This window comes from Psychrobacter immobilis (assembly GCF_904846185.1).
Classification (GTDB): Bacteria; Pseudomonadota; Gammaproteobacteria; order Pseudomonadales; family Moraxellaceae; genus Psychrobacter; species Psychrobacter immobilis_B.
The window spans coordinates 1-115,343 of the sequence record NZ_CAJGZQ010000003.1 but is presented as its reverse complement, the minus strand read 5'-3'; the positions used below and the strand labels follow the sequence as shown (position 1 = coordinate 115,343).

Sequence of the window (115,343 nt, the reverse complement as noted above, 5' to 3'; positions counted from 1 at the left end):
GTATTGTTATCCAGCATAATGGTATGATCTAAGCGAAACTCATCGATACAAGCCGCCACAAAAGGATGGCTGCGACCTTCATATTCTTCACAAAATGCTTGAGTGGTCACAAAATCGGTATCAACGATGGTGACAGGAGCGGTCGCATTAGCCGCCGCATCTCTTATAGCTTGAGCATGCTGAAGGGCAATCGGACCATAGTCATTGTATTGTAGACCGACTTCACTACCGCCCAAATCTGTACCGACATATAAGCGTCCCATCTCTAAAGCAAAGCTGGCGCCATAATAATTGGCCAGTTTATGCACCAATGTGGTCTTACCCGAACTTTCGCCGCCAACAATCGCCACCGTTTTGGTATAGTCGCCGCGCGCTTGCGGGTGAATGGCTGACCAATGCGCGACTGGATTACGAGCGATGGCATAAGAATCAAACTCAGGCTGTAGCGGGGTCGTGACGACTGGTATCGATAATCGCTCATAGACACCACTCTGCGCCAATGGATGGTTTTCTGCGACAAACAATACTGTATCTGCTGGTAAGTCGAGCGCTGTCGTCAAACGTTGTAGTTTGGCATTGCTGGCAGGAATGTCGATTGTCACATCAACGAAGCTATCATGTAGCGGCAGCTCAATCTCATGAGTGGTATGAATCTGGATAAATGGCAAATCAGCACACGCCATCTGTAGCCAACGTGCTTTGTCTTGCAAAGTAATGTCAAAGTCTGGATGCGGTGCTGGATGCGCCATAATGATAATATGCAAGGTTTTCGCTTGTCCTGCCGCAGCCAATATACTGCGCATTTGACCTAAGTGTAGTGGCTCAAAATGTCCAATCATCAATCCTGACTCGTACATAGCTTTCCTTAATTTTTAGTCATGCTTCATCGCACTAATTTTATAGATAGACTGCTGGAATATCTGTTATTTACCAGCATGTTATAAAGGTTTAAGGCGATTTACAGGTAGGTTATTGTAAAGGGGTGTTTTTTTATACGACTGTTTTCTGATAAAAATATGACCAAGCTATTAATTTAACTGTAATTGTTTGAGTATCTCACCATTTCTGAAGTTTCATCTACACAATATCTATGTGCTGAAAATGGCTAAATATTGGATTTGTAACAACATGTGTAATATGGCAGCAATAAAGCTAATCGTGAAACATTTTGAAATAATTATTTAAAATCAGCAGTTTATGAGGTTTTATGACAGATTAGGGCAAGCTTGGTTAGCATAAACTCACAAAGTACGTCTATACGTTCAACAGATAAATATTAAATAGTTGCTATACTTATTCATAAGTTAAGAAGGCTAAGTAGTTTCCTGACTAGAATCGGAAAAAAAGCATAAAAATAGAAGAAAAAAAGTAAAAAGCAGAATTTTGAATAACAATAGAAATGATAGAGAGGTATTTGATTTGGCTAAACTAGCAAAACTACATCGCTCACAGAACAATCGCATGATAGCAGGTGTGATGGGCGGCATTGCCGAATACGTTGGTTGGTCACCAACTTGGGTGAGAGTATTATTCGTGATTATCTCATCTTTGAGTGCAGCAGTACCTGGCATCTTAATTTATATAATTTTATGGATAATCATGCCAAAAGCGACTAATGCCTCTTACCAGTAAGGTTATTTCATATTTGCTCGTATCTTTTTAACAGCTTAATAGCAGTATCGTTTTAATAGAATTACTATAGAAATTAGTTCAGATAGATTTTTACCAAAAAAAGAGAATAGCAGTTCGACTAAAAAACAAAAAGCCTGACTCATCAGGATACCAAAGACATACCTTTCCTCCTGCCCAGATGCTCGCGCATTTGGGTATTTTTTTATCTGCTACTTTTGTGCCTTCTATATTGCAGTAGTTTGATTACAAATGAGCCTTATAACGACTGGTTTAGGTCTGCAGCATAAATTTAATTGATGTAAATATAGATAAAATAGTCAATTTTTAGTAAGGTGAGCAGGCAAATAGAGTCGTTGCCGAATAGGCTATACGAGTGCTATCAAAACTTTATTTATAAATATCCATTCCACAGTGGCTTTACTATGAAAACCCAAACTATGACATCCCAAGCGACAACTCCGATGATAGAAAATACAGACCCTCAACCGATGACGTTTCAGGATTTAATCCTAACCCTACAGAATTATTGGGCAGATAAGGGCTGTGTTATCTTGCAGCCTTATGATATGGAAGTCGGCGCGGGTACTTTTCACACCGCGACATTTTTACGCTCGTTAGGTCCTGAGCGTTGGAATGCTGCCTATGTGCAGCCATCACGTCGTCCAACTGATGGTCGCTACGGTGACAACCCCAACCGCTTGCAGCATTACTATCAGTTTCAAGTGGTGCTAAAGCCAAATCCACCCAATATCCAAGAGCTGTATTTGGACTCGCTAAGAGCCATTGGTATCGATCCGTTGGTACATGATGTGCGTTTCGTCGAAGACAACTGGGAGTCGCCTACGCTAGGTGCGTGGGGACTTGGTTGGGAGATTTGGCTTAACGGTATGGAAGTGACCCAGTTTACCTACTTCCAGCAAGTGGGCGGCATTGAGTGTTTCCCAGTAACTGGCGAAATCACTTATGGTCTTGAACGCTTGGCGATGTATGTGCAAGGCGTTGATAGCGTTTACGATTTGGTTTGGGCAGATGGTGAATTTGGTCGTGTGACTTATGGCGATGTTTTTCATCAAAATGAAGTGGAACAGTCTACCTATAACTTTGAGCACGCTGATGTGCCAATGATGGGTCAGATGTTTGACTTTTATGAGCAGCAAGCAGATAAATTGGTTGCTGAAGGGTTGCCATTACCTGCCTATGAGATGGTACTAAAAGCCTCACATGCTTTTAATTTACTCGACGCTCGTGGTGCGATTTCAGTGACCGAACGTCAGCGTTTTATCCTACGTGTGCGTACGCTTGCCCGTAAGGTTGCCATTGGTTACGTTGAAGCACGCGCAAAATTGGGTTTTCCATTAGCGGATGAGGCGCATCGTCAAGCGGCGCTCGATAAGTATTTGCCCAAAGAAGACGCTGCAACTGAAAGTACAGAAAATAATCAAGCTACTGACAACAACCAAACTACTAATAAATAGGAGCATCCCATGAGTACTATTCTATTTGAACTGGGGTGTGAAGAGCTACCTCCAAAAAGCCTAAAACCTCTACGTGATGCGCTACAAGCGAGTGTCACTGAACAATTGAATGAAGCAGAAATTAGCTTCGATAGTATCAAAGCCTTTGCTGCCCCGCGTCGTTTAGCGCTTCAAATTCAGGGCATTAGCGATAAGCAGCCGGATCGTAGCGAGCAAAAGCGCGGTCCTGCGATTAAAGCTGCCTTTGATGCGGAAGGTAATCCAACACGTGCAGCAATGGGTTTTGCCAAGGGTTTAGGCATTGAAGCCAGTGAGCTGATAACGATTAACACCGACAAAGGTAATTATGTTGGTTATGAGCAAGTCATTCATGGTCAAGCAACTACTGAACTGTTAGCTACCATTTTTCAGACTGCACTAGACAATCTACCGATTGCTAAGCGTATGCGTTCAGGTGCCAGCCGCAATGAATTTGTGCGTCCAGTCCAGTGGGCGGTATTGATGCAAGATAGTACTGTCATTGATGCGACTATCCAAGGCCATCAAACAGGCACGCAAACTCGTGGCCACCGCTTCCATAGTCCTAACTATCATGAGATTGCGCACGCCAATGACTACGAAGAATTACTAGGCGGTTTAAAAGTCGTGGCTGATTTTGATAAGCGTCAAATGCTGATCAAAAACCAAGTCAAAGCACTAGCAGATGAGGTCAATGCTGATGCTATCGTGCCGCAAGATTTGTTGGATGAAGTCACCGCATTGGTTGATTTTCCGATTGCACTGCGAGCAAGCTTTGAGCCACGTTTTTTACAGGTACCGCAAGAAGCGCTTATCTCTACCATGCAAGCGGATCAGAAGTATTTTTGCTTAACTGATAAAGCAGGCAAGTTGCAGCCTTACTTTATTTTTATTACCAACATTGAGTCAAAAGATCCCAATCAAATTATCGAAGGTAATGAGAAAGTCGTACGTCCGCGTTTAGCCGATGCCGAGTTTTTCTTCTTGCAAGACCAGAAGCAGCCATTGTTTGCGTTGACAGAAAGCCTCAAAACTCGCGTTTTCCAAGACAAGCTGGGTACGATTTGGGAAAAATCTGAGCGTATTGCCAAGCTTGCCGCCTTTATTGCCGCCTTGATGCAACAGCAAGGTCAGCAGATTGATATCGATGAAACGGTGCGTGCGGGTATTTTATCCAAAGCAGATTTAGCTAGCTCGCTCGTAGGTGAATATCCTGAATTACAAGGCATTGCAGGCACTTATTATGCGCGTTTGAATAATGAGCCTGAAGCAGTCGCGGCAAGTTTAGAAGAGCAATATTTGCCCAAGTTCAGCGGTGACGTATTACCACAAACACCAATTGGCATTTGCTTAGCATTAGCCGACCGTTTAGATACGCTTGTTGGTATTTTTGCCATTGACCAAGCACCGACGGGTTCAAAAGATCCGTTCAGCCTACGTCGTTCAGCCATCGGTATCTTGCGTATTTTGATCGAAAAGCAATTGCCAATTAATCTGGTTGCGCTCGTTGAACAAGCAATCAAAGGCTATAGTGACGCTGAAGGCAGCAAGATTGAAAAAATGGGTGATACGTTTACTCAGGTCATGGCATTCTTAAACTCGCGCTATCGTGCGATGTATACCGAGCAGGGCGTGAGCGTCGATATCATTCAGGCCGTGCAAGCGATTAACCCGCATATGCCGCTTGATTTTGATCAGCGTATTCGCGCTGTTCAAACGTTTAGCGAATTGTCACAAGCTTCAATGCTTGCTGATTCAAACAAGCGTGTCGCCAATATATTGGCCAAATCAGAAGTGAGTGTCGCTGATACTGTCGATGAATCGCTATTGTCTGAATCTGCCGAGCAAAGTTTATATGCAAGCGTGCTGCAAGCGCAGACGGCGGTTAAACCGCTGCTAGAACAAGCGGATTACACACAAGTATTGCAAACGCTTGCCAGCTTAGATGAGCCGTTGACGCAATTCTTTGATAATGTGATGGTCAACAGTGAAGACGCCGCCCTTAAAAACAACCGCTTAGCGCTGCTTAAGCAAGTACGCGCATTGTTTTTAACCGTCGCTGATATCAGTGAGTTGCAGCTATAGTTTTACTAATATAGATCGCTCACTTTATTTTCTGTTTAATACAAAAACTGGCCCGCTATGGCCAGTTTTTTACACCGTATCATGGCATTTATTGATAAATTACCATGATAAATGGATGGACAATTAACTCGCTAAAGCATAGCACTATCGTCAGTATTGATGGTTAAGTTATACTGTTCAGACGTATTGAATAATCCGCCAAACGGCTTTTATCATTCATAGCGCTTACTCATATTTAAAGGAGCACTGCCGTGTTTGCTGTTATCATTATCATCATCGTTATTTGGATAGTAATGTGGGGGTTTTATAAATTTATGTACCCGCGTGCGCCCAAAAGCATGATGCCAAAAAAAGGGGATGTGATTACACCGCGTCAGTGCAATTTTTGTGGCAACAGCTTGGCTGAATACCGCGGCGTCCTTGAAACCAAGCCCAACTTGGCTGCAAATAGTGAAAGTGCTATTGGTGAAAACCAAGCATTGTTTTTTTGCAATTATGAGCATCAAGCAGATTTTCATGCAGGTAAGGTTTATAACCCTAATGTATAAATAATTATATTATGACTTAGGCATAAAAAAGCGCTTGGCTCATCAGAGCGAAGCGCTTATTGTTTCGTCGCCTAATATGCGCTTATAAAACAGACTGTGCGTCTTTCATAATTTTATTTAATAGCGCTTCGGATTGTTTGTCTTGCTGTAGTCGATCTTCATCGCTTCTTTGATTGGTGTGTATTTTTTCATACAAATTCAAGCAGCACAGTACTAAGATACTTTCTTGACTGAGGCTTGGCGCATCTCGTTTGAGATCTAGTGCATGGTTATTGATATACGAGACAGCTGAGAGCAGCTCTTCTTGTTCGTGTACTGGGCAATAAATAGGATAAGTGACACCCGCAATTGCAATATCAACCTTTTTGATTTGTGGTTCAGGGATAGTGGTTTTCACAGTAGCACTCGACGTATTTGAACCAGTTGCAGCGACTGGTTGTAGTTTAGAAGAAATATTCTGCTGTTGGCCATTTTGTGGCTGTTTCTCTATAGAGTTTTTGTGGTCATCGGTCATGATAAATCCTACAATGTTTGGTCAGTAAAATGAGTAATATAAGATATTACCGTTTTGATTTTGTCGGTTTCATTAGCAAGCAGTGATGATCGGTCATCGCTCATTGCCATCACTGATCAGCCTTCTACTTGATCGATGTGGGTTAAGCGTTTTAATACAACTTGTGTACGCTCCGCTGCCAATTGATTCTTTTTCTGCAGCTCACTGTTTTGCTGTTTAATATCGCTATATTGCTGCTTTAATTCATTATTTTGTTGCTGTAACTGGCTGTTTTGTTGTTGCAATTGACTGACCTGTTTTTGCAGTTTGTCTTGCTCTTCGCCTATCATATGATGCGCTTCAGCCAAGCTTTGGTAGCGCTTGTCGAGATCGTTCAATTGTTTTTTGGCACCGTCGCGTTCGCTATGACTAGTGTTGAGCTTGGTCGTTAATGCTGCAAGCTCTTGAGGGTCGCTAACAGGATGCTGTTTGAGGCTGCTAAGTTCAGCACTGACAAGCTGATACTGTTTTTTTATGTCGAGTATCATTTTTTCTAATATTCTAAGTTGATCATACATAGTCAGTTTTTATCCTTAACAAGTAAGCGTGAATGAATTTAGTTCTCTGCGTTTAATAATGCCATAGGTGACCGCATAATATCTATATCAACAAAGTAATTACCTATATTAGGTGTTGTTTGTTTATTTTTATTAGCCATGGTTTGATTGATAATATCAAGCGATGTCTCACACCTATTTTATTCGTCTATTTTTATTTTTTAAGCAATATTTTTTAAGCAATAATCAATCACTAGGATCTTTATTATGAATGACAATATATCTGGCTGGAATACATGGCTGACTGCTTTTGATGACTGGACTGACGTGTCTATCAGCGAAGTGCACGGCTTGATGACAGGGCTTATGACTGCCTGTAATGCGCCTGATGAGCAAGTATGGGCTAAGGTATTTGAGGAGCTCAGTTTTGCGCCTTTACCTGATGAGGCATTGACACTGTTAACAGAAGAAGCGGAAGACACGGTTTTTCAGCTTAAAGACAAAGACGATGCTTATTCTTACACGCCATTAATACCAGATGATGAACATGATTTGTACGAGCGCGTGATGGCATTGAAACAGTGGGCAAATGGTTTTATGACGGGTTTTGGGATTACCGACTGTGGTCTAAGTGGTGACGAAAATGAGATGTTGTCTGATTTGGCTAAAATCGGTGGTATTCGCTTAGAAGATGACGAAAACTTTGAAGGTGGCGAAGAGTCTTATCTGCATATTTATGAGTTTGCGCGCATGGTGCCAGTGAGCTTTGCCACCCGCACGCGTAAACCTGTCAAAGATATTGCCCTGATTGCTGGACTGGCTATCGATGCAAAAACCACCAAAGAGCTGCAGGCAGAAGGCAAGTTACCAAAGCCAATGCCACCAGTCGTTGATGCGATGAATCAAAACCGTCCTTCATAATAAAGACGCTATCGTAAATGCTTTGATATGAGTTGATATTCAACACGTCCTAGTATGAAGTGATAAAAGGAGATGGAGATGATAACTGACAATGATATGATTCATTTACGCCGCTCTATTGAGCTTGCTACTGAAGCTTTCGAGGCGGGCGATGAGCCATTTGGTAGCGTATTAGTCGACGGCGACGGTCATGTGCTGCATGAAGATCGCAATCGTGCCAATTCTGTCGATGCTACTTATCATCCTGAGATTGCCGTTGCTAAATGGGCCGCAGAGAATATGACTACTGACGCGCGTACAAAAGCGGTGGTTTATACCTCAGGCGAACATTGTGCCATGTGCTCCGCTGCTCATGCGTGGGCAGGGCTTGGTCGTATCGTTTATGTCAGCTCATCAAAACAGTTGGATGAATGGATGGAGGAGATGGGCGTAAAATCCTCATCACCAATTAACTCATTAAGTATTCAAGAAGTAGCACCAAATGTACCAGTACAAGGTCCGATTGCAGGCTTGGATGAAGAGGTAAAAGATTTACAAAGGCGTTCATTGCAAAAAAGCTAACGCTTTCTATTTTTACCATTCCAGAAATTACAGTAGCGAAAAATGAGTGCGAGTACTACATCTAATAGGCTTGGAAAATTTAACATCGCTAACCGTATTTCTAAAATCGGTATTATATCGTGATAAGGATATTTCATGACTTCGAACAATAATAATCAGCTCAAAAATACGTCTTACCCTGCGCATAGTATCGATTGGCTAACGCGTTTGATTGGCTTTGATACGGTCAGTCGCCATTCAAATTTAGCCTTGATTAAAGATGTGCAAGCCTACTGTGAACAATTGGGTTTGATAGTAGACTTGACTTTTAATGAAGCCAAAAACAAAGCCAATCTATTCGTTACTGTGCCAGCAGGGGCAAACGCTGACGAAGTCAATCATGGTCTCGTGCTGTCTGGTCATACTGACGTCGTGCCAGTCGACGGGCAAGCATGGACATCAGAGCCTTTTACCGCGACGATACGTGGCAATAAGCTATACGGACGCGGTGCGTGTGATATGAAAGGCTTTATCGCTTGTGCATTGACGTTATTACCACGCGCTGTGCAGTTATCAAATAGCGGTCAGTTACGTCGTCCACTGCATTTAGCATTGTCATTCGATGAAGAAGTGGGCTGTTTGGGTGCGCCATTGATACTGGCAGATTTGAAAGCGCGTGGTATCACACCTGATTATTGTATCGTCGGTGAGCCAACCAATATGACGATGGTTGTGGCACATAAAGGCATTGCCGTTTATCGTTGCCGCGTCCATGGTAAGTCTGCGCATTCGTCATTGACCGCCCAAGGTGTCAATGCTATCAGCTATGCCAGTCGTTTGATTGGTTATGTCGATGAGTTGGCAGAAGAGATTAGTCATCGCAGTGATAATGATGCACTGTTCGATGTGCCTTATTCCACATTGTCTGTAGGCACGATTCGAGGTGGGACGGCAACCAATATTGTCCCCAATCTGTGCGAGTTTACCTTTGACTATCGTAATCTGCCGCATATGACGCAAGAGGATATTCTTGCACCGATTCAAGCGAAAGTGGCAGAATTAAATGCCCAGATGCAGGCACGTGCTGCCGATACTGGCATTGAGCTGATGCAAGAAGAAAGCGTACCGGCAATGACTGATAACGACAGTGCTGAATTGCAATCGTTAATAGCCGCACTGACTGGAGATAACGAGCGTCATAAAGTGGCTTATGCAACTGAGGGCGGGCAATTTACCAATGCTGGTATCCCAACGATTATCTGCGGTCCCGGTAGTATTGAGCAAGCACATAAAGCCGATGAATATGTCGAGCTGAGTGAAATTGAGCGCTGTGATAGTTTTTTACAGAAGTTATTAGACAGCTGTACGATCAATTGATGGATTGAATCAGCAAGTGTTCCTTTCTGTTATCAGCAAGTGACGAGTTAGCATAAAATACACCGTCGTTATGGCGGTGTTTATTTTTTAGCAGTTTGGCATTATTACGATAAATTTTTATAAATAACAAAGTAGGGGTTGGTCGATGTCTTGGCATCTGTTTGCAGTATTCTTTGCAAGTACGTTTTTTATTTCAGCGACCCCAGGTCCCAATATGCTGCTCGCGTTTCAGTATGGCATGAACTATGGCGTAAAGCGCACATTGTGGACGCTGGCAGGACTGAGCCTTGGGCTATTTATATTACTGCTTTCGACCCTACTTGGACTCGATGTGATTAGTCGCCAGTCGCCTTGGTTGTTGACAATCATTAAAGCAGTGGGTGCGGCTTATTTAATCTATCTGGGTATTAGCTCTTGGCGCGATGTAGGCGATGGCAGCTTGATGAGTGATGCTCGTGAAATGAGCGAAGAAGTCGCGGCTGAATATTCTATTTCTGACAGTGAAGATACAGCTGGTACACCGCAGCCACGTTCGCTCTCAAGCGAAGCGGTGAGAATCTTGCCAAGCAATGTGACCTTGTTTCGTACAGGTGTATGGGTATCGCTATCCAACCCCAAAGCCATCTTATTTTTTGCCGCTTTCTTCCCCAAATTTATCAATTTTAGTGCGCCGTTATGGCCGCAATATTTTTTATTAACGATAGGGTTGTTCTTAAGTGAAACAATTTGGCAAATCGTTTATACCTTGGGTGGTACAAAACTGGCAAGTTGGCTCGATGTTGGCAATCGTTTAGCGTGGCTCAATCGTGGTTGCGGCGTCATATTTATCATCATTGCAGCCGCTTTATTGGCTGAAGTAATAAATGGTTTTGTGGTTTAAAAAACGAATCTAATGGGTTACGTTTTATCGGCGCTTTCTACGTGAGCTTGACAAAAGTAATTCACCCTGCACACTGAGACAGGTAGCTTAGTTTGATCTATTAGGTATTTTATGATTGGGCAGATGATCGTATGTTAAATATTGAGATAAAAATTTTAAGTGTTAATGAGCTTAACGATTTCAGAACTATCAGACTTTCAGCTCTAGAAAAATCTCCAAGAATGTTTGGATCTACATATGTAGCAGAAGTAGCAAAACCCCCAATTTTTTTTGAAAATTGCTTATCAAGTTCAACTGTATTTGGTGCCTATCATAAAAATAAAATCATAGGTTTAGCCACCTTCACACAAGAAACTGGAATAAAGTTTTCTCATAAAGCGTATCTATCCAGTGTATTCATTGAACCTGAATTCCGAGAAAAAGGCATAGCAAGTCAATTGCTTAGGGAAGTTGTGGAGTATAGTAAAAAATATGTGGAACAAATTTTACTTACTGTAGCTGATGATAATAAGCCTGCTATTAATTTCTATAAAAATTTTGGTTTTCAAACTTATGGAATAGAACCAATGGCATTGAAAGATAATGAGGAATATATTAATGAGATCTTAATGAAGTGTTTTGTGTTATAGCACTTTTACTGTGTTCAAAAGTCAATATCTGAATATGTCTTTACAGCAATCATTTAGAAAGTTAAGTATCGTTTGCACTCTCTTTGAGAGCTTGATAAAACTAACCCACTTTATGAATTAAAAAGCCGTTCACTATCATAGCGAACGGCTTTTTTGTTTTTACTCAAACTTATAATATAACGGTTACGCCAATACTTCTATTAGCTCACCCTTGACCATATGTGGACTGACGAAATCAGTAATACGTACGCTCACGAGTTTACCCAACATCTCATCCATTTTTTCGACATCATGAGGGAACATGACCGTACGAGTGTTATCCGCTGTGCCGATTAAGCAATCAGGATGACGGTTGGCAACTTGTTCCACCAAGACACGAGTGGTGGTTCCAACCATCTCATGCGTTTTCGCTAGTGTTGAATCAATGATGACTTTTTGGAATTCTGCCAAGCGCTCTTTTTTAGTTTTGAAACTCACATCATCTGGCAATTCTGCTGCTGGCGTGCCCGGACGCTTAGAGTAGATAAAGCTGTAAGAATGATCGAAATTCAATTCTTTTGCCAAGTTTAGTGTATCTTGGAAGTCTTGATCCGTCTCGCCAGGGAAGCCAATGATAAAGTCACTCGATAAGTGAATATCAGGGCGAATGGCTTTAAGTTTATTAATCTGATTGATATACACATCAATCGTATGGTTGCGTTTCATCGCTGCCAAGATAGCGTTTGAACCGCTTTGTACGGGTAGATGTAAGTGCGATACTAGCTCTGGTAATTGTGCATACGCATCAATGATGTCATCGGTGAACTCTAGTGGATGGCTGGTCGTATAGCGAATACGCTCAACGCCATCGACATGTGAGACATAATGTAACAGCTCAGCGAATCGGCAAATGCTGCCGTCATCTTTTTCACCACGATAGCCGTTGACGTTTTGACCCAATAGGTTGATTTCACGAATACCTTGAGCGGCAAGACTGTCAATTTCAGCCAATACGTCATCAAGTGGGCGTGACAATTCTTCACCGCGGGTATAAGGCACCACGCAAAATGAGCAATACTTCGAGCAGCCTTCCATAATAGAAACAAAAGCTTTAAATCCCTCTACTTTTGGCTCTGGTAAAAAGTCAAACTTCTCGATACTTGGGAATGACACATCAATCGTACCGATACGGTTTTTAGGCGCGATTTCACGCTGCTCATTTGATTGATCATACAGCTCTGGTAGACGATGCAAGGTTTGCGGGCCAAATACCATATCGACATAAGGCGCGCGCTTTTGAATATTATCACCTTCTTGAGAGGCAACACAGCCGCCAACACCGATCACAAGATCAGGACGCTTTTCTTTTAATTTGCGCCAGCGACCCAATTCTGAAAACACCTTTTCTTGCGCTTTTTCGCGGATAGAGCAAGTATTCATCAGCAATACATCGGCTTCATCAATGTCATGCGTCACTTCCATACCGTGGGAATCACCGAGCACGTCCAGCATTTTGCCAGAATCATAGACGTTCATCTGACAGCCCTGCGTGGTGACAAAGACTTTTTTAGTCGCTGTTTTGACAGGTGCTTGGGCTGAACTTGATTCTTTGAGTGCAGTGACAGCAGGCGCAGTAGCGGTTGTTTCAGCGACAGCAGTGTCATCGATGCGGGGATTAAATACAGTAACACTCATAAGGATAAGTCCATGATTGACTAAAAATATAGCGTGATAGGTGATTAACAGGTGGCGTATTTTATCACAACCCTATGACAATGTGAAAAATTAGCAGGGTCAATTGTTGGTCGTCATGATAAATTATTTATAATAGTATCAATTGTTTACTGCTACTAGTAACGCGTTTGGCAAAAATTATGGCTTGCTATCACTTCTATGTTACACCGTGCTATCGTATTTATTAACAAAAGGTAAAGGTGATGGTTGAAAGTGCAACGAGTATAGTATGATGAATGCGACCATATTAGCGCGATTGATTAAATCGCGATTTACGCCGTTTTGGCATTGTTATGCTAAACATATTATTTAGCCAAATCATTTGGACACATTACAAAGAGAGTCAGTATGACAAAGCCGCAGGTTGCTCATAGCATCAAGGATAGAGAATCTATTAAGCAAAATGAAGATGCAAAACGATTGAAAGCAAGGACGCTACGAGTCAGTGCGTTAAGTTTGGCGACAGCAATGAGTGCGCTAGGATTGTCACAGGTGGCTTGTGCTGAGCTGACGTGGGGCGAAGAGGACAGTTATCAGCAAGAAGGCAGCTATCAACAAAACAGTGGCTATCAGTCAGACAATGGTGTGAGCTCATTTACAGCAGCGGCAATTGCGGCAGAACGCGGTGATGTCAGTGCCTTATACAATTATGAGCAAGCAATGAGCGGCGGTTTGTTTGCTATGTATCCCACTTATTGGCGGATGAATTTAGATCTTAATTCGCAAAGTTCGGCGGCGGTATCACAGTTTGTGCGTCAATATCCAAATACGGTGATGGCAGAAAAGCTGGTGGCGGATTTTGCTGAGACTAAAGCAGGCTCCAATGATTACGCCTCAGTACGCCAAGTTGCGAATTTAATTACCAATGCGGATGCCAGTGAGCGCTGTGCGGTTGCGCTTGGGTTCAATAATGGTGGCGATACTATGCGGGCTATGGCAGCCAAGTCTGAAGTTTGGTTGACGACCAAAAAGCAGCCAGCCTTGTGTGACCAGCTCGCGATGGAGATGAATAATAACGCGCTGATTAGCAATCAGGATCGCGCGGCGCGGCTCAAGCGTATGCTACGTAAAGGTAAAACGGGTGACATTATGGCATTGTCATCACGTTTAGGAACGCCCATTGCTTATTCAGCATTGAGTGAGATTCAACTGAATCCGTCTGCTTTTTTTAGCCGTTTTAGTCGAGAACCTGCCAGTCAAAACAATCAATACTTATATCTATATGCTATGGGACGCGTTGCTGACAAGTCTTACCGTGAAGCTGCATTACAGTTAGATTTTGATGTTAAGCAAGACAATCAGCGTTCAGTTAAATTGTTGAATGGGGAGACTCGTCGCTATGCGTATCGCATCCTTGGGGTGCAACGTATGAATCATAATACGGATGATGGTTTTAATGCTGAGGCGGTTGACTGGTTCCGCAATAGCCTAGACGAAGATTTTAATTTTGAAGAAGCCGAAGATTATGCCATGGCAGCGATTCGCTTTAGCCGCTGGGACGATGTGGTCGAAGCCATCTCAAAAATGGAGGCTGAAACCCAAAAAAGTGACCAGTGGCAATATTGGCTGGCTCGCGCTTACGAGCAATCGAGCGATGCTAACAAGCGTAATACTGCTAAAAAAATGTATCAAAACTTGGCAAAAAATAATGACTATTATGGCTTAATGGCAAAGGATAAAGTGGGTCAGCGTTTTGATGCCAGTCGTTTGGGTGGTAATAACTTACCAAATGTCAGTACCGCTGATCGCGCACGTGTCATGCAAGATGCCAACTTTGCGCGTGCTTTTGCTCTATATAATGCTGACGCCAGCCGTGCCTATGCCAATCGTGAATGGAACTGGGCGGTAAAGCAGGCGCGCGACAAGCGTGATGATAACTTGATTATTGCCGCTGCTCGTCAAGCCTATGATATGGGCTGGCTCGACCGAGCAATTTATGCTGTTGATAATACTGATAGAGTAGACAGCTTAGCGTTATCACATCCGATGCCGCATCAAGATGCAGTCGTACGTTATAGTCAGTCTGCTGGTATCGATCCTGCTTGGGCTTATGGCATCATGCGTCAAGAAAGTCGTTTTGTTGCATCAGCACGCTCAAACGTTGGTGCCAGTGGTTTGATGCAGGTGATGCCTGACACGGCAAAATATATTGCTCGAAATTTGGGTGAGACCTATAGCGCCAGCCGTGCCAATAGTGGCGATACCAATATTCGTTATGGCACGTGGTATATGGGTGATATTTTCGGTAAGCTAAACCGTCAACCTGTGTTGGCAACGGCTGGCTATAATGCGGGTCCGAACAATGCCAAGCGTTGGCAACCAGTATATGGTTCGCTCGCAGCCGACCAGTACGTCGAGTCGATTGCCTTTCCTGAAACCCGTAATTACGTTAAACACGTGATGGAAAATGCCACCATTTATAGCAGTCTATTAGGTCGTAGTCAGCCTATTAGCCAGCGCATGGGCACGATACCTGCCGCGTTCTAAAATGCTAATGTATAAATTAAAAAAACCATTCGTGAGCAATCATTAATGGTTTTTTTATGTCACTTTTGATCGTGCAATCAAAACTAGTTTTGTCTTGACGCGATGCCTAATTCGACGCCCAACCTCGCTGATGATGACATGCTAACGTTGCGATATTTTTGTACTATTGATGCTATCATTAGCTTATGTTTACGTTTCTGCTATAGATTAAAAAAAACGTTTTGCTACCATTGCATCAATTAGTGTCTTTTATACGTGCTTATAATAAGTGCTTATCAATCAACGCACACATTTTTGTTAGCTCTATTCTTAGTTTTATCAGTGTTTATACGTCGAACACTATGAGCTAAACGATAGCCCATGTTTTTATCATTGCTAGATGCCTTCAGCCCCTATGATCAAAAAATATTTCAATCTGTCTCTGTTATCCAAAGTTCGGCATCAGTCATCTATTCAGCAGATGCAGGTGCGCTCGCTATCTACTCTGACGCCAGATTTAAACCAATCAAGCTCGATAACTAATACATCTATGGATAAACTAAATACGATGCTAAGTATCGGTGCATTAGTGATATTGCAAGGCGTTATGATGATGCCGGTACATGCCGCGAGCGCTGTTAAGAGCGGACAGCGTGTGTTGATGATTGAGATGACGCCAGCATTGTGTAGCATACAGCCGACACGTGCCCGCATGCGTCAATGCTTGGAAGGTTATTCGTTGACAGTATCAGGTTTAGATATGGGCTATGGTGAGCGCTGTGGACGCGGTAGTGAGCCACGTCTGACACCGTTACAGTTAAAAGTCGTCAACCGTATTATGCCTGATACGACAGTGCGTAGCCAAGCTTGGCAGCGTTATGGGGCGTGTAGTCCGCTTAGTGCCAGTAGTTATTTCCGCCAGATTACCAATTACGCTGGCGCATTAAAGCTGCCTAACGAGCTTAATACGGGTAATAGCTATACAGTTTCTAAATCTCGATTTATCAGTCAAATGACCCAGCTTAACAGCGGTATGTCCTCAAACAGTATTGATTTGATTTGCCAAGCGGGCAGTCGTCGTCAATCAACATTGACGGATATCCATATTTGTTATGAAGGGAGCGAATTTGGCACATGTCATAATGTTGTGAATAATTGTGGCAGTAAGTTCGTCATTTCGGGTGGAAAATAGTTTTTTTAGCCTATTTAAATGCTTATTGTTTGAATTGAGGACACGCCCTAATAATACTCGCTTATTTTAAGTGTTGTATCCACTGTATACAACGCTTCTCAATGCTGTTATCAGCTGCCTTTTATTGCTTTCTAGCACTGTATCCGTATAGGTTTACAGTAGGTATAAAAATCCTCCCGTATAAAATGTAACAATATAATCGGTGGTCGGCGTCTTATTGTCTCTAGACGATTTGCTGAACGAAGTGCTACACTAGCTCTCGGTTTATGACTGCTATATTCAGTAGGCAAGTCGCTATTTACAACGATAGTCATCAATTAGAACCATCAATCAGAATCATGAATTATCTAATCTATAATTAGGGAGTATTCAATGTCAATGAAACAGCCTTTACGTGTTGCCGTCACTGGTGCCGCTGGTAATATCAGCTATGCTATGTTATTTCGTATTGCATCTGGCGAGATGCTAGGTAAAGATCAGCCAGTTATTTTGCAATTGCTTGAAATCGCTCCAGCACTTGACGCCCTAAAGGGTGTGGTCATGGAATTAGAAGATTGTGCATTCCCTTTATTAGCAGGTGTTGTGCAGACTGATGATGCGACCGTTGCATTCAAAGATGTTGACTATGCTTTGCTAGTCGGTTCACGTCCGCGTGGTCCAGGTATGGAACGTAAAGATTTGCTAGAAGCCAACGCTGCAATTTTCTCAGCACAAGGTAAAGCGCTGAATGACGTTGCAAGCCGTGACGTAAAAGTATTGGTTGTTGGTAACCCTGCCAACACCAACGCCCTTATCGCTCAGCGTAATGCACCAGATCTTGATCCACGTAACTTTACTGCGATGACTCGTCTAGATCACAACCGTGCCATGGCACAGTTGGCTGGCAAAACTGACAGCACCGTCAATGACGTGAAAAAAATGATCATCTGGGGCAACCATTCATCAACGCAGTATCCTGATCTGACTGCTGCTACTGTCAACGGTAAGCCTGCATTAGATTTGGTTGATCGCGAATGGTACGAAGCGACTTATATCCCAGAAGTACAACAACGTGGCGCAGCAATCATTAAAGCACGCGGTGCATCATCTGCCGCTTCTGCTGCCAATGCTGCCATTGCACACGTACGTACGTGGGCATTGGGTACTGATGAGAATGATTGGGTATCAATGGGCGTTTATTCAAACGGCGAATACGGTATCGCAAAAGGCTTGATTTACTCATTCCCATGCACGTGCACTAACGGCGACTGGTCTATCGTAGACGGCGTTGATGTATCATCAGATTTCTCTAAAGAGAAAATGGCAGCGACTGAGCAAGAGCTTAGCGAAGAACGTGATGCGGTCGCTCATTTACTACCATAAGCAGCCAATGTCATAAAGCTGTTATATAGAAATTGATCTAAAAAAGCCCTCTATATTAGAGGGCTTTTTTATGTCTTGTCTGCCTATCCAAATACAATTGATAACGTTAGATACACGTTGATTAACAGCTATTAAAATAAAGCTTGCTACAATAAATGTGTCAATTTAGATAATAAACACAAAGACACTCGTACCATTTAAGGAGAAAAACATGTTGGGTGAACCAGAATACAATATGAATGAATTATTTGCACAGTTGGGACTTGATAGCTCAGATGCAGCGATTGACAGTTTTATCGAAAATAATCAGTTGGATAAAGAAGAGAAGTTGATAGAAGCGAGCATTTGGACAGACAATCAGCGTACTTTTCTACAAGAAGAATGGGAAAAAGATGCGGAATGGGTAGAGGTCATCGATGACTTAAACGTACGTATGCATCCAAATGCTTAGAAAAACCCCATTAAATAAAAACCCACTAACGTTATAAACGCTGTGGGTTTTTTTATAAATTATAGATATCGAGGGTCGCATTTAAGCTTAATAGCAACCTAAATGGGCTGCTGCTCTCGCCACTCAATCAATGCTTTCACATCATTATGGATGCCTGTTTTTAATGCTTCTAAGCCATCATAATGTCGTTCACCATGTAAATAATGCAAAAATCGAACCTGTAAAGTTGATCCATATAAATCGGCATTTAATTCTGGGAAATGAACTTCCAAACGCCAATCATGTTGTTTATCGACAGAGGGTCTGGTGCCGATATTGGCTGTCCCAAAGAGGCTATTGGAACGTAATCCTGAGATACCTGATTTGCCATCTATAGCAAGTGCCGATAAGCCATCAGCAATCACTTTCCCATCCTCGTCGAGGCTGACGACATCAACAGCAAAGATACCATGCAGGGCAGGTTTTAAACGCTGTAGGTCAATATTTGCAGTAGGAAAGTCCATTGTGCGACCTATTTTATCGCCACCAACGACCATTCCTGTAATCGCATAATCGCGACCAAGTAGCGCATTAGCAGCGTCAATATCACCAGCCAATAGTAAGTCTCGAACGCGAGTAGAGCTGATACGTGCCGCTTTACCACTATTATCGATGACGGTATGTAGGTTGGTCACATCTAAGCCATAATTCCGTAAAAACTGACTGTCGCCAGTACGGTCATGACCAAATTTGAAGTCATCACCCAACACCAACGCTTTGACATTTAAGCGCAGGGCTAAAATATCCGCAAATGCTTGGGCGGATAGCGAGCGAAACTCTGCATCAAATCCTGCCACAATCAAGGTCTCAACGCCATATTCCGCTAACAAAGCTTGTTTTTCAGCGAGATTGGTGAGTCGAGCAGGCGCGGTGGCTGGCGCAAAAAATTCACGAGGCTGTGGCTCAAATATCATGACAGCAGAACCAAGATTTTGTGCATGCGCAATATCACGGACTTGTTCAAGCATCGCTTGATGACCAAGATGGACACCATCGAAGTTACCGATAGTGAGCACACAGGGCGCTAAATTTACTGGGCTAGTATTTGCAGTCAAATTACTTGGCGAGGCAATCAGTTGCTCAAGAAAATAGGTGTTCATAAATTTTCAGCTATGATAGATAAAACCAGATAAAAAACACACCCGTACCAAAATCAATGTGTTTAAAGTCAGCCATTATAAAGTAAAATGACCACACTAACATCCTATAGTCTACTGACAATAAAAGTATGGCGCTATCCGCTCTGTCATCTTAAAATACCGTGATGTTTGTCCACATGCTTTTGTAATGACCCTCTTTATGGATGGATTGTCTTGCAACAATTATCACTCATAGACTATTAATTAATAATTACGGAGACCTTATGTCCGTTGCTGCCTTGAATGCTGTACCAACTGTTTTGTTAGAACACTATCTCACTGATGAGTTTGTCGTGCAGCGTGCAAGTAGAGACGACTTGTCAGAGATTTTGGCGATTTACAATCAGGCTATTGCAGGTAAGCAAGCCACTGCCAATCTTACCCCAGTGACTTGTGAAGAGCGTGCAGATTGGTTTGATGAGCATATAAACAGTCCGACGCGTCCTATTTATGTCGTAAAAGCGATGCATAAGACCACGCAGAATGCAGCGAAAACAGAGACAGCAACAATCGTCGCTTGGGGTAGCTTTAGCGATTTATATGCACGACCGGCTTATCATATCAGCACTGAGATTAGTATCTACTTGCATCAGGATTATCACGGTCAAGGGTTGGGCAGCTTATTGACATGCTGGATGTTGACACAAGCGCCAAGCCTAGGCATTCATAATGTAATCGCGCTTATTTTTGCGCACAATCAGCCAAGCTTAGGATTGTTCCGTAAGCTTGGTTTTGAGCAATGGGGATATATGCCAAAAGTGTGTGATATGCAAAGCTTTATCGCTGATGTTGTAATGCTGGGTAAAGCGGTGACATCGGATGATGATTCAGATAAGTAAGCTAAAATAGCTTAACCCAAGATCTTCCATTGACCTTCTATCTTCTGTAGCTGATAGGTCAATGGTGCAGGTTCGCTTTGTCCTTTTAGCATCAGCTCCCCAATGATGGTGGCACGGGTTTTATCATCACTGTATTTAGTATCGGTAATAGTGACGCCATCAACCGTTTGCTGAAAGGCATACTGGGTTTTAGCCAGCTCTTCTTCGAAGTTTGCCATATCTACTTTATAATATTTAACAGCTTCCTTTACCTCGCCATAATACAAGCTATCTAGTGCTTGCTTTACAGTATCTTCTGGTGTGCCAGCTTGGGTCGTATTGGTTACGAGGCTCTTTTGCTTGGGCGCAGAAGTGACTGGATTGATATCATCACTATCAATAGCCGTTTCATCTTTACCACTCTCAGCCGCCTGCTTGCTGTCAACTGTGCTATTCGCATCCACTGCTGACGTTTGATTAGCAGCGCTATTTTCAGCATTAATGCTTTCATCAGCACTGCCTTCAGCGATGGCTGCCGTATCTTCGGCACTATTAGCTGTCTTATCGTTATCGCTACAAGCACTTAAAAGCAGTCCAGTGCTAAGGACACCAGCAGTCAGGATGGTTGGTAAGCGTAGTAAGGTTGCTCGTTCGGTTATCATTATTAGCCCTCAGATTTCATTTATTCGTTAATGGTTAATTATGGCAACTATCCGCATCCTTCACTATCCATTCTCTTACTAAGCTTGTTTTGGTTTCGTAAGTGAAGCTGCTTAACCATGCTTTAGCTGGCGCGGACGGAAACCAGTGGCTAGTAATACCACGCCATAAACCAGCGCCCCTACGGCACACATAATGAGCAAAGCGGCGATACGTCGCCACTGCGCATCATCGCTAGGGAAATAAGGCAGCATGACATAAAGTACGCCAATCATAGCGCTGGTCGCAATCGCAAACTGGGTGAATAGTTTTTTCCAATGACTGCCAAAGCGGAAAATATCACGTTTATGTAAGAAGTAATATAATAAGCCTGCGTTCACAAAAGCTGCGCCCGTGGTTGCTAAGGCCAAGCCGCCATGTAGTGGAATCTCTAAGAAATAAAATATACCGATGAAAATGATACTAAAAATCATGTTGGCAAAGACAGAAATGATACCGATTTTTACAGGTGTTCTGGTATCTTGACGGGCAAAAAAAGCAGGGGCAAAGATTTTAATAAGCATAAAGCCTAAAATGCCACCAGCCATACTACGTAATGCGAGCGAACTCATCTGCGCATCGCGTAAGGTAAATTCACCGCGCAAAAACAGTGCTTGCATCAGTACATCGGCAAGTATAAACAACGCTGCTGATGCAGGGACACCGACTAAAATGATTAAGCGTGCCGCCCAATCGATGGTCTTTTTAAAGCTAACATCATCTTTTTGGGCTTCGCTTTTCGATAAACTGGGCAAAATGACTGTACCGATTGCCACGCCAATCAAGCCTAATGGCAGCTCACTCATACGCTCTGCGGCATACAGCCAAGAAACCGAACCGCCAATCATCAATGACGCAAAAATGGTATTGAGCAGTAAATTAATCTGAGTGACAGAGACCCCAAAGATGGCAGGCAGCATGAGTTTTAAAATACGGCGAACGCCTTCATGCTGAAAGTCAACCTTGGGTGCGACCAGCAGCTTTTGTTGCCATAGCTGCGGCAGCTGCAGTAAGAATTGCAACAATCCTGCGATAGCGACTGCATAGCCTAGCGCCATGATAGGAACATCGAACATAGGGGCAAAAATTAGCGCGCCACCAATCATACATAGGTTCAATAACACGGGTGCAAAAGCAGGCGCAGCAAAGCGTCCGTAGCTTTGTAAAATGCCACTGGCAAAGGCGGTCATAGAAATAAATAGCAAATAAGGAAAGGTCAGACGCAGTAATTCAGCGGTAATAGCAAATTTACCTGGTTGATCAGCAAAACCAGGCGCGAATAAAGTCACGACCCAAGGTGCCATTAAAATAACAACGACGGTAAGCATCGACAAAATTAACAACAGAGCGCCTGAAGTACGACTGACTAAGATTTGTACCTGCTGCAAACTATATTTTTCTTTGTATTCAGATAGCACAGGGACAAAGGCTTGACTAAAGGCACCTTCTGCAAATAAACGCCGCAAAAAGTTTGGGATTTTGAAGGCGACTAAAAAGGCATCCATCAGACCACCAGCGCCAAAGACGCCTAACAATACGACATCGCGTACCAGACCTAAGATACGAGACAGCATGGTCATACTACTGACCACCATGGTTGAACGAAATAACCGACTTTTTGCCATGAGAACCTATTGTGCTAATTTGTTTAATGAAGGTTGTTTACTAAGTTGCTGCTATCAAAAAGCTGACGAATTATAGCATTTTCATAATCGAGATAAATGGATTGGATGTGGAATATGATGCGTACAGTTAATAGAGCTTGTAACAAGATTGACAAAATAATTATCCATACAACTTAACCTTCAAGAATGTTGGCGACCATCTCACGTAATTTTGCCCATTCAAAATAATCACCGGGATCTGTTTTGCGACCAGGGGCAATATCGCTATGACCTGTTAGATGACGACGAGTTTTGGGGTAGGTGGCATAAATGGCACAGACCACTTTTGCAAGTACCTCATATTGTGCGGCGGTGAAGGACACAAAATCAGACCCTTCAAGCTCAATACCGATGCTATAATCATTACATTCAGGGCGACCCAAATAGCTAGAGCGTCCAGCATGCCACGCGCGCTTATTAAAATTGACAAACTGAGTCATCGTGCCATCACGCTCGATAAATAAGTGAGCCGAAACCTCCGCGCCTTTAATCGTTTGAAAATAGGGATGCGCCGCCCAGTCTAGCTGATTAGTAAATAATGCTTTAACGTAGTGGATGCCGTCAGCATCAGATGCTCCGAACTCGTTCGGAGGTAGGCTGATATTATGAATAACAATAGTATCAATACTCATATCTGTTGGTCGCAGATTGCAGTTTGGTGATGCAAGGTATGTGGCGGCAGATAATCTGCCATCGTTAATCGTTATTGGTGTTATGGACATAATATTCTCTTTTATCATGATATTAATAAGTGGGCATTGACTGCTGGTTGTTAGCCATTTTTTTTTCATCAATTAATAGCCATTCTGACAGTAGCTACCTTGGTAACAGTAGCTTTGATAGTAACAACTTTGATAACAGCCACTTTGACTAAGATATTTCAATGATCTAGCTCGTATATGGTTTTTGAGATTATTTTAGTGGACGATCCAATCGGCATTATCAACCAGCCATCAATCACGCTATCGGCGTATGAATAATAACGTGCGAGGTTTACCCCATGTCTCTAAAGCCTAATTTTTTATCTGTAGATTGTACCCTAACTACTATGAGTCAACGAGCGCGTTTACCACTTGCTATTGCAGGATTGTTACTCTCTGCACAAGCGCAAGCTTTTTTGCCAACCCCAGCATCATTAGTAACGACAGGAGCATTAGCGCCTACGCCACAAGCTGCTGCAATCGCTAATAATACGCCAGATAATGCTGCTCAAGAAGACACCCAAGGGCTAGAAAAAAGTAACGTTGAGCAATTATTAGTCAAGTGGCGTGAGCAAGCAGCAACACAAAATTTAGCCCAAGATACGACATGGCGACGTTTGTTATATTTCTTTGATGATCAAAAGAATTTGATTGGTAAGAAAAAAGACACCAGTATGGTTGATGAGGCTGACTTTTTTTTGAGTGAGCATGGTCGGCAAGACTCGAATGCCGAGCTTGATGCGTTACTCGTCGCCCTCGCTAATGAGGTAGCGACAACGAATAACCGTACTTTCAAAAAAGATACTGCCAACAATTCGGTATTATGTCGTTTTCCAGCGCGTGTACAATGGTTGACCGATACATTGAACATTGATAAGGCGACGCTACAAGTTGACTGTCCGGAGTTGAATGAATGGATGCAAAAGATCGCCCCCGAGCAGCTATCTATCATGTTTGCCCAAGAATATTTAGACAACCCTTTATCAGCCTTTGCTCATACCTTATTGCGTATCGACTCAAAATCGAGCGTGGCTGATCCGAGCCAGATTCATCACGCGGTTGCGTTGAATTATACGGTTGGTGGTAATCCAAAAGACAATTTTGTGGTGTATGCCATCAAGTCAATGACCGGCGGTTATGACAATCTCATTGAAATTGATCCTTATCCCGCAAGGCTGGCGAAATATCTGCAAGAAGATGAGCGCGATGCGTGGACATATCAATTGGATTTGACACCAGCGGAAGTGCAGCAGATTATGTTACACGTTTGGGAAACCAAAGATTTAAAATTGCCGTATTACTTCACCACAGATAACTGTGCGTCTGAGATTTTGCGCTTAATTGATGTGGTGCGTCCGCAGCAGCACTTATTGAGTCGCCTGCCTTATGCCGTGATTCCCTCAGATGTCGTGCAGTTGCTTGATGATGAAGGCTTACTTGCCAGCACCAACTATACCCCTGCTGATAGCACTTTACGCCAAGCGCAGTTAAACAAGGTCAAAGAGCAGCGCGAGCAATTCGGCTATCACAACAGCGCCAAGCAGACGATCAATGAGATTAAATCTGCCCAACTTAATGCGGTTTCGAGCATGTCAGCTGATGGACAGACGTTATTGCAGCCTAATATAGCGGTATCAGATAATAATCCAATAGACAGACATCCGCTGCAACTGGCTCATATGGGACTAGGGCAGCGCGGTGATAATAACTATATCGATTTAGGCTTACGAGCGGGCTATCATGATATTCTTGATCGTCCCTCAGGATTCCCACAGTTTTTTGACTTAGAAGGCGCATCTGCGACTTTGCGTCTGTACGACACCGATAATGACAAAGCCAATCAGCCAAACAGTGTGGTTTTGCAAAATGTGACATTGATTCGTGGGCGCTCATTTAATCCGGTCAATTCTGCCAAAAAAGGCAAAACGTGGGGCGCCAGCATCGAGGCGACGCGTGTGAATGATGGCTCCCAGCAAGACGGTCGCGATCATTTAGTTGGGAGCTTGGGCTATGAATCAGGTTGGTCATGGGCATTTGGCACGCCTCGCACAGGTACAGGCGAGATGCCGCCGCAGCTATGCTATACCTTTTTGTCCGGCACAGCGCAGGCAGGGCGCGGTATCAATAAAGGCTTTCGCGTTGGTGCTGGCGTCAATGCAGGCTGTCGTTATCAGATTAACAATCAGTTACGCGCGCAGGCTGAATTGCAACTGCCATATTGGTATCATGGCAGCAGCGATGACTCTAACGTGCGTGGTCATTATTGGCAGCCGATATCGACATTAGGGCTGCAGTATGATATCGATAAAAAACAAGCATTACGCATTAATGCCAACTACGAATGGCAAGATCGTGTTGATGCCAATGAAGACGTACAGCTGTCGTACAGACGCTATTTTTAACATTTATTACTGAAAAGATGTATAGGTTATTAAAAAGATGTATAAGCAGTCATTAGAAATGGCGTTCGAATAAAGGATAAATGATGAGTACGCAAAATTTATTGATTATCGGTCAAGGTGATATTGGTTTGCCAGTCAGCAACCAGCTGGCACAGGACGGCTTGAATGTCACAGGTTTGGCTCGTGGTGAGCGCCATCATTACTCTTTGGATGATAACGCTGAATTTATGCAAGCCGATGCATTGACTCTGACGGCTGAGCAGCTGCGAGATTTTACGGCGATAGCGATTATCGTTACCCCCGATGATTATTCGACCAGCGGCTATCATAATAGCTACTTAGCAATTAGCCAGCATTTGGCAACGCTTGCGGACAAACTTAACAACCTTTCACGCATTGTTTTTATTTCATCAACGGGTGTTTATGGGCAAGATAATGGCGAATGGATTGATGACAATACTGCACCTGTGACGCCAGAGCGTGAAGCATCGCAGGTGATATTGCAAGCAGAACAAGTCCTGCAACAAGGCTTTGATGATAAAGCCATTATTATTCGTCCAAGCGGTATTTATGGACGCGCGCGTCTCATGCGTCTGCGTAAAGCCCGCGAGCCACAAAAGGAAGCAGTGGCAGCCGCGCATTGGAGCAATCGGGTTATGGATCGCGATTTGGTCGCTATCATCGCTAACGTACTGACTATCGATGCGCCCAAGCCCCTTTATATTGCTACTGATTATGCGCCAGTCACGACTTTAGAGTTGGGCGTCTGGTTAAGTCAGCAGATCAATGAAAAGCCTCCTGCTCTTGACGATAAAAAAGTAGCGGTTACGGGGAAACGCTTGCACAGTAATATTCCATTAGCTTGGTTGGCATATCCTGATTGGCAAGTCGGTTACCGTGATATTTTGCGCCATCAAGAACAACATCAAGAGTAATATGCCAGTTTGATTTAATTAGAATTGTTTTTATATTTTATAGTCTATGGAGATTTCATGACCCAGCCTTCTACTTCTGACAATCATTTACCCAGTGCTGATTTTACAGCAGCAGGCGGTATAACTTCAGAAGGCAATGCTGAGCAGTCGTCTATCTTGCCAGATAGTACCCAACCTGCGATTGTACATCCTAATTTTGACCCGAGTCGCTTGGCACTTGATCCTGCCAGACCCTTGAGCGATATTCCAGAGCCTGCTAGGCGCTTAAATGGTCAATTGCAAAGACTTTATGGTCGCTCTGCGCGTTTTTATCAGCCTAAAGAACACAGCTTGTCAAAATGGGCGCTGATTGCTTCAGAAGTACTGGGCGAGCATCTGTCATTATTGCGGGCGGCAGAGCTTGTCGAGTTTCCAGACAGCTTTTATCACAATCACAGCGCGCAACCATTATTATCATCATTACATGGTATGACTTTGCTCGACATGGCTGATATTCAGCAGGCGCTTCGTGCTTATCCAAAACTGCATCGTTACGGTTTTGCACTGAATGGCTCTTCTGTAAGTACCGATACGAGCGTTAGTAGTAATGCTAAAAACACACAGTCTTCTTTCCGTGTATTGACCAAACGGTATAATCCAGATGAGTTGCTCAACAGTGTTTACGCCGAAGATTGGCAGGTGGTGTTGCAGCCGCAGCAATTTGAGACAGGCGAGGGCAGTTTGGCTACTGACATTATGGCATGTAGCGTCGCTGTCCATGCATTGAGGCAGTGCGAGACACGCAAAAGTATCAATCACCGCTATAGCGCCGCGCAAATCTGTCAGCACATACGCAGTTATCTGCTGAGTCAAATCATTTGTGAGCCATCGCAGCGTCATGCCTACCGTCAAATACGCATTTTTACAGGACATGTTATTGTTGCCGCGTATCATTTAGGTTGGGAGATACAAGTGAGCGATGACGGTCAGTGTTATTTTAATCTCTCATCGCGCAGTGGCCTATTGACTCGTTATCCTAACATGCAGGATTACGACATCAATGGTTGGTCAAGCTGATCAATAATGCGTACAATAACGCCAATTTTTTGCTCTTCTTTTTGTCAATAGGAACGCTTCCATGCTTAATGCCTCAATGCCTAATGCGCAACACCCTTCTTTCTCCTCACATCAATTTATCCAACTGGCTTTAGACAATCAAGTTCTCAAATTTGGCGAGTTTGTCCTCAAGTCTGGTCGTATCAGTCCGTATTTTTTTAATGCAGGCTTGCTGGCGTCGGGTGAGATGTTGTCGTTGCTCGCGTGTGGTTATGCTGATGCCTTGGCTGAGCAAATGGCTGCTAGTCATAACGGTACAGATGAGCAGGAGCTGGTGATATTTGGGGCAGCGTATAAAGGTATTCCTTTTGTGGCAGCAACCGCGCAAGCTTTATGGATTCATCATGGTATCAATGCCAAGTGGGGCTATAACCGTAAAGAAGCCAAAACTCATGGCGAAGGTGGCAACTTAGTAGGCGCTGACGTTAGTGGTAAAGCAGTCTGGGTACTCGATGATGTCATTACCGCTGGTACGGCGATGCGCGAAGTGGTTGAGATTTTAGAGCAAGCAGGCGCTAGCGTTGCTGGTATTATCGTTGCCCTTGACCGTAAAGAAAAAGGTCAGGCTGAGCATTCTGCTATTCAAGAGCTGGCGTCGACATTAGAGGTACCAGTGCGTGCACTCGTCGATATCGATGATTTAATCAGTTATTTGGCAGATGACCATGGCGTACAAAGCGGTCAGCATAAAGATGCGACCCAACTTGCCAAGATGCAACATTATCGCGCGCAGTACGGCGTATAGTTGGGTACTGAGTTCGAAGCTGTTCTGTATTAATAATATAACGTAAGTGAGCCTTATCATGAGCCAAGAAAATCAAAAAAAATCGTTAAACATACTCGTTATTATGGATCCTATCGAGCAGGTTAATTATAAAAAAGACACGACCCTTGCTATGATGTGGTCGGCACAAGACCGTGGGCACAGCCTTGGCTATTGTCAGATTCATGATTTGTGGTTGGATCGTGGGCAACTGATGGTTGATACGCAGCCAGTGACCGTCAAGCGTGATCCTGAAGATTTTTATACATTAGAGGATAAAGCGACAGCGCCAATCAGCGACTATGACGTGGTGTTGATGCGTAAAGATCCGCCGTTTGACATGCGTTTTATTTATGCCACTTATATGCTTGATCATGCCAAAGCGGCAGGCGTGCTAGTGGTCAATGACCCACAAGCGATACGTGATTGTAATGAAAAGCTGTTTGCGACTTGGTTTAGCGATTATATGAGCCCAACGATTGTGACCAGTAAACAGGCGCATATTCGCAAGTTTATCGCTGAGCAGCAAGACGTCATTGTTAAGCCATTAGATGGTATGGGCGGCACGGGTATTTTCCGTTTGACTGCCGATAGTCCAAATATCGGTGTCACGCTTGAGGTTTTAACCGAGCTTGAAACCTTGCCGATTATGGCGCAGCGTTATTTGCCAGAGATCAAAGAAGGCGATAAGCGCGTGTTGATCGTTGATGGTGAAGTAGTCGATTATAGCTTGGCGCGTATTCCTACCAAAGGCGAGACCCGTGGTAATCTTGCGGCGGGTGGTAGCGGTATTGCGATGCCGCTCACTGATGTCGAACGTCAAGTGGCAGAAGTCGTGGCACCTATTGTTAAAGAAAAAGGTCTAATGTTCGTCGGGCTCGATTTAATCGGTGGTCGTATTACCGAGATTAATGTCACCAGCCCAACGTGTGTACGTGAGATTGATGATCAATGCGGTACAGATATTGCGACCGATTTTATCATCGCCATTGAGAATAAAGTAGCAGTTTGCGCAACACTGTAAGGATAGAGTGATTTATCACTAAGCTATGCGCACAATACTTAAAAAACAGTGTGCTAAGATAGATTGATAAACAGCATCTTTTCATAGCGCATAAAAAGGCGATAAAACGTCATTTATAAACGATGCTTTTATGATTTTTCGATAGTATTTATAAAAGCCAAGTCGTGATTGCTCGCGGCTTGGATTTTTGTTATTGACAGTGCATAAAGTGCTATATATCAGCCAACGATTTACACTATACTATGCGAGATTTTATAGGGTCATTATTGGCTGATGACTAAGATGATTATAGGATAATAAGTCCTTCATATAAATAAAGAAAAGATAGGCAGGCGTTCATGAAAGCACCGCATATATTAATGATGGCCGCGGGTACTGGTGGGCATGTGTTCCCAGCACTGGCAGTGGCTGAGGAATTGACTCAGCGTGGTGCGGTTATTCATTGGCTAGGCACGCCAAATGGTATGGAAAATGGCTTGGTTGCACCGACTGGTTATCCTTTTCATGCGATTGAGATGCAGGGTTTACGCGGTAAAGGAATCGGGCGTTTATTGAAGTTGCCAGTGACTTTATTGTCAGCGACGATGGCAGTTATAAAGGTGATTCGTAATAATCAAATTGACATAGTTGTCGGTTTCGGTGGTTATGTGACAGCGCCTGGCGGTATCGCCGCACGTCTGACCAATACGCCTCTGATTATCCATGAACAAAATGCCATTGCAGGCATGAGTAATCGCTATCTATCCAAGATTGCAACCAAGGTGCTGCAAGCATTTGAGGATACCTTTGCCAATAGTGCACAGGATGCTAAGCTTGAAACGGTGGGTAACCCAGTACGCAATGCCATCACTGGTGTCTCTGAACCGACGGTGCGTTATGATGTTAATGACAACTCACCGCTCAAATTGTTGGTGGTGGGTGGCTCACTTGGTGCACAAGCCTTAAACGACACTGTGCCAAAAGCGCTGGTATTGCTCAATCAGCCTTTTGAAGTGCGTCACCAATGCGGGCGTAACAATGAGGCTGCCACACAAGCGGCTTACGATGAGCAAGACTTGAGTATGCACAAGTTTGTGGTACAGCCTTTTATCGACGATATGGCCGCCGCTTATAATTGGGCAGATGTTATTGTTTGCCGAGCAGGCGCATTGACGGTTACGGAAATCCAGAACGTTGGTATTGCCGCAATTTTTGTACCGCTGCCGCACGCGGTAGATGACCATCAGACTGCTAATGCCCGCACTTTAACCTCACACGATGCGGCGATTTTGTTACCGCAGTCTGAGTTGACAGCGCAGCGTTTGAGCAATGAGCTTGCTGCCCTTAATCGAGAGAAGTGCCTAGCGATGGCCAAAAAAGGCCATGCCCTTGCCAATCGAAGTGCGAGCAAGCAAGTTGCTGATATTATTTGGCAAACGCTGTAGCCTATATTCTTATAACTGACTGTTTTTATTACCAATTATTTTGATACACTAAATTTTATTAGCCTTTGATAAAGAGAAGCCCTATGTCTAACCCTGCGAAAGCTCTACCTAAGCGTTTGATTGAAATACCAGAAATGCGTCGTATTCAGCATTTGCATTTTGTCGGTATTGGTGGCTCGGGGATGTGCGGTATCGCGGAGGTGATGAACAATCAAGGTTATCAAGTAAGTGGTTCTGATATCGCTGAGAGCTTAGTGACCAAACGTTTGGCAAAGATTGGTATTGATATTGCGATCGGTCATGATTCTAAGAACATCGCTAATGCTGATGTCATCGTTGTATCGTCAGCGATTGATCGCAGCAACCCTGAAGTAAAAGCGGCACTAGAAGCGCGTTTGCCAGTGGTTCGCCGTGCCGATATGCTGGGCGAGTTGATGCGTTATCGTCACGGTATCGCTGTTGCTGGTGCTCATGGCAAAACCACGACGACCAGTTTGTTGACTACCATGATGGCAGAAGGGCAACTCGATCCTACCTACGTGATTGGCGGTAAGTTGAATGCATCTGGTAAAAATGCTGCACTGGGTAGCAGTCGTTTCTTGGTGGCAGAAGCCGATGAGTCTGATGCGTCGTTTTTATCGTTACATCCGATGGCCGCGATTGTCACCAATATCGATCAAGACCATATGGAAACGTATGAGAATAGTTTTGATAAATTAAAAGCCGCTTATATTCAGTTTTTACAAAATATGCCATTCTATGGTTTGGCGGTGGTCTGCGGTGACGATCCTGAATTGTATGCGATGATTGATGATATTGGTCGTCCCGTACTGACCTTTGGACTTGAGACTTTTAACGACGTTCAAGCCATCGACTTGGTAACGGAAGGTACTAAAACTCACTTCACGGTACTGCGCCGTGACCGTGAACCTTTACGTTTGACTCTCAATATTCCTGGTACTCACAACGTTTACAATGCACTTGCTGCTATTACCATGGCGACTGATGAAGGGGTGGATGACGAAGCGATCAAACGCGCTCTGCAAAAATTTGAAGGCGTTGGTCGCCGTTTTGAGCAGCATGCCTCTGTCAATCTTGATGATGGTAATGTTTTATTGATTGACGATTATGGTCATCACCCAAAAGAAGTCGATGCCACCATTAAAGCGGCCCGTCAAAGCTTCCCTGAACGTCGTTTGGTAATGATGTTTCAGCCGCACCGTTATAGTCGTACGCGTGATTGCTTCGATGATTTTGTTGAAGTACTCTCTAGCGTTGATGAATTATTATTATTAGACGTATATTCAGCAGGTGAAAGCCCAATTACTGGCGCTGATACCAAATCATTGGCGCGTAGTATTCGGTTGCGCGGTGAAGTTGAACCGACGATTATTGACAAGGACAATTTAGCTCCTGTCATGCAGCGTTTATTAAAAGCCAATGACATGCTCATTACTCAAGGTGCAGGTAATGTAGGGCAGATCGCTGTCGACTTGGCTGCCAATAACCTTTACATTAAGTAAGCTAAAAAATTCTAGGAACGATCTTCATGACGACTGATACTAAAGAAAATACCAGCACTCAAAATTTAGATAATTTAGATAGCAATGATGCCACTCTAAACACGACGACCAGTGATGCAAAAGATGCCAGACAGTTTGGTAAAGTGGCGGTTGTCTATGGCGGCAGTAGCAATGAACGCAGCGTATCGTTAGACAGCGGTGCTGCCGTATTGCAGGCGCTACAAAACCAAGGCGTTGATGCCACTCATTTCGATCCTAAGCATCAAGACATCACAGAGCTACGCGAGTATGACCGCGTGTTCAACGTACTGCATGGTCGCGGCGGCGAGGATGGTTTGTTGCAAGGTGTGCTGCAATGGTTTGATATTCCGCAGACGGGTTCAGGGATTTTGGCATCAGCGCTGGGTATGGATAAGGTTCGTACCAAGCAATTATGGCAAGGTTGTGGGTTAGCAACCGCTCCATTTTCATTGTTAACAGCTGAGACTGACTGGCAGCAAGTGGTGAATATGCTTGGCTTGCCGCTGATTATCAAACCAGTCCATGAAGGCTCAAGTATCGGTATGACCAAAGTCAATAACCTTGATGAATTGCCTGCCGCTTATGCAACGGCGGTGCAGTGCGGTGACGCGGTGATGGCTGAGCGCTGGATTACTGGGCGCGAATTTACCATTGTTATTATCGATGACGAAGCTTATCCGGTTATTCGCCTTGAGCCTGCTGATATTACCAACTTCTACGATTTTGAAGCCAAGTATAATCGTAATGATACCAGTTACTATATTCCGTGTGGTTTGAGCGCTGCTGATGAAAAGCATTTACAAGATCTGAGCCTTGCAGCGTTCCGTGCCGTTGATGCCAAAGGCTGGGGACGCATCGATGCTATGCAAGATGAAGCAGGCAACTTCTGGTTGCTTGAAATCAATACAGTGCCAGGCATGACCAGCCATAGCTTGGTTCCGATGGCAGCCAAGGCTCGAGGCATGGACTTTGATGCATTGTGCTGGCATATTTTAGCGCAGACATTAGAGTGACTGGTATAGCAGTTATTGCTTAAATAGTTATTTAGCATTGCTACTTTTCAATATTGTTCATTCTTTAACATTGTTCATAATGCTATTGATATTTATTGAGACAGTTGTCATTAATAGGCTGTCTTAATAAACCAGTGATAAAACTTATGAATCATTAGATTTGAATTTTTCTTATAGCCTAAGAATACTAGTAGACGAGAACGGGTTAATGTATCACTAGAGCTGCTATACCACAGCGTCATGTAAACTTGTGTAAATTCGTTGTCACTAGTAGGGGTTAAGCTATTGTTTAACCATAAAATACGTTAATATTGTAATTATAGGTCTGTTTTAGTGATATTTCTGTTTTCTATGAATTTAGCCCATAAGTTATTCATAAATTAAGAAAAATGTTACGTTTAAATGAGCATAATGTCATCCTATAAATCGTTTTAGTAAAATATTTTGATAATATGTCAACTTAATAGGCCTCTGCAAAAATATGCAGATTTACATTTATAAATAGCATGATCAGTTTTATGCAAATATAGGGACAAAGGTCGTTATGGCTCAAACTGTCAACGAGGTAACTGACTTGATGAGTGATAAAACCCGTCGCCCAAACTCTAAGTTCCAAGTACCGACTTCGCTCAAATATTTTTTTATGGTATTGGTACTAGGGTTGCTCGTACTGATATTGATAATGGGTGGAAAAGCGTTGCGTGATGCACCGCCAGCTTCTATCCATGTGAATAATCAGGGTTTGACCGTTACCCAATATCGCGCATTGCAACAGGTTATGAATCAACAAAAGGTAAGCAGCTTTTTTACCTCTGATTTGCAAGCGTTAAGAGATATTACGACGGGTCTGGCTTGGGTTGATCAGGTCAGTATTTCTCGTGATTGGCAACGGGGCATAGTCGTTACCGCATTACCTAAGCAAGCGGTTGCTAATTTTGGTACAGAGCGTTTGGTGGATGCAAAAGGTGCGGTTTTTGTCCCTGCTGATAGTAAAGATCTGACGCAAGAACGCTTCGCCACCTTACAAGGTGAGATAACGCAAGCCCCAGTTATCATGCAGCAGATGCAGCAAGTTAACGACTGGTATGCGCCACTTGGTATGCAAGTCGAAGATATTATCCTGTCACCAAGAATGACTTGGCTGATTCGTTTTGACAATGGACTGCGTGTGATTGTTGATAACGAGAATACTGCGCAAAAGCTGCTGAGTTTAAGTCAGCTGCTCGGCAATCAATTAAGTGAGCGTCGAGGCGAAATACAGTCTGTAGATTTGCGCTATAAAAATGGCTTTACCATCGCTTGGGATATGGCACAGCCAAAAATTGATGAAGCAGAATAACGATAGATAGATAGATAGCATAAGCAAAAACTGGTTAGCATTTTAGTTTGAGCTATTTTGATAGTTTGTAGCACAGAATATACAACATCATAGCGTGTTGATAACGCTTTTTTTAATGATCTAATGGAGACGTCATTTGGTCTCCTGTTTAGCGATAATTTGTCTGGTACCATGAAAAATACTGAAAATCTGGTTGTTGTCCATCTAAGTGCCACGGCAGTCTATGTCGTCATTGGTAACGTTGTCTCTGCAAAAGACATCCGTATTCTAGGCGTGGGACAAGTCAAAAATAGCGATTTTTACCAAGGTCAAATAAAACACCGTGAACGTCTACAAGGTGCTATTAAACAAGCCATTCAAGAAGCAGAAGATACTGCCAATTGCCGCGTGCACAGCGTGTGGTTGACCTTAGCGACACCGGAATTATCGAGCAAAAATAGTGCAGGCGAGGTACGTGTAGAAGATGAGGCGGTACGTGCCAAAGATATGGTGCAGGCGTTGTCTAATGCCAAGTCACGCGATCTATCATCAGACTATTATTTAATGCATTGCTGTCAGCAGGGTATCTATGTTGATGATCAAGATTTCATGGTGGATGATGCGATCGAAATGATGGCGCATAATATTACTGTGATGTATCACATGATGATGATGCCCGTTGCTAGTCGTCAGAATATCCAAAAATTACTGCAAAGCTGTGATGTTGGTATTGACCACATTGTATTTGATGCAGTGACGAGTGCTGAATATAGTTTGATGAGTGACGAGCGCCAGCAAGGGGTCTGTTTGGTAGATATTGGTGCTAGTACGACCAGTATTTGCGTTTATAAAGAAAACAAGCTCATATTTACCCATTGTATCGCGACAGGCAGCCACGAAGTGACGATGGATATCTCAGCTGATTTTGGTATCTCCATGATTGAAGCTGAAAAGCTGAAAAAAACCCATGGTACTGTCGATGTCAATAGTGTCGATCCCAGCTCGTTCTTTATCTTTAAACCACAAGGAACAGGTGACGAGATTAATATTGGTATTTATAATCTAGCCCGCATTATTGAAGCGCGCTATGTGCAGATATTTACGGAAGTTGCTCGTCAATTGCATGAGGCTGATCTCATCGGCTATATCGACAAAGGTATCGTACTCACAGGTGGCGGTACGGCGATTAAAGGTATGATACCCTTTACCAAAAAATTGCTCAAAATGCCCGTAGTATTAACCAACACTCATCCTGCTATTAGTGCTCATAATCATTTTGATAATGATGAGTCATTTAAGCAGCTAAACAGTCAAGTGAATGATCGTGCTTATCAAACGGCATTTGGTACACTATTATATAGTCAAAGCGAGCAGTTTCGCCGTAGTGAAAAAAGCGAGCCTGAAGCGATTCAAAAAAATCGAGTCACTGGTGTTTTTCAAAGTGCAGGGCAGCGTTTTGCTAGTGTACTCAAAAAGATATTATAATCTGTTAGCAAAACATACTTATATTAAGCAGCATAAGAGTATGCAGCTATATAATAGGCAAGAATACGAAAAGTAACACCCTGTACCATACTGGCATATTTTGGCTAGCACAATTATCTAAGCCATTGCCCTGTTTTATTTAAATACAATTATATATAGTAAGTCGATAGCGCGCCATATAAGTGTGTTACCAAGTATCGACCATCACGCTATCTGCAACTGGAGAAACCTTTTTATGTCAAAATACACCATGCCAGATGATAACCAGCCTCAAAATAACGGCCAAGCAAGCTTCACTGTATTCGGTGTTGGTGGTGGTGGCGGTAATGCGGTTGAACATATGGTACAACAAGGGATTAGAGGTGTAACGTTCGTCTGTGCTAATACGGATAAACAAGCGCTTGATCGTTTAACTGCACCGCATAAATTACAACTTGGCGCAAAAACGAATCGCGGTTTGGGCGCAGGGGCGAACCCAGAAGTTGGGCGTGAAGCAGCAGAGAGCGAAGAAGAAGCCATCCGTGCATTACTCGAACATTCAGACATGGTGTTCATTACTGCTGGTATGGGCGGTGGTACGGGTACGGGTGCAGCGCCTGTGGTTGCTCGTATTGCTAAAGAAATGGAAGTGTTGACAGTTGCCGTCGTGACTACGCCATTTAAGTTTGAAGGTGGCAAACGTATCAAGGCTGCTAAAGCTGGTATTGAGCAATTGACTAACTTTGTTGATTCTATCATTACGATTCCGAATGATAAGTTGATGAGTGTCTATGGCAATATCTCTATGCAAGATGCCTTTAAAAAAGCGGACGATGTGTTATTACATGCGGTTCAAGGTATTGCTGAAACTATCGCTAGTGAGGGTATGATCAATATCGACTTTAACGATATCCGCACTGCTATGACTGCCAAAGGTCATGCAATGATGGGTATCGGCCGTGCTAGCGGCGATGATCGTGCGCGTCAAGCAACTGAGAAAGCCATCAGATCACCATTACTTGATGACTTGCGTTTAGAAAATGCAAAAGGTCTGTTGGTTAACGTAATTTCTTCTGAATCACTCTCATTGGATGAGATGAGCAAAATCAGTGTTATTGTCGAAGAAATTACAGATATTGACGATGCACATATTTTCTATGGTTCAGTGATTGATGAAAAAATGGGTGATGACTTACATGTCACTGTCATCGCAACTGGTTTGACGTTAGATGAAAACGCTGGGCAAGAGCCAGAAGTAGTTGAGGCACCAGTTCCTTCTGTCAATAGCACTCAGCCTGTTGACCCTAACGTGCATACCAGTGCTTTAAACAGCCAGAAGCAATCGCAAGCTCAGATGTATCAAGAAACGGCTAGTGCTACTCGCTCAAGCGCGCCTCAAGAGCAGGCGAAAACCAAAACCAATAGCATTCAAGACTATCTAAAACGTCAACAAAATAAATAATATTTTCAGATGTTTGAGATAAAAAAAGCCAGTACTAAGTTGCTGGCTTTTTTGTGCCTATAGAAAATGTCCATATATTAGCAAACTGATTCAGCTATGAGTGCGCTCTATTTATAAGAGTAGCCTCTCGATGCGAAAATAATCATTAATAAATAAGCGTATAAAACAATTTATGATTGTAACATTTGGCTGTTATTTCCCTGTTTTAACAGAGGCAATGTGATCAATAAGACATGAGAACCATCAAAATTTATTGACGATAAGTGTTATCAATCAAGGAGATAAGGAAATTAGCGAGTTTTAACTATGGCGAACTAGGGGCGGGTAATGATACACTATGGCAATTGTAACAAAATATGTGAGAAGACAGCCATGAACCAAAGAACCATAAAAACTGCTATTGCTGTTACAGGTATTGGTCTCCATAGTGGTCAGCCTGTTGACTTAGAGTTTCATCCGCAACCTATTGATACAGGTATTGTTTTCGAGCGTTCTGATATCGAAGGCAGTCAGCCGATTCCAGCCAGTGCTTTTTTAGTACAAGACACTATGATGTCGTCAAACCTAGTGTTTGGTGGCACACGTGTGGGGACGGTCGAGCATTTGCTTAGTGCCATTGCAGGACTTGGCGTGGATAACCTTTTAATTCGTGTATCGGCCTCAGAGATACCGATTATGGATGGTAGTGCTGCTCCTTTTGTAGCGTTGCTGCTTGACGCAGGATTCTGCGAGCAAGACGCTTTAAAGAAGTTTATAAAAATCGTCAGACCCGTAAGAGTAAAAGTAGACGATAAATGGGCAGAACTGCGTCCTTATGAAGGGTTTGAGCTGAATTTTGAGATTGATTTTGATCATCCTGCTATCGACAAAGATTTTCAGCATGCCCAGTTGCAGTTTTCGACGCAAAACTTCATTGAGCAATTGAGTTCAGCCCGTACTTTTGGATTTTTACGAGATATAGAAGCCTTACGTCAGAATAATTTGGCGTTAGGAGGCAGTATGGATAATGCTATTGTTATTGATGAGGCAAATATTCTTAACGAAGAAGGTCTGCGCTTTAATGATGAGTTCGTTCGCCATAAAATTTTGGATGCTTTAGGTGATTTATATTTGATTGGCTATCCGATTTTGGGTCGATTTAATGCTTATAAATCTGGTCACGCGTTAAACAATTTATTGGTACGTGAGATACTATCTGACCATAATAATTTTGAAATTGTAACTTTTGATGACAATGTAACCTGTCCAATTCAGTATTTACCTCTCGAAGGTTTGACTGTTGAAGGATGAATACAGGAATATACACGAAGTATCGAAACATTTACGCAATATTACATAATCCGGCTGTAATTACATTCTAATAATATTCGTTTTTTTGAATGTATTGTTTAGATTATTTTAACAATTCTGCTCTAGAGTAGAGAATATCAAAGCTGTGGATAGTTTTTCAATCATCTGTTGGTGACGTTCATAATGTGAACGGAGCTAGCAGGTGATTTTTTTTGTTTGCGTCATTACAAAATCGCAGCGTTATCAGCTGATTTTTACGGTTTTGTTTACACAACTTTACATAGTAACATTAATAATTTCAATGATTTGCCAGACGTAAAAGTGCTTTTTTGAGATTTTCATCAGTGGTGACATGCTCTGCGGCCTGTGATATAGTCCGCTTTGTGTTTTGGCTAAGAGCCTGATTTTCATTGGCTTTACTAGATTTTGACAAAGTTGCTGATAGTTGTTTAGATGAATGATTATCAGCTGAATTTTTAGCTACGACGACGCGAATTTGCTTGAGTTGTTTAAATGTAATTGACTCCTCTGTTAGGACTTGCAAATAAGCGCTCTGCAAATAGCGAATATGATTGGCAGCAGTCATTGAGCCCACACTGAGTATTAATTGCTCGGAGGTGAGGCCTACGACCCAACAGGTATTAAGAATTTCTTCAGGTAGACAATCTACCAATAACTCTTTTACCTCGTTAGTCGCTTCTATGTATAGCCGCATATTGTCAGCAAGCGTTCGGGGTAGTGCGCTACCAGCAAAAGCTTGATGGTCGATAAGTTGGGCAAGCCGATTTGGCTGTTTTTTTGACATCGTGATGACTCATCTAATAGGTGACAAAATCGATATTCATAATTGACATGCTAAAAGCAATTGATACTGAACGATTTGCGAGACAGTGAACTAAGCGGAATATGGTATTAACAGATAATACCAGTATTAGTCACTACAGAAAGAATAGCGGGCTGTTTTAATAAGGATTTTATCATGTTTTGTAATGATCATCTCCTCTAAACTAATTGATGCTTTGTCATGGATGACGAGCGGTCTTGTATTAACAATAGGTAGTAAATTTATGAAACAAGCTTTATTAATTTTGTCAGTATTGGGAATGGGTATAGCACAGACAAGTGGTGCTGTCGAAACAACCTTTCAACCAAATAATACCTTGAGTCATACCATCACAAATATTTCTGCTTCTTCGAACTACGGTTCTAGTCGCAATATCTATAGCACTAACAGTGGTGCTCATGTATATAGCAACGATGAGATCAGTCAAGCCATTGATAATTTAAGTGCGCATGCCAAGCAAAAAGAATACCAGCTTGCTTCGCTTACTAGCCGTTTGTCTTATGAGCAGCGTCAGCAGCAATCAAGCCGCGCTCCTGATCGCAATTCTGCTCCTGCTATCGCAGCGGCAAGTGCATCGCGAGTAGCACTGTCTAGAAGCTCTGGCTACTGTGCTCGCTATGTACGTAAAGCGCTACAATCAGCAGGTTACGAATTTACGCCTAACCCTTCAGCTTATCAGTATGCCTCTCGCGGCACACTTGCTCAAGCAGGTTTTACCAAGATCAGTAATGATATGCAGCCACAAGTGGGTGACGTCGTTGTCTATAATCGTACGTCAAACCGTCCACATGGTCATATCCAGATCTTTGATGGAAACGATTGGGTATCTGATTTCCGCCAAAACAGCATTAGCCCATACAGTGGCACTTACAGCTATACGACATGGCGTGATTCGCAATATGTCGATGATGCATCAGACCGTGGTATTTACCTCGCGATGGCTGACAAATAATAGCCAGTTAGATGTAGCCTAAGTTAAAAGTTTTCTCCAAACCCAGTAATGCCTTTATAGCGTTGCTGGTTTTTTTTGCGCTTGGAGTTGTGATGCTTAAGTTAAAAGTAGAGTTAAAGCTCAAATCTCGACCAGTGGCTACGATTGTGAAAGTCAGGAGGGGAGGCGTGGTTTGGGGCAAAATATAAAGCAATCTCACCAAACCATAAAATAACGCAAGGATGTATTTGCTCAATCACACTATTTGCGATGGTGTATTGCTTATTGGATCGTTGGATTACTGGTACATTAAAGCTGCGCTCATAATGATGAGGTTTATTTGCGATTGATGGATCATTAGATAAAGGGTTTCTCACGTACCTTAATGTTGGAGTTACATCGTTTATCCAATTAATAAACGCGCGCGCTTGTCCATCAGCTGCATATAAGGGTGTTGGTGGTAAGGTGGCAGGATTACGATAGCTTTCAAATTGATATAGCGCGTAACGACCGTCTGGATTGGCATTAATCTCGATATAGGGCGTTGCCTTTTGAGCATTCGTTAGATTTTCATCATTTATCAGATGACCAGCGATAAAACACTCAAGGCAAGTCTCTTCCCACAAGTAATCATCGAATTTTACTTGCGCTTGCTGCCACATTGACCAGTTTAGCTGCTTTGCTAGCATGTGGTTGGGCAGGGTGAGTTGATAGGTTAGCCTTAAGTATAGTGATGGCTGTCGAATAATCTGAGCACGCACATTTATACAGATGCGCTGCAACTCATCCACTGTTACACCCAGTTGCTGCGCATCGTTTACTATGGTTTCGGTGGCCACATAGAGATTGAATGATTGATTCATAAGTTAAGACTCGACAATGAAAATATAGAAGTAACTATAAGAAAAATGGTACCGACTAAGCGAGCTAATATTACACGCTAAGTAAATCTAAAACGAGCAGACAACATAAAAGCCGCGAGCAAGATGCATCGCGGCTTTTACATTTATCGTCACCATGTGGCTATGATTTGAGTTGATATGGCATACCATACCATCACTCAAACCAGCTGGTCATCACATATTATTATGCATGACGTGCTAAGTTAGACAATTTTGGGTTGGCGTTTGGATTTTTACGTAGTAACAATGCCATACGACCAATAGAATGAACCAAAGACGCGTTAGCCGCTTTGGCAAGTTCCGCACCGATGACATCGCGCTCTTCTTTTGTGCCAGCAGGCAGTTTTACTTTGATGAGCTCATGATCTGATAGCGCGCGATCAATCTCTTCAGTAATGGTTGGGGTAATACCTTTGTTGCCAATCATGACGATAGGTTTGAGGTCGTGACCAATGCCTCTTAGGCGTTTGATGGTAGCGTTATCGAGTTGCATAGAATTCCTAGGTGTTGGTAAAAATAAAAGACAGTGCTATTAAGAGCAGTTGACGACCATTATAGATAATCTGTGGTCATCTTGCATGAGATCAGCAGGATTTTGCACGATTTTACGTGATGAAAATGTTAAACTGAATGTTTGGGCACATTATAAACGCTACTGTCTGATAAATCAGTGTTTTAACCAATAGAATTTAGTCAGTTTAAGACTGCAAATGTATAAAGATCTTGATTGATAGTATATTCGAATGAATTTAAACCATATCGAAAGTGCTTCATAAATCTTTTAGCTACTTCAGTAATATGTATGAATGTTTTGCAAAGCAATAGGAGCAGGTATTTTGGCCACGCGTATCGAAAATAAAAAACTGTCAAAGAGTAGTAGCGCTTGGATGAAAGAGCATATTGACGATCATTATGTGCAAAAAGCGCAAAAAGATGGCTATCGTGCCCGTGCCGCCTATAAACTATTAGAAATTAATGAAAAGACCAATATTATTAAAAAAGGCATGACGGTTGTAGATTTGGGCAGTGCTCCAGGCAGTTGGTCTCAAGTGGCAGGTCAGCTAGTAGGCGAAAAAGGTATTTTGATTGCCTCTGATATTCTGCCGATGGATACATTGCCTGATGTGACCTTTATTCAAGGCGACTTTCGCGAAGCAGAAGTGTTTGATGCGATCATGGCAGAGGTTGGTGATAGACAGGTCGATGTAGTGCTGTCCGATATGGCACCAAATACGGCAGGAAACAGCGCAATCGATCAGCCACGTATGATGTATTTATGCGAGCTGGCAGTGGACTTCGCGCTTGCAACCTTACCAGAAGGTGGCGCACTTATTATGAAAGTGTTTCAAGGTGAAGGCACACAAGAATTACGCAAGCAGATGCAGCAGGATTTTAGTAAAATCCGTAGTATCAAGCCGGGTGCATCACGACCACGGTCAAAAGAGATGTTTTGGATAGCGATTAAATAATCATAACGTCGTTGTGTCATAGCCATTGTAAGCGAGATAATGTGTCACCATAACATAGTCTCATGAGCGCATTGAACCCGCTACAATCGTTAACTGAATAATAGCGAAACCTGCTTGAATTATGCAGGTTAGCACCACATATCATGGTATATTAACTTTGTTTCAAGCATATGTTTTAGGCAAAGTCGTCTGACAATAAGCGCCTGATGTGCTCATCTACGATAGATATATAGGTCATTGATATTTATAACTTGTGAAAGCGGTCCCTATGCAGCATTTGAGTTGTATGAGTCGAATCATAAATTTTGGCTATGAATATATCTACTAAAAAATGAGCGATACGTTTATAGACGTCACGTGTTTAACAAACACACCAATAAGTAAGGGATGGGAATAACTAGTGAGCGACATGGTAAAAAATACCTTATTGTGGCTGGTGGTAATCGGCGTTTTGGTGCTGGTGTTTAGCGGCTTTGATCAATCATCCGAGCCGGATAGCCTTAACTACTCTGAGTTTGTGACCGCTGTGTCAGAAAACCAAGTAGCCAGCGTTGAAATCGATGGCGAGCAAATCACCGGCGAAAAGAAAAATGGTTCATCTTTTGAGACCATTAGACCAGCTGTGTCAGATGACGAGCTGATGCCATTGCTGCGTGAGAACCAAGTCGAAGTCCAAGGGACTGCCCCAAAACGCCAAAGCGTGTTGATGCAATTACTGATAGCCAGTTTCCCAATTCTATTGATTATTGGTCTGTTTCTATTCTTCATGCGTAACATGCAAGGCGGCGCTGGCGGTAAAGGCGGCGGCCCTATGAGCTTTGGTAAGTCAAAAGCTAAAATGCTGACTGAAGACCAAATCAAGGTGAACTTTGAAGATGTGGCTGGTTGTGAAGAGGCCAAAGAAGAAGTGGTTGAAGTGGTCGAGTTTTTACGCGACCCTGATAAATTTACCAAACTGGGTGCGACGATTCCACGTGGTATCTTAATGGTAGGTCCTCCAGGTACCGGTAAAACCTTGTTAGCCAGAGCCATTGCTGGTGAAGCTAAAGTGCCGTTCTTCTCAATCTCAGGTTCTGATTTTGTTGAAATGTTTGTCGGTGTCGGTGCCTCACGTGTACGCGATATGTTCGAACAGGCTAAAAAGAGCGCGCCTTGCATCATCTTTATTGATGAAATTGATGCGGTCGGTCGTCATCGTGGCTCTGGTATGGGCGGTGGTAATGATGAGCGTGAGCAGACACTGAACCAATTATTGGTCGAAATGGATGGTTTTGAAGGCAATGAAGGCGTGATCGTCATTGCAGCGACCAACCGTGCGGATGTGCTTGATAAAGCGCTATTGCGTCCAGGTCGTTTTGACCGTCAGGTACAAGTGGGCTTGCCAGATATCAAAGGCCGTGAGCAAATTCTTAAAGTGCATTTGAGAAAGCTGCCGAATACTATCGGTGTGGATGCCAATGCACTGGCTCGTGGTACGCCTGGATTTAGTGGTGCGCAGCTGGCCAACCTTGTCAACGAAGCGGCATTGTTTGCAGCACGTCGCAACAAGACCAGCGTTGATATGAATGACTTTGAAGATGCAAAAGACAAGCTATATATGGGTCCTGAGCGTAAATCAATGGTCATCCGTGAAGAGGAGCGCCGTGCGACCGCTTATCATGAAGCAGGTCACGCCTTAGTCGCTGAGCTACTACCAGGTACCGATCCTGTGCATAAAGTAACGATCATGCCGCGTGGTTTTGCGCTTGGGGTTACTTGGCAGTTGCCAGAGCATGACCAAACCAGTATGTATAAATCAAAAATGCTGAGCGATATTGCTATCTTATTCGGCGGTCGTATCGCTGAAGAAGTCTTTATCAATCAAATGTCGACGGGTGCTTCTAACGACTTCGAACGTGCAACCAAGATGGCTCGCGCCATGGTGACGAAGTACGGTATGTCTGATGCGCTTGGTATTATGGTTTATGAAGATGAGGACAGCTCGCAAGGCTATTTTGGCTCTAGCAGTCGTACGATTTCAGAAGCCACGCAGCAAAAGGTCGATGAAGAAGTTCGCCGTATGTTAGAGGAGCAATATGATATCGCGCGTGAATTGATTGAAGGCAATCAAGAAAAAATGCATGCGATGGTAGATGCTCTAATGAAGTGGGAAACGATTGACCGTGATCAGTTGCAAGATATCTTAGCAGGTGAAGACCCTCGTCCACCTAGAGTTTATCAGCACAATGAAGTCAACTTATCGAAAAATGATATTAAAACAACCAACTCAACACCGCCACCGTTACCAGCGATGTAGTTGTCAGTTGATTCATATCCAATAGAAGAAGCCCTTTATCATAAAGGGCTTTTTTTGTTGTCCATATTTCGTGAAGGGTTTAGTACAGAATAGAGTTTACTGGTATCATGAGCACAGCGCATAACAAGCACAGTGCATAACAAGCAGTCTGCAATAATTAGAATGTTTTGATGAGAGATAATTTGGTTATGTCCTTATTTCAGCCCTTACCCAGCTATAAGATATCAAGTCGTGATAAAACACTAGATCTATCGCAGCCTCATATTATGGGTATTCTTAATGTCACACCCGATTCGTTTTCAGACGGTGGACAGTTCAATGTGATAGATAAGGCTGTTGCGCATTGTCAGCAAATAATAGAAGAAGGTGCGACTATTATCGACATTGGCGGTGAGTCTACTCGCCCCAATGCGGATGCTGTGGGCACTTCTGAAGAGATGCAACGTGTTGTGCCAGTGGTTCGAGCCATTAGGCAGCAATGCGGGGAGGATATTTGGCTATCCATTGATACCAGTAATCCAGAGGTTATGAAAGCGGCTTTTGACGCTGGTGCTGATATTTGGAATGATGTACGCGCACTCAAACGCGAGGGTGCAGCAGTACTAGCTGCTGAGCTTGATATACCCATCATGCTGATGCACATGCGCGGTGAGCCAACAACGATGAATAATTTGGCACAATATGACGACATCATTAGTGACGTAAGGGCTGAGCTATTATCGCGCATTGACGAAGTAACAAAAATCGGTGTTAAGCATGAGAAAATTATTATAGACCCAGGCTTTGGTTTTGCGAAGGATTATGAGCATCATTGTGCACTATTAAGCCAGCTTGGCAGGCTACAAGCGCTTGGTTTACCGATGATGTTTGGCATTTCGCGCAAACGTTTTTTAGCGGAAGTACTGAGCAAGAGTGGCGTCGAAGTCGTTGCTACTACTAACGCGGTAGATCGTGATGTGGTAGGTACGGCAGCTAGTATCTTTGCCCTACAGCAAGGCGCTGGCATTATACGCACCCATAATGTGGCGATGATGCAGCAAGCAGTCGCCTTATGGTGTCAATTATCTGCGCATAACTATCCTTAACCTTAATTTAAAATGATGAGAGTACTTTTATGACCACACCGATTCAGCCAGAACCAACCAACGAACAGCGCCGCATTATCTATCAAGCACGCCGCGGATTAAAAGAGTTAGACTTTTATATTGACCTTTATGTCAAAGAGATTTACTTAACGGCAGAGCCTGCTGAACAAGAGACGTTTGCAGAAATGCTGACTCATGAAGACCCTGATTTGTTGGATTATTTCACCAATCAAAATCGTCCAGAAAACGAAGAAATATGGGCGTTAGTCAATAAAATTAAAACATGGCGTCATACCAAAGATTTGACTTAAAGACTGATTTAGATATAAAAAATGGTTGTTCAGAGCTGGCATAGCTAAGCCTGAGCAACATAATGGTCTGCCGTTTTTTTTGGTGATAAAATATGACCTTGGCAAATTCGTTGCGTATTGATACGGCTATTCGTCCTGCCAGCTATTTGCGTTTGCTGCTTTATAGTGGGTTGACCGCCGTCATGGTTGTACTGGCGTGGCTTGCTTCTTTACTGTTATGGCAATATGTGCTTATTTTAATCGTTACCGCCGTGGTGATTATTTATTTGACATTATCACGACCCATACTGCTGCACCTTAGCCAGCCACCGCTTAGCTATCGTGTTGATCAACATTGGCAGTTACTGCTCCGTACAGGTCGCGGTGATGAGCTATGGCAGGCACAGTTAAGCAATGTCTCTGGATATCGATGGGCGATAAGCTTTGAATTTAATGTTGTAGAGCCTTATCAGCGCTCTTTATCAGTGACCATCTTTCGAGATCAAGTGAGCCCTGAACAATGGCGAGAGTTGAACATTTTGGCTAGATTATATTGAATATTCATAAATGGTGCTTATCAGTCCCATTGCCGAATGTTCAATATGCCTAACATAAACGCCGAAAATACGAGTTAAGGTAATATTTTTTTATAGTGTCCAATGGGGGATTTTTTTCAAGAATTTACGAACACCTACATGTCATAACAAAACACCTATCTGGATAGCGAAAAAGATTTGTTATATTGCAAGAGAATTGTGAATCGCATAAGTAAATCAAGCTGTTGCTTGATATATTAAATTAGCAGCGAAATTTTTAGCGGTTTATAGATAATAAATAATATGACAAAAAGGAATCGAGAATGAGCTTATTAGGGAATTTGGTTAGTCAGGTAGCCCGTCGTGCGATGGATCCTGAAGATGCGCAGCGTAATCCTGTAAATCAACGCATTGATCCACGTCGTACAGGTGGTCTTGGGGATATATTGGGTAGCGTACTAGGCGGTACTAGTCAAACTGGTGGCTACAATCCACGCCAGTATGATCGTCAGCCAGACAATGGTTTTGGCTTAGATGATATTCTAGGTGGGTTAACAGGCGGTGGACTCACTGGTGGCAATCAAAGTGGCGGCGTCAATTCTAATGCCGGCGGTCTTGGAGACATATTAGGCAGTGTGCTAGGTGGTCAAGCCATGGGTAGTCAAACGAGAAAATCTGGATTCGGTGGTAAAGGTATGCTAATCGCTGCACTTATGCCAATGGTACTAAGCTGGATCAAACGCAATGGCGGCTTGAGTGGTGCATTATCGAAAATCACAGGTATGGGTTATGAAAACCAAGCCCGTTCTTGGATGAGTAACCAACAAGACAATGACAACCTTGATCCAAATGATATCAGTCAGTTATTCGATGAAAATGAGATTCAGCAGGTTGTAGCACATACTGGTGCTAATGACGTAGAAGTCCGTCAAGGTCTTGCTGAATTGCTGCCAGAAGTAATGAATCAGCTGACACCAAGTGGCAATTTGGATAATGAATCTGAAGCCAATGAAGAGATTGATCAAATCATCAATCAGTTATCTAGTCGACTAGGTGCGTTAAAATAAACTTATCTTTTAAATAAAGTCGCAATCGTTAATGCCAAAAAGTTAATACCATAAAAAAGAGTACGTTATCCAACGTGCTCTTTTTTATGGCTGTTAGTTTAACCCTACTATCGGTACTCTATTACTGAATATTTACTCTTTGTTCTAAACAGATATGTTAAAAATGGTGAATAATAGAAAAATGATTTTATAAATCTTATAAGATAGTCATATGATTCATTGAGTCTTTTGTCGCAGTGGGGCTACTTTGATAGTCCTTTATATAATATGACTGCGTGATGGTATAAGCATTTATAAGGATAGTTAATCATGCCATTTAAGCCTATTCAAGCAGCGGTTGCCATTTTGGTCGGCTTGATCATTTGGTTTGTGATACCAGTGCCTACTGGCGTTACGCCTGAAGCATGGCACATGCTGGCGTTATTCATCGCCACTATTGTCGCTATTATCGGCAAAGTATTACCCATTGGTGCAATTGCTATCATTGCCGTCACCCTAGTCGCACTGACAGGCGTGACTAGTGATAGCCCAGCACAAGCCATTAGTGATGCATTATCAAGCTACTCAAGTCCGTTGATTTGGCTAATTGGTATTGCAGTCATGATATCGCGTGGCTTGATAAAAACGGGTTTGGGTCGACGTATTGCCTATTATTTTATTTCTATTTTTGGTAAAAAAACCATCGGCGTGGCTTATTCTTTGACTGCGGCTGAATTGATGATAGCACCCATTACGCCCTCCAATACGGCGCGTGGCGGCGGTATTATTCATCCTATTATGAAGTCTATCGCGCAAAGCTTTCACTCAACACCTGAGGAAGGCACTCAAAATAAGATTGGTCGTTATTTGGCGATGGTGAATTATCATGCCAACCCGATTACCTCTGGGATGTTTATCACGGCTACTGCGCCCAACCCTTTGGTTGTAGATTTGGTGAATAAAGCCACAGGCGGTGATATTCAGCTGTCATGGACCACTTGGGCAGTGGCGATGTTTGTACCTGGTATGCTATGCCTGCTTGTGATGCCGTTAGTCATTTATATAATTTATCCACCTGATGTTAAAATCACGCCTGATGCAAAAGGTTTTGCCAAAGAAAATTTGGCAGAAATGGGAAAAATAAGTAGCCAAGAAAAAATTATGCTCGGGGTATTTGCTCTGATGCTGTTATTGTGGGCGAATATTCCCGCATTGATATTAGGTGAGCAATATAGCGTTGATGCTACCACCACAGCATTTATTGGTTTGACGACCTTAATATTGACTGGGGTACTGACTTGGGACGATATTTTAAAAGAGAAGTCAGCATGGGATACCATTATTTGGTTTGGCGCCCTTATTATGATGGCCGCTTATCTTAATAAGCTTGGACTGATAAGCTGGTTCTCTGGCAATATCGAATCGATGATTGGCACGACTGGGCTTGGCTGGATAGGGGCTGTGACTATTTTGACCCTAGTGTACTTATATATTCATTATTTCTTTGCTAGTACCACGGCTCATATTACTGCACTATTTGCAGCATTTTATGCGGTGGGTTTAAGCTTGGGCGCACCGCCGATGTTATATGCGCTGATCTTAGCTGCAGCGGGCAACATCATGATGACGCTTACGCATTATGCAACCGGTACCGCGCCAGTCATTTTTAACTCTGGTTATGTGACGTTAAGAGAGTGGTGGAGTATTGGCGCGATTATGAGTGTGGTCAATTTGGTCATCTGGATCGGTGCTGGTTTGATTTGGTGGAAAGTGCTCGGCTATTATTAATAGATCGCTCAAGTCATATTGTCTTATGTACAGATGGGTGTTTTTAAAAAAAGGTGAGGGTGGCTTAAAAGCGCTCATCTAATGTGTCTAAAGTATAATTGAGCGCGGCAAAACATATATCGCTCTGAAAGCCTCGATATTGCAAAAACCGTAGCTGCTTTGCTTTGTCTTTTTGTTCAGTGGGTATGTCATCGCCGTACTTCTTAGTGCGCGCTGTGACTGCCAGTTTGAGCCAATCGATACCATCTACCAGATTATCTGCACTATCATCTACAAACTCCCTAAACTCTTCTGACTCTGCATTTGCCATATCGATTAACTCATCGATATTACTGGGCATGGTAATTTTTTTACGATAAAACTCTTGCTTGATACGCCCACGTCCCCGACCTTTACGGATATTTTCACGAATGAGCATGAGCGTCGTGCGATAATCACTTTGGTAGCCTTTTTCCTCAAAATCATCGAGTAGCGCATCAATTTTATCTGGGGCTTGCTCTTTATCAATAAGCTTTTGCTTAAGCTCAGCCTTGCCGTACTCACGGCGCGATAAATAATAAAAAGCTAACCAACGCAAGCGGCTTTCGGCTTTGATCTCATCTATTTCTGCTTGTCGTTGTTCAGGCGTGCGCAAATAGGCTTTAAGAGCAGCGGGTAGGTTATCCATCTGACTGTCGACTGTGCTATGCACAGAAGTGTTGGTAATGGCAGCATCGATTGTATACTGTGATTCTTTGTTAAATTCATCATCAGTAGCCGCGCTATCATCTGGTTCACTATGAATATTTTGTTTAACTTCAGCCAGCATCTCTTTGATACTTTGCGCTTCTGGTTGCTGATAAGCAGGCACGTCACTAGGCTCAGGGCTAAAGTTAGCCGCTGGGTGAAAACGCTTTTTACGTTTCTTGGTTTGAGCAGAATTTTTATTGGTAAAAGAGTGAGCCTCGACGGATTCTACTGAAAAGTCAGCATCGTCAGATAATGAATGGTCTTCATGATAGTAAGTTGAATGCTTACGTGTCTTAGTCGTTTTTTTAGGATCGCCTTGATAGGAATGCTGAGAAAATTTGGAGGATTCAGAGGGTTTAGAAGTTTTTTTTGATTTGATAGTAGGATCACTCGCTGAATCGGCATCTGATTCAGCAAGTATTTCAGCTAAGGTTTTAATGTTCATAACAATTTAATTTTCATAACAAGTCATGATTATTGATAACGATTAATAATTGTGCCGTTATTGTACAGGGTCAGAGACCAACGCTTCATTGGCTTTATCTTCGGCTTTGGTCTCTTTCTTTGATCCAAGCTTTTCTTCACGGATTTTAGCTTCGATTTCTTGCGCAATCGCAGGGTTTTCTTTTAAGAACAGCACAGAATTGGCTTTACCTTGACCAATTTTTTCGTCGCCATAGCTATACCAAGAGCCTGCTTTGCCAACTGCACCAATTTCAACACCCAAGTCAATCACTTCGGCTAAGTGGTTGGTACCTTCACCATAAGTAATTTCAAACTCTGCTTGGCGGAAAGGCGGTGCCATTTTGTTTTTGATAACTTTGACACGGGTTTGGTTACCGATGATTTCATCACCATTTTTGACCGCACCGATACGGCGAATGTCCATACGCACTGAGGCGTAAAACTTAAGCGCGTTACCACCAGTCGTGGTCTCAGGGCTACCAAACATCACACCAATTTTCATACGAATTTGGTTAATAAATACCACCATACAGTTAGAGCGTTTGGCGTTACCTGTGATTTTACGTAGTGCTTGGCTCATCAGACGTGCTTGCAAGCCCATATGTGAGTCGCCCATCTCGCCTTCAATCTCTGCGCGCGGCGTCAAGGCAGCGACTGAGTCAATGACGATCATATCGATAGCACCAGAGCGCACCAACATGTCAGTAATTTCAAGCGCTTGCTCACCATTATCAGGCTGAGAAAGCAATAGTTCATCAGTATTCACGCCAAGCTTACGCGCATAAACAGGGTCAAGCGCATGCTCAGCATCAATAAAGGCGCAGGTGCCTCCTTGCTTCTGACATTCTGCAATCGCCTGTAGCGTCATGGTCGTTTTACCTGAGCTTTCTGGGCCATAAATCTCTACGATACGGCCTTTTGGTAGACCACCAATGCCAAGTGCAATATCCAGACCCAACGAACCTGTTGATACTACATCGACATCCATAATAGCTGAGTCGTCACCTAAATGCATGATGGTATTCTTACCAAACTGCTTTTCGATTTGACCGAGTGCTGCTTTAAGGGCTTTGGCTTTATTGTCGTCCATACTGGATTCCTTGTCTTCAATCATTGGTTAAAACTATAAATTTGGTATGATAAATAAAATGTTTGTAGCTAAGAAGGTTAACGGCTCAATAGTATTGATGGCTATCTAAATAATAGGCAGCGTTCGTTCAATGTCTATCTATAATGAATGGGTTAGGGTATCGATGATGTAAACAGTAATATTAGATATATCACTCTACTATACAGTAAAATCAAATAACGATAAAAGTAAAATTAAGTTCATAATCAGCGCCAACAGATGTAATTTGTAGGGAACATTATGCTCGTTGAGCCTTAACTGTTTTCTAAAGTGCGGTTGATTAGATAAGGTGATTATAACAAAAACCAAGGAGCATATAGAGGATACAATGATGCTAAACGACACTAACTGTCGCATTGTATATAAGTGATAACTTGTGTAATCTAGTTGATGAATATATCCTAATTTTGGATAGGATAATGCCGCCCTTTGTCAATAGCATTAAAAGTTGTCCACAAGAAATAAAGAGTCTAAATTTAGCTTTTGTGAAACATCAGTGAGGATTAATTTAATTTAAAAATATATTAAAAATAAATTACAGTATTATGAAATACGTTATAACCCATTGATTTAAAATGTTTTTTAAATTGTATAAAAAATGAACGATTTTACCTCATCCTTTGAGCTATCTAGGGAAATTGTTGTCAAGTGCGTACTTATGCACAGGGTTATCCACAGCTTATGGGGAGAACTCATGAATCCCTTATACTATCAATGTTTGAGTAGGTAGGTAACCTGTGAGTGTGGCCCTGCAATATATTTTTTACCCCTATATGTAGCATTATTAATTTAAAAACTCTATGAAAATAGACGATGTTTCACGTATTAAAAAATTTTTATTATTTTTAATAAAAATACTTATAGCTTGTCTATTAAGGGTTGTAGCTGAAAAAAATCAAATAATATTGTCATTAGATAATTTGCAAGCACAAAAAAGCGGCTAAATAATTTAGCCGCTATGCAGAAGTCACCGAAGATAAGTGAGCCAAATCTAGTCTTTGATATAGATTAAATCCCAAACGCCATGTCCACTATTTATACCGCGGCGCTCAAATTTGGTCATTGGACGAAAGTCAGGGCGGTCGGTGAAGTTACCTGCGCCTGCTTGATTGGTTAAACCAGTAAAACCGTCTAATACTTCAACCATCCAAAAGGCATAATGCTCCCAGTCGGTTGCGGTATGGAACCAGCCGCCTTGCTTTAGACTACGAGTCACAATCGCCATGCGTTCAGCACTGACGAAGCGGCGTTTGTGATGGCGCTTTTTTTGCCATGGGTCAGGGAAGTAAAGCTGGATGCGATCAATATGGTTTTCTGGTAGTTGCTTGAGCAATTGGATGGCGTCACCGTTGATGATTTTGACATTGGTTAGCGCTTGTGTACCTGCCATATAGGCGCATTTACCGATACCCGGCTCGTGCACTTCGATACCAACGAAATTGCGGCTAGGTTCTGCTGCTGCCATCTCAATGAACGAATCACCCAGTCCAAAACCGATCTCTAAAGTAAGGGGTGCTTCACTACCGTTAGGGCTATCAGCGAATAGCGTTCGTAGATTGTCAATACCATCAAGATTGCCATCACCGAAACTGTTATTGACCAAATACTCAGCAAATTCTGGCGCGGTTAGTGCCAGTTCGGCGTTTTTATTCATGTGCGTACGTCGTTTCATAAAAGTATTGACGATACGTAGATGTTTGCTTTCTTCAGGTTCACTCTCATTGCTAATACGGGCTTCAATGTCAGTATTAGTATTGCTTTCGGTGTTAGTACTGAGGACTTTTTGCTCATCAGTAGTACTCGTACTATCGATGTGATCATTAATATCAGGATGTGGACTCATAGGATTGACAAGGCTTCATAAAATGGGTGATGTATGCTTATTATAAGTTAAATCTATACAGCTGTGAACGGACAATAATTTTTTAATATTGTTATCGTTCATTCAGCATAAAAAAGTGAAAGCGCTGACCTTGTTTGACGTATCACATATAGATTGGCGTTCGGTTACCTTGACTTTCTTTTACATTGAATTAACGGTATTTATCTGTCGTTTTACTGTTCTGCACATCGGTTTTGGCGTTATCATATAAAGTGAGTAATGGATTTAAATTTTTCTTCATCGTTAATAGGGGTCATCTATGCTATTTATCGAGACGAATTCGCCGCCCCCTTTTTATCAAGAACAGCTGACTCCTGCTAAGCGTACACAACTTGATAAATGGTTTATCGGTCACCGTAGCCAGCATTATTATCTGAAACGTTTTGAGCAGTTCGATGCGCAAGGTTATCTGTCGCCAAAATGGCATTGGGCAGCATTTTTTGTGACGTTTCCTTGGCTCCTCTATCGCAAACGCTATATGGATGCGATTGTCTATAGCGTAGCAGGCTGGTCGTTTATCCAGCTCAATGTGGCACTGGTATTGGTTGCGTTTGAATTTTTGGCGATGTCCTTCATCCCTGATGCTTACCAGATGGCGACACGCATAGGTATTGCTGCGATCATTTGGTTGTTTTGGTCATTTATGGTGGCGCGTTGGACGGATGCGTATTATTACCGCATGGCGCGACGTGAGATTGCAGATGCTATCGATGATTATCCGCGTGATGAAGCAGCGCAAAAGGCACATCTGCGCCGAGAAGGTGGGGTCAGTCTATTTGGGCTAGGATTGGGGTTTGGTATTTTTGCCTTTGCTTTAATGGTTATTAAGATACAGTTTTTACCAATTATTGCCAAGCCAAAAGCCAATGAAGTGCTATTCGATGCGTATGATACCGCTAAAACGGCACAAAATCGTGTGGCACTGATTTATCAACAGACAGGGCAATGTCCAATGGATTTGCCTATCGATACAGGCACTCAGCAGATACGAATTGATATCGATAAAAAGGCCGCTGGCGTAGTAGAAACGGATTGTGCAGTCATTGCGACCATACAAAATGTTCAGTTCCCTATCCGCTATCTAAATCAGCAGACACTGGTTTTTTACCATGTGCCAGACAGCGATAGTTGGAACTGTACAAGTTCACTAAATAAGAAACTGGCACCAGCAAGCTGTATGCCTGATTAAAACATACAAATACTTATGTGTTAGAGTCAGTTGCAACGTCGTCCTTTTTATCAACGGGTGTTGCTTTACTTTTTAGCGCGTCATAAAAATCCGTTAAGTCCATTTTTCGGGCTTTATCAATGTCTTCATCAAACAAGCTTTCTAGCTCTGCCATCGCTGATTGTGCGGATTCAATCATGCTGGCTTCATCATCATAGATCGCTTGCTGACGTTCAATCAAGTCATCGTCGTAATCGCGGAAGGTTTGCACTGTCTCGCGCGCTTTTTCTGGTGAGATGCCAAGCAGTTGTAGCGATTCACGCGACATATCCAAGGACGATAGGTAAGTCTCACGCCAAATATGACGCACACCGACCTCACGCAATCGATAATAATGCTGACGGTCACGTGCCCTTGCCAAGACAATCAAGTCTGGATAGTTTTTACGTAAGTATTGAGCCGTGGTGATAGAGCGCTCTAAATCATCGATGGCCAAAATAAACACACGGGCTTTTTTAATACCAGCCGCGCGCAATATCTCAGGGTTTTTTGGGTCGCCATAATAGACTTGGTTACCAAATTTACGAACGAAATCGACACGATTCGCTGAGCGTTCAATGGCGGTAAATTCGATGTTGTGCATGCGTAGTACACGACCAATAATCTGACCAACGCGCCCAAAGCCAGCAATAATGACTTGATGTTCATGATCGGGGATGGCATCGTATTCGCGGCTGGGTTTGCTTTTGGCAAATAACGGCTCACCGATTTTCTCAAGTAACAAAAATGCCAGTGGTGTGAGCGCCATGGAGATGGTGACGATAAGGTTCAGGGTGTTAGCAAGCTCAGGTCGCAACACATTTTGAGCAGTAGCGACACTGAATAAAACAAAAGCAAATTCACCACCTTGAGCGAGCGTCACACCTAGTCTGATACTGGTTGGCCAGCGATTGCCTGATATCTTTGCAATGGCGGTAATGACACCAAATTTGATAGCCATCAATGCCATTGCACAGCCGATGATAAAGATAGGTTTTGCCAAAATGAGTTTGACATCAGTCAGCATACCGACCGACATAAAAAATAAGCCAAGTAGCAACCCTTTAAACGGCTCAATACTGGCTTCTAGCTCATGGCGATACTCAGAATCTGCAAGCAGTACCCCTGTCAAAAAAGCACCCAATGCCATGGATAAACCAATTTGACCCATCAAAATAGACACACCCATCACGATAAATAGCGCAACGGCGGTCAGCAGTTCTGATGCACCACTAGAGGCTACAAACTTAAAGAAGGGACGAACGACATAACGACTAGCAAAAATCAGTCCAGCAAAAACCGCAAAAACTTTGCCAAAATAAATCAAATCATAACTTTGTTCGCGCACCCCTGATAGGAAAGGAATGACGGCTAGCAAAGGGATAACCGCAATATCTTGGAATAATAAAATCGTGAACGCTTCACGACCGTGGGTGCTAGAAAGCTGCTGTTTTTCCGTCAGTATTTGTAGTACAAAAGCTGTGGACGACAAGGCAAGGCCAAAACCGACGATAAAAGCAGTATCGAGCTGTAAGCCAAAAATTTGATGTAACAGCCCCATTAATAATGTGCCAGTCAGACCAACTTGCAAACCACCGAGGACAAATATCGAACGCCGCAGTGCCCATAATCGTGAGGGTTGCAGCTCAAGCCCGATAATGAATAGCAGCATGACCACGCCAAACTCAGAGAAGTGTAATAAGCTCTCAGCATCGCCTGCGACGTCTAGACCACTGGGCCCCAATATCAATCCTGTAATGAGATAACCTAAGACCGTCGCAATGCCAAAACGTTTACCAAGGGGTACAAAGAGCAGGGCTGCTCCTAAGAAGATTGTAGCTTGTAACATTAAATTTGGTGAGCCGGTGGCGGCAGCGAACATCTGGAATCCTTAGCAATCATGATAAAATAAGCGGTACAATACGGGCATGGCAAAAATAAAAAATCTTAGCATACGTTATTTTTTACGATAAATCTTCCACACACCATTATCGGCAAGTGGATTGTTATAAGCATCGTTACGGCGCTTACGCGGGGTCTGGCGACTGTCTACGATTTTGAAATCGGGCAGCGCATGGACGATAAGACCCGTTCGATAAAAACGTACGCGTTCAGGCTCCAGCATCTCGCCCTTGCTATCACGGCAAAATACATAGGCGCGCAAATCAATAAATTCACGATGCGCCACCAAACGCGCCTCATCATCATTATCGAATACTGCACTCATACGCGCAATTTCATCAGCACTATAGTCACCACACTTATCAGTAAGCGCACCGACCGAACCGAAGCTTTTGGATTCTTTTGCACGGGTCTTGGTCAAATGTAGCCTTTGCACATGATAGATAAATTGCGGTATCTCAAGACTGGCTGGTAGCGGCAGATGATCGGGCGGTAGGTTGGCCGCAGGATAAAACGCCATGGCGCGCTCAAGCAGATTATGCCAACGCTGCTGATATGCTTGGACTTCGGCGATATTGCCTTCATAAATTGGCATATCACGAATTTGACGTAAAATATCAGGTGGAAACTGCTCATCTCGAAAGCTAGCAATGTCTTCTTGCAATGTCGATAACAATGCTTTGGCATGCTTTTTACCCTCTGCTGAGATAGGGTCATCAATGTGGCTTGGAGCAACAAAAGGAGCTGAGCGTCTCGACATGGCAGAAAATAATCCATTAATGGTAAATTGGGTGTTTCAGCTTTAAGTATACAGAATTTATATGAAAAATATGGCAGTGCGGCTAAATTTCCCATCATTTTTAACATGCTATTACAATGCTAAAAATCGGTGTGATATAAGCTTATTTAAAATAAAGCCTGTTTATGTCGGCGCATAAGAAGTTAAATTCATGCACGATGATTAGCCAACTGATAGTAAGTTGCGCGGATTATTGAAGATTTTTAGCAAAATAATTTTAAGGATTTTCGAGGCAGGACTGGCGCGGTTATTTGGATTTTGGTTGCTGCTTGCGTCATATATGGCAGCTGGTTATTTGACATCTGATTATTTAACGCACATCAGGACTGACGCATGAGAGTTTTGGATTTGAATCATATTCTTATCGTTGGGGTTAGGTATCTGATTAATCACAGCGCTTTGGCTAATTGGGTGCATACGGCGTTATGATTGCCGTCACTTGATAAAATGTCGCAAATCATAGGCGACGTTCAAATGGATATTTAAATGAAGAATGGTCTTTTCAATGTTTAATGTCTGACTTTCAAAGTCTGATTTTCAATGTCTTATGCTTAATGATTGTGACCAATATGATTATTGCCCTCTGCTTGTTGTTCTGAGATGTCGCAGACCAGCGCATCGCTATGTGCCTCAGTCTGCGGATGTGATGCGCTTTCTACCTGAATGGTGGCATGATGGATACCAAGCGTAAGCAAGCTTTGTTCTAAATTGGCAATCAATATGCTGGATTCATGAATACTGATCTCGCCATCGACAACGACGTGACAAGACAAGGCATTTAGACCACTGGTAATACTCCAAACATGCAAATCATGGACTTCTTGTACTTGCGGATGGGTAAGCAGTTTTTTTTCGACATCCACTAAGGATATGCCTTCTGGCGTGCCTTCCATCAAAATATGTACGGAATCACGCACGACGCGATAACCACTAAATAATATCAGTATCGCGACAATCACCGAGGCCGCTGCATCCGCCCAAATCCAGCCGAAGCTCATCATCAAAAGCGCGGCAATAATAGCGGCAACCGAACCCATTAAGTCACTCAATACATGCAGGTAAGCGCTTTGCATATTAAGATTGACTGGTTTTTTACCCGCATTTTTTCCTTGAGTGTCTTCAAGACTATCTTTATGACTACCAGCATGACTGTGACCATGTGCATCTTCGCCGCGACTGCCTCGATGCATCAGCCACGCAACCAAAATATTGACCAACATACCGATAGTAGCAACGATAAGCATGCCTTGGGTAGCAATTTCAGGCGGTGAATTAAAGCGCTTAATCGCCTCATAAAAAATCATTAGCGCAATAATGACCAGCGTCGCACCATTGACTGTTGCGACTAAAATCTCAAAGCGTTTATAACCAAACGTCTTTTGATGAGTGGCTGCTTTTTCACCAATCTTAAAGGCCATTAACGTCGCGCCAAGTGCGATTGCATCACTTAGCATGTGACCTGCATCAGATAATAGCGCCAAACTTCCAGTCAGCCAGCCACCGATGGCTTCAATAAACATATAGCCTGTGATAATGATAAAGCTAAACAGCAAGGTGCGCTGATAGCCCTTGGTATCTCGCGGGGCTGTTGTTTGCTCTAAGTGTTCATCGTGATCGTGAGTGGCTTGATTGTCATGAGTGTAGTTGCTCTCATCCTCTTTATGCAGATGGTTAGCCACATTAACAGTATCATTCTGATGAGAATGGTTGCCTTGTTCAGCGTTTGATTTATTTTGACTCATAACAACACTCAGAATGACAGAAGAGGAAATTTGATTGCTTATAAGGCTGGGCTTGCTGTTCGCGGACTAGCCAGATATAAAGAATTTAGCATATTTAATAAACGCTTGCTGTATCTAGGCAGTAAACGATGAATGAGCTATTTTGAATAACCTTCTTTATTAACGGCGAGCTACAGCAGATTAATTGGGTTTAAAGAGTAATAGTGAGAAGTTACCAGCCAACAGGGTCAATATCCAGAGTCAGCTTCAGATATTTGGCGCTTGGAAGGGCAAGTACAGGCTGCCACCATTGGTTTAATACATGGTGTAATTGTTGTCGATTTTTGCCTAAAAGTAGCAGTTGTACGTGGTAGCGACTGTTCTTTTTACTCATTGGTGCATCGATAGGTCCTAGTACGGCGAGATTATGTCCATTTGGCAGAATGGCGATGGCATCTTTAAGGGCTTGGGTCGTGGCAGCAAGGGTTTTACCTTCACAGCGTATCAGGGCAGCATGACTGTGTGGCGGTAAACCCATCATTTTACGCTCTTGCAATAGCTCACGAGCAAAAGACAAATAACCATCTTTGACCAGTTTTAATAGCAGCTCATTATCTGGTTGCAGCGTTTGAATGAGTACACGACCAGATTTATCACCGCGACCGGCACGCCCAGCCACCTGAACCATCAATTGCGCAGTATGTTCCGGCGAGCGAAAGTCGGCGGACAAGAAACCACGATCGGCGTTTGGCAAGCAGACAAGCGTAACATTGGGGAAATGATGACCTTTGGCGACCATTTGCGTGCCAACCAAGATGGCAGGATTGCCTTGATTGATACGCTGATAGATATTCTCCCAGCTGTCTTTACGCCTGGTGGTATCGCGATCGATTTGGATAATGGGATATAGCTCTTTGCTGGTTTGCGGATTGGCAAAAATCGCATGCAGGTTTTCGCTGAGCCTTGTCGTGCCCATCCCTTTGGCATCCAAATTTTGACTGCCACAATCAGGGCAAACTTTTGGAATATAAGCTTGCCAGTCGCAGTGGTGGCATTTTAGATAGGAGCTACTATAAGCGTTGTGTTGGGAATGGCTATTGTAATGAACGGTTAAATGCGCGTCGCAGCGCGGACAATCTGCCTGCCAACCGCAAGCTTCGCATAGCAAAACTGGCGCATAGCCGCGACGGTTTAAAAATATTAATACTTGATCGCCCGCTTCTAGCGTTTGCCGTATTGCCCCAATAAGCGCATCGGTCAGCCCAGTATCATAGCGCGCGCCGTCGTCCGTCGTTTGTTGATGAGTACTTTGCAGGCGCGCATCAATCAGCTGCATGGTCGCAAGCTTCGCATTACCGGGACGAGTTTGCAGTTGGCACTCCACCAGCTTACCGTCATCGACCAGTTTTAGATGCTCAAGAGATGGCGTCGCCGTACCCAGTACGACAGGGATATTGGCTTGTAGTCCGCGATAAAGTGCCACGTCGGCGGCATGATATCGCAAGGTATCTTGCTGCTTATAAGAGCCATCATGCGCTTCATCAACGACAATTAAGCCCAAATCTGCAAAAGGATATAGCACCGCTGAGCGTGTCCCAATAATGATTTGAGCGTGACCCGTACGGCAGTCTTGCCAGCCTTGTAAGCGATGAGTATTATTCATGCCAGAATGCAATAAGACAATATGAGCGGCAAAGCGACTGGCGAAACGCGCGCGCGTTTGCGGTGTCAATCCAATCTCTGGTACCAAAATCAATATCTGCTTGCCAGCTTCCAATACGGCTTGCATCGTTTGCAGATAGACTTCTGTCTTGCCACTACCAGTGATGCCATTTAATAAAAATCCCGTGTAGCGCTTGGCTTCATGAGCCGCAATAATGGCGGTAACGGCGAGTTGTTGCTCGTCATTGAGATCAAGGGGCATTTTTGCTAATTTAACAGGCGCAGGTGATTGTTTGGTCTGAATATAGCGCTCGATTAAACCTTTGTCTTCAAGCGCCTTTAAAAAACTCCGCTCCATGCCCTCTAGTAATAAAACATCTTCACTCGCGCCGCGCTCGCCATGCAGCTTAAGCATATCAAATTGTTGTTTTTGCTTTTTGGCGTTGGTACGAAAGTCATCGTCGCTTGCATGCGGAAAAATTCGCCAATGGGTAATCAGTAAATCCAGCGGCTTACCTTGACGAACGAGAGTTGGCAGCATGACTGCTAAAACGTCACCAAGCGGGTAGTGGTAATAACGCGCCAGCCAATGTGCCAGCTTTAGCATACTGGTCTCTAAAATAGGCTCAGCATCCAAGCATTTATTGATAGGTTTTAGCTTATTAAGTGGCACGCTGCTATTTGCTTCTGGAATATGAGCAACGACGATACCGATTAAAGTTTGACGACCAAAGGATACTTCGACACGGCAGCCAATATGGGGTAAAGAAGGGCTTGATAAGGCGTTTATATCTGCTGGTACGCTATAGTCAAATACCCGATAAAGGGGCACGGGTAGAGCAACTTGTACCAACATAGAATGCGTTCCCAGTTTCAGGTAAATGTTTTTTGGATAAACAGTTTTTAGATAACCAGCTTTTGGATAACTGGATTGTAATATTGATAAGAATAATAGCAGTAAGCCCAAATAGTGTTATTTGGGCTTACTCTGGCATTACTTTTTAGCAGTGGCTTTTTTGACGTAACGACTGGAGAATTAAGTACGTCTATGTATTAAGCCTCACCATTTACATGATGATATTGCTTCATTTACTCAATATATAAAATTGACTCAATCTCGACCACACCGCCTTTAGGTAACGCTGCTACTTGGACGGCTGCACGAGCAGGATATGGCTCGCTTAGATTGGCAACGAATACTTCGTTTAAAACAGCAAAATCACTCAAATCTGTTAATGACACGTTAAATTTAACCACGTCATTTAAGCTGCCACCAGCCGCTTCACAGATGGCTTTGATATTTTCGAACACTTGCTCAGCCTGTGCTTTAAAACCTTCTTTTAATTCCATGGTATCAGGGTCAAAACCCAGTTGTCCTGAAATATAGACGGTGTTACCGACTTTGACGGCTTGCGAATAAGTACCAACGGCAGCAGGTGCTTTATCAGTTTGAATGGTTTGACGAGTCATATTATATATCCTTTTTATCTTTTTCTGGTTTGGTAGGTAAGGGCGCATTATTCATCATTTACATTTCATTTTTCATCGTGCAAATGATGACACGCTCTACGTTTATTTGCTAAAAATCAAAAAACACAGTTTATCATTATTTCAGGTCTTTCTAAAATTTTCTAAATCCATTATTCAATGTTCTATTGAGTGAGTGTTGGTGGCAATGTATCACGCGCACTACACCACGTGCACTACACCACGTGCACTACACCACGTGCACTACACCTTATTACCAGCACTACAGCTGATACAGCCTGATGATATTTGGAAAACCTAGCAAGGAGCGTAGTTCGCGAATGCCTTGTGCTAGATGATTGCGGCTACGAACGATGATATGAATGATGGTATCACTACTGCGCACGTCTACTTTTTCTACCCCGATATTTAATTGGCGTAAATGATAGATGACTTCAGTAATTTGTTCGTCGCTGAGGGCAATAGATAGCTTTAAATAAGCTGGAAAGCGAATCTTTCCGGTATTTTTTATGTCATGCTCGCCAGCGTCACCTTGTTTTACGGCCTTGTCATTACGCCAGCGCAGTTGTATAACCTGATAAGGATTGTCTTTACGAATATCGTCAAGTGAAAAGCACTTGTGTCGATGAACAACCAGACCGTGACGGGACAAGTGACCGACAATAGGGTCACCATAAATAGGATGACAACAATTGGCAAAATCAAGCTCAACCCCAGACGCATTGACTATCAGCTGCTGTGGTTGGGTCATATCATCGCTGTGTTCTTGTGCTTGCAAATCATTGACTTCATCGCTAAACAAGCGAGTTACTACCAGCTGTGGTAATAACGTACCAGAGCTTATTTGCTCGAATAGTTCGGATTTTTCGGTCAAGCCACGCCATTCAGTGAGGTTTTTCCAATCACTATCGGTTAAGTCATCGAGACTTTTTTGATAGGTTTTTAGCGCCCGATCTAAGGCTTGTTGACCATGGTGTTGCTTATCAGCAGGAGACAAGTCTTTAAACCAACGCAAAATCTCTTCACGCGCTTTATTGGTCACGACAAATCCTAGCCATTCTGCTTTTGGTTCTGAGTGGCTATTGACTTCTATTTCAACCAGCTGCCCATTCTTAACGACTGTGCCAAGTTTGGCTTTTTTGCCATCGATATTGGCGCCAACGGCTACATTGCCGACCATCGGTCCGACAGCGTAAGCAAAGTCTAGTGCGGTTGCGCCTTGTGGTAGCTCATAAGCGCGACCCTTTGGACTATAGCAGATGATTTTACTGGAGTGTAGGTAATCCATCAGCTCATTAATGGTAGAGACTGCCGCTGAAAAGTCTGGGCTATTTTCATCTAAGCTGTCTTCATCGACCAAGTCTTTCATATTGCGTAATGAGGCTTGGATAACCGATTGGCTAACGTCTGAGGCATGCTCTGCACCGATGACACCAAGCCGCGCTGCGCTTTGCATTTGCTTGGTCAAAATCGTCACTTTGACGACATCGTTATCGCGCTCATAGATAAGCGTGAGCGACTGATTGCCACCCGGTAGCGGACGACGAATATTATCAGCGATATGAGAATCATCAATCTGGTATTTTTTAATTAAGTAATAGGCCAGCTTGTCACAGGCTTCGACATTATCGAGGACAATCTCAAAGGCATAATGACGGAGCAGAGCGTTGATTTCACCGCGATTGCGGAAAAACTGACGGTAGATGACCACGCGATTGTCTAAAACTTTGACCAGACCATTCAACCCCAAATTATTGAGGACAATACTTAAATAGCGATGTATGGCCTCTCTTTGAAAGTTACGCCCAAGCCCGTGCTGTAGTAGCTTGTCAGAAAGTTTGTTGTACATGTCAGAATCAAGGTTACGGTAACAGAGCACCTCAATATAATCGGCAATATCATTGAGACCCATTAGCCGCGCAAACGGCACATAAAAGTCCAACGTTTCTTGTGCTGTGGTGCGTTGTTTTTCGGGGCGTACCGCATCTAGTGTCGACATATTATGTAAGCGGTCAGCAAGCTTAATAATCAATACGCGTGGGTCGGCAAGGGTGGCTGTCAAAATTTTATGAAAGGTGGCTGCTTTGTTTTGCTGTTTATTGTGTGAGGACGACTTTAGCTTAGTCACACCGTCGACCAGTCTCGCCACTATTTTGCCATAGCGCTGCTCAATCTGCTCATCGCTCACCTCGGTGTCTTCGACCGTATCATGCAAAATCGCTGCAATAATCGTATCTCGATCCAAACGAAAACCTGCCAGTATCTCGGCCACCGCAATCGGGTGGGTGATATAAGGCTCTCCTGATTTACGCTTATCTTTGATGTGCGCAATATCACCGAACTCACAGGCATCAATAATATCACGGCGTTCAGCAGCAGTTAGGTAACCTACTGAGCGCAGTAAATTATATTGAGCCTCATCGACTAAATGATGGCTGAGTTTGGGTAAGGTTTGACTCATAAAGTAACGATCCTATTTTCCATTACCTGTTTGCCTGACTGTCTATCGGGTAAATGGTGACTGAATGAATGCTGGAATACTATAAATATAAAAAATTTCGAGAAAAAAATAGGTAGACCATCCTCTAATTAATCGTAAATCGCATTCAATGTCAACTGCTAAGCGAACAGGTGCTATAAAAATTTAGAAATTCTAACTCAATGGTAGGTTTTCAGGTATAAATGGTGACTAAAACAGTCAAAGCAATATCACAGCAACCAGCCATTACAACCAAAAAACCACAGCCTATGCTGTGGTCTCTCGTCAATATGTCATCACTGTGTGGATTTGTCTTATAAGGCAGTGGTTAGCTTTATAGGCTTCATACGACAAATCTTCAATGCTGTATCTTAATAATACAGTGTCTTAAAAACCATGATCGCCTGACAGTGCCAAATCTAATGAACTGGTGGCAAAGTTGTGCTCTGGCTGATTTAGGATATCGCGAGTGATTTTACCAGCAGCGATTTCACGCAATGCCAATACCGTAGGCTTGTCATTATCCACATCAACCAATGGTTCTGCGATACCTTTGGCCAATTGACGTGCGCGTTTGCTTGCCACCAAAATCAGTTCAAAGCGATTATCAACATTATCCAAACAATCTTCAATCGTCACTCGTGCCATATGTAGCTACCTCGGTTGTTTTTATTAGTCACGGAGCTTGCCCGCCACTCAATAAAAATAATATCAAAATATAAAGGGGGATAGCGAGACATTATAGCATTTTTTGCCCAGCCGCGTAGTTGCTTTTTGCGTGTCTATTAACGTATCTATTAATAAGCGCTCATCGACTGAGTTGACAGTAGTATTTCGCTCTTGCTTTACTCTTCTACTTTATTACTAAGTAAATTGCTGATGGTGCGATGATACCGCTGCTGTTGACGCTTAAGCGTCTGCCTGTCCGCCACGATAATGGCTTTTAGCTCAGTCAAAGCGACCTCAAAATTGTCATTAATAATCACAAAATCAAAATGGACATATTGCGCCATCTCAGTCACTGCGCCAGCCAGACGTTGCTCTATTACCTCCATAGTATCTTGCCCACGCGTCGATAGACGCTGACGTAAAGTGGCAATACTTGGCGGTAAAATAAAAATCATAATGGCGTCAGTAAAGATTTTTTTGACTTGTAGTGCGCCCTGCCAATCAATCTCTAAAATAACATCGACGCCTGCTTCTAACTGCGTCCGCACGCTTTGCTCCGAGGTGCCATAGTAATTACCAAAGACCTCAGCATGTTCTAAAAACTTGTTTTCACCGATAGCAGTCACAAACTTTTCGACATCGGTAAAATGATAATGATGACCATCAATTTCGCCGGGACGCGGCGTGCGCGTGGTGTGTGATACGCTGACGGTTAAGTCGTTAGTCGTGGCAAGTAGCTGCTTTACCAGTGAGGTTTTGCCCGTACCTGAGGCGGCAGTAATAATAAATAATGAACCTGTCATACAATGTGTCCTAATGGAGTGTGTGCTAGTCAAATCTGTGCGAGTAAAAGAGCCAAAGCTGTTTTAGTAAACAATTCAAAACTGGTAAAAAGAAAAATCGCCATCATGTATGGCGATAGACATTGTCATCGATGCACTATTATAAACTGCTTTTGTGGCTTTTATTTTAATTAAAGCCGCCTTTGACCAGTCGTTATCATCGAAGCGGCGTAAAGATGGCATAGGGCGACTTAGTATAAATCACATTTTTGGTGCATTAAGTGCAGTTAACGCTGCCACTATGGAGAAATACTTTGAACGTATGAATATGTGGGTGCTTCTAGTTAAAACAGCCTCTAGTACCGTGCTATTTTCAAAGGCAATAAAAGTAAATTATGCTAAAGTAGCGTAATGAATTCATCCCAATTTTTGAGTTAAAGCTTTTGACAGTAATGTCGTGTATTTAAGCTTTAATAATAAATTATCTAATGATAGGCTCTCTTATGCAAATTTATCTTGCCAATCCACGTGGATTTTGTGCTGGTGTGGATCGCGCGATTGCGATTGTGAACGAAGCATTGACACGTTTTGAACCGCCTATTTATGTCCGTCACGAGGTGGTACATAATAAATTTGTCGTCTCTGATTTGGCCAATCGCGGTGCGGTCTTTGTGGAAGAACTTCATGAAGTGCCAGATGGCTCTATCGTTATTTTTTCTGCTCATGGCGTATCAAAAGCTGTTGAAGATGAGGCTGAGCGCCGTGATTTGACGGTATTTGATGCCACTTGTCCGCTGGTCACTAAGGTACATATCGAAGTCGCTAAATTTGCGCAAGAGGGTATGGATGCGGTATTGATTGGGCATGCTGGACATCCTGAAGTGGAAGGCACGATGGGGCGCTTTAACCGTCGCCACGGCGGTCACATTCATTTGGTTGAAAACGAAGCTGACGTGGCAGCATTGAGCGTAAAAAATGCCGAACGTTTGGCATTTGTTACCCAAACGACCTTATCTATGGATGACACAGCGCGCGTTATCGATGCACTGCGTGAAAAATTCCCTAGTATTCAAGGTCCGCGCAAAGACGATATCTGTTATGCCACGCAAAACCGCCAAGATGCGGTAAAAGACTTAGCCAGTCGCTGTGAGGTGGTCTTGGTGGTTGGCTCGCCCAATTCATCAAACTCTAATCGTCTGCGTGAGCTGGCTGAGCGGATGAGTTGCCGTGCGTATTTAATCGACAATGCCAGTGAGATGGATAAAAGCTGGTTGGATGGTGTGCAGAGTATAGGCGTCACCGCTGGCGCATCAGCACCCGAAGTACTGATTCAAGAAGTGCTACAGCAGCTGCAAGATTGGGGTGGTGATTTACCGAGTGAGCTATCAGGGATCGAAGAAAATGTCACTTTCAGTCTGCCTAAAGCCTTGCGTATCCCAGTCACCCAAGTGGGTAAGTAGATAAGGCTTTGTACAAGACATCTAATAGGTAACGTATAGTAGGTAACGCAAAATGAAAAAGCAAAAAAAAGGATTTGTATTGGCAGAAGCCACTCTCGGTGAGGTTAACAAACAATTGAAAGTGAATTTGTTTGTCATCGTGGTGGTGGGATTCGTGTTAGGTAGTAATATTCTGCATTTTATGCGAGAAAAGAGTGTTTTTTATGGTGTATTAATTGCCGCGATGGTCGTTGCATTATTTTTTGTCATTAAGAGTCGACAGGTTCTTAAACTAAAACAACAAGAGCTTATCAAATAAATCATAGGACAGTCATGTCAGCTTATTATAACTTTATCAAACGCGAACAGCGAGAAGACGGCGTCAACGTCGCACATTATCAGCCAACCAAACATGCCCAAGGTGCTTGGAATGAGCATGAACAGCATATGGCACCAGCGACAGGATTGCTCACGGCTGAGCTCAACGGTTATGCGCCGCAAGAAAACATGCGTATCGCTCGTATCAGTCTAGATATTTTAGGATTGATTCCACTGGATGACTTTACCATTACCACGCGTTGTATTCGTCCGGGCAAGACCATTGAGCTGATTGAATCAGTCATGAGCAGTCGCGGTCGTGATGCGATTATTGCGCGGGCATGGCGTCTAATGACCCAAGATACCAGCGAGATTGCAGGCATTGAAGACCAAAAAGCGGCACATAAGCCCGAAGAGTTGCCCATTTGGGAAGACATGAAAGGCTGGCCGGGCGGGTTTATTGAAAGTGTGCGTTTGGTCGCTGATGATACACAGCGTCGCCCAGGACGCGGTATGGTCTGGATTACTAATGATGTGGAAATGATCGAGGGCAAGCCGACTGATGACTTGGTGCATCTATTGGGCATGGTCGATACGGCCAATGGCGTTGTGCCTCGGCTTGGGCTTGGCTTGTCAGAATTAGAATGGATGTTTCCCAATACGGATTTGCAAATTCATATGCACCGCGCGCCGCAAGGTCGCTGGCTTGGCATCGAAGCGGTGCAGCAGTATGGCAATGATGGCATTGGTTTAACGAGCGCTGTGTTGCATGACGTTCATGGCCCTTTTGGTCGTAGTGAGCAAATTTTGACCATTCGTCCGATGCCGCGTTAATTGCTCGGTGGTATTTAATTAAGCTCTATTTAATATGGTCGATTCGCTTTAAAAAAGTGATAGCAAGACTGATAGAGAGTGCTTGCACTGTTAATATTTATCATTGTTAATAACAACCATCCTAAGGAGTAAAGTATTTGGATGAGTAAAAACAAGTTAAGTGGTTCTGAAAAACAAAACGAAAGCATGTAATTAATTAATTATACAAATCAATGGTAATGGGTTGTAATAGTATCTAACCACAGAACATGACTGTCATTAGACATTACTATGAAAAAAACAAACCGTTTTTCGAACAAGCTGACAACTATTCTGGAACTATTAATAGAAGCGTATTCAGAATAGGTTTTGTACTTTAATCCATTTGCTATTCACAGGAGTATGACTATGAGCAACGATATGAGCGATAAAAAATGTCCTTATGCACCGACCCAATTGACCATGGGCAATGGTGCACCAGTGGCAGACAATCAAAACAGCATGACCGCCGGCAAACGCGGTCCATTATTGGCGCAAGATGTTTGGCTCAATGAAAAGTTAGGAAATTTCGTCCGTGAAGTGATTCCAGAGCGCCGTATGCACGCCAAAGGTTCTGGCGCATTTGGTACTTTTACCGTGACCAATGACATCACTAATTATACCCGTGCGGATATTTTTAGCGAAGTGGGTAAGCAGACAGAGATGTTTGCGCGCTTTAGTACCGTCGCAGGTGAGCGCGGCGCGGCTGATGCCGAGCGCGACATTCGCGGTTTTGCTTTGAAATTCTACACCGAAGAAGGTAACTGGGATATGGTGGGAAATAATACACCTGTGTTCTTCTTACGTGATCCGCGCAAATTCCCAGACTTGAATAAAGCCGTCAAACGTGATCCACGTACCAATATGCGTTCGGCGACCAACAACTGGGACTTTTGGACTTTATTACCTGAAGCCTTACATCAAGTTACTATCGTTATGAGTGATCGCGGTCTGCCAGCCTCGTACAGAAATATGCATGGTTTTGGCTCGCACACATATAGTTTTTGGAACGAAGCCAAAGAACGTTTTTGGGTAAAATTCCATTTCCGCACGCAACAAGGCATTAAGAACTTGACCGATGCAGAAGCGGCAGAGGTGGTTGGTTCTGATCGTGAGAGTCATCAAAAAGACTTGTACGATGCCATCGAAAATGGCGATTTCCCAAAATGGAAAATGTATGTGCAAATCATGCCAGAAGCTGAGGCGGATATCGTTCCTTATCATCCGTTTGACTTGACCAAGGTATGGCCAAAAGGTGATTATCCACTGATTGAAGTGGGTGAGTTTGAATTAAATAAAAACTCTGACAACTACTTTGTCGATGTGGAACAAGCTGCATTTGCCCCAAGTAATTTAGTACCGGGTATCAGCGTTTCACCGGATAAAATGCTACAAAACCGCTTGGTTAACTATGCCGATGCTCAGCGTTATCGTGTCGGTGTCAATCATCAACAGATTCCTGTCAATAAGCCGCGTTGCCCTGTGATGAGCAATCATCGTGATGGTCAAGGCCGTGTCGATGATAACTATGGCAGTCGCCCGCATTATGAGCCAAACAGCTTTAGCCAGTGGCAAGAGCAACCTGATTATGCTGAGCCACCATTAAAAATTGACGGCTATGCGGCGCATTATGATTTCCGTGAAGATGATAGCGATTATTTTAGCCAACCTCGCGCATTGTTTAATTTGATGAGTGCTGAGCAACAACAAGTGCTATTTGAAAACACAGCAAATAATATGGCTGGTGTGCCGGACTTTATTCAGTATCGCCACATTCGCAACTGTAACTGGTGTGATGCTGCTTATGGCGCAGGCGTTGCCAAAGCACTAGGCTTAACGGTTGAAGATGCTATGAATGCTCGTGAGTCAGATCCAGCGCTGCATTTGCCAAGCTGCTTATAGTTGATAGGTTTATCTGAAAACGTATTACTAAATCTATTTGCTAAACCTATTATCGATATAACGACACCGCCTTAGGAAACTAGGGCGGTGTTTTTGTTGAATTGTACTTTTTAGCTTGAAATATTCTGCTGTGCCCCTATTAGTATAAACAGCTTAGCGATATTCGAAATTGAACTGCTTAATTTGTACCTGAGTAAAGACAATCGAATGCTTGCTATTTTATGATACGTTTTTGACATAAATTAAAGGAGTTTTTTATGAGTGAACAGACCCCAGCAGATAATAAAAATGTTGATGATATTAATGTTAATAAAGACACTGCTAATGGCGGTGCCGCTAATGAAAGCACCCCTGAATTAAAAAAACATACCTTTGAGGCGGAAGTAGCGCAACTGCTACATCTAGTGACCCATTCGCTTTATTCTAATTCTGATATCTTTGTGCGTGAGCTGGTTTCAAACGCCTCTGATGCCTGTGATAAATTGCGCTTTGAAGCGACCAATGATGACAGTCTTTATGAAGACGATGGCGAGCTGCGCATTCGCATTGCTGTCGATGAAGATGCCAAAACCATCACCTTTACCGATAATGGTATCGGCATGAACGAAGCTGATGCCATCGAAAACTTGGGTACGATTGCCAAGTCCGGTACTAAAGCATTTTTAGACAAGCTGTCTGAATCACAAAAGCAAGATGGTCAATTAATCGGACAGTTTGGGGTTGGCTTCTATTCAGGTTTTATCGTTGCCGATACGATTAGCGTTGAAACACGTAAAGCGGGCGAGCCTGCGGATAAGGGCGTGCGCTGGGTATCAGATGGTACGGGTAGCTTTACCGTTGAGCCTATCACTAAAGAAACTCGTGGCACTGCCATTACTTTGCATTTAAAAGAGCAATATTCTGAGGGTGAAGACAGCTATTTAGACCGTGGCAAAATTAAGCAGTTGGTTAATAAATACTCAGACCATATCAGCTTACCGATTCAGATGCGTAAAGAAATCTGGCAAGAAGACGAGGTTGAAGAAGGAAGCGACACGCCTGCCAATGGTCAAATGGTCTTAACGGACGAATGGGAAACTATCAATAAAGCCAGCGCGCTATGGACACGTTCAGCCTCTGAGATTGAAGATGATGAGTATGTCGATTTTTATAAAAATATTACCTATGACATGGACGCGCCACTAGCATGGACGCACAATCGTGTTGAAGGCCGTGTGCAGTATACTCAGCTGCTATATATTCCAAAAAAAGCCCCTGTCGATTTATATACTCGTGACCAGCAGCATGGACTAAAGCTATACGTGAAGCGCGTCTTTATTATGGATGAAGCTGAGCAATTATTGCCAATGTACCTGCGTTTCGTGAAAGGGGTCATTGATTCAGCCGACTTGCCATTGAACGTCAGCCGCGAGCTATTACAAGAGTCGCGTGATGTAAAATCAATCCGTGATGGTAACGCGCGTCGTATTTTGACGTTGCTGGCCAGTCTAGCCAACAGTGAAGACAGTGATAAGCAAGAAAAATTCGCGCAGTTCTACGCTGAATTTGGTGATGTTATCAAAGAAGGCGTTGGCGAAGACATGGGCAATCAAGAACGTATTGCCAAATTGCTACGTTATGCGACCAGTACTCAGGATAGTGTGACGACCAGCTTTGAAGACTATAAAGCGCGTATGAAGGAGGGTCAAAAAGCCATCTATTATCTAACGGCTGACAATCTAGCAGCTGCTAAAAATAGCCCACAACTTGAGCTGTTTAAAAAGAAAGGTATCGAAGTTATTTTGATGACCAGCCGTGTCGATGAATGGGCAATGAACTTCTTGACCTCATTTGATGAGACACCGCTACAAAACATCGCGAAAGGTGCCGTTGATTTGGGCGACTTGCAAGACGAAGCCGAAAAAGCGGAAGCTGAAAAAGCGCAAGAAACCATGAAGCCTGTTGTCGATAAACTTAAAGCAGCGTTAGGCGAACGTGCCAAAGACGTTAAAGTATCGACGCGTTTGGTTGATAGTCCTGCCTGCTTGGTCGTTGGTGAAGGTGAGCTATCACCACAAATGATTCAGATGCTTAAACAAATGGGTCAAGATGTGCCAGAAAGCAAGCCGACATTAGAGGTCAACCCTGATCATCCATTGATTAAAAAGCTTGAAAGTAGCGAGCAATCTGACGTCGATTTTGATAAATTGGCGCAAGTAATTTTTGACCAAGCCTTACTAGCAGATGGCGGTCAATTAGATGATCCAGCCGCTTATTTAAGACGTGTGAATGAGCTTTTGATGAGATAGTAGTGAGTCTTTGATACAGTCATGATTGAGAAAAAAGGAGGTCTTGGATTCAAGACCTCCTTTTTTATATGTTCTTAGCCAAATTTAAGCGCATTTTACAAATCAGCCTTATCCTCTTGACCGACAATCCGTTACAATCGCGTTATATTAGCGAGCTAAACTGTTTAGTCATATTTTTAGTCTTTGCTATTCGTCTCTTAAAATCATCTCATTGTGAATTGCATGTAATCTTGATGTCCATATGCTATATAAAAAATGTGAATTAATGACATTTCGTAGGTAGCTGCCACACCAAAAATCATCATCAACTCACTTTCTTTTCTCGACTGGCTAGAGGTCTAAGTCTTTGTCACTTGCGTCGTTAAAAACCGTATCGCTTCAGCGTTTTTCGCTCAATTTCGCTGCCAATATTATTGCAACCTTGTGGATGCTAGTAGGGTCGACGCGCGCGTTTTCTTGGGTAAAACCTACCTTTATCCAGTTTGCCGTATTTGCACTATTGGCACTCGGTAGTAATGTACTGTTTTCTTGGTTAGCCGCGGAAAATGGCAGTATCTTTAATGAGCAAGGGTTGGTCAGCTACTTGATTTGGCCGATGATAATTTTATTGGGCGGCATCATTTTGGCACGGCGTTCTGGCAATCAAACGTTGGTGTTTGTGCCCGTGGTATTGTGGTTAGTGGCTGATACCTTATCTGCATTATTACAAAGTTTGGTGCAGTTTTTGGGCAGTTATGGTTGGTTGCCAGATTGGAGCTATTCACTTTTACCCATACTGTTTTTGGTGCTGTTTTTATGGCAGACCTTGGCGTTATTATGGATTTTTTCTCGTCGTCTACGCATACCGTGGTGGGAGCGGGTCATTGTATTGGTAGGTGCAGTCGCACTGTTGACGATTTGGCAGCGTAATGTCGCGGACCAGCCTATATTTAAGCAGATTCCTGTAGAGCCTGTTTTAGCAGAAGCAGCATTATATGAGCAACCTCGTTTGTTACAGCAAGCATTAAATAGTATCGATCCCAGTACTTCAGGCAAGACCGACTGGTATTTTATGGGTGTGGCAGGATTCTCTGGCCAAGATGTTTTTCGCTCTGAGATTAATAAAGTGCGTGAGCTATTCGATGTGCGTTTTGGCACCAGTGGACATTCACTCTCCTTGATCAACAATACTTATAGTTGGCTTGATGAGCCAATCGCTACCAAAACCAGTATTCTGCGCGGATTAAAGAAAATTGGTCAGCAGATGAATGCCGATGAGGATGTGTTATTCCTAACCTTGTCTTCACACGGCAACGAAAATATCATTCAATTAGCAAATCCACCATTAGCAATGGAGAATCTAGATGCCGCATGGTTACGGGAGGCGCTAGACGCTTCAGGTATTCGCTGGCGGGTGATTGTGGTATCTGCTTGCTATTCAGGCTCATTTATCGATGAATTGGCCTCCCCAACCACGGTGGTGATTACCGCATCAGCGGTGGATAAGGCATCGTTTGGCTGTACCAATACTGCTGAGATGACCTATTTTGGGCAAGCGTTTTTTGCTGAAAGCCTGCGTGGCAATACCAGTTTTGAATCTGCCTTTAAAGATGCCCGTTTGCGTGTGAATGAGCGTGAAAGTGCGATGGGTTTTGAACCCTCAGAGCCGCAGATGGTGATTGGTAGTCTGATGGAGACTGCTTTGCCAGCATTCGAACAAGTATTGTTTGATAAAACTCGACCACCAGTCGCCAGCATTATTAATGACAGTGATTCTATCGCCATTAATATCGTAGAGGATAGTGCTTCTGCTCAGCCAGTGGCTAATACTGCGATCACTGCCAATTAACAACTAACAGTAAATCCAAAACCCGCAACCCAAAAATCACGATGAGCCGTATTAAGCTCGTTTATTCAATAATCTGTAATATTGATACTCGCTTTCCTTACTACTCTAGTTTTTGCGAATGGTATAATGATTGAGTACTAAGTGAGTTTGGAGAAGTACTAGTATTACTTTACCAATGCTTTTTATAAGTCATCGTGTACTTTACTTTGGATAAAAAGGATGTCGCTTATGAACAACTCTTATAAACACAGTCTATCTACTAACTCAAAAATCACGCAGATCAGCGTCAACCGCTGTTTCGATGGTGAGCAGCATTACTATAGCCATCAATCATTATCGACCAAAACGCCGATGACCTTTAGCATTTATCTGCCAGATGAAGCGCTTGCTGGTCGCCGTTGTCCTGCGATTCTATATTTATCAGGTCTCACTTGCAATGCTGATAATGTCACCCACAAAGCGCATTTTCAGCAAAAATGCAGCGAGCTTGGCATGATATTTATCGCCCCTGATACATCACCTCGAAGTAGTGATGACAGCGATGTGCCAAACGACGACCGCTATTTTGTCGGTCAGGGTGCCAGCTATTATGTCGATGCGACGCAAGCACCTTGGTCAGAGCATTTTAATATGCAAAGCTATATCGTTGATGAGTTATATGACTTGTTACGCTCAGAATTTCCTATTGACAGTATCGGCGTGACAGGGCATTCGATGGGCGGTCACGGAGCATTACTATTGGGCTTTAAGTTTCCAGGCAAGTTTGTGAGTGTCTCAGCTTTATCGCCTGTGTGCGCGGCCAGTGAGTCGGCATGGGGGCAAGCCGCTTATACAGAATACTTCGGCGATGATAAATCACGATGGGCGCAGGCAGATGCTGCGCAGATGATTGAAAAATCGGGGCAGCAGTATGCAAGTATCTTGGTGGATCAAGGCGCGGCTGATAATTTTTTGGCAGAAGGTCAACTGCAAACCACCAAATTACAACGCGCTTGTGACAAAGCCAATCAGCCCTTAACCTTGCGTTATCAGGCGGGTCACGATCATAGCTACTATTTTATCCAAACGGTGATTAACGATCATATTGAACATCACTGGCGTATGGCGCAAATGAGCTAAGTCCAGTATTAGAATGATGCTCTGATCGATAAATTTACAGACAGTTACGCTGATTATTTAGTCAAGCGTACTTATTGATATAAAATAGATTAATGTAAAATAGAAGTTGGCTAAGTATCTGTTAAGCATCTTTAAAGGTAAGGTTTTATGGTAAGTAATCTGACAGCATTAGTAGTCGATGGTTTGGCTTGTAAGCAGCAAACCGTTCAGTCATCGCTTGCGACCATGCAAGCCGATATGACCGCGGCTCTAAAAAATAATCAGCATGCTGATATTAGTACTGAATCAAATGACAGACAGACACGTTCAGATGAGCTTATCGCAACTGTAGTCAATGAGTCGGGTGATAAAGTGCTAGATGACGCGCAAGTCTCACGAGTGATAGAAATGGCGTGGGAGGACAGAACACCGTTTGGGGCGATAGAGCATAGCTATGGTCTCAATGAAGCAGGCGTGATTAAGCTGATGCGCCAAACGCTAAAGCCGTCATCTTTTCGCTTATGGCGTCAGCGTGTCAGTAATCGCGCGACCAAACATCAAGCTAAGCGAGGCTTCGATGTCGGTCGTGCTTATTGCAAAACCCAGTATAAGCAGCGCTAGTGGTTTGAGTTCTTAATATTATTGCTTTAAAGGCACAGTTTTTTTAAGCCAGTACTTAGTTTCTTTTTATTTTATTCGTATTTTATTTCAACAGAATCAGGTAGCTCAACTATGATTATTCCTTCTAAACCTTATCTTATTGCCCCATCAATACTCTCAGCTGATTTTGCACGTCTAGGTGAAGAAGTTGAAAGGGTGTTGGAATCAGGTGCTGATGTGATTCATTTTGATGTAATGGACAACCATTATGTACCCAATCTCACCTTTGGCAGTATGATTTGTAAGGCGCTACGTGATTATGGGATTGATGCACCAATCGATGTGCATTTGATGGTCTCGCCAGTTGACGGCATGATTGAGCAGTTTTTGGAAGCAGGTGCGAGTGTTATCACTTTTCATCCAGAAGCCAGCGCCCATATTGATCGCTCTTTACAGCTGATCAAAGATGGCGGTGCTGAATGTGGTTTAGTATTGAATCCCGCAACGCCATTACATTATTTAGACTATGTGATGGACAAGGTAGATCAAATTTTATTGATGAGCGTCAACCCAGGTTTTGGCGGTCAGTCATTTATTGAAGGGACGTTAGAAAAAGTTCGCCAAGTTCGTCAGCGCATCATCACCAGTGGTCGTGATATCAGATTAGAAGTAGATGGCGGTATCAAAGCCAGTAATATCCGAGCCATTGCCGAAGCGGGTGCTGATATGTTTGTGGCAGGGTCGGCGATCTTTAACCAAGATGACTATAAAGTGGCTATTGATGCTATGCGTGCTGAGCTGGCTTTGGCTAATGGTAATGAATAACCACGGTCTTATGTGATTGGTAAATACGTTCGTCAGTCATTTTCGTCATAAAAGAATAGTAGCAAAATGTGCTGTATAACGGATAACGATGCATAACGGCAAGTTACGTAAAGGTGAAATATGGACACAAAAAACTCAATCAATTCGTCAGAATCACCTGAGTCAGAGCAAAGCACTGAGCAGCCAATTCAGAATGAGACACAGCAACGCAGCTTGGTGCCAAAGGGTATTACTATTGGCTTGGCTGTATTTGCCTTGGTTCTAAGTCTGGCAGGTTACGGCTTTCGGCTAATGGTGGGTGATGATACTGGTGAAGTATTACGTCATGCTGCGGTCATTGTGCCTGCATTTATGCTGGGCATTCCCCTGTTTTTTTGGCTAGGTTCGAAGATACTTAACAAAGTTAAAGGCATGCATATAGAGAGCTGGAATGCTATTAGCTTGGGTTATTTAACCTCTTGTATATCGATGCTATGGTTGATGGGTACTTACAGTTAGAGTCTTATGAGCAGAGATAAAGCTGTTTGGTAAATAGTGCATTGCAATATTTATGATAGGCTGTTTTTACACAATTTTTAATTATTAAGTCACGTGCTACAAGCGTGACTGGAATTTTACATGAGAATCATACCGACCAAGATTGCCAATATCATCTATCCAAAAGATCTACCCAATGGCTTATTCACCAGCTTAATTATCGCCTGTTTGCTGCTAGGGCTGGCATCATTGCGTAACGGTACTGATTTACAAGGCTGGCTCAATGTCATCGAAAATTGGCTGCTTATGCTGTTGATATTTCCGACCGCCACCGCCACTGTAGCCTTACCGTTTAAATATCGAGATCCGACATTAGAGTTAAAGCTCATGTATTATCTCGGTATGTTTGTTGCCTTTTTATTTACTGTGGCAAAATTACGCTACTGGCGCTAATACTATTAGTGATAGCACACCTAAAAAGCCTTTATGTAGAAGACTTATGTGACAAGCCTTGAATTTCAAGACCAAAGCGTCCATTGTATGACTAAGATAGTTTTACCCGTATTACTGTAAAACAATAATGTTGCGACGCGCGATTTTTCTTGCAAGTATTAGACGGGACAATGAGGAACCAATTAATGCCATACGATATTGATAATGATATAGAAGTAGATAACGAAAGTACGGATCAATTTGCAGGATTTGCCAAAGAGACTACCCTTGAGTTGGTAGAGGCAGAAGATGGTCGCTTATTGTTACGTGACGCGGAACAAGACGAAGCGCCGCTGATGACCATTGATTTTTCTGAAAAGCTTAAAGAGCTGCTCGGTAGTGACACCCAAGCGATAGGTCAGCATATGATTCATGCCGCGATTCAGGTCATTATGCAAAAGCAGATGAGCCAATGGCATGCGCATGTTTATGACAAAGAGCCGACGCACTATAGTTAGTGATGAGATGGGTTGCTGTTAAGTTGGCTAGTAGTCGTTAATTAAAATAATCATCATTAAAAGTAGCAAGCGTAAAAAAGGGTATATCAATTGATATACCCTTTTTTTTCAAGTAACTTATATATAGAACGTATTTATAAAAATATATTCTATAAATTATAGCAATTATTTGATTTTAGCTTCTTTAAACATCACGTGCTGACGAATTTTTGGATCGAATTTCTTCATTTCCATTTTGCCAGGCATAGTGCGTTTGTTTTTAGTAGTGGTGTAGTAATACCCAGTACCAGCTGTTGATACTAATTTAATTTTATCTCTCATGATAGCTTTCCTGTAAATGAGGGGTCTTCAAACGATAGGTACGGATCTAAAATATTAAGTAACTACATAAGATGTAGCAGAAAAGCAGCTTAAATGACGAAAATTATCGAAATATTAAGCTGCTATTCTTAACTTATACTTTTTGACCTTGTGCGCGCATATCTGCTAACACTTTATCGATACCAAGTTTGTCAATAGTGCGCATACCTTTGGTAGACACACGTAGACGTACAAAACGATTTTCAGACTCTACCCAAAAACGATGGTTATGAAGGTTTGGTAGAAAGCGACGACGGGTTTTGTTGTTTGCGTGCGAAACATTATTACCCACCATAGGGCGCTTTCCAGTCACTTGGCAAACTCGAGACATGGCGAACTCCTAATCTATGAGGTATGAGTTTTTCTCATACCAGTCTGGGCAAGTTGCACGTTTTTGCGGCATGGACACAGCAAGCGGCAGCTTTGCACCAAACAAAACTATATGAATGTTGAGTTGATATTGCTGTTATCTAAAGGCAAATAACAAGCGTACCAATTCAGAAAATTTTAAAGCCGACATTTATACCATAAAAGAGATGAATACTCAAATATTTTTATGATTATTGTCGATCTAAAGGATGGCTATTATACCCTGAAATTCACTGGCTATGTTGTTGATTATTTAATAGTAAAAATTAATTTTTAGTTGTAAGTTATAACAAAAGTCAGTAAAGTTGCTGTTATATATTTAATACAATCTGTTAATACAACGGGTATTAATGTAAATCTATGTATCATTACCAATCTATTATGATTCTGTGTAATGATTTTCGCTTATTTGCTCGAATAAATTACTGCTGACGCGGAGTCCAAAACATGTCATATAGCTCATTGCCTTTTACCTCTAAACTGTTTCAGCTCACTTCTTTGACTTGTGCTTTAGCATTGGCAGGCTGCGGTGGCGGCGGTGACGGTGATACCGTAGATTCTGTTGCACCGGCGCCTGATTTGGGTGTCACGCAACCTGGTACTGGTGGTAATGGTAATACTGGTGGTGGCGAACAAGTGCCAGACGTCGAGCCAGACTTCTTTATCCAAAAACTGAGTACAGCGCCTACTATTATTGAGTTGTCTGATGAGCAAGCAGCCTTTAGCGTTACGGTTAAAGCTGTTGAAAAAGTATCTGGTGGAGCGATGGTTGGTAAAGCCGTGACTCTAAAAGTAGTGGATTCTGAAAATAACGGTATCACTATCGAAGGTCAAAGCACCCAAACCACGGACAATGATGGCAATGCAGTATATGCATTAAAGCTCAATCCGCAAGCAGTTGCTGATAAAGATGACCTGATAAAAAATGGTTTTACGTTAGTAGCGACTGCTAAGAAAGCAGATGGCACTGCGGTTGCACCGCAAGAGCTAAAAGTTTCAGTCAGCAAAAAAGGTAGTGGTGACGGTACCCAAGTTATCGAAAGTGAGCTTGATATCAGTACTTCGTTAACTACGAGCTCGGTCTCCAATAACGTTTTAAACGTATATGGTGATACGGCAACCCTTAGTGTTATTGCCAAAAATAGTAAAGGTGCTCGCGTCAAAGATGTAGCGGTTGGCTTAGGTATTGCCAACGTCAAAGGAATTGCTATCGTTGGCGGTAGCACTAAAGTTACTGATGATAACGGTCTAGCGACATTTACAATTCAAGTTGATGATAAATTATCAGTCGCTGACCGTACAGCGCTAGTAGGTAAAGCCATTGCTTATGCTATCAATATTGCAGAAGAAAGTGGCGCTACTAAAGAAACTAAAGGTGAATTCAAAGCAGCGCTTCCTGTCTCTGATTATGCTTTAACAGCGACTGGTAGCTCTAGTCGTCTTAGTGCTTATGGCGACAGTCAAACTATTGCTATTACTGCTACTGCTAAAAATTCTAAAGTACCGACAGCTATCAGTGGGTCGACAGCTACCATCAAAATTAATAATGAATTGACTGGCGTGAGCCTAAGCTCTAACAAAGTGACTTTTAATGCTCAAGGGCAAGCCAATGTGACCTTGAACGTTGATGCGACTGTGAGTGAGGCTGACCGCAAGACGCTTATCAAAGACGGTATTAGCTATACGGTTGTCTTAACTGAGCCTAATCGTTCATCAACCTCAAAAACAGCTTCTAGCATAGTTTATCTACCTACTGCAGAATATAAAATCAACTTTAATGAAAGCAACAAGAAAGAACTATCAAGCTCAGGTGGTAGTGCTGTTATTAGCTTCCGTGTTAACAATAGTCGCGGCGGTATCATTGCAGGTCAGAAAGTTACAGCAAGCTTGCCCAAGGACTTAGCTAATGCTGGTCTATTAACGCTACAGAATAACTCTGAGCAAGTAACAGACAGTAAAGGAGAAGTTAGCTACACAGTACGAGTGCCTAACAACTTAACAGAAGATCAGAAATTGAAGTTAGAAAAGGCGACAACATTTGCTTTAACAGCAAGCATCATCGAGTCTTCAGGAGTACCGAGCTCTGTCAGTAGCGAGCAGATTCGTATTGGTTCAGACATAGGTCAAAGTGATATTCAATTATCAGCACAAAGCTTACCTACGACGGTTAGCGCGCTAGCAGAACAGTTCAAACTGCAAGTTTCTGGTAAACGTAAGAACGGTAGTGCAGCAGTGGGTCGTACAGTCAAAGTAGTGTTAGATCAAAGTACAAGTACTGGAATCACTATTATCGGTAATGAGCTTATTACTGATAGTAGTGGAATAGCAGAATTTAGTATTGGCATCAGCAAAAGCTTAACGCCAACGCAACGTGAAAATTTGATAAAGTCGGGCATTGGTTATACAGCGGTAATAACGGACGAGGATGGCACTCAGTCTAGGTTGCCAGGAAATATCAAAGTTGAGCAGCCAGTAACCAGCATTCAGTTTGCTTCTATTGCGACACCATCTATCAGTGAGCTAGGTGGTAACGGTAATATCAATGTTAAGCTTACGACTAAAGGTAGCAATGTTAAGCCAGTTTCAGATAAAGAAATTACTATTCAATTGGGAGCCAAGGCACTTAGTTATGGAGTCACTGTCACTCAGTCGGCGATGACTGACTTCAATGGTGATGCCTTATTTGCGGTTAATATACCAAGTGATCTAACAGCCGCTGAACGTACCGACCTTAAAAATACTGGTATTAACTATCAACTGTCTTATGTCGAAAACGGTATTGTCTATAACTCTGCAGCCACAAAAGTCACCATTATCACTCCAGTGGTCACTCTAAATATTCTGAATGCTACCAATAATATTAACAGCCAAGCAGGCTATATCCTCAATAACGTTGGTAGTAATGCTAGCATACAAGCCCAGTTGAATGACCAATCCTCTGGTGAGCAAATTGCCAATCAGCCTATTAAGTTAGTGTTTAATAATAGTGCATTAGCAGGATTGCTGACGGTCAACGGTCAAATCGGCTCTTCTAATATCACTGCAAATACGAATGAAAATGGTCTCGTCAGCTTCAATGTCGTGGTTTCAAACGATCTGACTGCTGAGCAAAAAGCTGCGCTAAGTACAGAAGTTTTGACAGCGACTTTGACTGAGACACTGACAGGTAAGAAGCAGCAAGTTAATGTCAAAGTCCAGTCTATGGCTTCTGCTATTTCTTTGCTTGTTAATTCATCAAAAGCTCTAAACTTAAACGGTGGTGAAACACAGATTGAAGTAGTGACAAAAGACAAAAAAGGTAACGTAGTTACTGGTCAAAAAGTTTTCCTTGCACTGCCAGCTTCTGTTGCTAGTAAAGGAGTTACCTTGGTATCTGACAGTCAAACGACTGACAGTTCGGGTAAAGCTGTATTCACTATCGCCGTGCCCAATAACTTAACTGAATCACAAAAATCTGCTATCGGTAGTAGCATTAGTATTGCTTTATCTGCTGCTGACGTTAACGGCAACATTGTTACTCAAGCAGCCAATGTCACAACTGTGACACCAGATGTAAACGGTACAAAAGAAAGCCTAACTATAGGCGCAAATAAAGTCGTCAATACCAAAGGTGATACTTTTAAAGTATTCGTTCGTTTAGAGAATGAAGATGGCGCTGTTGCCAATCGCGAAGTAAGTTTAAATGTTGATGATCCTCTAAGAACAGGCGTTAGCGTTTCCAATGGTACTGCTAATACTAACAGTGATGGTGTGGCGACATTTAACCTGACACTTGAAGGTGGTGCTAACGTTAATCAAGCGATTTTAGAAGCTGGCATTCGTTTGACGGCGACCACAACGACTGCTGAAAATGTTGAGTTAGAGCAAAACTACATTGTCGCAGTAGATACTGCAACAATTGAGAGCTATCAGCTATTGGCATCATCTGATAAGCCAACATTGACTACAGGCGGCGACCAAACGCAAGCCTCGTTTGTCGTAACAGACAGTCAGGGCGGCATACTCATAGGCGTACCAGTACAGCTAAGTATCGAAAACTTAGAGTCAAGCGGTGCCGCACTGACCACATCAAGTACAGTTATAAGCGATGAGGCTGGCAGGGTTGATGTCGGTGTATTGTTAGCAGCCAACAGTATCAATGCTCGCCTAAATCACAGTGTCGTGATCAATGCTAAGATCGTCACACCGCAATATGATGCTAATGGTACTGTCAGTATGCAAGTACGTGAACAAAAATCCCTAAGCTTATCTGCAATCGGGACTACGCTCACACTAACGGCATCTGAAACAAACCTAAAAGATAATAGTACGACCACTTTGTCATCTATCTTAACGGATGGAGCAGGGCGCGCGATTGCTAATGCCAAAGTAGAGCTTGTTGATAGCGAAGGTGAAGTCATTGCAGATGATACGACTACTGATACAGATGGTAAAGCCAGCTTTACTGTCAATGAAAGTGACTTGGTTTTTGATAATAACGGTAATTTACGTGTCTTTGTAAGAGCCTCGGGTGAGCGCGCATTAACGATTCAGCGCAGTACCAGTAGTGTTGATTTGGTCAAGGTATCGCAATCAGGTATTAGCTTCATCAATATCGAAGACGTTTATGATGTCAATGTTGCCCAAAATATCAACATACAAATTCGTACTAACTCTACAGCCGAAGCGACTGCGTTGCTTGGTAAGCGTTTGGAAGTGCAGACGACGATTGGAACATTTGGCAATAATAGTGTCATCTCAACCAAAGCGATAACAGCTGCCAATATTCAAGGTAATATCATTACAGTTCCAGTCGTACTGACATCGACACTTGCTGGTACTGCAGTATTGCAAGCGACAGTGCTTGGTGAGATGAGCAATGGTCAGCTCAAGTATCAAACAACCGTAGATACGCGTTTTAGAGCCACCACGCCAGCTAAGATGTTGTTTCAAGCAGTGAAATCAGTCATCACACCCGGCAGTAGCACAGAAGTTGTTGCCACGGTTAAAGACAAAAATGATGTGCCAGTAGAAGGGCAAACAGTTGTATTCAGTCGTGCTGCAGATTCATCAGCTGGCCGCTTATCTGCTGCTACCGCAGTGACAAACAGCAAAGGCGAGGCGCGTGTGGTATATCAAGCCAATGCCAGCTCACCTATCGGTGGCGTGATTATTAATGCTCGCTTATTAAACGACAATGCCAGCATTGGCACCAAAACAACTAATATTACGGTATCGAAAGAAGCGGTTTATACAACCTTAGCGTTTAGTAATGTCTTATCTACTGATAATATTTATTACACGGTTCGCGGTTCAATATCTGTTATGGATGGCTCAGGGCGCGCGGTACCAAATAAAGAAGTATCGATCAAGTCTTATGCTATTGAATATGCTCAAGGTAAAGTTTGTTTGCTTGATAGCAATGTGACTTATCAAGCGGCCAATACTACAGACACCGATGGTAATGTGAATACACCTGAACCTATAACTTTTGCAGAATTAGTTCCTGTACTGCAGAAGACGGATTGGATTATTAGTGAAGACAGTCCTGAATATAACTATACTTTAGATAGTGATGAAGATGTGAATAGCAACAATAGTCTTGATGCTATCAATCCCGTAGCAATTATTGGTGGCACACTATCTGATGACGGTTATTCATTCGTGACTGATGAAGAAGGTCGTGCAGACTTTGAGATTCGCTATCCAATTCGTTATTCAAGCTGGGTAAAAGTGCGTTTTGAGGCTTCTACTTTCTTAAATGGCAGTGAAAATACTCAAAGTATTAACTATTCTCTACCATATTTGGCAAGTGACTTGAGAGTAGAGGATCCAAACTTATTCTCTCCTTGGATTGGTGATACCAGCCCGTTTGGTGATGCTGGTGTGGTGTGTGTAAACAGTTTGAGTGTCAATATTAATGCCGAGAAAAATACATCTAAAATAGTATTATCTCCTTATCAAGCCAGTTACTCTGTGTCTATTAACGGCGTAAGTCCAACGACAACAGCACAAGGCTATAACAGCTTTATTGTAGACTTCAATCAAGCATTTGAATTGGGTTCTACAATAGGTGTTAATAGTAACGGTTCAGGATTTTCTAGAAATATTACAATCGAATAAACCACACTCTAGTAGGTAATCTGCTCAGTCACATACTACTATCAAGCAAAACCCCCCAACCACACGTTGGGGGTTTTTGTATTTATAACCTCAATAACGAAATACAACCAACTCAATCAGCAAAGTTAGGTAAAAGCGATTAGAATAGTCGGTTTCCTATGCTAATGACCGTATTGAAAGTCAGTAGCAAGTTTAATTTTTTGATTGGGCGTACTATGTCAGACACTGCAACGATTACTTCAGCAAAAAACTCATCTCATAAACTATCTAATAACCTGTCTAATAAGACGACAATCGATACTGCCACGCTATTGATTAAATGCCGTGATCAAGCCGGTATCGTGCAAGCGGTATCTGAGTTTATCCATCGCTATGGCGCTAATATCATCACTCTCGATCAGTATTCAACTGCTCATGAGGGTGGTCAATATTTTATGCGTTTAGAGTTTGCTTTAGCAGGATTGAGCGAGATTATTGAGAATTTTGAAGCCAGTTTTGCGCATACGGTAGCCAAGCGCCATAACATGGCTTGGCGTTTACATAATAATGCGATTAAGACGAAAGTTGGCATTTTAGTATCAAAGTTTGATCATGCATTGTTGGATTTACTGTGGCGGCATCAGCGAGGTTTACTTGACTGCGAGATTACCTCTGTCGTTAGTAATCACGAAGACTTGCGTCAATCGGTAGAAAACTTTGGCATCACTTTCCATCATGTGCCAGTGACCAAAGACAATAAATCAGAGGCAGAAGAGCAAATTCATGAGTTGATGGAAGGCAATGATTTGCTAGTGTTGGCGCGTTATATGCAGATATTATCGTCTGATTTTGTCAAGCGATGGCCGATGCAAGTCATCAATATTCACCATTCATTTTTGCCTGCATTTGTGGGAGCTGACCCTTATCGTCAAGCTTATGATAAAGGTGTGAAACTCATCGGCGCGACTGCGCATTACGTCACCGCTGAGCTTGATCAAGGTCCTATCATTGAGCAAGATGTACACCGAGTCACTCACCGTCAAGGTGTGACGGAGCTGCGCGCTATTGGTCGTGATATCGAGCGTAATGTCTTGGCACGCGCTGTGAACTGGCATGTACAAAACCGCGTGATTGTAGCGGGTAATAAAACCGTGGTTTTTAATTAGCCTTTAATTAGAGCGATTTTAAATTGAGAAGTGCTGGTTAACAGAAGGTTAAAAAAAGCCGTGGGTATTATTCATTAATACTCACGGCTTTTTTCTGGATCTATTGCTATTGCAGCGCTGATTTTATATCAGCATCTCTAACACAAACTTGCTGCCCACAAAGCCGATAGCTAATAGGATAAAAGCATAGATAGTCATATTAGCGGCACGTTTGCCCCGCCATCCAGCACGCCAATTACCGACCAGTAGCGCCCCAAACAATAACCAAGACAGCAGGCTAAACACGGTCTTATGCACAATATGCTGCGCCATCAAATCCTCTACATAGATAAAGCCAATGCCCAATGCGATACTCAGCAGGACAAAACCGACCAATAGCATATCGAATAATAGACTCTCCATACTTTGTAGTGACGGTAGTTTATTGACCCAAAAACGATGAATAGAGTGGTGCTTGAGTTCGCGTATTTGTAGGCGCAAAAATAGCGCTTGCACCGCTGCCATCAGCAGCACACAATAGGCGGCAAGTGACAGTAATATATGAGCTTCAAGCCCAATACTGATATTTGTAATAGGTTGATAAGGCGCACGGCCAATATAGCCAATTGTCAACCCTACCAATGCTGTTGGCGCTGCCAGTATGCCCAGACTAACAATGGGGCGATACAAACAAAATAAAAAATAGAAGAACAAAAAGAATAAGCTGATTAGGCTAATGATATTAAAAAGATTGAAATTTAGCCCGTAAAGCGTAACAACATAAGGATAAAGTAGCGCCGCATGCGCGAGCATGCCGACCATCAATAATCCCAAACTGATGCCTTTATGGATAGGCTTATCCCGAGTCAGCGCCCAACTAAGGTAAGCGCTGACTAAGATATAGGCTAGGCTAGCAAGTAAGAATGCAAAGTGCACAGATATAATGCCTCATCTCATACTGAGCGTAAAATAGCCGCTCAATTTAATGCTAAAGTGGTATTATCGGAATGATTAGAATAATCGTCCAATTTATCATAAAATGGGTGCCAATTGAGCACCAACTTGCTTATTCCTTATAAATGCTTGGCCAAGTTTGCTTGAATAAGCGCTCATATGCCTAGCTTATAAAGCGATTGTCTATAAGTCATAAAGCGCCGCGCCAAGCTTTGGTAATGCTGTATTTGCTAAATCATTATAATTTTGGCATCGTCTTGGTGCTATAGTATTGATAATAGACTATTTTTTATCATTGTTTTTATGAAGATACGATTAAATGCTTTACAGTATTCCCTAATAATATTTATCCGCCATTTAAGCTGAAGCCAGTTTTAGCTAAGTATTGTTTTAAGTAAGCATTATTTTAAGTAAATATTGTTTTCACCAAGAATTATTTTAACTGAGAGTTATTTATGTTTGATACCTTAACAGAACGCTTATCGTCGAGCCTGCGCAATATCGTCGGTACTGGGCAGTTGACCGAAGACAACATCAAAGATACCCTGCGTGAAGTGCGTATGGCGCTACTAGAAGCCGACGTCGCGCTACCCGTCACCCGTGACTTTGTGAAGCGCGTCAAAGAGCAAGCGCTTGGTGCAGAAGTACTCAAAGAGTTGGCACCGGGGCAAGCCTTTGTCAAAATCGTCCATGACGAGCTGACCGAAATGATGGGCAGTGCCAATCAGCAGCTTGAGATGACGGGTAAGCCACCTGTTGTTTATCTACTAGCTGGTTTGCAAGGGGCAGGTAAAACCACGACTGCCGGTAAATTAGCGAAGTTTTTACAAGAGCGTCATAAGAAAAAGGTCATGCTAGTATCCGCTGACGTCTATCGTCCAGCGGCGATTGCTCAGCTTGAGCAAGTGGCAGGTCAAGTGAATGCCAAGTTTGTTAATTCAAGTAGCGACGAAAACCCGATTGATATTGCGCTGCGTGCTATCGAAGAAGCAAAGATTCAGTACCAAGATATTTTGATTATTGATACCGCTGGTCGTCTGGCTATCGATGAGACTATGATGGCTGAGATTAAGGCGTTAACCGCGGCAGTCAATCCTTCTGAAACCTTGTTCGTCGTCGATGCGATGACGGGTCAAGATGCGGCAAATACTGCTAAAGCCTTTAATGATGCGCTGCCATTAACGGGTGTGATTTTAACTAAGACGGATGGTGATGCGCGCGGTGGTGCGGCACTTTCTGTACGTGCGATTACTGGCAAACCGATTAAGTTTTTAGGTCGCGGTGAAAAATTAGATGCGTTAGAGCTGTTCCATCCTGAACGTATCGCTCAACGTATACTTGGTATGGGTGACGTCTTAAGCCTAGTCGAAGAAGTTGAACAAAAAATCGACCGTGATAAAGCCGAAAAAATGGCGAAAAAGATGCAAAAGGGCGGTGATTTCGACCTTGAGGATCTATTGACCCAGTTCCAACAAATGAAAAGCATGGGCGGCATGGCAGGCTTCTTAGATAAGATGCCAGGTATGGGTGGCTCGGATATGCAAAAAGCGGTTGAAGATGCTAAGCCAGAAGAAAAAGTACGTGAAATGGAAGCATTGATTAATTCAATGACGCCATTTGAGCGCAAAAATCCCGATAAAATTAACCCAAGCCGTAAGCGCCGTATTGCCGCAGGTTCTGGACGTGAGATTCAAGACGTCAATCGTTTGCTCAAACAACACAAGCAAATGGCAAAAATGATGAAAATGATCTCTAAGCCTGAAGGCATCAGTAAAATGATGAAATCGATGCAAGGGTTGATGGGTGGTGGCGGTGCTGGTGGCGGCGGTGGCGGTCCTTTATTTGGTGGCGGCGGTCAGCAAGGCGGCGTCAAGGATGTGAATCCACAACAAATGGCTAAGCAGATGGGTCTAGATCCAAACAACATGCCAAGCACCGAAGAGATGCAAAAACAAATGCAGGAAATGCAAAACCAAGCGCCAAAAAAGTTTAAAACCCGTTTTTAATTGATAGATGCTTAGATTGCTATAGTATTCAATTCTTAATGAAAACCCCAAGGTGCAAGTCGCTTTGGGTTTTTTTATGTCTGTCATGTTCCCATAAATATTGATGGATTAAGTATGAAAATTTAGAAATTAATAAAATTTGCCTATCCTAAATGCTATGATAGGCGCTGTTTTATAATGCTAAGTGAATAGGCGGAGGTGATGATGTTTTTAGCAATGGATACCGTGTTTGATCAGTGTTCGATCGCGATTTTAGATGCCAGTGGTCAAGTGCTATCGAGTCATACGGAGACGGGTAAACGCCAGCAAACCCAGCAAATTCTACCGATGATTGACGCCGCTTTGTCCGAGGCTAAGCTCAACCTTGCTGATTTACAAGCCTTGATATTTAACCGTGGTCCTGGTGCCTTTAGTGGCATACGGATTAATACGGCAGTAGTACAAGCATTGTCTGTCGCCCATGATATTCCTTGTGTCGGAGTCTCAAGCCTACAAGCGATTGCGCAAGCGGCGTATCAGAAATATGGCGTGACCGAAGTGTATAGCGCCCTTGATGCGCGTATGCAGCAAGTTTATTTTGGGCAATATGTGCTAATAGACAACCTTATGCAGGCGGTTAATCAAGAAAATGGCAAAGATACCGAGCAGTTGCTCGATTATGATAGCCAGACCGTGCTTAATATTCCCATTGCTGGCAATGGTGCGCCGTTATTAACATTACATGACGGTCAGATCATTCAGGCAGATATTCACCCTGATGCTACTGTGATAGGGCAGCTTGGTATGGCTCAATTTATGGCGACAGGCGGTACAGAAGCCTCGCAAGCGTTACCAAAGTATCTTCGCAATCAAGCGTGGAAAACGCTAAAAGAGCAAGGTAAGGCGTAACCATCATATTAATGCCAGCCATTATCAGCGCTATATAAAATATAAAAATACTCTAAAACACTATTAGCCAATAGATCCATATTTAGGAAAGCCATCGTGGATATCATTTTATTAATTCAAGCTATTATCATGGGTATCGTTGAAGGTATCACTGAATTTTTACCCATCTCTAGCACTGGCTACTTGATTTTATCAGCGGATTTGCTGGGCTTTTGGACCAAAGAAAAAGTCGATTTATTTGTGGTAGTGGTGCAGCTTGGCGCTATCTTAGCGGTCATTTATGATTACTGGGACAGACTATGGCAAGCGCTTATGGGTCTGCTGACAGGCAAAGCTGAAGGCATGAGTAATCCAAGACAGCTTGGACTTAGCTTGATTGTGGCGACTATTCCGGTGATGATCGTTGGTTTTACCTTCGCCGATGAGATTAAATCATATTTATTTAATCCTATCGTCGTGGCAATTATGCTGATTATCGGTGGCTTATTGATATTCTATGTAGAAAATCGCCCTAAAACGATTATTGCGCAAGAAGCAGAAGACGTCAATCTAAAAACCGCGTTGATGATTGGTCTGCTGCAATGTCTGGCATTGATACCGGGAACATCACGCTCAGGCGCGACAATTATCGGCGCGCTATGGCTCGGCGTCTCACGCAAAGCTTCCGCTGAATTTTCTTTCTTTTTGGGTATTCCAGTCATCGTGGGCGCGGCATTATTAGATTTGCTGAAGCATCATGACGTATTGACCAATAGCGAGGATTGGCTGGTATTAGGTATAGGTACGGTGGTGTCATTTATCGTCGCCTTACTCTGTATCCGTTTGCTAGTAGAATGGGTCAGTCGTCGTGATTTTAAAATCTTTGCGTGGTTACGCATTATTACTGGCATCATTGTATTAATAGCGGCTTGGGGTTTTGGTTATCAAATGGCAGGCTAGAGCCGATTGTAGGATTGGGTCTATAAGCCGCGAATAGGAAAGTAGAGATGACTGCTTCACGCCAAGGGTTCAAAGAGAGTAGTAACATTATGCACTGCCAACTTTTCTACGTGAATGAGTCACAGTACACGCAGGTTGAAAGCCTGCAAACACTGATTGCTATACATAAACTGCCCATTATTTTACACCTTGAGCTGTTTACCGATAAGCTTAGTCAAAAACGTCGCCAGCAGTTAAGCCAGACAGCTACCCAACCTATATTGTTGTTGGATGAAAAAAATAAGCTATCATGGCTGAGCGATGGGTTAAGCGTTGCACCAGAATGGGATAAGCTGCAACGCCGTGTGGTGAGCGCGGGGCGTAAGTCTGAGTTATTATTACAAGCAGTCAAAATCACATCTGACAGTCAGGTTATCGATGCTACAGCAGGCTTTGGTCATGACAGTTTGATATTAGCCAGTACGGGCGCACAGGTCATTATGCTCGAGCAGCAGCCCTTGATGGCATTGTTATTGTTAGTAGAGCAGCAGCGTATGAGTGGGCTAGCAAATTGGCAAAAGCTGATGCACCGTCTGCATATTATCAATACCGATGCGCTTGGCTATTTTGCAACTCTAGCAGCGGATGCGATAGATGACACTAAAGAAATCGATATGAAAGCAGTCGATGTGGTGTATCTGGATCCTATGTTTCCGGAAGACAGTTATCAAGATAGCAAAACGGGTAAAGGCGCTAAAGTGGGCAAGCACATGCAAGCCTTACACCAATTGGCTAGCCCACCAACGCTAGAACAAGAAGAACAGTTGCTACAAAGTGCGCAAGCAGTCATCCGTCAAAAGGTACAGAACACAAACATACAGGGGCGCGTGGTCGTTAAGCGTCCGCAATTTGCGCCGTTACTTGCGCATCAACAACCAAGTGAGAGCTGGCATAACGAAGCCGTACGCTTTGATGGTTATTTTGTTTAATAGCCGTTTCTCATCATAATAAATGCGCCTAGCTGTTGAACTAAGTTATTTGACTCAGTTATTGAGCTTAGAGCGCGCAGTTAGCAACTTCATATTTGTAAAATTTAGAGTGATTGGATTTAGGAGCAGGGAATGTCGACGCTAATTATTTGGATCATGGGTGCAGGATTATTATTAATAAACATTATTTTGCGCACCCGAATATTAAGGCTAGAAGCTCGTTTAAAAGAATTGAGTCGCCCTGAAGATTACTTGAGATTCTTGCGGCAGCAAGCCGCACAAAAAGACAAAATCCCTGCCATTAAAGCTTTACGTAAACAATATCCTGAGCTGTCGCTCATCGAAGCAAATAAACTGTGGCAGCAAATTCAGTAGCTCGCCAATGTATTAATAATTCAATGTAATAGCACTTCATATAAGAGCTGCCGAAAAAGTAGGCAAACATGCACAAAAAAACCTTCTATTAATGATAATAAAAAGCCATGACATTTAACGACAAACTACAAGCTTACCTGCAGCTGACGCGCTTTGATAAACCAGTAGGTATTGAGCTATTATTATGGCCAACGCTATGGGGCGTAATGCTGGCGGCGATGGGTCAAGCGCAACAGCAAGGTTCAAGTGCAGGTCTACCAAGTCTTAAGATGTTGGTGATTTTTGCGCTGGGCGCAATTTTTATGCGGGCGGCAGGTTGCGCGATCAATGATTTTGCCGATCGTAAGGTCGATGGTCATGTGACCCGCACCAAAGGACGTCCATTAGCTGATGGGCGTCTGTCTGCTAAAGAAGCAATCGCTGCTTTTTTAGTATTGGTATTACTCAGCGCCAGTTTGCTGTTCTTTTTGCCGATAGCCGTATTTTACTGGTCGCTTGGCGCAGTGTTATTGGCATTCATTTATCCATTTATGAAGCGTTTTACCCATTTGCCGCAAGTATTTTTAGCAGCGGCGTTTGGTTGGGCGATACCGATGGCGTATGTGGCGATACAAGGTGCGCCTGATATTTGGTGTTGGCTATTATTTGTCGCTTATATGTGTTGGACCGTGGCTTATGATACCCAATATGCTATGGCTGACCGTGAAGATGATTTAAAAATTGGGGTCAAATCAACGGCCATATTATTTGGTCGTTATGATGTGATTATTATCTCGCTGCTACAAACATTGTTTTTGCTTATTATGGGCGCGGTCATTTGGCATTACTTTGCACCGACAAGCTTAGGCCTGACGCCAGTATTTGGCTTGGCGTTAGTGGCGATGATGTTTGCTAAGCAAAATAGCGCTTGTGCTACTCGTAATGCAAGAGCCTGTTTTCAGGCGTTTTTAGCCAATATATGGGTAGGGCGTTACGTCTTTGCTCTCATTGCAATCGCTTGTCTATGGACGACTTTTAATGGATAATTTCAAAAAGCTCTCAAAGTCAAAAGCGAAAAAATCTTCTGATGCCAATGCACCTGTCATCGATTATCAAGCAAAGTTAGCTGAGCACGGATTAACACGCGAACAAGTGATCGCCACCGAGCGTAAATTGGCTAAGTTTGCTAATACGATGGATTCGCTGGTACGTGTGCCTTTTACCAAACAAGGCATGGGTGCAGATGCGGCGCTTTCGACGATTCCGCTGGCAGGAGATTTAGCGGGACTGGCTTTAACCAGCTATGCTTTTGTATTAGGGCGTCAGTTGGGAGTGCCAGCGCATAAAATGACGCCTGCGGTCAGACTGGCACTCATTGATATGGTCGTTGGTATCGTACCGGGTATTGGCACGTTGCTCGATATTTTTATTCGCCCCAGTCGTAAGACTTTAGGCATCGTGCATGAGCATCTGCACGATGAATATGGTATTACTGAAACGATGCACATGGATCGGCCGTTTTTGCATCAATCGCTAGAAGACAAACAGCGTAGCCGTTTTGGCGCTTTTTGGCACAATCCTATCATTGCATGGCTGTATTTGCACATTCCCGATCTGTTGGGATTGATCGTTATTGTAGTGGTTGGTTGGGGACTGTGGGCAGTAATCAGTTGGCTGGTCAGTCTGTTTGGCAACGTAACTGGATTTGGATAGAGAAAAGTTAATAGCATTAAAAAGGCGGCAAATATCATAAATATTTGTCGCCTTTTTAATGCTCAAGAGATTTCTGTTCGTAATGTTTAAAGGTGCTAAGCTGTATTTTTTAATCAATTACTCAGTGATGAGCTCTGCTTCGGCACTGACTGCATCAAAGCTAGTAATTTTGTTATTTTGGACAAGGTCGATAGTACCACCACCAGCATGACTGACCAGTTGGATACTGCCATCGGTTGATCGATAAGTTGGGTTATTGCCTTGACCTTCAGGTGCACTTAGTGTCATTTTTGGTTTATTAGGTAGGCTAATGATAGCGTTGAGTACGCCTGCTGCTGAGGTTTCAAAAACGACCGAGAGTGATTCACCAGCCGCATTTTTATAACGGACATCAGTAATTTGCGCACCTTTAAAGGCTTGTTCTGGATTTGGTGTTATGGCAGTATTGTTTGCTACCGAGTCTGTTGCACTAAGGTCATTTTCTAGCTCAGTTAAGCTTACATCTTGTTCTGAGCTTACTTCAGAATTTGCGATATCATCACCATTATCAGCGGTCGTATCAACATTAATATTGCTAGTCACGGGTGTGGTTTGTACCGCCGCTTCAGAGATTGTTTCGTTATCTGTCTCAGGCTCTGGTGTTTTTTGGCAAGCACTCAATAGTGAGAGACTTAAAAAAATAGCAGAAATTGCCTGAAAATAGGGCTTTGATTTTGCAATTGTAAGAGCATCGATTTTCATGATAATACGGCTATCCATTGGCAGAGTTTTTGTTTAAATATAGTGAACGACGTAGACTTATTTATCCCTCACAGTCAAATATGACCGTCATTTGCTATTACTATCAATTTCTTGCTTACTATTTACAGGCATTATTATTTCAGTTTTAGATTGTCGGCTGCCATACCGCTTTCTTTATACACGTCATCTAAGTATCGACGGCTGGCAAGTAGCTTGTCTACAACGCCACTTTGGCTTTGGATATTGAGCTTTTGAGAAAAGTCTAAAATCGAGTTTAATTGATCTAATACCATGTCATAGCTGGTATTTTGTTTGTCGGTATCAATAATGACTGTTTTGGCATAATGTTTATCGAGGCTAAGGTAGTCGCCAATCAATTCTGGAACACGTGTGGTGATGAGTTTATTGAGAGTAAATAGCTGTGATTCAGTGATTTCTTCATGATGGGTAGACTCATATTGTTGTCCAATATCATCCATCACAGATCGAAACGCCTTAGGTACTTGCTCGTCATAAAGTAGCTTGATAAAAGGATGTCGAGCTGAAAAATTAATCATGCTGAGCCCGTTAGCTCGCTCATGATTTACCTCGTTGTTTACCGCCATATCTGCTTTAGACTGGGTAGCGACAAGATTCGCAGAAGCCAAGTATTCTTGATGCCGCTGTATAGAAGCAATCTGTGTGTGCTTAGACTTTTCTTTCATCACAAAAAATATGGGCACAATAACAATTAGGCTAAGCAAAATGAGTAAGGTAAAAAAAGACATGTCGGGACTCTGTCATAAAAAATGCTATTTATTAAAAAAAAGTTTTTAGATTACAATATAACATGCTTGTGTTATGTTAAGGCAAAATAGCGGTCGATAAAAGTTGTATCTGGCTACTGTTTATCTCGCTATTATGTATCTTATCACTATATCTTTTACGACTAAGTGCTTGCCTATTTCTAATTAAGGAAGATGATGAATAATGACACGATTACTAAGAGTCAGCTAGCCGCTTATAAACCAACTACTGCTTATGTCGGGACTTCTTGGGCGGTGATGTTGGTGGGTGTCCTAGCGTATTTACTTGGCTTATGGAATGCACAGAGTATGTTATTAAATGAAAAAGGCTATTATATAGCGGTGCTGGCGCTAGGTCTTTATTCAGCAATTAGTTTGCAAAAAACCCTTCGTGATCGTAGTGAAGGTATTCCAACAACCAATATGTATTATCTAATCAGCTGGGCGGCTCTTGGATTATCCATTGTGCTAATCGCTATTGGTTTGATGAATGCGGGAAGTTTAAGCTTAAGTGAAAAGGGCTTTTATATGATGGCATTTACCATGAGTTTATTTGCTGCAGTGACCATTCAAAAAAACACCCGTGACGAAGCACAGATTCGCACTTTAACTGCACCAATGATTACGACTGACACTCAAAGTAGTACTAAAATTGGTCATCAAGAGTCCCGCGACTCTGACACTGGAAAATCACTTTTTGGTGCGGTTAAATCTAGAATGGAAGGCAGTGATTAAACCTTTGACTAAACATTTCAAGTAAGCGGTGTTTGTAAACGCGTACGATTTGGCGACAGGCGCGCAAGCATCGCTGTTGATAAGGGGGCAAATGCTCCTAACATCATATCTGTTAATGCTTCAGCACATATTGGTGCGATGGCATACCCTTTAGCACCCATGGCACTCATCACCCAAGTTCGTTTGCTGTCTGCTAACGCTCCAACGATGGGGTGATAATCAGGCGTTTGCGTGCGAATCCCCGCCCGTCCTTGCCACAAACTAATATCTGTTGGAATAATCGAGTCCATCTCAGGAATGGCAGTCACTAGTTTGTCGCGGCTAATCTGATGCTCTTCTGTGCGGATATCTATGTCGGTATCATTACGTATAAAGCTTGCGCCTAATAAAAACTGAGATTGCTGTTCTACAACATCGTTCAATTGTGCATCGCCTGTTTGCACGGTAAATAACGCACAGTAACCGCTGTATTTAAGCGGTATTTTGGGCAATATGGTGAGCTGCTCGGTTGTGGGCGTAAACCAAGAAAGCTGACCACGAATTTTACGACAATCAAAAATACGCTTGTCCAGTTGATGACTCTCAAAAGCTGCACAAATGACCACATTATCAGCGCTAATGGATATCGTCTGCTTATCCTGATTATTGCCTGCGATACAAACACTTTCTTTTGTTTCGCTAATACTCTTAACGTCTACTTGCTGAAAGTGGATGAGCGGATGCATTAGGATAGTATCTTTTAATGCTTGTGGATTGACCAAGCCAGACTGTGGTAAATATAAATTCTCTGATAAATCCTGTGTTTTTAACCCGCTGACAGTTTGCGCCTGCTCATGGGATAGTGTGGTGGCCATCTCATCGGGATAATCAGCGATTTGCTCTGTGCCAATATTGGCTTTCATAAGCAGATCAAGAGCGCCCGTTGGTTCAAGTATTGGCACTAATGCTGATTTTTCAGCGTCTACATTTAAGCATCGATATAGCCTGCTGCTATAGAGATAGCCTATGGTATGCAAATGTTCATCGACATGATGAATGGGCGTCATCTTGGGAGCGAGCAGAGCACGAGGGTTGCCTGATGCGCCCGCCAAAGGTGCTGATTTATCTAGCAAGGTGACTTGAATACCACGATTGGCCAATGACCAAGCCGTTAATAGCCCTGAAACGCCAGCGCCAATGACAATGCTATGGGCGGGCAGGTTGTCAGTGGGTTTGGCAGATTGGCTATCGTTGTCGGGCGCAGCGGTGCTAGCATTATTGTAAGAGGTTATGTTTTTACTATTGTTGCCATTATTATTGTCAGTTAAGTTTATGGTATCCAACATGATCGCCGTTAGCATTTCGTTCTTACGACCAAAGCCTTTCACTTTTTTGATCTGAAAGCCACAATCTTGCAGCGCACGTTTGACGATACCGGCACAGCTATAGGTGGCGGCAGTTGTATTGGGGCGTGATAAACGCTGCATTTGTGCAAAAATACTATCCGCCCACAAGGTACTATTGCAAGAGGGCGCAAAACCATCTAAAAACCAAGCGTCAACATAAGGTACATGCGAGCTAGAAGAGTTACTTGATAGTTTGGCTAAGCTCTCAGCTGCGTCACCCAACCATATATCAACGGTCAAATTATCATCAAAGAAACTCAAACGATGACAGCCCGCGATAAGAGGCGGATAGGCCGCTAATAATAGCTCAATCAGTGTTGTCAATTCAGGCGCGCGCTGTCCCCATAAGGCAAGTATTTGGGTAAGGTCGGTAAGGGGTATCGGGAACTTTTCAGTGGTAATAAAATGCAGTTTTGCAGTTGCTAATTGAGGGTGTATATCCCGCAGCTGTCGCCATAGCTGCCATGTAGCGAGAAAATTCAGTCCAGTACCAAAGCCCAATTCAGCAATCGTAAAGCATTGCTTTGGTGCAAGATTGGTCAGTCGTTCAGGTAGTTGATTGTGCACCAAAAACACATGACGCGATTCCGCTAAACCATCAGCATTTGAGAAGTAAACATCACCAAACTCACCCGATACCGGCACTTTATTACCCGTATCATCCATCTGCCAATCAATCTTGGCAGGGGTGATATTTGATGAGTGAATGCTTAGTGACTGAGTGTTTTTGGAGGGTGTCGACGGTGTATCAGTATCTTTTGATTCGAACATGGATTTAGACATAGACAGTCACATAAGATAAATCAATAAAAAGCGCGTGGTACTAGTTACCAGCGTTCACGGCGGACAAACACCAACCAAGAAATGAAAATACCGACCAGTAAGCTAATTAAGACAGTAAATGCACCGTATAAAAAAAGCTGACCTTTGCTCTCGTAGACCAAAACATTCACTTGAGTTTGCAAGTCATTCAACTCGCGCTGCAACTGTGCATTACGGCTTAATAGCTGCTGATTGGCATCGGATAACGCCTTATCAGATGGTTGTAATTGCGCCGCCAATGTATCGCTGATATTCATCACTGAGTTTTTTGTTGGTTGAGCGGTCGATATTGGTTGAGCTGGCACGGGTGTCGTGAGTGTTGGATCAGCCACATCGATAGTTGTCACCGTCGGCGCAGACTGTGCTGAAACAGTAGCCATAAAAATCATACTAACAATGCTACGCTGATAAGAGCGACTTTTTAACAAAGATAGGCACTGAATCACGATTTTGCTACTTTAACTGATGCGCTGTCATCCGCTTTTGGCAATGTATGGATAAAGGGTTTGATATCTACGTGACTGTACACGCCATCACGTAAGTAAGGCTCATCGTTTGCCCATGCTTGCGCTGCTTCTGCAGAGTCAAAGTCAGCAATAATTAAGCTGCCTGACATCTCACCTTTGCCATGCTCGATGGGTGTTGGACCAGCGATAATCAGTCGATTGTCATGATCTAAAGCTTGCAAGCGTTCGACATGTTCAGCACGGGTAATCTGACGTTGTGCGCTGCTATTGGCCACGTCATGACCAATAATGGCAAATAAGGACATGAGACTTCCTTGATTAATAAAAATTATGATTAATTTAAAGTGTTTTGCTTAATGCGCCCGAGCTAATTGCGATTAATGATTGTCGCTATTGGCATTTAGAAATAGTATTGGCTTTATTATAAAATGATAGAAAATGATAGAAAATGATAGAAAATGATAAATTGAGTATTATTTGACGGTTTTATCCGTGAGCGCAGGGTTGAGGTGCTTTTTTAATACGGCAAACTGGGCGATGACGAACACCAACATAATCGGAATCCAGCCATAAGTTTTAAAGTTAATCCATGCCTCATCTGACATCGTAAACGCTGTGATATAATGCAGTATGCCCATAAAGGCGAAGAATAGTGCCCAAGCGAGAGTGAGTTTTTTCCAACCACTCATCGTTAGCAAAAAAACATCTTTCATCGCCAGTTGCATCAGTGGCTTATTAATCGCAGCACTCACCAGAAGTGTTAGTGCAAAGATACCGTTGATAATGGGTGACTTCCAACGAAGATAGATATCATCACGCAATAATAAAGTACCACCACAAAACAAAATGGTTAATAGTAAGACAACCCATTGCTGTTTATCAAACGTGCCTTTTTGGCGAATAAAATGAATGGCATAAACAATGATAGTGGCGATGAGCAACGCACCTGCCCCCGCTAGGATACCACTGTAGCGAGCAGCAATAAAAAAGGCAATTAAAGGAATAAAGTCTAATAAAGCTTTCATAGCAAAGGGGATGTCCGACAAAAACGTATGGGGTAGTTTACACGTCTACTGCGCCAAAAAAAAGCAATCAACACGATAATCATGCGATATCACAGGCCTGCGTAGCAATATCTGATGATTATGACTCATAATCATGACAACTGCCAAATATAACGGCTTATTGCCAATGTGCTCATTTTTTATTTTCTACACTTTTAATTTTTAATGCTAAGGCTTCTCTTATGAAATTCGATTTACATTGTCACAGCACTTGCTCTGATGGTACTTATGCACCAACGGAAGTAGTGCAGCGCGCCCATGCGGCCGGCGTCAATGTATTGGCATTGACTGATCACGATACGCTGGCAGGAATTGATGAGGCGCGTGCGGCTGCCATTGCCTGCGATATGCAGCTGATTAATGGGGTTGAGATAAGCTGTGAGCACACACTTATTGGTGGTTATGGCAAAAATAAATCAACCAATAAAATCATCCATGTGCTGGGGCTAGATTTTACCGATCGCGAAAAAATGCATGCAACGCTGCAGCAATTACAGGATAGCCGTGCCACGCGTGGTCAGCGAATCACTGAAAAGCTCAGCGCGCTATTGGATATTAACTATGATGAGCTGTGGCAAGCCGTACTTGATAAAGCTGGCGGCAATCCACAAGCGGTCGGGCGTGCGCATATTGGTCAAGTATTGTTTGAGCGCGGTGAAGTCAAGACAGTACAAAAAGCCTTTGATAAGTATTTGGCAGATAATAAGCCTGCTTATGTGGCGATTGATGCACTGAGCATGGCTGACGGCATTGAGCTGATCCATGCTTGTGGTGGCAAGGCGGTGTTGGCGCATCCCACGCGCTATCAGCTTTCAGCAACACGAGTCCGTAAACTGATTGAAGAGTTTGCTGGTCTTGGTGGCGATGCTTGTGAGCTGCCGTCGAATAGCGAACCGGTTAGTACTCGCAGAATGGTTGATCGCAGTATCGCTGCCCACAATCTTGTCGCCTCGATCGGTAGTGACTTTCATGGTAGCAATATGCCGTGGCGTCGTTTGGGTGATGTACCGACAATGAACCCTGATCAGCAGGGAGTTTGGCAGTCTTTTGCAATGTTTTCTTAGCCAAAAATTCATTGCTGAGTACAGTTTTAAATGTTGACTAAGCTCAAACATCAATTGACAGGTTATCCAAAAAACATACGTCATATATTGACGCATGAAGGCACTAAATAGATTGATAACTGCGACAGAAATTGCCACACTAGATGAGTGGGATTCATTTTTACAAATGAAATTGTCGGGGTTAACTCCTATTTAGTTGACAAAATGTAGTACCGACACTCGCATTCTTATCTACTTAAGTTTTGGGAATGATATAAGGTAAAAAGTCATATCATTTATTATTGTTGATTCAGGCTTTTGATTTTTATTTAATGGTTTTAATGTCGACTTAATAACTTTCAATATTTGCGGTAGCCCTACTATGGCTGTATCGATATCTCATCTAGGCTACACCAAGCTATCTCAAGCAATTTTTGAGTGGCAAGCTGCTGATAAAACGTCATTACTGGCTTTATTTATGGTGATGGAGGTATCTTTACACTGGCTATGGTGCTTATTTGTTTGGTGGCGCCGTGATGTTTATGATACCTATGTTGATATAGCCCTGCTTTATCCACTATGGTTCGGCGTGACACTGGTAGCTTTGTTTTTATTATGGATGACCAGTCGTTTTTCACCTGTCAAAAAAGCCAATAGCAATTTGTATAAGTGGCAAGGCATATTAATTACGGTCTATAGTGCTTATATTGCAATGGTTATTTTAGTTTTAGGACATAGTAGCTTGGTCGCAGGCGTCTCTTTAGTCGGCGGTGCGATATTGGGGATGATGCTTATACGTCGGCGCTATGTATGGAGAGCATTTTTAGGGCACGCAGCCGTCATTCTGGCAGTCACATTTATTCCTTATCTTGGCGTTACTTTGCCCAATCTGCGTCAAATGACGCTCACAGTCATTCCTCTTGATACCTATTATAGTTATATCAATTATAGTGAAATTACGACAATCGAAAACGCCATCTCTGCCTCTATTTTTCAAAATGGCACACTAAACTGGGACAGTGTTGATCAATTGCGCCGATCTTCCGCTTTTTTTTGGCGTTCTACACATATTTATATGGCGCTACCAAAAGCTATTTTTATTATCTATATGTTTCGTACTTTGTTGCTAATATTAGATGACAGTAAAAAGGAAATTCTGCAGCATGCCAATCAAGATGAGCTAACTCAACTCAAAAGTCGCCGTTACGGGATGATGCAAATGAAGCAGGTGCTGAAGTCAGTAGAAGACCATCAAGATATCAGCGTTATTTTATTGGATTTGGATTGGTTTAAAGAGGTCAATGACAGTTACGGTCATGAGATCGGGGATCGAGTATTGGTAGAGGTCGCACAGACGCTCTTGCAGTCTTTAACTGATGAAACAATCGTGAGTCGCTATGGCGGTGAGGAGTTTTTGATTGTATTGCCAGATACAAAGCACGACACAGCTATGATAATTGCTGAACAATTACGGCGTGTTATCGCTAAACACGTCATCATTCTCGATGACGATACAGCCTTTAGTGTGACTGCCAGCTTGGGGCTATATACACTGACCCATGGCGAGCGTAATTGTATAAAACAAGCCTGCGAAACTCTGAATAAAAAGGATGCCTCGCAGTCGCTTGCTAAATCGCAGAGAATCCCCTCGTATAGTAGCAAACGCGTGAATCGTAAAATTCCCGCAGTGCAGCTACCTCATGATATTTGCCAGCGCTTAATTTGTATGGCAGATAAGGCTTTGTATGAAGCCAAAGGCCGTGGCCGTGATCAAGTGGTGAGTGCCAACGAGATGTTGGCAGCAAAAAATAATAATATTGAGGCGCTCTATGGCACATAGCTAACTGCCATAGTCGAAGGGTCGCATGCGCTTTAGTGTATTAATTGTTTTACTAAGCTTGCCAAGACACTGGTGGCAAAGCTACCTGTCGTTAACGTAAATTTGAGCACCAATGTCTGTTTATTATCTTTATCCTGCCATTCCCAAGACAGCGCTTCAATAGGTAGGCGCAGCGCGCGTCGCTGTGCTTTTACATCGCGCTGCTCTAAGCCATTGGCTAAGCGCGCCAGTAGCGGATTTTGCTGAATCACATTTTTCTCAGTACTTGCCGCCATGCCGCTGACTTTATCATTATCCTTGCCCCATAATGCAGCAGTGGGATGGATGTCACCCGTCTCAAGGCGTGAACGCAACGTGTCGTCTATGGCTTCGCTAGTAAATATTGATCCTGAACCCTCTAAGTTAAACACTTCGCCTGCCAGCCCAGTACTCCAGCTGCCATCACGCACTCGTACTGCCAATACCTCATTGAAAATTAAGCTACGTGCGGCAGACAGCTCCATTGTATTCTGCTCACGTGGCGCGTGCTTGCGTTTGCTCTTTTTGGGTTGTGCTCGACTTTGCTGTAGTGGGCGCGCAAACAGCGATAATGCTTCTCTAATATTATTGCCATTTCGTCCAAAACGCTGAGGGCCAAAATAATTTGGCACGCCATTTATAGCGATGCTTGCTAAATGCTGTTCGACATCTTGCTTCGCCGACAATAATTGCTCAGGTGCTGGCAATGCTGTATCAAAATCAGCAAATTGGATATCACGCAAGGTAATAATGAATTGATTGGCGCGATGCGTGCCGCGATTGAGCTTTTTGTTGTGCCATTGCTGGTCGAGGATAGTGACCGATTCATTGGCTCCGATATCGACTGGTGCAAACTCAGCCGCTGGCAGCTGTTTTTTTGGAATTCGCAAGCTGAACCACTGGGTTGTCAATGCATGGCGATCCTTAAGACCTGAATAACCAACATCACGCAGAGGAATCTCTGCCCACTCTGACAGCAGTTTGGCAAGATAAGCGGTATTCATCCCTGATTTTTGGATATGCAGCCATAAATGCTCACCTTCACCGGTGAATTCGAGCGGCAATAGCTCATTAACGATAAAGTCTGTTGCGTGGGCTTTATAGGTTGCTTGCTGCACAGGTGGTTGAAGAGGCTGCGGTAACTGGGCAGTATCCGTCGCTGCGGTAATATCGATACTTGCCATATCAAACTGCTCATTATTAAACGACCCATTAGCAGGTAACTCGTTATCAGGTTGAGTACTTTCAAGAGCGGATTGAGGGCTAGCATTAATATCGGTCATGTCATCACGAGAAGTCATAAAGTCGTCTTTTATGTTGAGGATAAAATTTAAAAAGAATAGGTAAGCATAGGGATTAACAGTTAACGATTACGTTTTGCAACGCAGGAAACATATAAAAAAATAGCGTGTGCGAAAGTGTCTTGCTACTATCAATGGATAGCGTTTTAAAAAAACATTTAAATAAACGTATCGGGAATAGTATTTTTCGTTGAAACTGGCCGATGCGATAGGGTTATTTTCAACACGTTTGATTCAGGGAATCATTATAACTGTTAAGGAAGACTTATGACCAATACAACGATTGACACAGTGACTATTAATAAGGCCGATATTGCCAGTGGCGGCATGAAATCTTACAAGCAAGATGATGATAGTATCATTTTAATCACCCGCGACGACGATGAGTTTCAGGCGTTCGATGGCAAATGCCCGCACGCAGGCGCAGATTTAGGCACAGGATTACGTTGTGGCAATCGCGTGGTCTGTCCTTGGCATCATGCGACTTTTGATAGCCGTGATGGGACGCTATTAGAGCCAGTCGCGACAGCAGGCTTGACTCAATATGAAGTGACCGATAACGGCGACAGCTTAACGGTGAATACCTCAGCGAAGATAGACAAAAAGATTGCAAATGATAAGCTTATCGAGACGCATACTCTCATCGTGGGCGGCGGCGCAGCAGGTTTTATGACAGCGCATCAGCTGCGTAACACTGGCTATGGCGGCAAAATCACCTTGATTAGTGCTGATGATAAAGCCCCTTATAACCGTCCATTATTGTCCAAAGCATTTTTAGCGGGCAATATGCCTGAAGAGAAGCTTCTACTAGGCGGTGCAGATTGGGCGAGCAAACATGATATTAAGTTGCGCTTAAATCAAACCGTCAGCGAAGTATTGCCCAATGAACGTACCATTATCATTAAAGATAAAAATGGTTGTAGTGACAGACAAACTGCTGATTTTTTAGTGGTTGCAACAGGCGCTGAGCCAAAGATACCGCCTTTTAAAGGGGCTGAGCTTGATGGCGTTTATACGCTGCGTAGTATGGATGATGCCAAATTGATAAAAGCGGCCAGTCATGACCAGCGTGTGGTTATTATCGGTACTGGTTTTATCGGTATGGAGGTCGCTTCCGCATTGGCACAAGCAGGCACGACGGCTTCTATTACGGTCATCGGACAAGAGCATCGGGTAATGGGAAATATCGTCTCAGAAACCGTCAGTAATGCGCTGATCAAGCTGCATGAAGAAAATGGCATTCAGTTTGTCTTTGATGCCACGGTCAATGAAATCGCTGAGGTCAAAAGGGTTGTTAATCTGTCTGAGAGTGAAGAAGAAAACCAAGCCTTTTCGCAAGTTGGCGGTATTAAATTAGCAAATGGTGAGCAAGTTGATGCAGACATCGTGATTTTAGGGACTGGCGTAGCACCACGTATAGAACTGTTCGAAGAAGTAAATGCGCCAGATGGCGTGCAAGTGGATGAGCATTTACAGCTGCGTGATGGGGTCTATGCATTGGGTGATATTGCGAAAGCTTCTGGACAAATGGGGCGCATGCGCATCGAACATTGGCGCGTGGCCTTGCAACATGGCTTAGTGACTGCGGCTGCGATATTGAATGATGATAATGTTGACTCGCTCGCCGCGCGCATCCCGTTCTTTTGGACGATGCAATATGGCAAGAGCTTACGCTATAGTGGTCATGCTGCGACACCCGATCATAATATCTTGTTTGGTTCACCAGATACGTTAGATTATATCGAATACTACTTTGATGATGATGGGGAAGACACACGTGCTAGTGCGGCTAGCACTTTAGGGCGTGATAAAGAATTGGTTGCCTTTTCTGAACTGCTCCGCCGTGGTCATGCGCCAACGCGTGCACAGCTTCAGGCAGGATTTAATATTATCGACCAAGCACTGGCGTTATCGCCCTAGTACTCAAGATGGATACATATTACTATTAAGGCTGACCTATCGATTTGGGTCAGTTTTTTTAATACAAACAAGGAAAGGAAAAATTATAATATGAATAAAAAACATCTAGATGAAAATAACTTGGAGAGAGAGTCCGTGTTTTTGCGACAAGCGCAAGCCGATGATATTAGTGCACTTGAGCAATTATTAAATCGCTGTTATCGCGAGACATCAGGCTGGACCAATGAGGCGGATTTAATTGGTGGTATTCGAACCACGTCAGCCGAGCTCGCTGCCGTGATTAATGACCCTAATCACTATTACTTTGTCTATCCAAAAACGACAACGGGCGACCGTGATGGAGAGGAAACGGGTGAGATACTCGGTTGTATCGCTGTCGATATCAAAACCGATGCTGACTCAAATAACAAAGCCTACATCGGTATGTTTGCGGTAGATCCAGAGCTGCAGGGGCATGGCGTTGGCAATGTGATTTTGCAAGCGGCAGAAACCTTTGCTACTCGTCATCTACAATCAGATGAGCAAGCAGCAGATAGAAAAACTGCACGTTTGACCATGTCTATCTTGAGTCATCGTCCTGAGCTGTTGGCTTACTATCAGCGCCGAGGTTATGAGCTAAATGGTAATAAAATGCCATTTCCAAATGACGGCAATAATGGTGAGCCAAAGCGTGAAGATTTAGAATTATTGGAGTTAGAAAAAATGGTTCATTAAAGAATATTGAATGTTTAAAGGCTGATTTTATTAACCCCAAAAATGACCAAAGGTCATAAATAGCCCAACACTTAGTAATATAAATGCCACGATGATTAAGCGCTTGAACCAGTTAAAAGCGGGCAAGCGCGTGGCATTGTCATCAGACATCAGATAAGCAAACAAAAATAACAAACTTGCTGCCAAGGTCATAATTCCCAGACCAATCGGTAATATAAAAAAGTACACCTGCCACACAGTTATCTCGCAACGGTTTTGAATACCACATCATAGCAGTATCGTGAATGTACTGTCAGTATGCCCCGCACGTTAATTCCTTCATCTCATTAGATTATTAAAGCTATTCATCATAAATATAAACTTGTATTCTAAAATTAAGTTGGGTATTTAGAAGTAATTCTGTATAGTGAAGTAACATTATAGATACATTGAGATTGAGATGACTAATCTGAAAAAATTGGCAGTCATAGCATTACTAACACCGCTATTTGTCGCATGCTCTAATGCACCTTCTGAAAGCACAGTTGAAGCGTTAATCGAGGCACAATACGAGCAAGCCAATAGTATGATGGACGATGCGATGGCGAACGCAGGCAATGATGAGATGGCAAAGGCGATGAGCGGCATGATGGAGGGTATGATGCCAAAGCTTGAACGCGTCGAAAATATCAACTGTGACACTGTCGAGGGCGACAATACTTATATGTGCACCGCTGATATCACTCAGACAATCGCGGGGGAGAGCCGCACTAACAAGACCAATTTCAAGGTTTATCAAGTGAACGATGAATGGGTATTAGGTAATTAAAGCAGAGCTATGTTTTTTAAAGTTACTCATAACAAAATTATCAGAAATTTCAAGTCACATTTACTTTATTCTTAGAGAAATAAAATGCTAAAAAAAATCGCTTTTCTAACGATTACATCAATACTATTTGCCGGTTGTGCTTCTGTACCCACTGAAAATATCGAAGTATCTAGCGTACTCAAGCAAGTGAAAGCACCTAGTGCCAACAATGCTGGTCTATATATTTATCGTAGCAATAGTGTGGTGGGTGGAGCTCTAAAGAAAGATGTGTGGGTAGATGATGAATGTATTGGTGAAACTGCACGAGGCACTTTTTTCTATCATGAAGTACTAGGAAATATGCCGCACAAAGTTTCTACCGAATCTGAATTTTCTCCTAACGATTTAATGATTGAGACTACAGCGGGTAATAACTACTTTGTAAAACAATATATTAAGCCAGGTTTAATTGTCGGTGGTGCGGGTGTTAAACTGGTACCTGAAAGTGAAGGCAGGGAAGCAATCGCTGACCTCAAACTCGGCATAAAAGGGACTTGTAGCAAGTAGTGCAAGTCATTATCTATAAAGAAAGGCTACCTCATTAAGGGTAGCCTTTCTACTAATTTAGCCCAGTCTTTCTATCAAACTAGCGCATTGTCACAAACTCTTCTGAGCCAGTTGGATGAATGGCAACTGTATTGTCAAAGTCCGCTTTAGTCGCGCCCATTTTGATCGCGACGGCAAAGCCCTGAATCATCTCATCGACACCAAAGCCAAGACCGTGTAGACCAATAACTTTTTCCTCATCGCCTAAGCATACCATCTTCATCATACACTTCTGACGATGCTGGGTCACCGCGCTATACATCGAGGTAAAGGTCGATTTATAACATTTGATATTTTCTTTGCCATAGCGCTCAACCGCGTCGATTTCAGACAAGCCAATCGTACCAATAGCAGGATGGGTAAAGATAACCGTCGGTATCAACGTATAGTCCAAATGCTCATTAGGCTTGTTGTTAAACAAGCGCTCTGAAAGACGACGACCTGCTGCAATCGCCACGGGTGTTAAATCCACACTGTTTTCGATAATATCGCCGACCGCATAGATGTTCTTAACATTGGTATTTTGGAACTTATCGACTTTGATTTTGCCAATTTCGTTCGTTTCTACACCCGTCACTTGCAGGTTGATATTGTCTGTCGATGGCGCACGACCAATCGCCCAAATCAAACAATCTGTCGTGTCTAAGCTGCCATTTTCGGTACACAAAGTCAGACTGCCATCTTCGTTTTTATTGACTTCCGTGAGCGTAGTATTGGTATGCAATTGAATACCGTCTTGCTCCATCTCTATTAGCAACGCCTCTACTACACTGTGGTCAAATGAGCGCAGCGGCGAGTGCTGGCGTACATATAAATGCACCTCAGCGCCCAAACTGTTCAACACGCCTGCGATTTCAACAGCGATATATCCAGCTCCCACAATTGCCACGCGTTTTGGCAAATGATTCAACGCAAAAAAGCCGTCAGAATCGATACCGTATTCTGCGCCCTTGATATCTGGCTGAATCGGGTGACCGCCGGTGGCAATCAAAATATGGTCAGCGGTAATCAGCTCACCATTTACTTCTACCGTATTGGTATCGACAAATTTGGCAAAGCCTTTGATCACTTCTACGCCATTTTTGGCCAAGTTATTGTCATAAGAGCGATGAATATTTTCGATATATTGTTGACGGCTCTGCACCAGTTTTTGAAAGTCAAAACCTTTAACATCCACATCAAAGCCATAGTCTGGTGCATATTTATGAATAGCCTCGGCAATTTGCGCGCCGTACCACATCACTTTCTTAGGTACACAGCCCAAATTCACACAAGTGCCGCCCAACTGGTTGGCTTCGATAATGGCGCATTTTTTGCCATAGCTCGCCGCACGGTTGATGGAAGCAATGCCACCGCTACCGCCGCCAATGGCGATATAGTCATAATGTTTTGTCATGGTTAAGTCTCTTTATTCAGGAAGTATTGATGCGTATTGGTGCAATTTTGCCGTCTATTATTTTTTAATTCTGTTGTTTTGAACTCTATTGTGATGGGTATCATTATTAATCTTACAAGGTTTTGCTTATAAGGATATGCCAGCTAGCATCAGAATATAAAAGCATTTAGGCAAAAATAGCCTGACATCTAATCATCCTATCTAAACCCAACTGGACTCATCTAAACTTACTTAAACAATGGCACGTCGTCTATAAAATAACAGTCCCGGAATAGATAAGCCAAGCACCAATCCTGAGGTGACAAATAAAGCTTCGAACAAGTACACCATCATTTGGCTAAATAACTCGTCTGAAAAGCCAAAATAACCAATCTGTACCATACTAACCATCGCCTTATAAGCGGCGATACCAGGCATCATACAAATGACACTAGGCGAGATAAGTGCTTTGGGCGGTAGGGTATACTTTTTAGAAAAGTAGACACCCAAAAAGCTAGCAAGCATCGCCCCAAAAAAGCTGGCAACCACGAGATGTACATGCTGATAAACGAGAGCAGTCTTTAATCCGAAGCCAAAAGCAGTCATCAGCAAACAAGGCAAAATATAGCGTTTGGGTACGCTGAACATGAGCGTCCAACCAAGGGTAATAATACATGAAAGCATCACAGTTTCAATGAACCACATCTCAAAACCCCCAATGCTGTATGCGTAGTAAAACCAGCGCCATCACGATACCAACGCACGCGGATAGGGTGAGCATATAGGTAAACACCGCACGCCCAACGCCAATATTTACATAGCCTTTTAAGATATCTGAGAAAGAATTGATCAAAGGAAAGCTGGGCACCAGTAGCAACACGCTAGAGGCAACTGCAATATCGGCATTATTACCAATATCAAAATAGTAGGTCGTCGCTCCAATTAAAGAAGCAATAAAAGCGGTCACAATGACGGTGATAAAAGGATTAAAGTGATGCTTGGACAGATAAATACGGGTGAACATCGCTACCATACCCGCAATAAATGTCACGGCGGTAATCGACCAACTGCCACCATTCAGATACGCAAACGCTGCGCAAGACGCACCAACAAATATGCCCACCAGCCACGTTGGGTATACGGTCTTATCCAACTCATCAAAGGCAAGGGTCGTGCGGTCAATCAAATCGATACTGTCTACGGTGGCTTCAGTTTTATTGATAATTTGCTGGATTTGTACCAATAAATTGACATTGATGCTTTGATTAATCGTGTCTCTGGTGGTGGTGATACAGCGCTCGTCACAGATAGTCGTCAGGGTGATGGCGTTAAAGTTCAACGAACATTCGACGCTGTTCATCCCCAAAGCAAGCCCTAAACGTTTAGATAAGTCCACGACTACGGCAGACTCAGCGCCATACTGCATAAGGAGTAATCCGCAGCGCACGCATAATCGAGTAATGCGCTGCTGCTTTACGTAGCTGATAGAGGTCATGGGTGAGATACGCAGGTTGGTATGGATACGCTATTATAAAGGGTCTGGGTGCTGACGCGCAGACATTATCGGACATTATGTTTGATGCTACGATAAATTATAAACTTTTTTGGCAAAGAGAAAATAGAACGTACGGTAGATGCGCGGGTGATCAATGTGATACAAGCGTTTATTTAGTGGGATCTATTGCAGGATGCTCTCCGAGCGGTAACTCTAATTAAAAGAATAAAGTTGTAGGATTCAAATGGAGGTTCGCTAGGGCTTGTGATATCAAACAAATAATAGATTACAAAATTAATAGACTTTTGTTTTCTATAGTGATAATCTCTTTCTCGATAATTTAGACACATTACTTACATTATAATTACATATTGATTGAATTTTAGTTACTTTATCAATCATATGTGCTCTCAATTAATGTGTGGCAAGACATGAATTTCGATCGTGGAATGTTAAGTCTATCAATTCATTGCCTTTAGCTCAGTTGTTTAACTCAATTGCATCTCTCAATCAGGACGTCTAATGACCACTTTTAATAACATAAAAAATGCGCTATTGCTGACTACTATTACTACTTTAGCAGGGTGTACTACGGTCGCCGATATGGCGGGATACGATACGGCTACATTAAATACCGATGCGGCTAAAAGTTACTCTCAAGTAGTCTCTAAAGCCAGTAGTCAAGGCGCGATAGATAATACTTCTGCTACCGCCATTCGAGTTAAAAACGTCTTTAATCGTATGAAGCCCTACGCCGTTCGCGCTAATACAACAGGCGTTCCTTTTGATTGGCAGGTCACGGTTATACGTTCACCTGAATTAAACGCTTGGGCAATGCCGGGTGGTAAGATGGCTTTTTATACCGGTATTGTAGAAAAATTACAGTTAACAGATGCAGAGATCGCTGCGATCATGGGACACGAAATGACCCATGCGCTATCTGAGCACAGTAAAAAAGATGCTGGGCAAAAAATTCTGACAGGCTTAGCGCTGCAGTTAGGTGGTGCCGAACTACAGTCAAGAACAGGGTTAAGTGATGATGCGTTGGGTTTGATTAGTGACTACGGACTTGATAAGCCATTTTCTCGTAGTCAGGAGTCACAAGCCGATGCGGGTGGTCTACGCTTGATGGCGCAGGCAGGCTACAATCCAGAAGCTGCCGTTGCAGTATGGCAAAAAATGGAGGCTGCCAATGGTCGTAGCAACACCATAGCTACTTTAATGTCTACGCATCCAAACTCTGGGCAGCGTATCGCTAAAATTCAGGCACTGTTACCTGAGGTTACGCCAGTTTATCAAGCGGCGGCTAAAGCACCTGCTAACGCAACTAGTGGGGCAACGACTGGAGTAACGACTAGAACCATTAAACGTAAATAATTCAGTAAATGCTATCAAATCAGTAAATACTAACAAAAAAGGTAAGTCAAACGACTTGCCTTTTTTTTGCGAAGAAATATCGAAAAGTGGTTGGTTTGGACTTTATCTGACGTCTGGATATTGGGTGTTGTACATCCAGCTAGCATACGCTGGCTAACCAAAACGTCTATTGAACTCAGACTCATTCATAAATAATAGTATGATTACTTCGAAAAGAGAAATTACTGCTGGTATAAATGTCCAACAGAACAATAGATATAAGATACCCCAAAAGACCTGATTTAAATAAAATTTATGTATCCCAAAACCTCCTAAGAATAAAGCTAACAATATTGCAACACCTTTACTTTTTCTACTACTGTTTAGTCGTACGATAGTAGTAGAATTTTGAGTCGGCAAAGGAGGTGGGACAGTTTTAAACGGTACAGGTTTAGCAATAGGAAAGCCACAATTAGTACAAGAAGCGCTTTGATTACTAATAGACTCAGAGCATTCAGGGCATTTAATTAAAAACTTCATTTTAGAAGTTGGGAGCCCACAGTTAGTACAAGAGACGCTTTGGTCGCTAATTTTGTGTGTGCATTCAGGACAATCAATAATGGCCATATATTTTCCGCTTCTTACAATTTTTTAGTTATAGTTTTAATATCAATTGTTACTTATGCTGTGTTTTCTTCAATTTGAGAATAGACCTAAAAACTTTGTAAAATATAGTGAATCTCTTCTTTAGCTAGAAAGTAAATGATAATGCAGCTAATGATAAACATATTTGTATGATTGAAAAATCCGTAATCGTCAGGTTCCCCAACTTCTTTGAGCTCCTTAAGAAGTTTAAGCTCTTTAAGTTCCTCAGATGAAGGTTGAATATTTTTGAACGGTGCAGGTTTAGCAATAGGAAAGCCGCAATTATTACAAGAGGCACTTTGATTACTAATCGACTCAGAGCATTCAGGACATTTAATTAAAAAATTCATTTTAGAAGTTGGGAATCCACAATTAGTACAAGACACGCTTTGGTCGCTAATTTTATGTGTGCATTCAGGACAATTAATAATTGCCATATTTATTCCTGTATTTAGCTAACAGATGGCTTATTCTCATAGTCAAAATTGACTATGTTTGTTCTGTCTAATTCCCTTTTAGGCTCATTTTGATATAGTCAGTCTTTTATAAATAAGATACAATACTTTTAAAATAAGCGACACGGCAGAAGAATACATGACCTATTCAGCAGACTTTCGAGCGCAAGTGATCAAAAGTGTCCAAAACAAAGACATGAG

At 42.9% G+C, this 115,343-nt stretch carries 102 protein-coding genes (1 of these 102 running past the window's edge); 64 read left to right on the top strand and 38 right to left on the bottom strand.

The features are described 5' to 3' along the window. A protein-coding gene (nadR, locus tag JMW94_RS02405; protein ID WP_201600539.1) for a multifunctional transcriptional regulator/nicotinamide-nucleotide adenylyltransferase/ribosylnicotinamide kinase NadR crosses the window boundary here: on the bottom strand, nucleotides 1–857 show its 5' portion. Its footprint begins 184 nt before the window's first position; the window shows 857 of its 1,041 coding nt (coding positions 1–857); its start codon is at nucleotides 855–857; its stop codon lies off the left edge, out of view. A 562-nt stretch (nucleotides 858–1,419) separates the two neighbouring features. Between nadR and JMW94_RS02400 the strand changes: the two genes are divergently transcribed. From JMW94_RS02400 to JMW94_RS02385, 4 genes are all read left to right on the top strand, one after another. Continuing rightward, complete coding sequence (locus JMW94_RS02400) at nucleotides 1,420–1,632, top strand: PspC domain-containing protein (RefSeq protein ID WP_045444125.1); 213 nt, start codon at nucleotides 1,420–1,422, stop codon at nucleotides 1,630–1,632. A 488-nt stretch (nucleotides 1,633–2,120) separates the two neighbouring features. Beyond that, entirely contained in the window at nucleotides 2,121–3,107 is a 987-nt protein-coding gene (glyQ, locus tag JMW94_RS02395) for a glycine--tRNA ligase subunit alpha (RefSeq protein WP_201565653.1), read from the top strand. 9 nt (nucleotides 3,108–3,116) lie between these two features. Then, complete coding sequence (gene glyS / locus JMW94_RS02390) at nucleotides 3,117–5,210, top strand: glycine--tRNA ligase subunit beta (RefSeq protein ID WP_201600536.1); 2,094 nt, start codon at nucleotides 3,117–3,119, stop codon at nucleotides 5,208–5,210. Between the two features lie 251 nt (nucleotides 5,211–5,461). Further along, nucleotides 5,462–5,758, top strand: a complete 297-nt coding sequence (locus JMW94_RS02385; protein WP_045454062.1) for a hypothetical protein — start codon at nucleotides 5,462–5,464, stop codon at nucleotides 5,756–5,758. Nucleotides 5,759–5,840: 82 nt separating this feature from the next. Here the strand turns inward: JMW94_RS02385 and JMW94_RS02380 are convergent, their stop codons facing one another. Together JMW94_RS02380 and JMW94_RS02375 are read right to left on the bottom strand one after the other, a co-directional pair. Further along, entirely contained in the window at nucleotides 5,841–6,272 is a 432-nt protein-coding gene (locus tag JMW94_RS02380; protein WP_201600534.1) for a cell division protein ZapA, read from the bottom strand. Between the two features lie 116 nt (nucleotides 6,273–6,388). Beyond that, nucleotides 6,389–6,829 carry a hypothetical protein gene (locus JMW94_RS02375; protein ID WP_055124734.1) on the bottom strand — a complete coding sequence of 147 codons (441 nt, stop codon included), beginning with the start codon at nucleotides 6,827–6,829 and terminating at the stop codon, nucleotides 6,389–6,391. A 246-nt stretch (nucleotides 6,830–7,075) separates the two neighbouring features. Between JMW94_RS02375 and JMW94_RS02370 the strand changes: the two genes are divergently transcribed. The 5 genes from JMW94_RS02370 (at nucleotide 7,076) to JMW94_RS02350 (ending at nucleotide 11,155) form a co-directional block, all read left to right on the top strand. Further along, a complete protein-coding gene (locus JMW94_RS02370; protein WP_198329493.1) occupies nucleotides 7,076–7,729 on the top strand; it encodes a UPF0149 family protein in 654 nt (217 codons plus the stop codon). 78 nt (nucleotides 7,730–7,807) lie between these two features. Then, a complete protein-coding gene (locus JMW94_RS02365) occupies nucleotides 7,808–8,290 on the top strand; it encodes a nucleoside deaminase (RefSeq protein ID WP_198329492.1) in 483 nt (160 codons plus the stop codon). Between the two features lie 135 nt (nucleotides 8,291–8,425). After that, nucleotides 8,426–9,646 (top strand): acetylornithine deacetylase, encoded by a 1,221-nt coding sequence (gene argE, locus JMW94_RS02360; RefSeq protein WP_198329491.1) that lies wholly within the window; start codon nucleotides 8,426–8,428, stop codon nucleotides 9,644–9,646. A 145-nt stretch (nucleotides 9,647–9,791) separates the two neighbouring features. After that, complete coding sequence (locus tag JMW94_RS02355) at nucleotides 9,792–10,526, top strand: LysE family translocator (RefSeq protein ID WP_201600531.1); 735 nt, start codon at nucleotides 9,792–9,794, stop codon at nucleotides 10,524–10,526. Nucleotides 10,527–10,657: 131 nt separating this feature from the next. After that, nucleotides 10,658–11,155, top strand: coding sequence for a GNAT family N-acetyltransferase (locus JMW94_RS02350; RefSeq protein ID WP_193837003.1), 498 nt, complete (start codon nucleotides 10,658–10,660; stop codon nucleotides 11,153–11,155). Nucleotides 11,156–11,338: 183 nt separating this feature from the next. Here the strand turns inward: JMW94_RS02350 and miaB are convergent, their stop codons facing one another. Beyond that, nucleotides 11,339–12,829, bottom strand: a complete 1,491-nt coding sequence (miaB, locus tag JMW94_RS02345; RefSeq protein WP_201600529.1) for a tRNA (N6-isopentenyl adenosine(37)-C2)-methylthiotransferase MiaB — start codon at nucleotides 12,827–12,829, stop codon at nucleotides 11,339–11,341. 387 nt (nucleotides 12,830–13,216) lie between these two features. Between miaB and JMW94_RS02340 the strand changes: the two genes are divergently transcribed. The 4 genes from JMW94_RS02340 (at nucleotide 13,217) to JMW94_RS02325 (ending at nucleotide 18,339) form a co-directional block, all read left to right on the top strand. Continuing rightward, a complete protein-coding gene (locus tag JMW94_RS02340; RefSeq protein WP_201600527.1) occupies nucleotides 13,217–15,355 on the top strand; it encodes a lytic transglycosylase domain-containing protein in 2,139 nt (712 codons plus the stop codon). A 529-nt stretch (nucleotides 15,356–15,884) separates the two neighbouring features. Further along, on the top strand, nucleotides 15,885–16,526 hold the full coding sequence (locus JMW94_RS02335) for a ribonuclease T2 (RefSeq protein WP_201600525.1): 642 nt from the start codon (nucleotides 15,885–15,887) through the stop codon (nucleotides 16,524–16,526). Between the two features lie 378 nt (nucleotides 16,527–16,904). Continuing rightward, nucleotides 16,905–17,888 (top strand): malate dehydrogenase, encoded by a 984-nt coding sequence (locus JMW94_RS02330; protein WP_045454237.1) that lies wholly within the window; start codon nucleotides 16,905–16,907, stop codon nucleotides 17,886–17,888. Nucleotides 17,889–18,099: 211 nt separating this feature from the next. After that, on the top strand, nucleotides 18,100–18,339 hold the full coding sequence (locus JMW94_RS02325; RefSeq protein ID WP_201600523.1) for a DUF2789 domain-containing protein: 240 nt from the start codon (nucleotides 18,100–18,102) through the stop codon (nucleotides 18,337–18,339). A 98-nt stretch (nucleotides 18,340–18,437) separates the two neighbouring features. On the opposite strand, the gene ribF is transcribed toward JMW94_RS02325, so the two are convergent. Beyond that, nucleotides 18,438–19,478 (bottom strand): riboflavin biosynthesis protein RibF, encoded by a 1,041-nt coding sequence (gene ribF, locus JMW94_RS02320; protein ID WP_201600521.1) that lies wholly within the window; start codon nucleotides 19,476–19,478, stop codon nucleotides 18,438–18,440. 263 nt (nucleotides 19,479–19,741) lie between these two features. Here ribF and JMW94_RS02315 point away from each other — a divergent pair, with 263 nt between their 5' ends. After that, complete coding sequence (locus tag JMW94_RS02315) at nucleotides 19,742–20,356, top strand: GNAT family N-acetyltransferase (RefSeq protein ID WP_201600519.1); 615 nt, start codon at nucleotides 19,742–19,744, stop codon at nucleotides 20,354–20,356. Between the two features lie 11 nt (nucleotides 20,357–20,367). On the opposite strand, the gene JMW94_RS02310 is transcribed toward JMW94_RS02315, so the two are convergent. The 3 genes from JMW94_RS02310 to ampD all read right to left on the bottom strand — a co-directional run bounded on the left by JMW94_RS02310 (nucleotide 20,368) and on the right by ampD (nucleotide 23,420). Then, nucleotides 20,368–20,997 carry a hypothetical protein gene (locus tag JMW94_RS02310; RefSeq protein WP_201600516.1) on the bottom strand — a complete coding sequence of 210 codons (630 nt, stop codon included), beginning with the start codon at nucleotides 20,995–20,997 and terminating at the stop codon, nucleotides 20,368–20,370. Between the two features lie 111 nt (nucleotides 20,998–21,108). Continuing rightward, nucleotides 21,109–22,659 carry a murein biosynthesis integral membrane protein MurJ gene (gene murJ, locus JMW94_RS02305; protein WP_201600513.1) on the bottom strand — a complete coding sequence of 517 codons (1,551 nt, stop codon included), beginning with the start codon at nucleotides 22,657–22,659 and terminating at the stop codon, nucleotides 21,109–21,111. A 173-nt stretch (nucleotides 22,660–22,832) separates the two neighbouring features. Then, nucleotides 22,833–23,420 (bottom strand): 1,6-anhydro-N-acetylmuramyl-L-alanine amidase AmpD, encoded by a 588-nt coding sequence (gene ampD, locus JMW94_RS02300; protein ID WP_201600510.1) that lies wholly within the window; start codon nucleotides 23,418–23,420, stop codon nucleotides 22,833–22,835. A gap of 278 nt (nucleotides 23,421–23,698) precedes the next feature. Between ampD and JMW94_RS02295 the strand changes: the two genes are divergently transcribed. The 12 genes from JMW94_RS02295 (at nucleotide 23,699) to lpxC (ending at nucleotide 39,133) form a co-directional block, all read left to right on the top strand. Beyond that, complete coding sequence (locus JMW94_RS02295; RefSeq protein ID WP_201600507.1) at nucleotides 23,699–25,801, top strand: DUF4105 domain-containing protein; 2,103 nt, start codon at nucleotides 23,699–23,701, stop codon at nucleotides 25,799–25,801. Between the two features lie 83 nt (nucleotides 25,802–25,884). Next, nucleotides 25,885–26,736 carry an SDR family oxidoreductase gene (locus JMW94_RS02290; protein ID WP_201600505.1) on the top strand — a complete coding sequence of 284 codons (852 nt, stop codon included), beginning with the start codon at nucleotides 25,885–25,887 and terminating at the stop codon, nucleotides 26,734–26,736. Nucleotides 26,737–26,793: 57 nt separating this feature from the next. Continuing rightward, nucleotides 26,794–27,792, top strand: a complete 999-nt coding sequence (locus tag JMW94_RS02285) for a hypothetical protein (protein WP_201600502.1) — start codon at nucleotides 26,794–26,796, stop codon at nucleotides 27,790–27,792. 61 nt (nucleotides 27,793–27,853) lie between these two features. Then, the gene (gene pyrE / locus JMW94_RS02280; protein WP_372886432.1) at nucleotides 27,854–28,576 is read left to right on the top strand and encodes an orotate phosphoribosyltransferase; all 723 of its coding nucleotides are present in this window, start codon (nucleotides 27,854–27,856) and stop codon (nucleotides 28,574–28,576) included. 58 nt (nucleotides 28,577–28,634) lie between these two features. Continuing rightward, entirely contained in the window at nucleotides 28,635–29,618 is a 984-nt protein-coding gene (gshB, locus tag JMW94_RS02275) for a glutathione synthase (RefSeq protein ID WP_201600499.1), read from the top strand. Between the two features lie 338 nt (nucleotides 29,619–29,956). Continuing rightward, the gene (gene murG, locus JMW94_RS02270; RefSeq protein ID WP_201600496.1) at nucleotides 29,957–31,042 is read left to right on the top strand and encodes an undecaprenyldiphospho-muramoylpentapeptide beta-N-acetylglucosaminyltransferase; all 1,086 of its coding nucleotides are present in this window, start codon (nucleotides 29,957–29,959) and stop codon (nucleotides 31,040–31,042) included. Nucleotides 31,043–31,125: 83 nt separating this feature from the next. Further along, a complete protein-coding gene (murC, locus tag JMW94_RS02265) occupies nucleotides 31,126–32,565 on the top strand; it encodes a UDP-N-acetylmuramate--L-alanine ligase (protein WP_201600493.1) in 1,440 nt (479 codons plus the stop codon). Between the two features lie 26 nt (nucleotides 32,566–32,591). Continuing rightward, nucleotides 32,592–33,599, top strand: coding sequence for a D-alanine--D-alanine ligase (locus JMW94_RS02260; protein ID WP_201600490.1), 1,008 nt, complete (start codon nucleotides 32,592–32,594; stop codon nucleotides 33,597–33,599). 544 nt (nucleotides 33,600–34,143) lie between these two features. Continuing rightward, on the top strand, nucleotides 34,144–34,938 hold the full coding sequence (locus tag JMW94_RS02255; protein ID WP_201581980.1) for a cell division protein FtsQ/DivIB: 795 nt from the start codon (nucleotides 34,144–34,146) through the stop codon (nucleotides 34,936–34,938). Between the two features lie 171 nt (nucleotides 34,939–35,109). Further along, complete coding sequence (gene ftsA, locus JMW94_RS02250; protein WP_198329470.1) at nucleotides 35,110–36,402, top strand: cell division protein FtsA; 1,293 nt, start codon at nucleotides 35,110–35,112, stop codon at nucleotides 36,400–36,402. Nucleotides 36,403–36,637: 235 nt separating this feature from the next. After that, nucleotides 36,638–37,843 carry a cell division protein FtsZ gene (ftsZ, locus tag JMW94_RS02245; protein ID WP_045454113.1) on the top strand — a complete coding sequence of 402 codons (1,206 nt, stop codon included), beginning with the start codon at nucleotides 36,638–36,640 and terminating at the stop codon, nucleotides 37,841–37,843. A 372-nt stretch (nucleotides 37,844–38,215) separates the two neighbouring features. Beyond that, complete coding sequence (lpxC, locus tag JMW94_RS02240; RefSeq protein WP_055124715.1) at nucleotides 38,216–39,133, top strand: UDP-3-O-acyl-N-acetylglucosamine deacetylase; 918 nt, start codon at nucleotides 38,216–38,218, stop codon at nucleotides 39,131–39,133. Between the two features lie 298 nt (nucleotides 39,134–39,431). Here the strand turns inward: lpxC and JMW94_RS02235 are convergent, their stop codons facing one another. After that, nucleotides 39,432–39,938 (bottom strand): hypothetical protein, encoded by a 507-nt coding sequence (locus tag JMW94_RS02235; RefSeq protein WP_201600487.1) that lies wholly within the window; start codon nucleotides 39,936–39,938, stop codon nucleotides 39,432–39,434. A 262-nt stretch (nucleotides 39,939–40,200) separates the two neighbouring features. On the opposite strand from JMW94_RS02235, the gene JMW94_RS02230 reads away from it, so the two are divergent. Further along, nucleotides 40,201–40,929 carry a CHAP domain-containing protein gene (locus tag JMW94_RS02230; RefSeq protein ID WP_201600484.1) on the top strand — a complete coding sequence of 243 codons (729 nt, stop codon included), beginning with the start codon at nucleotides 40,201–40,203 and terminating at the stop codon, nucleotides 40,927–40,929. A gap of 113 nt (nucleotides 40,930–41,042) precedes the next feature. On the opposite strand, the gene JMW94_RS02225 is transcribed toward JMW94_RS02230, so the two are convergent. Both JMW94_RS02225 and JMW94_RS02220 read right to left on the bottom strand, forming a co-directional pair. Beyond that, complete coding sequence (locus JMW94_RS02225; RefSeq protein ID WP_201600481.1) at nucleotides 41,043–41,771, bottom strand: hypothetical protein; 729 nt, start codon at nucleotides 41,769–41,771, stop codon at nucleotides 41,043–41,045. Nucleotides 41,772–41,994: 223 nt separating this feature from the next. Next, nucleotides 41,995–42,303: a YhbY family RNA-binding protein gene (locus tag JMW94_RS02220; RefSeq protein ID WP_045444184.1), complete on the bottom strand. Its 309-nt coding sequence runs from the start codon at nucleotides 42,301–42,303 to the stop codon at nucleotides 41,995–41,997. A 343-nt stretch (nucleotides 42,304–42,646) separates the two neighbouring features. On the opposite strand from JMW94_RS02220, the gene JMW94_RS02215 reads away from it, so the two are divergent. The 7 genes from JMW94_RS02215 (at nucleotide 42,647) to JMW94_RS02185 (ending at nucleotide 50,320) form a co-directional block, all read left to right on the top strand. Next, a complete protein-coding gene (locus JMW94_RS02215; protein ID WP_045444188.1) occupies nucleotides 42,647–43,279 on the top strand; it encodes an RlmE family RNA methyltransferase in 633 nt (210 codons plus the stop codon). A 400-nt stretch (nucleotides 43,280–43,679) separates the two neighbouring features. Next, nucleotides 43,680–45,575, top strand: a complete 1,896-nt coding sequence (gene ftsH / locus JMW94_RS02210; RefSeq protein WP_055124711.1) for an ATP-dependent zinc metalloprotease FtsH — start codon at nucleotides 43,680–43,682, stop codon at nucleotides 45,573–45,575. A gap of 188 nt (nucleotides 45,576–45,763) precedes the next feature. Beyond that, the gene (folP, locus tag JMW94_RS02205) at nucleotides 45,764–46,660 is read left to right on the top strand and encodes a dihydropteroate synthase (protein WP_201600478.1); all 897 of its coding nucleotides are present in this window, start codon (nucleotides 45,764–45,766) and stop codon (nucleotides 46,658–46,660) included. A 29-nt stretch (nucleotides 46,661–46,689) separates the two neighbouring features. Then, nucleotides 46,690–46,971: a succinate dehydrogenase assembly factor 2 gene (locus JMW94_RS02200; RefSeq protein ID WP_045444191.1), complete on the top strand. Its 282-nt coding sequence runs from the start codon at nucleotides 46,690–46,692 to the stop codon at nucleotides 46,969–46,971. Between the two features lie 92 nt (nucleotides 46,972–47,063). Then, nucleotides 47,064–47,507 (top strand): protein YgfX, encoded by a 444-nt coding sequence (locus JMW94_RS02195; protein WP_201600475.1) that lies wholly within the window; start codon nucleotides 47,064–47,066, stop codon nucleotides 47,505–47,507. A gap of 302 nt (nucleotides 47,508–47,809) precedes the next feature. Continuing rightward, the gene (locus JMW94_RS02190) at nucleotides 47,810–48,553 is read left to right on the top strand and encodes a YidB family protein (protein WP_201600472.1); all 744 of its coding nucleotides are present in this window, start codon (nucleotides 47,810–47,812) and stop codon (nucleotides 48,551–48,553) included. A gap of 309 nt (nucleotides 48,554–48,862) precedes the next feature. Then, nucleotides 48,863–50,320: an anion permease gene (locus tag JMW94_RS02185; RefSeq protein ID WP_201600470.1), complete on the top strand. Its 1,458-nt coding sequence runs from the start codon at nucleotides 48,863–48,865 to the stop codon at nucleotides 50,318–50,320. A gap of 64 nt (nucleotides 50,321–50,384) precedes the next feature. Here JMW94_RS02185 and JMW94_RS02180 read toward each other — a convergent pair whose 3' ends face one another. From JMW94_RS02180 to trmB, 3 genes are all read right to left on the bottom strand, one after another. Next, a complete protein-coding gene (locus tag JMW94_RS02180) occupies nucleotides 50,385–51,494 on the bottom strand; it encodes a regulatory protein RecX (RefSeq protein ID WP_201600467.1) in 1,110 nt (369 codons plus the stop codon). Nucleotides 51,495–51,551: 57 nt separating this feature from the next. After that, the gene (recA, locus tag JMW94_RS02175) at nucleotides 51,552–52,604 is read right to left on the bottom strand and encodes a recombinase RecA (protein WP_055124705.1); all 1,053 of its coding nucleotides are present in this window, start codon (nucleotides 52,602–52,604) and stop codon (nucleotides 51,552–51,554) included. 1,030 nt (nucleotides 52,605–53,634) lie between these two features. After that, complete coding sequence (trmB, locus tag JMW94_RS02170) at nucleotides 53,635–54,486, bottom strand: tRNA (guanosine(46)-N7)-methyltransferase TrmB (RefSeq protein ID WP_201600464.1); 852 nt, start codon at nucleotides 54,484–54,486, stop codon at nucleotides 53,635–53,637. Nucleotides 54,487–54,784: 298 nt separating this feature from the next. Between trmB and JMW94_RS02165 the strand changes: the two genes are divergently transcribed. After that, complete coding sequence (locus JMW94_RS02165) at nucleotides 54,785–55,714, top strand: pilin (protein ID WP_201600461.1); 930 nt, start codon at nucleotides 54,785–54,787, stop codon at nucleotides 55,712–55,714. Between the two features lie 13 nt (nucleotides 55,715–55,727). Here the strand turns inward: JMW94_RS02165 and JMW94_RS02160 are convergent, their stop codons facing one another. From JMW94_RS02160 to gmk, 8 genes are all read right to left on the bottom strand, one after another. Then, complete coding sequence (locus JMW94_RS02160) at nucleotides 55,728–57,614, bottom strand: monovalent cation:proton antiporter-2 (CPA2) family protein (protein WP_055124702.1); 1,887 nt, start codon at nucleotides 57,612–57,614, stop codon at nucleotides 55,728–55,730. Between the two features lie 75 nt (nucleotides 57,615–57,689). Continuing rightward, nucleotides 57,690–58,394 (bottom strand): hypothetical protein, encoded by a 705-nt coding sequence (locus tag JMW94_RS02155; RefSeq protein ID WP_201600458.1) that lies wholly within the window; start codon nucleotides 58,392–58,394, stop codon nucleotides 57,690–57,692. A gap of 590 nt (nucleotides 58,395–58,984) precedes the next feature. Continuing rightward, nucleotides 58,985–60,175: a cation diffusion facilitator family transporter gene (locus JMW94_RS02150; protein ID WP_201600455.1), complete on the bottom strand. Its 1,191-nt coding sequence runs from the start codon at nucleotides 60,173–60,175 to the stop codon at nucleotides 58,985–58,987. 211 nt (nucleotides 60,176–60,386) lie between these two features. Continuing rightward, nucleotides 60,387–62,672, bottom strand: coding sequence for a primosomal protein N' (locus JMW94_RS02145; RefSeq protein ID WP_201600452.1), 2,286 nt, complete (start codon nucleotides 62,670–62,672; stop codon nucleotides 60,387–60,389). 233 nt (nucleotides 62,673–62,905) lie between these two features. Further along, nucleotides 62,906–63,286 carry a RidA family protein gene (locus tag JMW94_RS02140; RefSeq protein ID WP_160022297.1) on the bottom strand — a complete coding sequence of 127 codons (381 nt, stop codon included), beginning with the start codon at nucleotides 63,284–63,286 and terminating at the stop codon, nucleotides 62,906–62,908. A gap of 280 nt (nucleotides 63,287–63,566) precedes the next feature. Further along, a complete protein-coding gene (locus JMW94_RS02135; RefSeq protein WP_045444214.1) occupies nucleotides 63,567–65,765 on the bottom strand; it encodes a RelA/SpoT family protein in 2,199 nt (732 codons plus the stop codon). Between the two features lie 405 nt (nucleotides 65,766–66,170). Then, nucleotides 66,171–66,431 carry a DNA-directed RNA polymerase subunit omega gene (rpoZ, locus tag JMW94_RS02130; protein ID WP_045444217.1) on the bottom strand — a complete coding sequence of 87 codons (261 nt, stop codon included), beginning with the start codon at nucleotides 66,429–66,431 and terminating at the stop codon, nucleotides 66,171–66,173. Between the two features lie 197 nt (nucleotides 66,432–66,628). Further along, complete coding sequence (gene gmk, locus JMW94_RS02125; protein ID WP_055124697.1) at nucleotides 66,629–67,255, bottom strand: guanylate kinase; 627 nt, start codon at nucleotides 67,253–67,255, stop codon at nucleotides 66,629–66,631. Nucleotides 67,256–67,737: 482 nt separating this feature from the next. Here gmk and ispH point away from each other — a divergent pair, with 482 nt between their 5' ends. The 12 genes from ispH (at nucleotide 67,738) to JMW94_RS02065 (ending at nucleotide 79,811) form a co-directional block, all read left to right on the top strand. Then, nucleotides 67,738–68,694: a 4-hydroxy-3-methylbut-2-enyl diphosphate reductase gene (gene ispH, locus JMW94_RS02120; RefSeq protein WP_201600436.1), complete on the top strand. Its 957-nt coding sequence runs from the start codon at nucleotides 67,738–67,740 to the stop codon at nucleotides 68,692–68,694. 52 nt (nucleotides 68,695–68,746) lie between these two features. After that, nucleotides 68,747–68,992, top strand: coding sequence for a hypothetical protein (locus tag JMW94_RS02115; protein WP_045454149.1), 246 nt, complete (start codon nucleotides 68,747–68,749; stop codon nucleotides 68,990–68,992). Nucleotides 68,993–69,006: 14 nt separating this feature from the next. Further along, nucleotides 69,007–69,825 carry a thioesterase family protein gene (locus JMW94_RS02110; RefSeq protein WP_198329458.1) on the top strand — a complete coding sequence of 273 codons (819 nt, stop codon included), beginning with the start codon at nucleotides 69,007–69,009 and terminating at the stop codon, nucleotides 69,823–69,825. A 387-nt stretch (nucleotides 69,826–70,212) separates the two neighbouring features. Next, a complete protein-coding gene (locus tag JMW94_RS02105; RefSeq protein ID WP_320157928.1) occupies nucleotides 70,213–71,745 on the top strand; it encodes a catalase in 1,533 nt (510 codons plus the stop codon). 257 nt (nucleotides 71,746–72,002) lie between these two features. After that, nucleotides 72,003–74,033 carry a molecular chaperone HtpG gene (htpG, locus tag JMW94_RS02100; protein ID WP_227685385.1) on the top strand — a complete coding sequence of 677 codons (2,031 nt, stop codon included), beginning with the start codon at nucleotides 72,003–72,005 and terminating at the stop codon, nucleotides 74,031–74,033. A gap of 346 nt (nucleotides 74,034–74,379) precedes the next feature. Further along, complete coding sequence (locus tag JMW94_RS02095) at nucleotides 74,380–75,861, top strand: C13 family peptidase (protein WP_201600433.1); 1,482 nt, start codon at nucleotides 74,380–74,382, stop codon at nucleotides 75,859–75,861. A gap of 228 nt (nucleotides 75,862–76,089) precedes the next feature. Next, the gene (fghA, locus tag JMW94_RS02090) at nucleotides 76,090–76,980 is read left to right on the top strand and encodes an S-formylglutathione hydrolase (protein WP_201560666.1); all 891 of its coding nucleotides are present in this window, start codon (nucleotides 76,090–76,092) and stop codon (nucleotides 76,978–76,980) included. A gap of 318 nt (nucleotides 76,981–77,298) precedes the next feature. Next, nucleotides 77,299–77,580 (top strand): TIGR03643 family protein, encoded by a 282-nt coding sequence (locus JMW94_RS15050; protein WP_372863602.1) that lies wholly within the window; start codon nucleotides 77,299–77,301, stop codon nucleotides 77,578–77,580. A 111-nt stretch (nucleotides 77,581–77,691) separates the two neighbouring features. Beyond that, nucleotides 77,692–78,384, top strand: coding sequence for a ribulose-phosphate 3-epimerase (rpe, locus tag JMW94_RS02080; RefSeq protein WP_045444632.1), 693 nt, complete (start codon nucleotides 77,692–77,694; stop codon nucleotides 78,382–78,384). Between the two features lie 120 nt (nucleotides 78,385–78,504). Further along, nucleotides 78,505–78,882 (top strand): hypothetical protein, encoded by a 378-nt coding sequence (locus JMW94_RS02075; protein WP_227676610.1) that lies wholly within the window; start codon nucleotides 78,505–78,507, stop codon nucleotides 78,880–78,882. Nucleotides 78,883–79,002: 120 nt separating this feature from the next. Continuing rightward, the gene (locus JMW94_RS02070) at nucleotides 79,003–79,314 is read left to right on the top strand and encodes a hypothetical protein (RefSeq protein WP_045444243.1); all 312 of its coding nucleotides are present in this window, start codon (nucleotides 79,003–79,005) and stop codon (nucleotides 79,312–79,314) included. Between the two features lie 185 nt (nucleotides 79,315–79,499). Beyond that, nucleotides 79,500–79,811, top strand: a complete 312-nt coding sequence (locus JMW94_RS02065) for a hypothetical protein (protein ID WP_045444246.1) — start codon at nucleotides 79,500–79,502, stop codon at nucleotides 79,809–79,811. 165 nt (nucleotides 79,812–79,976) lie between these two features. Here JMW94_RS02065 and rpmG read toward each other — a convergent pair whose 3' ends face one another. Together rpmG and rpmB are read right to left on the bottom strand one after the other, a co-directional pair. Then, complete coding sequence (gene rpmG / locus JMW94_RS02060; RefSeq protein ID WP_045444249.1) at nucleotides 79,977–80,132, bottom strand: 50S ribosomal protein L33; 156 nt, start codon at nucleotides 80,130–80,132, stop codon at nucleotides 79,977–79,979. 133 nt (nucleotides 80,133–80,265) lie between these two features. Next, complete coding sequence (rpmB, locus tag JMW94_RS02055) at nucleotides 80,266–80,502, bottom strand: 50S ribosomal protein L28 (protein WP_010201401.1); 237 nt, start codon at nucleotides 80,500–80,502, stop codon at nucleotides 80,266–80,268. Between the two features lie 485 nt (nucleotides 80,503–80,987). Between rpmB and JMW94_RS02050 the strand changes: the two genes are divergently transcribed. After that, a complete protein-coding gene (locus JMW94_RS02050) occupies nucleotides 80,988–86,642 on the top strand; it encodes a beta strand repeat-containing protein (RefSeq protein ID WP_201600430.1) in 5,655 nt (1,884 codons plus the stop codon). Between the two features lie 215 nt (nucleotides 86,643–86,857). After that, complete coding sequence (gene purU, locus JMW94_RS02045; protein WP_227685384.1) at nucleotides 86,858–87,787, top strand: formyltetrahydrofolate deformylase; 930 nt, start codon at nucleotides 86,858–86,860, stop codon at nucleotides 87,785–87,787. A gap of 123 nt (nucleotides 87,788–87,910) precedes the next feature. On the opposite strand, the gene JMW94_RS02040 is transcribed toward purU, so the two are convergent. Further along, nucleotides 87,911–88,702 (bottom strand): inner membrane protein YpjD, encoded by a 792-nt coding sequence (locus JMW94_RS02040; RefSeq protein ID WP_055124689.1) that lies wholly within the window; start codon nucleotides 88,700–88,702, stop codon nucleotides 87,911–87,913. Between the two features lie 473 nt (nucleotides 88,703–89,175). Here JMW94_RS02040 and ffh point away from each other — a divergent pair, with 473 nt between their 5' ends. The 7 genes from ffh to JMW94_RS02005 all read left to right on the top strand — a co-directional run bounded on the left by ffh (nucleotide 89,176) and on the right by JMW94_RS02005 (nucleotide 95,588). Continuing rightward, complete coding sequence (gene ffh / locus JMW94_RS02035) at nucleotides 89,176–90,726, top strand: signal recognition particle protein (RefSeq protein WP_201554674.1); 1,551 nt, start codon at nucleotides 89,176–89,178, stop codon at nucleotides 90,724–90,726. Nucleotides 90,727–90,930: 204 nt separating this feature from the next. After that, on the top strand, nucleotides 90,931–91,614 hold the full coding sequence (gene tsaB / locus JMW94_RS02030) for a tRNA (adenosine(37)-N6)-threonylcarbamoyltransferase complex dimerization subunit type 1 TsaB (RefSeq protein WP_201600828.1): 684 nt from the start codon (nucleotides 90,931–90,933) through the stop codon (nucleotides 91,612–91,614). Between the two features lie 96 nt (nucleotides 91,615–91,710). Continuing rightward, nucleotides 91,711–92,553 carry an undecaprenyl-diphosphate phosphatase gene (locus JMW94_RS02025; protein ID WP_201600427.1) on the top strand — a complete coding sequence of 281 codons (843 nt, stop codon included), beginning with the start codon at nucleotides 91,711–91,713 and terminating at the stop codon, nucleotides 92,551–92,553. Between the two features lie 47 nt (nucleotides 92,554–92,600). Then, entirely contained in the window at nucleotides 92,601–93,521 is a 921-nt protein-coding gene (locus JMW94_RS02020) for a class I SAM-dependent methyltransferase (RefSeq protein ID WP_227685383.1), read from the top strand. A gap of 132 nt (nucleotides 93,522–93,653) precedes the next feature. After that, on the top strand, nucleotides 93,654–93,896 hold the full coding sequence (locus JMW94_RS02015; protein ID WP_201600423.1) for a hypothetical protein: 243 nt from the start codon (nucleotides 93,654–93,656) through the stop codon (nucleotides 93,894–93,896). Nucleotides 93,897–94,003: 107 nt separating this feature from the next. After that, nucleotides 94,004–94,921 carry a 4-hydroxybenzoate octaprenyltransferase gene (ubiA, locus tag JMW94_RS02010; RefSeq protein ID WP_201600421.1) on the top strand — a complete coding sequence of 306 codons (918 nt, stop codon included), beginning with the start codon at nucleotides 94,004–94,006 and terminating at the stop codon, nucleotides 94,919–94,921. Then, nucleotides 94,914–95,588 (top strand): DUF4112 domain-containing protein, encoded by a 675-nt coding sequence (locus tag JMW94_RS02005; RefSeq protein ID WP_227685382.1) that lies wholly within the window; start codon nucleotides 94,914–94,916, stop codon nucleotides 95,586–95,588. The genes ubiA and JMW94_RS02005 overlap by 8 nt, the downstream gene beginning before the upstream one ends. A 117-nt stretch (nucleotides 95,589–95,705) precedes the next feature. Here JMW94_RS02005 and JMW94_RS02000 read toward each other — a convergent pair whose 3' ends face one another. Next, nucleotides 95,706–96,329, bottom strand: coding sequence for a hypothetical protein (locus tag JMW94_RS02000; protein ID WP_227685381.1), 624 nt, complete (start codon nucleotides 96,327–96,329; stop codon nucleotides 95,706–95,708). Nucleotides 96,330–96,463: 134 nt separating this feature from the next. Beyond that, nucleotides 96,464–97,096, bottom strand: coding sequence for a hypothetical protein (locus JMW94_RS01995; RefSeq protein ID WP_201600415.1), 633 nt, complete (start codon nucleotides 97,094–97,096; stop codon nucleotides 96,464–96,466). Nucleotides 97,097–97,291: 195 nt separating this feature from the next. On the opposite strand from JMW94_RS01995, the gene yiaA reads away from it, so the two are divergent. Beyond that, nucleotides 97,292–97,849 (top strand): inner membrane protein YiaA, encoded by a 558-nt coding sequence (gene yiaA, locus JMW94_RS01990; protein ID WP_201600412.1) that lies wholly within the window; start codon nucleotides 97,292–97,294, stop codon nucleotides 97,847–97,849. A gap of 17 nt (nucleotides 97,850–97,866) precedes the next feature. Here the strand turns inward: yiaA and mnmD are convergent, their stop codons facing one another. The 4 genes from mnmD to ispZ form a co-directional block, all read right to left on the bottom strand. Then, nucleotides 97,867–100,005 carry a tRNA (5-methylaminomethyl-2-thiouridine)(34)-methyltransferase MnmD gene (gene mnmD / locus JMW94_RS01985; RefSeq protein ID WP_227685379.1) on the bottom strand — a complete coding sequence of 713 codons (2,139 nt, stop codon included), beginning with the start codon at nucleotides 100,003–100,005 and terminating at the stop codon, nucleotides 97,867–97,869. A 56-nt stretch (nucleotides 100,006–100,061) separates the two neighbouring features. Continuing rightward, entirely contained in the window at nucleotides 100,062–100,436 is a 375-nt protein-coding gene (locus tag JMW94_RS01980; RefSeq protein WP_227685378.1) for a hypothetical protein, read from the bottom strand. Nucleotides 100,437–100,498: 62 nt separating this feature from the next. Beyond that, nucleotides 100,499–100,828, bottom strand: coding sequence for a YciI family protein (locus JMW94_RS01975; protein ID WP_045444270.1), 330 nt, complete (start codon nucleotides 100,826–100,828; stop codon nucleotides 100,499–100,501). Between the two features lie 168 nt (nucleotides 100,829–100,996). Continuing rightward, the gene (gene ispZ, locus JMW94_RS01970) at nucleotides 100,997–101,548 is read right to left on the bottom strand and encodes a septation protein IspZ (protein ID WP_045444273.1); all 552 of its coding nucleotides are present in this window, start codon (nucleotides 101,546–101,548) and stop codon (nucleotides 100,997–100,999) included. A 221-nt stretch (nucleotides 101,549–101,769) separates the two neighbouring features. Between ispZ and JMW94_RS01965 the strand changes: the two genes are divergently transcribed. Together JMW94_RS01965 and JMW94_RS01960 are read left to right on the top strand one after the other, a co-directional pair. Continuing rightward, nucleotides 101,770–102,651, top strand: a complete 882-nt coding sequence (locus JMW94_RS01965; protein ID WP_201581953.1) for a PHP domain-containing protein — start codon at nucleotides 101,770–101,772, stop codon at nucleotides 102,649–102,651. Between the two features lie 361 nt (nucleotides 102,652–103,012). Beyond that, complete coding sequence (locus tag JMW94_RS01960; RefSeq protein ID WP_201600403.1) at nucleotides 103,013–104,470, top strand: sensor domain-containing diguanylate cyclase; 1,458 nt, start codon at nucleotides 103,013–103,015, stop codon at nucleotides 104,468–104,470. A 32-nt stretch (nucleotides 104,471–104,502) separates the two neighbouring features. Here JMW94_RS01960 and truD read toward each other — a convergent pair whose 3' ends face one another. Continuing rightward, complete coding sequence (gene truD / locus JMW94_RS01955) at nucleotides 104,503–105,672, bottom strand: tRNA pseudouridine(13) synthase TruD (protein WP_227685390.1); 1,170 nt, start codon at nucleotides 105,670–105,672, stop codon at nucleotides 104,503–104,505. 384 nt (nucleotides 105,673–106,056) lie between these two features. On the opposite strand from truD, the gene JMW94_RS01950 reads away from it, so the two are divergent. Together JMW94_RS01950 and JMW94_RS01945 are read left to right on the top strand one after the other, a co-directional pair. Further along, entirely contained in the window at nucleotides 106,057–107,709 is a 1,653-nt protein-coding gene (locus JMW94_RS01950; RefSeq protein ID WP_201600397.1) for an FAD-dependent oxidoreductase, read from the top strand. 90 nt (nucleotides 107,710–107,799) lie between these two features. Continuing rightward, entirely contained in the window at nucleotides 107,800–108,423 is a 624-nt protein-coding gene (locus tag JMW94_RS01945) for a GNAT family N-acetyltransferase (protein ID WP_201600383.1), read from the top strand. A 30-nt stretch (nucleotides 108,424–108,453) separates the two neighbouring features. Here the strand turns inward: JMW94_RS01945 and JMW94_RS01940 are convergent, their stop codons facing one another. Next, on the bottom strand, nucleotides 108,454–108,615 hold the full coding sequence (locus JMW94_RS01940) for a hypothetical protein (RefSeq protein WP_227676031.1): 162 nt from the start codon (nucleotides 108,613–108,615) through the stop codon (nucleotides 108,454–108,456). A gap of 247 nt (nucleotides 108,616–108,862) precedes the next feature. Between JMW94_RS01940 and JMW94_RS01935 the strand changes: the two genes are divergently transcribed. After that, nucleotides 108,863–109,231 (top strand): hypothetical protein, encoded by a 369-nt coding sequence (locus JMW94_RS01935; RefSeq protein ID WP_045454206.1) that lies wholly within the window; start codon nucleotides 108,863–108,865, stop codon nucleotides 109,229–109,231. An 84-nt stretch (nucleotides 109,232–109,315) separates the two neighbouring features. Next, nucleotides 109,316–109,777, top strand: coding sequence for a DUF2846 domain-containing protein (locus JMW94_RS01930; RefSeq protein ID WP_201600380.1), 462 nt, complete (start codon nucleotides 109,316–109,318; stop codon nucleotides 109,775–109,777). A 79-nt stretch (nucleotides 109,778–109,856) separates the two neighbouring features. On the opposite strand, the gene gorA is transcribed toward JMW94_RS01930, so the two are convergent. The 3 genes from gorA to JMW94_RS01915 all read right to left on the bottom strand — a co-directional run bounded on the left by gorA (nucleotide 109,857) and on the right by JMW94_RS01915 (nucleotide 112,686). Continuing rightward, nucleotides 109,857–111,212 (bottom strand): glutathione-disulfide reductase, encoded by a 1,356-nt coding sequence (gene gorA, locus JMW94_RS01925; RefSeq protein WP_201600377.1) that lies wholly within the window; start codon nucleotides 111,210–111,212, stop codon nucleotides 109,857–109,859. A 231-nt stretch (nucleotides 111,213–111,443) separates the two neighbouring features. Continuing rightward, the gene (locus tag JMW94_RS01920; protein WP_201600374.1) at nucleotides 111,444–111,896 is read right to left on the bottom strand and encodes a threonine/serine exporter family protein; all 453 of its coding nucleotides are present in this window, start codon (nucleotides 111,894–111,896) and stop codon (nucleotides 111,444–111,446) included. 1 nt (nucleotide 111,897) lies between these two features. Further along, the gene (locus JMW94_RS01915) at nucleotides 111,898–112,686 is read right to left on the bottom strand and encodes a threonine/serine ThrE exporter family protein (RefSeq protein WP_201600370.1); all 789 of its coding nucleotides are present in this window, start codon (nucleotides 112,684–112,686) and stop codon (nucleotides 111,898–111,900) included. A gap of 522 nt (nucleotides 112,687–113,208) precedes the next feature. Here JMW94_RS01915 and JMW94_RS01910 point away from each other — a divergent pair. After that, the gene (locus JMW94_RS01910) at nucleotides 113,209–114,063 is read left to right on the top strand and encodes a M48 family metallopeptidase (protein ID WP_201600367.1); all 855 of its coding nucleotides are present in this window, start codon (nucleotides 113,209–113,211) and stop codon (nucleotides 114,061–114,063) included. A 153-nt stretch (nucleotides 114,064–114,216) separates the two neighbouring features. Here the strand turns inward: JMW94_RS01910 and JMW94_RS15085 are convergent, their stop codons facing one another. Together JMW94_RS15085 and JMW94_RS01900 are read right to left on the bottom strand one after the other, a co-directional pair. Beyond that, nucleotides 114,217–114,669, bottom strand: coding sequence for an NINE protein (locus JMW94_RS15085; protein ID WP_227685377.1), 453 nt, complete (start codon nucleotides 114,667–114,669; stop codon nucleotides 114,217–114,219). A gap of 86 nt (nucleotides 114,670–114,755) precedes the next feature. Further along, nucleotides 114,756–115,124: a double zinc ribbon domain-containing protein gene (locus JMW94_RS01900; RefSeq protein WP_201600365.1), complete on the bottom strand. Its 369-nt coding sequence runs from the start codon at nucleotides 115,122–115,124 to the stop codon at nucleotides 114,756–114,758. Nucleotides 115,125–115,343 lie beyond the last annotated feature (219 nt).

What these genes read in the sequence shown, in the direction of transcription:
- JMW94_RS02050 (WP_201600430.1), top strand. Translation starts at nt 80,988, where the DNA reads ATGTCATATAGCTCATTGCCTTTTACCTCTAAACTGTTTCAGCTCACT.
- JMW94_RS02330 (WP_045454237.1), top strand. Translation starts at nt 16,905, where the DNA reads ATGAAACAGCCTTTACGTGTTGCCGTCACTGGTGCCGCTGGTAATATC.
- JMW94_RS02000 (WP_227685381.1), bottom strand. Translation starts at nt 96,329, where the DNA reads ATGAAAATCGATGCTCTTACAATTGCAAAATCAAAGCCCTATTTTCAG.
- fghA (WP_201560666.1), top strand. Translation starts at nt 76,090, where the DNA reads ATGAACAACTCTTATAAACACAGTCTATCTACTAACTCAAAAATCACG.
- JMW94_RS02190 (WP_201600472.1), top strand. Translation starts at nt 47,810, where the DNA reads ATGAGCTTATTAGGGAATTTGGTTAGTCAGGTAGCCCGTCGTGCGATG.
- JMW94_RS02065 (WP_045444246.1), top strand. Translation starts at nt 79,500, where the DNA reads ATGCCATACGATATTGATAATGATATAGAAGTAGATAACGAAAGTACG.
- JMW94_RS02145 (WP_201600452.1), bottom strand. Translation starts at nt 62,672, where the DNA reads ATGTTGGTACAAGTTGCTCTACCCGTGCCCCTTTATCGGGTATTTGAC.
- JMW94_RS02310 (WP_201600516.1), bottom strand. Translation starts at nt 20,997, where the DNA reads ATGATAACCGAACGAGCAACCTTACTACGCTTACCAACCATCCTGACT.
- JMW94_RS02015 (WP_201600423.1), top strand. Translation starts at nt 93,654, where the DNA reads ATGTCGACGCTAATTATTTGGATCATGGGTGCAGGATTATTATTAATA.
- JMW94_RS01980 (WP_227685378.1), bottom strand. Translation starts at nt 100,436, where the DNA reads ATGGCTACTGTTTCAGCACAGTCTGCGCCGACGGTGACAACTATCGAT.
- JMW94_RS02325 (WP_201600523.1), top strand. Translation starts at nt 18,100, where the DNA reads ATGTTGGGTGAACCAGAATACAATATGAATGAATTATTTGCACAGTTG.
- gshB (WP_201600499.1), top strand. Translation starts at nt 28,635, where the DNA reads ATGAGCCAAGAAAATCAAAAAAAATCGTTAAACATACTCGTTATTATG.
- JMW94_RS02370 (WP_198329493.1), top strand. Translation starts at nt 7,076, where the DNA reads ATGAATGACAATATATCTGGCTGGAATACATGGCTGACTGCTTTTGAT.
- rpmG (WP_045444249.1), bottom strand. Translation starts at nt 80,132, where the DNA reads ATGAGAGATAAAATTAAATTAGTATCAACAGCTGGTACTGGGTATTAC.
- JMW94_RS02255 (WP_201581980.1), top strand. Translation starts at nt 34,144, where the DNA reads ATGGCTCAAACTGTCAACGAGGTAACTGACTTGATGAGTGATAAAACC.
- lpxC (WP_055124715.1), top strand. Translation starts at nt 38,216, where the DNA reads ATGAACCAAAGAACCATAAAAACTGCTATTGCTGTTACAGGTATTGGT.
- JMW94_RS02285 (WP_201600502.1), top strand. Translation starts at nt 26,794, where the DNA reads ATGACCCAGCCTTCTACTTCTGACAATCATTTACCCAGTGCTGATTTT.
- JMW94_RS02195 (WP_201600475.1), top strand. Translation starts at nt 47,064, where the DNA reads ATGACCTTGGCAAATTCGTTGCGTATTGATACGGCTATTCGTCCTGCC.
- JMW94_RS02135 (WP_045444214.1), bottom strand. Translation starts at nt 65,765, where the DNA reads ATGAGTCAAACCTTACCCAAACTCAGCCATCATTTAGTCGATGAGGCT.
- argE (WP_198329491.1), top strand. Translation starts at nt 8,426, where the DNA reads ATGACTTCGAACAATAATAATCAGCTCAAAAATACGTCTTACCCTGCG.
- ftsZ (WP_045454113.1), top strand. Translation starts at nt 36,638, where the DNA reads ATGTCAAAATACACCATGCCAGATGATAACCAGCCTCAAAATAACGGC.
- mnmD (WP_227685379.1), bottom strand. Translation starts at nt 100,005, where the DNA reads ATGTTCGAATCAAAAGATACTGATACACCGTCGACACCCTCCAAAAAC.
- JMW94_RS01995 (WP_201600415.1), bottom strand. Translation starts at nt 97,096, where the DNA reads ATGTCTTTTTTTACCTTACTCATTTTGCTTAGCCTAATTGTTATTGTG.
- ampD (WP_201600510.1), bottom strand. Translation starts at nt 23,420, where the DNA reads ATGTCCATAACACCAATAACGATTAACGATGGCAGATTATCTGCCGCC.
- JMW94_RS15085 (WP_227685377.1), bottom strand. Translation starts at nt 114,669, where the DNA reads ATGGCCATTATTGATTGTCCTGAATGCACACACAAAATTAGCGACCAA.
- JMW94_RS02020 (WP_227685383.1), top strand. Translation starts at nt 92,601, where the DNA reads ATGACTGCTTCACGCCAAGGGTTCAAAGAGAGTAGTAACATTATGCAC.
- JMW94_RS02235 (WP_201600487.1), bottom strand. Translation starts at nt 39,938, where the DNA reads ATGTCAAAAAAACAGCCAAATCGGCTTGCCCAACTTATCGACCATCAA.
- JMW94_RS02185 (WP_201600470.1), top strand. Translation starts at nt 48,863, where the DNA reads ATGCCATTTAAGCCTATTCAAGCAGCGGTTGCCATTTTGGTCGGCTTG.
- glyQ (WP_201565653.1), top strand. Translation starts at nt 2,121, where the DNA reads ATGACGTTTCAGGATTTAATCCTAACCCTACAGAATTATTGGGCAGAT.
- rpe (WP_045444632.1), top strand. Translation starts at nt 77,692, where the DNA reads ATGATTATTCCTTCTAAACCTTATCTTATTGCCCCATCAATACTCTCA.
- JMW94_RS01975 (WP_045444270.1), bottom strand. Translation starts at nt 100,828, where the DNA reads ATGTCCTTATTTGCCATTATTGGTCATGACGTGGCCAATAGCAGCGCA.
- ffh (WP_201554674.1), top strand. Translation starts at nt 89,176, where the DNA reads ATGTTTGATACCTTAACAGAACGCTTATCGTCGAGCCTGCGCAATATC.
- htpG (WP_227685385.1), top strand. Translation starts at nt 72,003, where the DNA reads ATGAGTGAACAGACCCCAGCAGATAATAAAAATGTTGATGATATTAAT.
- JMW94_RS01940 (WP_227676031.1), bottom strand. Translation starts at nt 108,615, where the DNA reads ATGACCTTGGCAGCAAGTTTGTTATTTTTGTTTGCTTATCTGATGTCT.
- JMW94_RS02295 (WP_201600507.1), top strand. Translation starts at nt 23,699, where the DNA reads ATGTCTCTAAAGCCTAATTTTTTATCTGTAGATTGTACCCTAACTACT.
- JMW94_RS02365 (WP_198329492.1), top strand. Translation starts at nt 7,808, where the DNA reads ATGATAACTGACAATGATATGATTCATTTACGCCGCTCTATTGAGCTT.
- murG (WP_201600496.1), top strand. Translation starts at nt 29,957, where the DNA reads ATGAAAGCACCGCATATATTAATGATGGCCGCGGGTACTGGTGGGCAT.
- JMW94_RS02260 (WP_201600490.1), top strand. Translation starts at nt 32,592, where the DNA reads ATGACGACTGATACTAAAGAAAATACCAGCACTCAAAATTTAGATAAT.
- JMW94_RS02230 (WP_201600484.1), top strand. Translation starts at nt 40,201, where the DNA reads ATGAAACAAGCTTTATTAATTTTGTCAGTATTGGGAATGGGTATAGCA.
- JMW94_RS02225 (WP_201600481.1), bottom strand. Translation starts at nt 41,771, where the DNA reads ATGAATCAATCATTCAATCTCTATGTGGCCACCGAAACCATAGTAAAC.
- JMW94_RS01910 (WP_201600367.1), top strand. Translation starts at nt 113,209, where the DNA reads ATGACCACTTTTAATAACATAAAAAATGCGCTATTGCTGACTACTATT.
- miaB (WP_201600529.1), bottom strand. Translation starts at nt 12,829, where the DNA reads ATGAGTGTTACTGTATTTAATCCCCGCATCGATGACACTGCTGTCGCT.
- JMW94_RS02070 (WP_045444243.1), top strand. Translation starts at nt 79,003, where the DNA reads ATGAGAATCATACCGACCAAGATTGCCAATATCATCTATCCAAAAGAT.
- JMW94_RS01965 (WP_201581953.1), top strand. Translation starts at nt 101,770, where the DNA reads ATGAAATTCGATTTACATTGTCACAGCACTTGCTCTGATGGTACTTAT.
- JMW94_RS02220 (WP_045444184.1), bottom strand. Translation starts at nt 42,303, where the DNA reads ATGCAACTCGATAACGCTACCATCAAACGCCTAAGAGGCATTGGTCAC.
- JMW94_RS02350 (WP_193837003.1), top strand. Translation starts at nt 10,658, where the DNA reads ATGTTAAATATTGAGATAAAAATTTTAAGTGTTAATGAGCTTAACGAT.
- JMW94_RS02005 (WP_227685382.1), top strand. Translation starts at nt 94,914, where the DNA reads ATGGATAATTTCAAAAAGCTCTCAAAGTCAAAAGCGAAAAAATCTTCT.
- JMW94_RS02160 (WP_055124702.1), bottom strand. Translation starts at nt 57,614, where the DNA reads ATGTTCGCTGCCGCCACCGGCTCACCAAATTTAATGTTACAAGCTACA.
- JMW94_RS02110 (WP_198329458.1), top strand. Translation starts at nt 69,007, where the DNA reads ATGTCAGCTTATTATAACTTTATCAAACGCGAACAGCGAGAAGACGGC.
- JMW94_RS02105 (WP_320157928.1), top strand. Translation starts at nt 70,213, where the DNA reads ATGAGCAACGATATGAGCGATAAAAAATGTCCTTATGCACCGACCCAA.
- JMW94_RS02200 (WP_045444191.1), top strand. Translation starts at nt 46,690, where the DNA reads ATGACCACACCGATTCAGCCAGAACCAACCAACGAACAGCGCCGCATT.
- pyrE (WP_372886432.1), top strand. Translation starts at nt 27,854, where the DNA reads ATGCTTAATGCCTCAATGCCTAATGCGCAACACCCTTCTTTCTCCTCA.
- tsaB (WP_201600828.1), top strand. Translation starts at nt 90,931, where the DNA reads ATGTTTTTAGCAATGGATACCGTGTTTGATCAGTGTTCGATCGCGATT.
- rpoZ (WP_045444217.1), bottom strand. Translation starts at nt 66,431, where the DNA reads ATGGCACGAGTGACGATTGAAGATTGTTTGGATAATGTTGATAATCGC.
- JMW94_RS02290 (WP_201600505.1), top strand. Translation starts at nt 25,885, where the DNA reads ATGAGTACGCAAAATTTATTGATTATCGGTCAAGGTGATATTGGTTTG.
- JMW94_RS02155 (WP_201600458.1), bottom strand. Translation starts at nt 58,394, where the DNA reads ATGTCGAGACGCTCAGCTCCTTTTGTTGCTCCAAGCCACATTGATGAC.
- ribF (WP_201600521.1), bottom strand. Translation starts at nt 19,478, where the DNA reads ATGAACACCTATTTTCTTGAGCAACTGATTGCCTCGCCAAGTAATTTG.
- JMW94_RS01920 (WP_201600374.1), bottom strand. Translation starts at nt 111,896, where the DNA reads ATGTGGTTCATTGAAACTGTGATGCTTTCATGTATTATTACCCTTGGT.
- ftsA (WP_198329470.1), top strand. Translation starts at nt 35,110, where the DNA reads ATGAAAAATACTGAAAATCTGGTTGTTGTCCATCTAAGTGCCACGGCA.
- truD (WP_227685390.1), bottom strand. Translation starts at nt 105,672, where the DNA reads ATGGCAAGTATCGATATTACCGCAGCGACGGATACTGCCCAGTTACCG.
- JMW94_RS01900 (WP_201600365.1), bottom strand. Translation starts at nt 115,124, where the DNA reads ATGGCAATTATTAATTGTCCTGAATGCACACATAAAATTAGCGACCAA.
- JMW94_RS02115 (WP_045454149.1), top strand. Translation starts at nt 68,747, where the DNA reads ATGAAAAAGCAAAAAAAAGGATTTGTATTGGCAGAAGCCACTCTCGGT.
- ispH (WP_201600436.1), top strand. Translation starts at nt 67,738, where the DNA reads ATGCAAATTTATCTTGCCAATCCACGTGGATTTTGTGCTGGTGTGGAT.
- JMW94_RS01930 (WP_201600380.1), top strand. Translation starts at nt 109,316, where the DNA reads ATGCTAAAAAAAATCGCTTTTCTAACGATTACATCAATACTATTTGCC.
- purU (WP_227685384.1), top strand. Translation starts at nt 86,858, where the DNA reads ATGTCAGACACTGCAACGATTACTTCAGCAAAAAACTCATCTCATAAA.
- JMW94_RS02375 (WP_055124734.1), bottom strand. Translation starts at nt 6,829, where the DNA reads ATGTATGATCAACTTAGAATATTAGAAAAAATGATACTCGACATAAAA.
- JMW94_RS02340 (WP_201600527.1), top strand. Translation starts at nt 13,217, where the DNA reads ATGACAAAGCCGCAGGTTGCTCATAGCATCAAGGATAGAGAATCTATT.
- JMW94_RS01950 (WP_201600397.1), top strand. Translation starts at nt 106,057, where the DNA reads ATGACCAATACAACGATTGACACAGTGACTATTAATAAGGCCGATATT.
- glyS (WP_201600536.1), top strand. Translation starts at nt 3,117, where the DNA reads ATGAGTACTATTCTATTTGAACTGGGGTGTGAAGAGCTACCTCCAAAA.
- recA (WP_055124705.1), bottom strand. Translation starts at nt 52,604, where the DNA reads ATGGACGACAATAAAGCCAAAGCCCTTAAAGCAGCACTCGGTCAAATC.
- folP (WP_201600478.1), top strand. Translation starts at nt 45,764, where the DNA reads ATGTCCTTATTTCAGCCCTTACCCAGCTATAAGATATCAAGTCGTGAT.
- JMW94_RS01960 (WP_201600403.1), top strand. Translation starts at nt 103,013, where the DNA reads ATGGCTGTATCGATATCTCATCTAGGCTACACCAAGCTATCTCAAGCA.
- JMW94_RS01945 (WP_201600383.1), top strand. Translation starts at nt 107,800, where the DNA reads ATGAATAAAAAACATCTAGATGAAAATAACTTGGAGAGAGAGTCCGTG.
- JMW94_RS02380 (WP_201600534.1), bottom strand. Translation starts at nt 6,272, where the DNA reads ATGACCGATGACCACAAAAACTCTATAGAGAAACAGCCACAAAATGGC.
- JMW94_RS01935 (WP_045454206.1), top strand. Translation starts at nt 108,863, where the DNA reads ATGACTAATCTGAAAAAATTGGCAGTCATAGCATTACTAACACCGCTA.
- murC (WP_201600493.1), top strand. Translation starts at nt 31,126, where the DNA reads ATGTCTAACCCTGCGAAAGCTCTACCTAAGCGTTTGATTGAAATACCA.
- ispZ (WP_045444273.1), bottom strand. Translation starts at nt 101,548, where the DNA reads ATGAAAGCTTTATTAGACTTTATTCCTTTAATTGCCTTTTTTATTGCT.
- JMW94_RS02180 (WP_201600467.1), bottom strand. Translation starts at nt 51,494, where the DNA reads ATGAACATTAAAACCTTAGCTGAAATACTTGCTGAATCAGATGCCGAT.
- gmk (WP_055124697.1), bottom strand. Translation starts at nt 67,255, where the DNA reads ATGACAGGTTCATTATTTATTATTACTGCCGCCTCAGGTACGGGCAAA.
- murJ (WP_201600513.1), bottom strand. Translation starts at nt 22,659, where the DNA reads ATGGCAAAAAGTCGGTTATTTCGTTCAACCATGGTGGTCAGTAGTATG.
- JMW94_RS02355 (WP_201600531.1), top strand. Translation starts at nt 9,792, where the DNA reads ATGTCTTGGCATCTGTTTGCAGTATTCTTTGCAAGTACGTTTTTTATT.
- ubiA (WP_201600421.1), top strand. Translation starts at nt 94,004, where the DNA reads ATGACATTTAACGACAAACTACAAGCTTACCTGCAGCTGACGCGCTTT.
- gorA (WP_201600377.1), bottom strand. Translation starts at nt 111,212, where the DNA reads ATGACAAAACATTATGACTATATCGCCATTGGCGGCGGTAGCGGTGGC.
- JMW94_RS02315 (WP_201600519.1), top strand. Translation starts at nt 19,742, where the DNA reads ATGTCCGTTGCTGCCTTGAATGCTGTACCAACTGTTTTGTTAGAACAC.
- JMW94_RS02075 (WP_227676610.1), top strand. Translation starts at nt 78,505, where the DNA reads ATGGACACAAAAAACTCAATCAATTCGTCAGAATCACCTGAGTCAGAG.
- JMW94_RS01915 (WP_201600370.1), bottom strand. Translation starts at nt 112,686, where the DNA reads ATGACCTCTATCAGCTACGTAAAGCAGCAGCGCATTACTCGATTATGC.
- JMW94_RS02335 (WP_201600525.1), top strand. Translation starts at nt 15,885, where the DNA reads ATGGATAAACTAAATACGATGCTAAGTATCGGTGCATTAGTGATATTG.
- trmB (WP_201600464.1), bottom strand. Translation starts at nt 54,486, where the DNA reads ATGAGTCCACATCCTGATATTAATGATCACATCGATAGTACGAGTACT.
- JMW94_RS02140 (WP_160022297.1), bottom strand. Translation starts at nt 63,286, where the DNA reads ATGACTCGTCAAACCATTCAAACTGATAAAGCACCTGCTGCCGTTGGT.
- JMW94_RS02165 (WP_201600461.1), top strand. Translation starts at nt 54,785, where the DNA reads ATGCTATTTATCGAGACGAATTCGCCGCCCCCTTTTTATCAAGAACAG.
- rpmB (WP_010201401.1), bottom strand. Translation starts at nt 80,502, where the DNA reads ATGTCTCGAGTTTGCCAAGTGACTGGAAAGCGCCCTATGGTGGGTAAT.
- JMW94_RS02150 (WP_201600455.1), bottom strand. Translation starts at nt 60,175, where the DNA reads ATGAGTCAAAATAAATCAAACGCTGAACAAGGCAACCATTCTCATCAG.
- yiaA (WP_201600412.1), top strand. Translation starts at nt 97,292, where the DNA reads ATGAATAATGACACGATTACTAAGAGTCAGCTAGCCGCTTATAAACCA.